106 protein-coding genes and 1 riboswitch (2 of these 107 cut by a window edge) are annotated in these 114561 nt (G+C 73.1%); of the genes, 47 read left to right on the forward strand and 59 right to left on the reverse strand.

Annotated features, from left to right (window positions below; genetic code table 11):
- The 4 genes from H283_RS0110540 to H283_RS0110555 form a co-directional block, all read left to right on the forward strand.
- Positions 1-2042 carry the 3' portion of a xanthine dehydrogenase family protein molybdopterin-binding subunit gene (locus H283_RS0110540; protein ID WP_020143484.1) on the forward strand. Its footprint begins 445 nt before the window's first position, so 2042 of the gene's 2487 nt are visible here — the last part of the coding sequence; the start codon falls outside the window, past its left edge; the stop codon is at positions 2040-2042.
- Positions 2039-2896 carry a xanthine dehydrogenase family protein subunit M gene (locus H283_RS0110545; RefSeq protein ID WP_020143485.1) on the forward strand — a complete coding sequence of 286 codons (858 nt, stop codon included), beginning with the start codon at positions 2039-2041 and terminating at the stop codon, positions 2894-2896. Before H283_RS0110540 ends, H283_RS0110545 begins: the two co-directional genes overlap by 4 nt.
- Before the next feature lie 7 nt (positions 2897-2903).
- Entirely contained in the window at positions 2904-3701 is a 798-nt protein-coding gene (locus H283_RS0110550) for an SRPBCC family protein (RefSeq protein WP_020143486.1), read from the forward strand.
- 111 nt (positions 3702-3812) lie between these two features.
- Complete coding sequence (locus H283_RS0110555; protein ID WP_020143487.1) at positions 3813-4481, forward strand: NAD(P)-dependent oxidoreductase; 669 nt, start codon at positions 3813-3815, stop codon at positions 4479-4481.
- A gap of 265 nt (positions 4482-4746) precedes the next feature.
- Here H283_RS0110555 and H283_RS0110560 read toward each other — a convergent pair whose 3' ends face one another.
- Positions 4747-5700 (reverse strand): ornithine cyclodeaminase family protein, encoded by a 954-nt coding sequence (locus H283_RS0110560; protein WP_020143488.1) that lies wholly within the window; start codon positions 5698-5700, stop codon positions 4747-4749.
- A 1-nt stretch (position 5701) separates the two neighbouring features.
- Positions 5702-6031 (reverse strand): hypothetical protein, encoded by a 330-nt coding sequence (locus tag H283_RS28115; protein WP_020143489.1) that lies wholly within the window; start codon positions 6029-6031, stop codon positions 5702-5704.
- A gap of 160 nt (positions 6032-6191) precedes the next feature.
- Here H283_RS28115 and H283_RS0110570 point away from each other — a divergent pair, with 160 nt between their 5' ends.
- Entirely contained in the window at positions 6192-7565 is a 1374-nt protein-coding gene (locus tag H283_RS0110570) for an L-serine ammonia-lyase (RefSeq protein ID WP_020143490.1), read from the forward strand.
- A gap of 125 nt (positions 7566-7690) precedes the next feature.
- Here H283_RS0110570 and H283_RS0110575 read toward each other — a convergent pair whose 3' ends face one another.
- Positions 7691-8116 (reverse strand): hypothetical protein, encoded by a 426-nt coding sequence (locus H283_RS0110575; protein WP_020143491.1) that lies wholly within the window; start codon positions 8114-8116, stop codon positions 7691-7693.
- Between the two features lie 79 nt (positions 8117-8195).
- Positions 8196-9515 (reverse strand): glycoside hydrolase family 1 protein, encoded by a 1320-nt coding sequence (locus H283_RS28120; protein WP_020143492.1) that lies wholly within the window; start codon positions 9513-9515, stop codon positions 8196-8198.
- A gap of 42 nt (positions 9516-9557) precedes the next feature.
- On the opposite strand from H283_RS28120, the gene glp reads away from it, so the two are divergent.
- The 3 genes from glp to H283_RS26615 all read left to right on the forward strand — a co-directional run bounded on the left by glp (position 9558) and on the right by H283_RS26615 (position 12876).
- Complete coding sequence (gene glp, locus H283_RS28125; RefSeq protein WP_020143493.1) at positions 9558-10751, forward strand: gephyrin-like molybdotransferase Glp; 1194 nt, start codon at positions 9558-9560, stop codon at positions 10749-10751.
- 36 nt (positions 10752-10787) lie between these two features.
- A complete protein-coding gene (locus tag H283_RS0110590) occupies positions 10788-12425 on the forward strand; it encodes an ABC-F family ATP-binding cassette domain-containing protein (protein ID WP_028785494.1) in 1638 nt (545 codons plus the stop codon).
- Between the two features lie 100 nt (positions 12426-12525).
- Positions 12526-12876 (forward strand): VOC family protein, encoded by a 351-nt coding sequence (locus H283_RS26615; RefSeq protein ID WP_156023121.1) that lies wholly within the window; start codon positions 12526-12528, stop codon positions 12874-12876.
- A gap of 100 nt (positions 12877-12976) precedes the next feature.
- Here H283_RS26615 and H283_RS0110600 read toward each other — a convergent pair whose 3' ends face one another.
- Positions 12977-13315, reverse strand: a complete 339-nt coding sequence (locus H283_RS0110600; RefSeq protein ID WP_020143496.1) for a YciI family protein — start codon at positions 13313-13315, stop codon at positions 12977-12979.
- A 43-nt stretch (positions 13316-13358) separates the two neighbouring features.
- Entirely contained in the window at positions 13359-14207 is an 849-nt protein-coding gene (fdhD, locus tag H283_RS0110605) for a formate dehydrogenase accessory sulfurtransferase FdhD (protein ID WP_028785495.1), read from the reverse strand.
- Between the two features lie 38 nt (positions 14208-14245).
- Between fdhD and H283_RS24730 the strand changes: the two genes are divergently transcribed.
- Complete coding sequence (locus H283_RS24730) at positions 14246-14905, forward strand: molybdenum cofactor guanylyltransferase (protein WP_156023122.1); 660 nt, start codon at positions 14246-14248, stop codon at positions 14903-14905.
- A 246-nt stretch (positions 14906-15151) separates the two neighbouring features.
- Entirely contained in the window at positions 15152-17209 is a 2058-nt protein-coding gene (locus tag H283_RS0110615; RefSeq protein WP_020143499.1) for a M4 family metallopeptidase, read from the forward strand.
- A gap of 130 nt (positions 17210-17339) precedes the next feature.
- Here the strand turns inward: H283_RS0110615 and H283_RS0110620 are convergent, their stop codons facing one another.
- Entirely contained in the window at positions 17340-17966 is a 627-nt protein-coding gene (locus H283_RS0110620; protein WP_156023123.1) for a hypothetical protein, read from the reverse strand.
- 233 nt (positions 17967-18199) lie between these two features.
- On the opposite strand from H283_RS0110620, the gene H283_RS0110625 reads away from it, so the two are divergent.
- Positions 18200-20164, forward strand: a complete 1965-nt coding sequence (locus H283_RS0110625; RefSeq protein WP_020143501.1) for an N-acetylmuramoyl-L-alanine amidase — start codon at positions 18200-18202, stop codon at positions 20162-20164.
- Positions 20165-20232: 68 nt separating this feature from the next.
- Here H283_RS0110625 and H283_RS0110630 read toward each other — a convergent pair whose 3' ends face one another.
- The 3 genes from H283_RS0110630 to H283_RS0110640 all read right to left on the reverse strand — a co-directional run bounded on the left by H283_RS0110630 (position 20233) and on the right by H283_RS0110640 (position 23925).
- The gene (locus H283_RS0110630) at positions 20233-22158 is read right to left on the reverse strand and encodes a penicillin-binding transpeptidase domain-containing protein (RefSeq protein WP_043649122.1); all 1926 of its coding nucleotides are present in this window, start codon (positions 22156-22158) and stop codon (positions 20233-20235) included.
- A gap of 35 nt (positions 22159-22193) precedes the next feature.
- A complete protein-coding gene (locus H283_RS27680; protein WP_156023124.1) occupies positions 22194-23228 on the reverse strand; it encodes a hypothetical protein in 1035 nt (344 codons plus the stop codon).
- 64 nt (positions 23229-23292) lie between these two features.
- Complete coding sequence (locus H283_RS0110640; RefSeq protein ID WP_196805965.1) at positions 23293-23925, reverse strand: N-acetyltransferase; 633 nt, start codon at positions 23923-23925, stop codon at positions 23293-23295.
- Between the two features lie 113 nt (positions 23926-24038).
- Here H283_RS0110640 and H283_RS0110645 point away from each other — a divergent pair, with 113 nt between their 5' ends.
- From H283_RS0110645 to H283_RS0110655, 3 genes are all read left to right on the forward strand, one after another.
- A complete protein-coding gene (locus H283_RS0110645; RefSeq protein WP_020143505.1) occupies positions 24039-25151 on the forward strand; it encodes an App1 family protein in 1113 nt (370 codons plus the stop codon).
- 12 nt (positions 25152-25163) lie between these two features.
- A complete protein-coding gene (locus H283_RS0110650) occupies positions 25164-26024 on the forward strand; it encodes an Fpg/Nei family DNA glycosylase (RefSeq protein ID WP_020143506.1) in 861 nt (286 codons plus the stop codon).
- Between the two features lie 64 nt (positions 26025-26088).
- The gene (locus tag H283_RS0110655; protein ID WP_020143507.1) at positions 26089-26898 is read left to right on the forward strand and encodes a hypothetical protein; all 810 of its coding nucleotides are present in this window, start codon (positions 26089-26091) and stop codon (positions 26896-26898) included.
- Positions 26899-26909: 11 nt separating this feature from the next.
- On the opposite strand, the gene H283_RS0110660 is transcribed toward H283_RS0110655, so the two are convergent.
- Entirely contained in the window at positions 26910-27557 is a 648-nt protein-coding gene (locus H283_RS0110660) for a GntR family transcriptional regulator (protein WP_028785496.1), read from the reverse strand.
- An 80-nt stretch (positions 27558-27637) separates the two neighbouring features.
- Between H283_RS0110660 and H283_RS0110665 the strand changes: the two genes are divergently transcribed.
- Entirely contained in the window at positions 27638-28969 is a 1332-nt protein-coding gene (locus H283_RS0110665) for an amidohydrolase family protein (RefSeq protein ID WP_020143509.1), read from the forward strand.
- A 4-nt stretch (positions 28970-28973) separates the two neighbouring features.
- Here H283_RS0110665 and H283_RS26620 read toward each other — a convergent pair whose 3' ends face one another.
- From H283_RS26620 to H283_RS0110685, 4 genes are all read right to left on the reverse strand, one after another.
- Positions 28974-29438: a CD225/dispanin family protein gene (locus H283_RS26620; protein WP_020143510.1), complete on the reverse strand. Its 465-nt coding sequence runs from the start codon at positions 29436-29438 to the stop codon at positions 28974-28976.
- A 110-nt stretch (positions 29439-29548) separates the two neighbouring features.
- A complete protein-coding gene (locus H283_RS0110675) occupies positions 29549-29878 on the reverse strand; it encodes a rhodanese-like domain-containing protein (RefSeq protein ID WP_020143511.1) in 330 nt (109 codons plus the stop codon).
- A gap of 17 nt (positions 29879-29895) precedes the next feature.
- On the reverse strand, positions 29896-30855 hold the full coding sequence (locus H283_RS26625) for a DUF1648 domain-containing protein (RefSeq protein ID WP_020143512.1): 960 nt from the start codon (positions 30853-30855) through the stop codon (positions 29896-29898).
- On the reverse strand, positions 30852-31208 hold the full coding sequence (locus H283_RS0110685) for a GntR family transcriptional regulator (protein ID WP_028785498.1): 357 nt from the start codon (positions 31206-31208) through the stop codon (positions 30852-30854). The genes H283_RS26625 and H283_RS0110685 overlap by 4 nt, the downstream gene beginning before the upstream one ends.
- Before the next feature lie 54 nt (positions 31209-31262).
- On the opposite strand from H283_RS0110685, the gene pdxY reads away from it, so the two are divergent.
- Both pdxY and H283_RS0110695 read left to right on the forward strand, forming a co-directional pair.
- Positions 31263-32111, forward strand: coding sequence for a pyridoxal kinase PdxY (gene pdxY / locus H283_RS0110690; protein ID WP_028785499.1), 849 nt, complete (start codon positions 31263-31265; stop codon positions 32109-32111).
- A gap of 233 nt (positions 32112-32344) precedes the next feature.
- Positions 32345-33613, forward strand: a complete 1269-nt coding sequence (locus H283_RS0110695) for an ATP-binding protein (RefSeq protein ID WP_020143515.1) — start codon at positions 32345-32347, stop codon at positions 33611-33613.
- A 12-nt stretch (positions 33614-33625) separates the two neighbouring features.
- Here H283_RS0110695 and H283_RS28130 read toward each other — a convergent pair whose 3' ends face one another.
- Positions 33626-34210: a helix-turn-helix domain-containing protein gene (locus H283_RS28130; protein WP_028785500.1), complete on the reverse strand. Its 585-nt coding sequence runs from the start codon at positions 34208-34210 to the stop codon at positions 33626-33628.
- Positions 34211-34258: 48 nt separating this feature from the next.
- Here H283_RS28130 and H283_RS0110705 point away from each other — a divergent pair, with 48 nt between their 5' ends.
- The 4 genes from H283_RS0110705 to H283_RS0110720 all read left to right on the forward strand — a co-directional run bounded on the left by H283_RS0110705 (position 34259) and on the right by H283_RS0110720 (position 39368).
- A complete protein-coding gene (locus tag H283_RS0110705; RefSeq protein WP_020143517.1) occupies positions 34259-35131 on the forward strand; it encodes a class I SAM-dependent methyltransferase in 873 nt (290 codons plus the stop codon).
- Positions 35132-35207: 76 nt separating this feature from the next.
- Positions 35208-35960 carry an HNH endonuclease family protein gene (locus H283_RS0110710; RefSeq protein WP_081633838.1) on the forward strand — a complete coding sequence of 251 codons (753 nt, stop codon included), beginning with the start codon at positions 35208-35210 and terminating at the stop codon, positions 35958-35960.
- 330 nt (positions 35961-36290) lie between these two features.
- Positions 36291-38297 carry an acyltransferase family protein gene (locus H283_RS24745; protein WP_081633839.1) on the forward strand — a complete coding sequence of 669 codons (2007 nt, stop codon included), beginning with the start codon at positions 36291-36293 and terminating at the stop codon, positions 38295-38297.
- 66 nt (positions 38298-38363) lie between these two features.
- Positions 38364-39368: a YdcF family protein gene (locus tag H283_RS0110720; protein ID WP_020143520.1), complete on the forward strand. Its 1005-nt coding sequence runs from the start codon at positions 38364-38366 to the stop codon at positions 39366-39368.
- A 15-nt stretch (positions 39369-39383) separates the two neighbouring features.
- Here the strand turns inward: H283_RS0110720 and H283_RS0110725 are convergent, their stop codons facing one another.
- Complete coding sequence (locus tag H283_RS0110725) at positions 39384-40934, reverse strand: fatty acyl-CoA synthetase (protein WP_020143521.1); 1551 nt, start codon at positions 40932-40934, stop codon at positions 39384-39386.
- Positions 40931-41743: an enoyl-CoA hydratase/isomerase family protein gene (locus H283_RS24750; RefSeq protein ID WP_020143522.1), complete on the reverse strand. Its 813-nt coding sequence runs from the start codon at positions 41741-41743 to the stop codon at positions 40931-40933. Before H283_RS24750 ends, H283_RS0110725 begins: the two co-directional genes overlap by 4 nt.
- A gap of 106 nt (positions 41744-41849) precedes the next feature.
- On the opposite strand from H283_RS24750, the gene H283_RS0110735 reads away from it, so the two are divergent.
- From H283_RS0110735 to H283_RS24755, 3 genes are read left to right on the forward strand one after another with little or no spacing between them, the layout of a single operon-like run.
- Complete coding sequence (locus H283_RS0110735; RefSeq protein ID WP_020143523.1) at positions 41850-42449, forward strand: sulfite oxidase-like oxidoreductase; 600 nt, start codon at positions 41850-41852, stop codon at positions 42447-42449.
- 11 nt (positions 42450-42460) lie between these two features.
- Complete coding sequence (locus H283_RS0110740; protein WP_020143524.1) at positions 42461-43174, forward strand: ferredoxin reductase; 714 nt, start codon at positions 42461-42463, stop codon at positions 43172-43174.
- A 13-nt stretch (positions 43175-43187) separates the two neighbouring features.
- Positions 43188-43520, forward strand: a complete 333-nt coding sequence (locus tag H283_RS24755) for a DUF6510 family protein (protein ID WP_020143525.1) — start codon at positions 43188-43190, stop codon at positions 43518-43520.
- Positions 43521-43524: 4 nt separating this feature from the next.
- On the opposite strand, the gene H283_RS0110750 is transcribed toward H283_RS24755, so the two are convergent.
- Positions 43525-44052: a hypothetical protein gene (locus H283_RS0110750; protein ID WP_020143526.1), complete on the reverse strand. Its 528-nt coding sequence runs from the start codon at positions 44050-44052 to the stop codon at positions 43525-43527.
- Positions 44053-44102: 50 nt separating this feature from the next.
- On the reverse strand, positions 44103-49640 hold the full coding sequence (locus H283_RS0110755; protein ID WP_020143527.1) for a carboxyl transferase domain-containing protein: 5538 nt from the start codon (positions 49638-49640) through the stop codon (positions 44103-44105).
- A 123-nt stretch (positions 49641-49763) separates the two neighbouring features.
- On the opposite strand from H283_RS0110755, the gene H283_RS24760 reads away from it, so the two are divergent.
- A complete protein-coding gene (locus H283_RS24760) occupies positions 49764-52187 on the forward strand; it encodes a helix-turn-helix domain-containing protein (RefSeq protein WP_196805966.1) in 2424 nt (807 codons plus the stop codon).
- Here the strand turns inward: H283_RS24760 and H283_RS0110765 are convergent.
- Entirely contained in the window at positions 52165-52842 is a 678-nt protein-coding gene (locus tag H283_RS0110765) for a hemerythrin domain-containing protein (RefSeq protein WP_020143529.1), read from the reverse strand. The two genes, H283_RS24760 and H283_RS0110765, sit on opposite strands and share 23 nt — an antisense overlap.
- 112 nt (positions 52843-52954) lie before the next feature.
- On the reverse strand, positions 52955-53857 hold the full coding sequence (locus H283_RS0110770) for an aminoglycoside phosphotransferase family protein (protein ID WP_020143530.1): 903 nt from the start codon (positions 53855-53857) through the stop codon (positions 52955-52957).
- 226 nt (positions 53858-54083) lie between these two features.
- Between H283_RS0110770 and H283_RS0110775 the strand changes: the two genes are divergently transcribed.
- The 3 genes from H283_RS0110775 (at position 54084) to H283_RS26630 (ending at position 56206) form a co-directional block, all read left to right on the forward strand.
- On the forward strand, positions 54084-54482 hold the full coding sequence (locus tag H283_RS0110775) for a hypothetical protein (protein ID WP_020143531.1): 399 nt from the start codon (positions 54084-54086) through the stop codon (positions 54480-54482).
- A 55-nt stretch (positions 54483-54537) separates the two neighbouring features.
- Positions 54538-55146 (forward strand): hypothetical protein, encoded by a 609-nt coding sequence (locus H283_RS0110780; protein WP_020143532.1) that lies wholly within the window; start codon positions 54538-54540, stop codon positions 55144-55146.
- A gap of 118 nt (positions 55147-55264) precedes the next feature.
- Positions 55265-56206, forward strand: coding sequence for an alpha/beta hydrolase (locus H283_RS26630; protein WP_020143533.1), 942 nt, complete (start codon positions 55265-55267; stop codon positions 56204-56206).
- Here the strand turns inward: H283_RS26630 and H283_RS0110790 are convergent.
- Positions 56201-56833, reverse strand: coding sequence for a uridine kinase (locus H283_RS0110790; protein ID WP_020143534.1), 633 nt, complete (start codon positions 56831-56833; stop codon positions 56201-56203). The genes H283_RS26630 and H283_RS0110790 overlap by 6 nt on opposite strands.
- A gap of 66 nt (positions 56834-56899) precedes the next feature.
- On the opposite strand from H283_RS0110790, the gene H283_RS0110795 reads away from it, so the two are divergent.
- Positions 56900-57313 (forward strand): RidA family protein, encoded by a 414-nt coding sequence (locus tag H283_RS0110795; protein WP_020143535.1) that lies wholly within the window; start codon positions 56900-56902, stop codon positions 57311-57313.
- Here H283_RS0110795 and H283_RS0110800 read toward each other — a convergent pair.
- The 8 genes from H283_RS0110800 to H283_RS0110835 form a co-directional block, all read right to left on the reverse strand.
- Positions 57306-58472, reverse strand: a complete 1167-nt coding sequence (locus tag H283_RS0110800) for a VWA domain-containing protein (RefSeq protein ID WP_020143536.1) — start codon at positions 58470-58472, stop codon at positions 57306-57308. The genes H283_RS0110795 and H283_RS0110800 overlap by 8 nt on opposite strands.
- Positions 58469-60694 carry a DUF5682 family protein gene (locus tag H283_RS28135; protein WP_231372264.1) on the reverse strand — a complete coding sequence of 742 codons (2226 nt, stop codon included), beginning with the start codon at positions 60692-60694 and terminating at the stop codon, positions 58469-58471. The genes H283_RS0110800 and H283_RS28135 overlap by 4 nt, the downstream gene beginning before the upstream one ends.
- Before the next feature lie 4 nt (positions 60695-60698).
- On the reverse strand, positions 60699-61796 hold the full coding sequence (locus tag H283_RS0110810; RefSeq protein ID WP_020143538.1) for an AAA family ATPase: 1098 nt from the start codon (positions 61794-61796) through the stop codon (positions 60699-60701).
- On the reverse strand, positions 61793-63313 hold the full coding sequence (locus tag H283_RS24770; protein ID WP_020143539.1) for a DUF5691 domain-containing protein: 1521 nt from the start codon (positions 63311-63313) through the stop codon (positions 61793-61795). The genes H283_RS0110810 and H283_RS24770 overlap by 4 nt, the downstream gene beginning before the upstream one ends.
- The gene (locus tag H283_RS0110820) at positions 63310-64617 is read right to left on the reverse strand and encodes an SWIM zinc finger domain-containing protein (RefSeq protein ID WP_028785504.1); all 1308 of its coding nucleotides are present in this window, start codon (positions 64615-64617) and stop codon (positions 63310-63312) included. Before H283_RS0110820 ends, H283_RS24770 begins: the two co-directional genes overlap by 4 nt.
- An 84-nt stretch (positions 64618-64701) precedes the next feature.
- Complete coding sequence (locus H283_RS24775) at positions 64702-64956, reverse strand: helix-turn-helix domain-containing protein (RefSeq protein ID WP_051103620.1); 255 nt, start codon at positions 64954-64956, stop codon at positions 64702-64704.
- Positions 64957-65051: 95 nt separating this feature from the next.
- Entirely contained in the window at positions 65052-67220 is a 2169-nt protein-coding gene (locus H283_RS0110830) for an acyltransferase family protein (protein WP_196805967.1), read from the reverse strand.
- Positions 67189-68466 carry an MFS transporter gene (locus tag H283_RS0110835; protein WP_020143543.1) on the reverse strand — a complete coding sequence of 426 codons (1278 nt, stop codon included), beginning with the start codon at positions 68464-68466 and terminating at the stop codon, positions 67189-67191. Before H283_RS0110835 ends, H283_RS0110830 begins: the two co-directional genes overlap by 32 nt.
- Before the next feature lie 71 nt (positions 68467-68537).
- Between H283_RS0110835 and H283_RS24780 the strand changes: the two genes are divergently transcribed.
- Positions 68538-69467, forward strand: a complete 930-nt coding sequence (locus tag H283_RS24780; protein ID WP_043649125.1) for a LysR family transcriptional regulator — start codon at positions 68538-68540, stop codon at positions 69465-69467.
- Here H283_RS24780 and H283_RS27685 read toward each other — a convergent pair.
- The 7 genes from H283_RS27685 to H283_RS0110875 all read right to left on the reverse strand — a co-directional run bounded on the left by H283_RS27685 (position 69451) and on the right by H283_RS0110875 (position 74495).
- Positions 69451-69627, reverse strand: a complete 177-nt coding sequence (locus H283_RS27685) for a hypothetical protein (protein ID WP_020143545.1) — start codon at positions 69625-69627, stop codon at positions 69451-69453. The two genes, H283_RS24780 and H283_RS27685, sit on opposite strands and share 17 nt — an antisense overlap.
- Positions 69628-69729: 102 nt before the next feature.
- Positions 69730-70398 carry a B12-binding domain-containing protein gene (locus H283_RS26635; protein ID WP_020143546.1) on the reverse strand — a complete coding sequence of 223 codons (669 nt, stop codon included), beginning with the start codon at positions 70396-70398 and terminating at the stop codon, positions 69730-69732.
- A gap of 153 nt (positions 70399-70551) precedes the next feature.
- A complete protein-coding gene (locus tag H283_RS24790; RefSeq protein ID WP_020143547.1) occupies positions 70552-70794 on the reverse strand; it encodes a hypothetical protein in 243 nt (80 codons plus the stop codon).
- A 62-nt stretch (positions 70795-70856) separates the two neighbouring features.
- Entirely contained in the window at positions 70857-71849 is a 993-nt protein-coding gene (locus tag H283_RS0110860) for a hypothetical protein (RefSeq protein ID WP_020143548.1), read from the reverse strand.
- 144 nt (positions 71850-71993) lie between these two features.
- Positions 71994-72314 carry a DUF2853 family protein gene (locus H283_RS0110865; protein ID WP_020143549.1) on the reverse strand — a complete coding sequence of 107 codons (321 nt, stop codon included), beginning with the start codon at positions 72312-72314 and terminating at the stop codon, positions 71994-71996.
- Between the two features lie 78 nt (positions 72315-72392).
- Positions 72393-73391 carry a peptidoglycan-binding protein gene (locus H283_RS0110870; RefSeq protein WP_020143550.1) on the reverse strand — a complete coding sequence of 333 codons (999 nt, stop codon included), beginning with the start codon at positions 73389-73391 and terminating at the stop codon, positions 72393-72395.
- Between the two features lie 117 nt (positions 73392-73508).
- A complete protein-coding gene (locus H283_RS0110875) occupies positions 73509-74495 on the reverse strand; it encodes a helix-turn-helix transcriptional regulator (RefSeq protein ID WP_020143551.1) in 987 nt (328 codons plus the stop codon).
- Between the two features lie 58 nt (positions 74496-74553).
- Between H283_RS0110875 and H283_RS24795 the strand changes: the two genes are divergently transcribed.
- Positions 74554-75762 (forward strand): hypothetical protein, encoded by a 1209-nt coding sequence (locus H283_RS24795; RefSeq protein ID WP_020143552.1) that lies wholly within the window; start codon positions 74554-74556, stop codon positions 75760-75762.
- Between the two features lie 6 nt (positions 75763-75768).
- Here the strand turns inward: H283_RS24795 and H283_RS28630 are convergent, their stop codons facing one another.
- The 4 genes from H283_RS28630 to H283_RS0110900 form a co-directional block, all read right to left on the reverse strand.
- Positions 75769-78762, reverse strand: coding sequence for a helix-turn-helix transcriptional regulator (locus H283_RS28630; protein ID WP_304412601.1), 2994 nt, complete (start codon positions 78760-78762; stop codon positions 75769-75771).
- Between the two features lie 17 nt (positions 78763-78779).
- Positions 78780-78938 (reverse strand): hypothetical protein, encoded by a 159-nt coding sequence (locus tag H283_RS27690; protein ID WP_020143554.1) that lies wholly within the window; start codon positions 78936-78938, stop codon positions 78780-78782.
- Between the two features lie 157 nt (positions 78939-79095).
- Positions 79096-80004, reverse strand: a complete 909-nt coding sequence (locus H283_RS0110895) for a nuclease-related domain-containing protein (RefSeq protein ID WP_020143555.1) — start codon at positions 80002-80004, stop codon at positions 79096-79098.
- Between the two features lie 58 nt (positions 80005-80062).
- Entirely contained in the window at positions 80063-80659 is a 597-nt protein-coding gene (locus tag H283_RS0110900; RefSeq protein ID WP_020143556.1) for a LysE/ArgO family amino acid transporter, read from the reverse strand.
- A 70-nt stretch (positions 80660-80729) separates the two neighbouring features.
- On the opposite strand from H283_RS0110900, the gene H283_RS0110905 reads away from it, so the two are divergent.
- From H283_RS0110905 to H283_RS0110920, 4 genes are all read left to right on the forward strand, one after another.
- Entirely contained in the window at positions 80730-81659 is a 930-nt protein-coding gene (locus H283_RS0110905) for a LysR family transcriptional regulator ArgP (protein WP_020143557.1), read from the forward strand.
- A 98-nt stretch (positions 81660-81757) separates the two neighbouring features.
- A complete protein-coding gene (locus H283_RS24800) occupies positions 81758-83119 on the forward strand; it encodes a chloride channel protein (RefSeq protein ID WP_020143558.1) in 1362 nt (453 codons plus the stop codon).
- 145 nt (positions 83120-83264) lie between these two features.
- The gene (locus H283_RS24805; RefSeq protein WP_156023126.1) at positions 83265-83963 is read left to right on the forward strand and encodes a hypothetical protein; all 699 of its coding nucleotides are present in this window, start codon (positions 83265-83267) and stop codon (positions 83961-83963) included.
- Between the two features lie 35 nt (positions 83964-83998).
- Complete coding sequence (locus H283_RS0110920; RefSeq protein WP_020143560.1) at positions 83999-85375, forward strand: glutamate decarboxylase; 1377 nt, start codon at positions 83999-84001, stop codon at positions 85373-85375.
- 13 nt (positions 85376-85388) lie between these two features.
- Here the strand turns inward: H283_RS0110920 and H283_RS0110925 are convergent, their stop codons facing one another.
- Entirely contained in the window at positions 85389-85793 is a 405-nt protein-coding gene (locus tag H283_RS0110925) for a rhodanese-like domain-containing protein (RefSeq protein WP_020143561.1), read from the reverse strand.
- A 192-nt stretch (positions 85794-85985) separates the two neighbouring features.
- On the opposite strand from H283_RS0110925, the gene H283_RS0110930 reads away from it, so the two are divergent.
- Together H283_RS0110930 and H283_RS0110935 are read left to right on the forward strand one after the other, a co-directional pair.
- Positions 85986-86918, forward strand: a complete 933-nt coding sequence (locus H283_RS0110930; protein ID WP_156023127.1) for a DMT family transporter — start codon at positions 85986-85988, stop codon at positions 86916-86918.
- A 124-nt stretch (positions 86919-87042) separates the two neighbouring features.
- Positions 87043-88509, forward strand: coding sequence for an HNH endonuclease signature motif containing protein (locus H283_RS0110935; RefSeq protein WP_020143563.1), 1467 nt, complete (start codon positions 87043-87045; stop codon positions 88507-88509).
- A 175-nt stretch (positions 88510-88684) separates the two neighbouring features.
- Here H283_RS0110935 and H283_RS0110940 read toward each other — a convergent pair whose 3' ends face one another.
- Positions 88685-89077: a VOC family protein gene (locus H283_RS0110940; protein WP_020143564.1), complete on the reverse strand. Its 393-nt coding sequence runs from the start codon at positions 89075-89077 to the stop codon at positions 88685-88687.
- Positions 89078-89150: 73 nt separating this feature from the next.
- On the opposite strand from H283_RS0110940, the gene H283_RS0110945 reads away from it, so the two are divergent.
- Positions 89151-89996 (forward strand): PHP domain-containing protein, encoded by an 846-nt coding sequence (locus tag H283_RS0110945; RefSeq protein WP_028785507.1) that lies wholly within the window; start codon positions 89151-89153, stop codon positions 89994-89996.
- Between the two features lie 22 nt (positions 89997-90018).
- Here H283_RS0110945 and H283_RS27695 read toward each other — a convergent pair whose 3' ends face one another.
- Entirely contained in the window at positions 90019-90180 is a 162-nt protein-coding gene (locus tag H283_RS27695) for a hypothetical protein (RefSeq protein WP_020143566.1), read from the reverse strand.
- A gap of 91 nt (positions 90181-90271) precedes the next feature.
- Between H283_RS27695 and H283_RS0110955 the strand changes: the two genes are divergently transcribed.
- Both H283_RS0110955 and H283_RS0110960 read left to right on the forward strand, forming a co-directional pair.
- The gene (locus tag H283_RS0110955; RefSeq protein ID WP_020143567.1) at positions 90272-91234 is read left to right on the forward strand and encodes a GlxA family transcriptional regulator; all 963 of its coding nucleotides are present in this window, start codon (positions 90272-90274) and stop codon (positions 91232-91234) included.
- A gap of 171 nt (positions 91235-91405) precedes the next feature.
- Positions 91406-92635, forward strand: coding sequence for a lipase family protein (locus tag H283_RS0110960; RefSeq protein WP_020143568.1), 1230 nt, complete (start codon positions 91406-91408; stop codon positions 92633-92635).
- A gap of 3 nt (positions 92636-92638) precedes the next feature.
- Here the strand turns inward: H283_RS0110960 and H283_RS0110965 are convergent, their stop codons facing one another.
- From H283_RS0110965 to H283_RS0110990, 6 genes are read right to left on the reverse strand one after another with little or no spacing between them, the layout of a single operon-like run.
- On the reverse strand, positions 92639-94066 hold the full coding sequence (locus H283_RS0110965) for a tryptophan-rich sensory protein (RefSeq protein ID WP_020143569.1): 1428 nt from the start codon (positions 94064-94066) through the stop codon (positions 92639-92641).
- Between the two features lie 4 nt (positions 94067-94070).
- Entirely contained in the window at positions 94071-94790 is a 720-nt protein-coding gene (locus H283_RS0110970; RefSeq protein ID WP_020143570.1) for a CPBP family intramembrane glutamic endopeptidase, read from the reverse strand.
- Between the two features lie 8 nt (positions 94791-94798).
- On the reverse strand, positions 94799-96166 hold the full coding sequence (locus tag H283_RS0110975) for a deoxyribodipyrimidine photo-lyase (protein ID WP_020143571.1): 1368 nt from the start codon (positions 96164-96166) through the stop codon (positions 94799-94801).
- Positions 96166-97443, reverse strand: coding sequence for a cyclopropane-fatty-acyl-phospholipid synthase family protein (locus tag H283_RS0110980; protein WP_020143572.1), 1278 nt, complete (start codon positions 97441-97443; stop codon positions 96166-96168). Before H283_RS0110980 ends, H283_RS0110975 begins: the two co-directional genes overlap by 1 nt.
- Entirely contained in the window at positions 97440-98195 is a 756-nt protein-coding gene (locus H283_RS0110985) for a DUF1365 domain-containing protein (protein WP_028785508.1), read from the reverse strand. The genes H283_RS0110980 and H283_RS0110985 overlap by 4 nt, the downstream gene beginning before the upstream one ends.
- Positions 98192-99487 carry an NAD(P)/FAD-dependent oxidoreductase gene (locus H283_RS0110990; protein ID WP_020143574.1) on the reverse strand — a complete coding sequence of 432 codons (1296 nt, stop codon included), beginning with the start codon at positions 99485-99487 and terminating at the stop codon, positions 98192-98194. Before H283_RS0110990 ends, H283_RS0110985 begins: the two co-directional genes overlap by 4 nt.
- A 157-nt stretch (positions 99488-99644) precedes the next feature.
- Between H283_RS0110990 and H283_RS0110995 the strand changes: the two genes are divergently transcribed.
- The 5 genes from H283_RS0110995 to H283_RS0111015 are packed head-to-tail and all read left to right on the forward strand — an operon-like array spanning position 99645 to position 104065.
- Positions 99645-100100 carry an SRPBCC family protein gene (locus H283_RS0110995; RefSeq protein ID WP_020143575.1) on the forward strand — a complete coding sequence of 152 codons (456 nt, stop codon included), beginning with the start codon at positions 99645-99647 and terminating at the stop codon, positions 100098-100100.
- A 3-nt stretch (positions 100101-100103) separates the two neighbouring features.
- The gene (locus H283_RS0111000) at positions 100104-101039 is read left to right on the forward strand and encodes a MerR family transcriptional regulator (RefSeq protein ID WP_020143576.1); all 936 of its coding nucleotides are present in this window, start codon (positions 100104-100106) and stop codon (positions 101037-101039) included.
- A 2-nt stretch (positions 101040-101041) separates the two neighbouring features.
- A complete protein-coding gene (locus tag H283_RS0111005) occupies positions 101042-101782 on the forward strand; it encodes a cobalt-precorrin-6A reductase (RefSeq protein WP_020143577.1) in 741 nt (246 codons plus the stop codon).
- A 29-nt stretch (positions 101783-101811) separates the two neighbouring features.
- Entirely contained in the window at positions 101812-103596 is a 1785-nt protein-coding gene (locus H283_RS0111010; protein ID WP_020143578.1) for a SulP family inorganic anion transporter, read from the forward strand.
- A 10-nt stretch (positions 103597-103606) separates the two neighbouring features.
- Entirely contained in the window at positions 103607-104065 is a 459-nt protein-coding gene (locus H283_RS0111015; RefSeq protein ID WP_020143579.1) for an MOSC domain-containing protein, read from the forward strand.
- 65 nt (positions 104066-104130) lie between these two features.
- On the opposite strand, the gene H283_RS0111020 is transcribed toward H283_RS0111015, so the two are convergent.
- The 8 genes from H283_RS0111020 to H283_RS0111055 form a co-directional block, all read right to left on the reverse strand.
- On the reverse strand, positions 104131-105084 hold the full coding sequence (locus H283_RS0111020; RefSeq protein ID WP_028785511.1) for a cobalamin biosynthesis protein: 954 nt from the start codon (positions 105082-105084) through the stop codon (positions 104131-104133).
- The gene (gene cobA, locus H283_RS0111025) at positions 105081-106091 is read right to left on the reverse strand and encodes a uroporphyrinogen-III C-methyltransferase (protein WP_020143581.1); all 1011 of its coding nucleotides are present in this window, start codon (positions 106089-106091) and stop codon (positions 105081-105083) included. Before cobA ends, H283_RS0111020 begins: the two co-directional genes overlap by 4 nt.
- Positions 106081-107142, reverse strand: a complete 1062-nt coding sequence (gene cobC, locus H283_RS28420) for an Rv2231c family pyridoxal phosphate-dependent protein CobC (RefSeq protein ID WP_028785512.1) — start codon at positions 107140-107142, stop codon at positions 106081-106083. The genes cobA and cobC overlap by 11 nt, the downstream gene beginning before the upstream one ends.
- Positions 107139-108656 (reverse strand): cobyrinate a,c-diamide synthase, encoded by a 1518-nt coding sequence (locus H283_RS28425; RefSeq protein ID WP_231372265.1) that lies wholly within the window; start codon positions 108654-108656, stop codon positions 107139-107141. The genes cobC and H283_RS28425 overlap by 4 nt, the downstream gene beginning before the upstream one ends.
- Positions 108653-109264: a cob(I)yrinic acid a,c-diamide adenosyltransferase gene (gene cobO, locus H283_RS0111040; RefSeq protein WP_020143582.1), complete on the reverse strand. Its 612-nt coding sequence runs from the start codon at positions 109262-109264 to the stop codon at positions 108653-108655. The genes H283_RS28425 and cobO overlap by 4 nt, the downstream gene beginning before the upstream one ends.
- The gene (locus tag H283_RS0111045) at positions 109264-111405 is read right to left on the reverse strand and encodes a magnesium chelatase subunit D family protein (protein WP_020143583.1); all 2142 of its coding nucleotides are present in this window, start codon (positions 111403-111405) and stop codon (positions 109264-109266) included. Before H283_RS0111045 ends, cobO begins: the two co-directional genes overlap by 1 nt.
- 80 nt (positions 111406-111485) lie before the next feature.
- Positions 111486-111557: riboswitch (cobalamin riboswitch) on the reverse strand.
- A gap of 56 nt (positions 111558-111613) precedes the next feature.
- Positions 111614-112378: a hypothetical protein gene (locus tag H283_RS0111050; RefSeq protein ID WP_020143584.1), complete on the reverse strand. Its 765-nt coding sequence runs from the start codon at positions 112376-112378 to the stop codon at positions 111614-111616.
- Positions 112375-112884 (reverse strand): hypothetical protein, encoded by a 510-nt coding sequence (locus H283_RS0111055; RefSeq protein WP_020143585.1) that lies wholly within the window; start codon positions 112882-112884, stop codon positions 112375-112377. The genes H283_RS0111050 and H283_RS0111055 overlap by 4 nt, the downstream gene beginning before the upstream one ends.
- 144 nt (positions 112885-113028) lie before the next feature.
- On the opposite strand from H283_RS0111055, the gene H283_RS0111060 reads away from it, so the two are divergent.
- Both H283_RS0111060 and cobM read left to right on the forward strand, forming a co-directional pair.
- Positions 113029-114258, forward strand: coding sequence for a bifunctional cobalt-precorrin-7 (C(5))-methyltransferase/cobalt-precorrin-6B (C(15))-methyltransferase (locus H283_RS0111060; RefSeq protein WP_020143586.1), 1230 nt, complete (start codon positions 113029-113031; stop codon positions 114256-114258).
- Positions 114255-114561, forward strand: partial view of a precorrin-4 C(11)-methyltransferase gene (gene cobM / locus H283_RS0111065; protein ID WP_020143587.1) — the 5' end (the start) only. The gene runs 458 nt beyond the window's last position; the window shows 307 of its 765 coding nt (coding positions 1-307); it begins with the start codon at positions 114255-114257; the stop codon falls past the right edge of the window. The genes H283_RS0111060 and cobM overlap by 4 nt, the downstream gene beginning before the upstream one ends.

The raw sequence follows: 114561 nt of genomic DNA on the forward strand, positions 1-114561 counted from the left end.
ACCTCAAGGAGGCCGTCAAGGACGAGGTGCTCGCCCACCCCGACCTCGGCACCAACACCTCCGCCGTGTGGACCCTAGACTCGGCCGCCCAGGGGTCGGGCACCGACGTCGAGGACGAGATCGCCGCCGCGCGGAGCGACGGCGTCGTCATCGAGCGCGAGTTCCGCCAGCAGCGGCTCATCCCCGCCTTCATGGAGCCCCGGTCGACGGTGTGCGACCCGACCGGCGAGCAGATGACGGTCTGGAGCTCGACGCAGGTCCCGCACATCCTGCGCTTCCTCGTGGCCGCGACGACCGGCATCCCGGAGTCCAAGGTGCGCATCATCGCCCCGGACGTCGGCGGCGGCTTCGGCGGCAAGCTCCAGACGACGCCCGAGGAGTTCGCGACGATCGCCGTGGCGCGACGGCTGGGCAAGCCGTGCAAGTACACCGAGACGCGCAGCGAGTCGCTCCTCTCCGGCCACCACGGACGCGACCAGTGGCAGAAGTTGACGCTGAGCGCCCGCAAGGACGGCACGGTCACCGGCCTCAAGGTCGAGCTGCTCGCCGACCTCGGCGCCTACGTCGGCGTCGTCGGCGGCGGTGTGCCGGTGCTCGGCGCGTGGATGTTCAACTCCATCTACAAGTTCGCCGCGTACCACTTCACCGTGCGAACGCTGCTGACCAACAAGACGTGGGTCGACGCGTACCGCGGGGCCGGTCGGCCCGAGGCGACGTTCGCCATCGAGCGCATGATGGACGAGCTCGCCGCCGAGCTCGGCCGCGACCCCCTCGAGGTCCGTGAGCAGAACTGGATCACGCACGGCGAGTTCCCCTTCACCACGGTCGCCGGCATGACCTACGACTCGGGCAACTACGAGGCCGCGACCGCCAAGGCCAAGGAGCTCTTCGGCTACGACGAGCTGCGGGCCGAGCAGAAGCATCGCCGCGAGAGCAACGACCCGGTCCAGCTCGGCATCGGCATCTCGACCTTCACCGAGATGTGCGGCCTTGCGCCGTCACGCATCCTCGGCGCGCTCAACTACGGCGCCGGCGGCTGGGAGAGCGCCAGCATCCGGATGCTCGCGACCGGCAAGGTGGAGGTGCTCACCGGCGTCTCGCCGCACGGCCAGGGCCACGAGACGGCGTGGAGCCAGATCGTCGCGGACCGTCTCGGTGTGCCCTTCGAGGACGTCGAGGTGCTGCACGGCGACACCCAGATCTCGTCCAAGGGGATGGACACCTACGGGTCCCGCTCCCTCGTCGTGGGTGCCGAGGCCGTCGTCCGCGCCGCGGACAAGGTCATCGAGAAGGCCAAGGTCGTCGCAGCGCACCTGCTCGAGGCGAGCGTCGACGACATCGAGTTCACGGGTGGTCGCTTCGGCGTCAAGGGCACCGACAAGGGCGTCACGATGCCCGAGGTCGCGCTCGCGACGTGGACCGGTCACAACCTGCCCGACGGCGTGGAGCCGAGTCTCGACGCGGACGCCACCTTCGACCCGGACAACTTCTCCTTCCCGCACGGGACCCACCTGTGCGCCATGGAGGTCGACACCGAGACCGGGGCGACGACGATGCGCAAGTACGTCTGCGTCGACGACATCGGCAACATCATCAACCCGCTCATCGTCGAAGGGCAGGTGCACGGAGGTCTCGTCCAGGGCATCGCACAGGCCCTGTGGGAAGGCGCGGAGTACGACGACCAGGGCACGCTCGTGACCGGTTCGTTCGTCGACTACACCCTGCCGACCTCAGCCGACACGATCAGCTTCGTCACCGACCACACGACCTCGCCCTCGACCTACACCACCTTGGGCACCAAGGGAGTGGGCGAGGCCGGCGCGATCGCCTCGACGCCGGCCGTCGTCAACGCCATCGTCGACGCCGTCCGGGCGTTCGGTGTCGACGACATCCTCATGCCATGCACGCCCGAGCGGGTGTGGAAGGCGATCCAGAAGGGCCGTTCGGTCCCGGGCGAAGGCGAGCGCGACGCGCAGCCGCACTTCGACGAGGGCGTGCCCAACCAGGATCCCGGCGCCGCGACCGAAGGGAGCCAGGCATGATCCCCGCACAGTTCGACTACCTCGCCCCGACGTCCGTGGCGGATGCCGTGGCGGCGCTCGCCGAGCACGGCGACGAGGCCAAGGTGCTCGCGGGCGGCCAGTCGCTGCTGCCGATCCTGCGCATGCGGCTCAACGCGCCCGGGGTCGTCATCGACCTCGGTCGCATCCCCGAGCTGCAGGGGGTCTCCGAGGACGGTGACCACCTCGTCATCGGCGCCATGACGACGTATGCCGCCGTGCTCGCCTCCGAGGCCGTCACGACGCACGCGGCCCTGCTGTCCAAGGCGATCGCGACCGTCGCGGACCCGCAGATCCGCCACCGCGGCACCGTCGGCGGCGCGCTCGTGCACGCCGACCCGGCCGGTGACGTCGGGGCGCCGGCGCTCGCGCTGGGAGCCGAGCTCGTCATCGCGGGCGCGGACGGCTCGACCCGCACCGTCGCGGCCGAGGACTTCTTCGAGGACCTCTTCGCGACGGCCGTCGGCGAGGGCGAGCTGCTGACGCAGATCCGCATCCCGAAGCACACGGGCTGGGGCGCGCACTACGAGAAGTTCGTCCGGGTCAGCCACCAGTGGTCGATCGTCGGCGTCGCAGCCACGGTGCGCAGCGAGGGAGGCTCCATCGCCGAGGCCCGGGTCGGCCTGACGAACATGGGCTCGACGCCGCTGCGGGCGCGCTCGGTCGAGGAGGCCCTCGTCGGGCAGCCCGCGACCGACGAGGCCGTCCGTGCGGCCGTCGCGTCGGTCAACGACGGCACCAACCCGCCGTCGGACCTCAACGGCGACTCCGACTACCGCAAGCACCTCGCCACGGTGCTGACGCGGCGCGCGGTCCTCGCCGCGGCAGGAGCGTGATCGCCGGATGGACCTGACGCACTCCTTCACCGTGCCGACCTCGGTCGACGACGCCTGGGCCCTCTTCATGGACCTCGAGCGCGTCGGCAGCTGCTTCCCCGGGGCGACCGTGACGGAGGTGACCGACGACGGCTTCTCCGGCACGGTCAAGGTCAAGCTCGGGCCGATCGCGCTCGTCTACTCCGGGTCGGGCTCGTTCGTCGAGCGCGACGACGCGGCGCACCACGCCGTCATCGAGGCCAAGGGCAAGGACAAGCGGGGCAACGGCACGGCGGGCGCCACCGTGACGATCACCTTGACCCCCGACGGCGACGGCACCCGCGCCGACGTCATCACCGACCTCGCCGTCACCGGCAAGCCGGCGCAGTTCGGCCGCGGCGTCATGCAGGACGTGTCCGACAAGCTGCTCAACGCGTTCGTCGCCTGCATCGAGAAGCAGCTGACCGGTCCCGAGGCGGCACCGGAGGCCGCTCCCGAGGCGGCGGCCGCGCCGGCCGGCGCAGCACCGTCCGGCGGCTTCGTCGAGACGGCATCGGACGCCCTCGCGGCCGACACCGGCGCCGGGGTCGGTGCCGGGGTTGGTGCCGGGGTGGGCGTCACGTCGGCCGCGCCCGCCACGGCGGCGCCGGCAGCGGCGCACCGTCCGCCTGCCCCGCGCCGGGTCCCGGCCTCCGTCGAGGAGGACGCCCCCCTCGACCTCGGTTCGGCAGTGATGCCCGTGCTGGTCCAGCGGTATGCCGGTTACGCAGCGGCTGCCGCCATCGGGGTCGTCATCGGTTGGCTCATCGGCCACCGGGGCGACTGACCCCAGCACGTGCAGCAGGCCCGGTCGCGCTCCCGACCGGGCCTGCGGCATACGCGCGGGGTGTGCTGGCGTTGGACCTCACGAGACCCCGTCCCCGAACCCAGGAGAGTCATGTCCCGCGTCATCCTCATCGGCGGCCACGGCAAGGTCGCGCTGCTCGCCGCCCCGCTGCTCGTCTCCGACGGCCACGACGTCACCTCCGTCGTGCGCAACCCCGACCACGTGGCCGACGTCGAGGCGACCGGTGCCACGGCGGCCGTGCTCGACGTCGAGCACGCCACGACCGAGCAGATCGGCGACCTCGTGCGCGGCAGCGACGTCGTCGTGTGGTCGGCCGGCGCCGGCGGCGGCAGCCCCGAGCGGACGTATGCCGTCGACCGCGACGCCGCGATCCGCTCGATGGACGCGGCGGAGCAGGCTGGGGTCGGGCGCTACGTCATGGTGTCCTACTTCGGGGCCGGGCCCGATCACGGCGTCCCCGAGGACGACGGCTTCTACGCGTACGCCGAGGCCAAGGCCGCGGCCGACGAGCACCTCCAGGGCACCGACCTCGCGTGGACGATCCTTCGCCCGAGCGGCCTGACCACCGACGCCGCCACGGGTCACATCGAGACCGGTGCGGGCGTCCAGGCGGGGAAGGTCTCGCGCGACAACGTCGCCCACGTCATCCGCGCCGTCGTCGAGCACCCCGACACGACGGCCCGCCGCATCCTCCCCTTCAACGACGGCTACCGCCCCATCGACGAGGTCATAGGGACCACCCCCACCGCCACAGCCTGACACCGCGCCCCCCGCCCCGACCCCTCAACTCGAGTGAGCGCGTCGTCTCACTCGAGTGAGCGCGTCGTCCCACTCGAGTGAGCGCGTCGTCCCACTCGAGTGAGCGCGTCGTCCCACCTGACTGGGTCGCCTGTGACTACCTACTCACTCGAATGTGACTGCGCGCTCACTCGACTGTGACTGGGCGCTCACTCGACTGTGACTGGGCGCTCACTCGAGTGTGATTGGGCGCTCACTCGAGTGTGACTGGGCGCTCACTCGAGTTTCAGGGGCGGGCGACGTGTTCGGCGATGACGAGGTCCTGCCAGGCCATGCCGACGCTCTTGAAGACGTTGGGCCGGTCGGTCACTCGCTCGACCCGGCCGCGCACGAGGTCGGCGAGCGTGCGCACGTCGGCCCAGTCGAGGGCGCCCTGCGCGGCGGCGAGGATGACGTCGCCCGCCTCGCGGTGCGCCGTGCCGATGTCCTCGACGACGACGAGCGAGCGCCCCAGCAGCGCCGACCCGAGCTCGCGCCGGTGCGGCTCGTGCGACCCGATGGCCACGACGCAGGCGCCGTCCGCGACCCAGTCGTCGCCGAGCACCGGGGTCGCCGACGACGTCGCCGTCACGACGACCTGAGCCCCACGCACGGCCGCCTCGACCCGCGGGTCGTCGACGGTGAGCCCGCGCGTGGTGAGCCGGTGCGTCGAGGCGAGCCCCGAGATCCGTTGTGCGGTCGCGCGGGCCGCGTCGTCCCGGCGCCCGACGACGGTCACCGAGGTCGTGTGCCGGATGGCGAGCAGCGCCTCCGCGTGACCGAGGGCCTGGGGTCCGCTGCCGAAGATGACGGCCGACGCGACCTCGTCCGGGGCGAGCACGTCCATGGCGACGGCGGACACCGCCGGGGTGCGCAGCGACGTGACGGCGGTCCCGTCGACGAGCACCGACGGGGACAGGGTGTCCGCGTCCATGAGGACGTAGACCGCCTGGATGCGGTCGAGGCCCCGCGCCGCGTTGCCCGGTGCGACGGTGAGCACCTTGACCCCGGCCGCGCGGCCGTTCGCCGACGGCATGACGAGCAGCTGCCCCCTGCCGTCACCGACGTCGGCGACGAGCCGGGCGGGGTCCGACGCCGGGTCGAGGCCGTCGGCGAGCTCGCGACGGATGAGCCTGCGGGCGCGGTCGGGGGAGAGGGTCCGGCGCACGGAGGCGGCGTCGACCCAGCGCGGCTGCTGCACCTCAGTCCTCGCCGGCGCTCGAGCGGGCGCGCTCGACCCGCACCGGGTCGCCACCGGCGTCCGTGACGGTCGCGAGGTGGGTGCGCAGCTGCCTGGCGAGCGACCACTGGGTGACCTCGTGGGTGATCGAGCGCACCCAACCCGGGTCGACGGCATACGCCAGCGTCAGCACGACGAGCGTGCCGTCGCCCTCGGCGTCGAAGCGCCACGAGAACGGTTCGGGGGTCACGTGCGGCGGCAGTCGGAGCGCCGGCTCGCCCACGGACGCGGCCAGCGCCCGGGCGACGGACGGCGGGAGCGGGACGTGGACATCGGCACTGACCTGGGGCACTCCTCGACTGTAGGTGTCGGCGTGGGGCGCCGCCCGTCCGGGCCGCGCGGGTGGCCCGGATCCACGCATGTGCGTGCCGGTGCCCCCGGGACGTAGGCTCGAGCGGATCGCCCACCACCCCGGGCGGCAGCCGTCAACGACGACACGAAGTCAGGACTCCATGGCGCTCAGCGTTTTCGATCTCTTCTCGGTCGGTATCGGGCCGTCGAGCTCGCACACCGTCGGTCCGATGCGGGCCGCCGCCCTCTTCGCGGAGCGGCTGCGCGACGAAGGAGTCATCGACCGGGTCGCCCGCGTGCGCTCGCAGCTCTTCGGCTCGCTGGGTGCGACCGGCCACGGGCACGGCAGCGACAAGGCGGTCCTGCTCGGCCTGACGGGCGAGCGGCCCGAGCTGTGCGACCCGCGCAAGGTCGAGGGGCGCCTCGCCGAGATCCGCGCGACGAAGCGGCTGAGCCTGCTCGGCGAGCACGAGATCGACTTCATCGAGCTCGAGGACCTCACGCTGCACCGCCGCAAGACCCTCCCGCTGCACCCGAACGGCATGACGTTCACGGCGCTCGACGCCGCCGGCGCGACGGTCGCCGAGCACACGTATTACTCGGTCGGCGGCGGCTTCGTCGTCGGTGAGGACGCTGACGGGTCGACGAAGATCGTCGAGGACTCGACGCCGGTCGCGCACCCGTTCCGCACCGGGGACGAGCTGCTCGCCCACTGCAAGGAGACGGGCAAGTCGATCGCCCGCATCATGCTCGAGAACGAGCTGTCGTGGCGCACCGAGCAGGAGGTCCGCGACGGCCTCCTCGAGGTCTGGCGCGTCATGAAGGAGTGCGTGCGCAACGGCATTGCCACCGAGGGCGTGCTGCCCGGCGGCCTGCGCGTGCGCCGCCGCGCTCCCGAGCTCGCCCGCCGGCTCTCGCTCGAGGCCAACAGCGACGACCCGCTGCGCGGCATGGACTGGATCACCCTCTACGCGCTCGCCGTCAACGAGGAGAACGCGTCGGGTGGGCGCGTCGTCACCGCCCCCACCAACGGCGCGGCCGGCATCATCCCCGCGGTGCTCCACTACTACGCGAACTTCGTCAACGGCGCCGACCGCGACGGCATCGTGCGCTTCCTGCTCACCGCCGGTGCGATCGGCGTCATCTACAAGGAGACGGCCTCGATCTCGGGCGCCGAGGTCGGCTGCCAGGGCGAGGTCGGGTCGGCCTGCTCGATGGCGGCCGCCGCGATGGCCGCCGTCATGGGCGGCACGCCCGAGCAGGTCGAGAACGCCGCCGAGATCGGCATGGAGCACAACCTCGGCCTGACCTGCGACCCCGTCGGCGGCCTCGTGCAGATCCCGTGCATCGAGCGCAACGCCATCGCCTCCGTCAAGGCCATCACCGCGGCACGCACCGCACTGCGCGGCGACGGCTCGCACGTCGTCTCGCTCGACAAGGTCGTCAAGACGATGCGCGAGACCGGCCGCGACATGAAGGTGAAGTACAAGGAGACCGCCCGCGGCGGTCTCGCGGTCAACGTCATCGAGTGCTGACCCCGGGAAGTGCGGGACAAGGGCACCTGTTCCGCTCCGGAATGGTGAGCGGACGGGCCTGCCCGGGTGCCGCCCGTCCCTCCGAGGGGCGGGCGGCTACCCGTGTCGAGGCCGGTCAGGGCTGGTCAGGGCTGCGTCACGTCGGGCAGCGGTAGCTCGACCTCGCACTCGTAGTAGCGCATCTGCAGGCGGCCGTGCTCGGCGTCGATCGTGCCCTCGCCGATGGCGATGACGTCATCGAGCCACCGGTGCGACGGCGCCTCAGACTGGAAGGTGAGGACGTGGACGCCACGCCCGTCCTGGAGCGACGACAAGCCGGTCAGGGTGAAGAGCACGACCCCGTCCTCGACGTGGATGACGCCGCGGGCGTCCGGCGAGGCCCAGCCCTCGCGAATGCGGGGAAAGTTCGACCACGAGGCCGTGCCGGACAGCCGGCCCGTCAGGGTGCCGGTGCCCTGGCCGTAGACGCGTCCGTCACGTCCGGTCGAGGGCTCCACCCTGTGGATGAGGTCATAGGTCCAGCTCGCGTCGCAGAGAGGGTTGAGACGCATGGCAGCCTCCTCGGGAAGGTCCGACCCCTTCGACGGTACTCCCGTCGTCGCGCCCGCGCTGCTGTCTGCCCGAGGTCATTTACCGGTGGTGGACCTCGGCGCTGCTGACTGGATACGTCTGTCCTGCAACGTATCTCGCATACATCTGCGCCGTCGCCCCACCCTCGGCCACGATCTCGGCAAAGAAGTGCGCCGAGTCCCGGACCGTGCGCTCCTGCGTCTCGTAGTCGAGGGCCACGAGGCCGAACCGGGGCCCCTCACCCTCGTTCCACTCCCAGTTGTCGACGAAGCACCAGTGGTAGTAGCGGTCCATCGGAACCCCTTGGGCCCGGACGTCGCTCACGGCAGACAGGTGCTCCCAGAGGTATCGCGACCGGAAGGCGTCGGCGGCGTCGCACGTGCCGTTCTCGGTCACCCAGACCGGGAGCCCGTAGGTCTCCCACGCCCAGCGGGCCGTCTCACCGAGCCCGGCGGCATACACCTCCCAGCCGAGGTCGTTGACCGGGACGCCGGGCGGCGTGCCGTCGTCGAAGCGTGTCACCGTCGTGCGGGAGTAGTAGTTGAGCCCGAAGAAGTCGGCGTAGCGCCCCGGGACGATCCCCGGCGGCCGGCGGAGCGGCGGCGCGAACTCCCCGGTCGTCATCGCCCGCACGATCGCGTCCTGGAAGAGGTGGCGCATGACGGGGGTCAGCGCCCGGTGCCACGGGTTGCGGGGGTTACCCGGGCGGAAGAGCCGCAGGTGGTGGGCGACCCCGACCATCGTGTCCGACGCGGGCCTCAGTGCGTGGATGAGGGTGTACGCCCGGATGTGCGCGGCCGCGAGCACGCCGTAGACCCTCATCCCCTCGCGCAGGCTCCGGTGGCCCGGCGGGAAGTCGCCGAAGACGTGGGCGCCCGTGACGTAGACGTTCGGCTCGTTGATCGTCACCCACTCCGCGACGAGGTCGCCGAGTCGTGTCACGACCTCGCTGACGAAGCGCTCCCACACCCACAGGGCGCCCGGCGCCAGCCACCCGCCGTCGCGCTCGAACCACAGCGGGTGGCTGAAGTGGTGCAGCGTCACGAGGGGGCGGATCCCCTTGGCGCGCAGGAGTTCCAGCTCCTCGCGGTAGCGGGCGAACGCCGCCTCGTCCCACCCGCCCGGGCGCGGCTCGAGGCGCGCCCACTCGACGCTCATCCGGTGGACCTGCACCGCGAGCGAGGCCATCAGATCGGTGTCCTCGCGCCAGCGCCGCCAGTGGTCGGTGGCGCGCCGTGGCGTCGAGCCGTCGGCGATGGTGCCCGGGCGGTCGGCCCAGTCGGTCCAGCTGCTCTCGACGTCGCCGCCCTCGACCTGTGTGGCCGCGGTCGCGACGCCGAGCAGCAGCCCGTCGAGCCGGAAGCCGTAAGCGGTCGCCATGCGGCTCAACGTACCGGCGCCCGATGCGACAGACTGGCGCCCGTGGGTCACGTGTCCGTCGCAGATCACCGGGCCGCCGTCGAGCGGCTGCTCGGCGACGGCTCACTCGAGCGGATGACGCTCGACCGCCACGCCGCGGGACGCCGCCTCGCCGCCGACCTCGTCGCGGCCGACGACCTGCCGCGCTTCGACGCCTCCGCCATGGACGGGTATGCCGTGTGCCCGGGTTCGCCGGACCAGCGCGCCTACCCCGTCGTCGGGGACGTGCCCGCCGGGTCGGCGCCGGACTTCGTGCTGGCCCCCGGTGAGGCGGCCCGGGTCATGACGGGTGCGCGGGTGCCACAGGGCACGGTCGCCGTCGTCCCCGTCGAGCGCACCGACGCGAGCCCCACCGGTCCCGCGCCCCAGCACGTGACCGTCGACCTCGATCCCGCAGCGGGCCAGCACATCCGTCCATGCGGCGAGGACGTGGCCGCCGGGTCGGTCATCGCGACGTCCGGCACCGCCGTGACGGCGGCACTCATCGCGCTCGGCCGGTCGGCCGGGTGCACGACGATCGAGGTCCACGTGCCGACGAGGGTCGCGGTCATCGCGACCGGCGCCGAGCTCGCGCCGCCCGAGGCCGACCCCGGCGCCGGCGGCATCCACGAGTCGAACTCCGACATGGTCGCCGCCCTCGCCGAGGCAACCGGCTGCGACGTGCGCCGTGTCGAGGTGTGCTCCGACGAGCCCGACGACCTCCGGGCCAGGCTCGACGCGCTCGACGCCGACCCCGAGGTCGACCTCGTCGTCACGACCGGGGGCGTCAGCGCCGGCGCCTACGAGGTCGTGCGACAGGTCTGCGAGCCGCTCCCGACCTTCGACTTCGTCCACCTCGCGATGCAGCCTGGCGGCCCGCAGGGGCTCGGCCGCTACGGCTCCACACCGGTCGTCTGCCTGCCGGGGACGCCGGTCGGCGCGTTCGTCGCCTTCCACGTGCTCGTCCGTCCTGCGCTCGACCACCGCCACGGGGTGCCGCCCACGCGACCCGGCCGGGCGGCATACGTCGGCAGGACCCGACGCACGCGCACGGGGCGCGTCCAGTTCGTCACGAGCGTCCTCCACGACGACGGCACCGTCAGTGCTCCCGACGCCCGGCACCTGACGGCGCTCGCCGCGGCGACCTGCCTCATCGAGGTGCCCGAAGGTGTCGACCAGCTCATCGAGGGAGACCTCGTCGCCGTCCACCCGGTGTGAACGGGGCACCCGTCGAGCGCCCCTAGGCTGGTGGGCGTGAGCGCGACCCTGGTGGCCAAGGACCTCGCCGGGGGCCACGCCCACCGGACTCTCTTCGAGCACCTCGATCTCACGGTCGCACCGGGTGACGTCGTCGGGGTCGTCGGCGCCAACGGGGCCGGCAAGTCGACGCTGCTGCGCCTGCTCGCCGGCGAGGACGAGCCGCTCGGCGGCACCGTGACGACGGCGCCCTCCGACGCGTTCGTCGGCTGGCTGCCGCAGGAGCACGAGCGGCTCCCCGGCGAGACCGTCGCCGACCACATCGGTCGCCGCACGGGCGCCACCGCCGCGACCTTGGCCATGGAGGAGGCGGCCGCCGCCCTCGGGAGTGACGACCCAACCGCCGACGAGCGGTATGCCGTCGCGCTCGACCACTGGCTCGTCAGCGGTGCGCCCGACCTCGACGACCGGATCCCGCCCATGCTCGCCGAGCTGGGCCTCGACGTCGGACCCGACGCGCTCATGACGTCACTCTCCGGAGGCCAGGCGGCCCGGGCGGCGCTCGCCGCGCTGCTGCTGAGCCGCTTCGACCTCGTGCTCCTCGACGAACCGACCAACGACCTCGACCTGGCCGGACTCGACCGGCTCGAGGCCTTCGTCCACGGCCAGCGCGGGGGAGTCGTGCTCGTCTCTCACGACCGCGAGTTCCTGGCCCGTTGCGTCACCCGCATCGTCGAGCTCGACCTCGCGCAGAACTCCGTCGCCGTCCACGACGGCGGCTACGAGTCCTACCTCGAGGAGCGCGAGGTCGCGCGTCGGCACGCGCGCGAGGCGTACGAGGCGTATGCCGGCACGAAGTCCGACCTCGAGGCGCGGGCCCGCACGCAGCGCGAATGGTCGTCCAAGGGCGTCCGCAACGCGATGAAGAAGAGCCCCGACAACGACAAGATCCGGCGCTCGGCGCAGCAGGACTCGGCCGAGAAGCAGGCACGCAAGGTGCGCCAGATGGAGTCGCGGATCGCCCGGCTCGACGAGGTCGCCGAGCCGCGCAAGGAGTGGGTGCTGCAGTTCACCATCGCTGCGGCGCCCCGGTCGAGCTCGGTGGTCGCGACGCTCAACGAGGCCGTCGTGCGCCGGGGGGACTGGACCTTCGGTCCGGCGTCGCTGCAGGTCGAGGCGCGGCGGCGCATCGGCATCACCGGGCCGAACGGCGCCGGCAAGACGACCCTGCTCTCGCTCCTGCTCGGACGGGTCGACCCCGACGAGGGGAGCGCCTCGCTCGGGGCCAGCGTCGCCGTCGGCGAGATCGACCAGTCGCGCACGGGTCTGCGCGACGACCTTCCGCTCGGGGACGCGTTCGGCGAGGCCGTGCCCGACCTCAACCCGGCCGACCGTCGCACCCTCCTCGCGAAGTTCGGGCTCAAGGCCGACCAGGTCGCCAGCGCCGTCGGGCGGCTGTCGCCGGGCGAGCGCACCCGGGCCGCGATGGCGCTGCTGCAGGCGCGGGGCGTCAACCTCCTCGTCCTCGACGAGCCGACGAACCACCTCGACCTGCCCGCCATCGAGCAGCTCGAGGAGGCCCTCGACTCCTACGACGGGGCCCTGCTCCTCGTCTCGCACGACCGCCGGCTGCTCGAGAACGTCCGCCTCGACGAGCGCTGGCACGTCGAGGGCGGGAAGGTCACCGCGACCTGACCGCGCGCGCCGAGCCGGGCGCGTGTCGATTCCCGGGGTGCTCGTTCGTCATCGAGTGAGCGGTCACCAGCCCGGTGGCCGTGAGCCCACGGAGGTCATCATGAGTCACCCCATCGTCCACGCCGAGATCCGCTCGAGCGACCCCGACGCCACCCGCGCCTTCTTCGGCGACCTGTTCGGCTGGACCTACCCCACCGAGGGCGCCTTCCCCGGCTACACCTTCGTCGAGACGGGCGTGCCGGGCGCGCTCTACACGGCCATCAGCCCGCTGCAGGGCGACTCCGACCTCGTGACGTTCTTCGTCGATGTCGACGACGTGGCCACCTCCATCGCCGACGCGACCCGCCTCGGCGGCCGGGTGGTGCAGGAGCCGGTCACGGTCCCGGGCGTCTCGTTCGCCCTCATCGCCGACCCGCTGGGCCACGTCGTCGGCCTGGCCCAGCAGCTCTGACACCCACCCCGCGACACACCGAGAAGGTCACAACACACCGGCGTCCGATCCCGGTGTGTCGTGACCTGCACGGTGTGTTGCCGAGGGAGGCGCGGGGGTGTCAGCCGGGGGAGTTGGTCGGGTCGGCGACCCACGGGCCGAGCGGCGGGTCCCACCGGCGCACGACGCGGCGCAGGATGTGCCCGCCGAGCCAGTACGGGTCCTGGTCGAACGTCTCCGTGACCGCCTCGAGCGACTCGCCGGAGCAGACGATGAGCGCCGCGTTGACCGCCTCCTGGTCGGTCGGCTCGCCCTCGCTCACCTCGTCGATGCCGTCCTGGTACATCCCCGCGACGAGGAGCCCCGAGAGCCCGCTCAGCCACTCGCGGTGCTCGGGGCGGATCGTCAGCATCTCGGTCGCGTCGTCGGGGTAGGTGTAGTGGATCGCGAAGATCGCCACGGTGGGGCTCCAGTCGCTCGGTGGTCGGGGGAGGGGGAGTGGGTCAGGTGGTCGTGATCCGGTGTGCACCGGCATACACGTTGAGGCGGGTGCCGCGCACGAAGCCGAGCAGGCTCATGCCGGCGTCCTCGGCGCACTCCACTGCGAGGGACGACGGCGCCGAAACCGCTGCGAGGCAAGGGATCCCGGCCATGATCGCCTTCTGCGTCAGCTCGAAGGACGCGCGACCCGACACGACGAGGACGCAGCCGACCCCGGGCACGCGCCCGTTCTGCAGGGCCCACCCGACGACCTTGTCGACGGCGTTGTGCCGGCCGACGTCCTCGCGGACGACGAGCAGCTCGCCGTCGGCGGTGAAGAGGCCGGCGGCGTGCAACCCGCCCGTCTTGTCGAACGACCGCTGCTCGACGCGCAGGGCGTCGGGCAGCTCGGCGATGATCTTGGCCGCGAACTCCGTCGTGTCGGCGCGCACGTCGAAGGCCGACTGCGCCCGCAGCTGCTCGATGCTGGCCTTGCCGCAGACGCCGCACGACGAGTTCGTGAAGAAGGCGCGCGTGGCCGAGGCGGGCGGCGCGGCCACGCCGGCCGCCAGCGTCACGTCGATGACGTTGTACGTGTTCTCGTCGAAGCCGCTCTCACCCGACACGACCGCGCCCTCGCAGTAGCGCGCCAGGGCGATGTCGTCGGCGGACCGGATGAGCCCCTCCGACATGAGGAAGCCGTGGACGAGCTCGATGTCGTGCCCCGGCGTGCGCATCGTCACCGTGAGCGGCGTGCCGTTGACCCGCAGCTCGAGCGGCTCCTCGACCGTGAGGGTGTCGGGGCGCGTCGTCGACGACGGGGTCGCGAGGTTGATCGTCGTGACCTTGCGCCGCACCGTGACCCGTCCCATGACCTCAGCCTGCCAGACTCCGTGCCAGACTCCGATGGGTGCCGTCCCGCCCATCTGAAGCGCCCGCGGTCGTCGTCGTCCTGACGGGCGGGGCCTCGCGGCGGATGGGCTCCCACAAACCCGTCCTCGACGTCGGCGGCCGGCCCCTCGTCGCACGCGTCCTCGACGCGGCCGGCGAGCGTCCGGCGCTCGTCGTCGGCCCCGGTCAGGGTGTCCCCGACGGCGTACGCGTCGTGTGGGAGCGCGTCCCCGGTGGCGGTCCGGTGGCCGGCGTGTCCACCGCCGTCGAGGCCCTCGCCACCGACGCCGCCACGAGCGGCATGCCGATGCCGTATGCCGTCGTGCTGCTGGCCGCGGACCTGCCCTTCGTCACCTCCGCCCACGTCGACCGGCTCCTCGAGGCGCTCGGGTCGGCCGACCTCGCCGTGACGGTCGACGGTGACGGACGCAGCAACTGGCTCTGCTCGGCCTGGCGCCTCGCCGCCCTGCAGGGGCGTCTCGACGAGCTCGGGGACCCGTACGGCAGGAGCATGCGCGACCTCGCCGACGGCATACGCACGCAGGCGGTCGACGACCCCTCCGGGGTCGCGCTGGACGTCGACACGCCGGCCGACCTGGCCCGTGCGCGCGACCTTGCGCGCGACCGTTCGCGCGAGCGTGCGCGCGGCCGCGCGGAGCACCGTCCGAGCGCCGACTGACGGCCGCCTGAGGCGGTCGACGGGCGACTCTGGGAGATCGCCCAAGTCGGGCCCTGCGGCGAATCCCCCTGCGGCCAAGCGCTACTCCGGACTTCGGAGGCATTTGGCAAAGACTTGGTAAGCCCCGTTGACCCGTGTTCTGGGCTGCTGCCAACGTCACGCACGTTCCGGCCCGATCTCATGTCGTGAGATGAGCGGAACTCCCTCCAAGCGGCCCACGAGCCGCATCTCGACTAGGAGCAACCAGTGAATCGACTGAAGTCTGGGCTGGCGACCGGAGGGCTGCTCGCCCTCGCCCTCGCCATCTCGCCGGCGATCCCGGCGGGCGCAGCGGCAGGTGCAGGACGCGACAAGGCGCCTGCCCCCGAGTCGCAGAGCCTCAAGGCGACCGAGCAGTCCCGAGCAGCATCGTCCGCGAGCGCCCTCGGCCTCGCCTCGGGCGAGAAGCTCACCGTCAAGTCCGTCATCCAGGACGCCAACGGCGCGACGCACGTCCGCTACGAGCGGACCTTCGACGGCCTGCGCGTCATCGGCGGCGACTTCGTCAGCCACAAGGACTCCTCGGGTGCCGTCAAGAGCGTCACGTGGAACTACCGCAAGAACGTCACCCCCGCGACGATGACCCCGAGCGTCTCCAAGAGCGAGGCGCACCAGGCCGGTCTCGCCGCGTCGAAGGCCAACAAGGAGACCGCCACCCCCGGTGAGCTCGTCGTCTTCCAGTCGGCCACCGGTCCCAAGCTCGCCTACGAGGTCATCACCGAGGGCATCAAGGCCGACCAGACCCCGACCCGCCTGCACACGATCGTCGACGCCACCACGGGCAAGACCCTGACGAGCTGGGACGACATCAAGCACGGCACGGGCAACGGCATCTTCGTCGGCTCCGTCACGCTCGGCACGACCGCCGGGACGACGTACACGATGAAGGACACCCACGGGAACTACACGACCGACCTCAACCAGGCCACGAGCGGCAACGGCACGACGTTCACCGACGCCGACGACGTCTGGGGCAACGGCCTGCAGAGCAACCGCCAGTCGGCGGCCGTCGACGCGCACTACGGCGCCGGCAAGACGTACGACTACTACAACACCCAGCTCGGCCGCGCCGGCATCTGGAACAACGGCACCGGCGCCCGCAGCCGCGTCCACTACGGCCAGAACTACGTCAACGCCTTCTGGGACGGCACGCAGATGACGTACGGCGACGGCGCCAACAACGCGGCCCCGCTCGTCGAGCTCGACGTCGCCGGCCACGAGATGAGCCACGGCGTCACCGAGAACACCGCGGGCCTCGCCTACACCGGCGACGCCGGCGGCCTCAACGAGGCGACGTCGGACATCTTCGGCACGGGTGTGGAGTGGTACACGAACAACCCGAGCGACACCCCCGACTACCTCATCGGCGAAGAGATCAACATCAACGGCAACGGCACGCCGCTGCGCTACATGGACAAGCCGAGCAAGGACGGCGGCTCGAAGGACTGCTGGAGCAGCTCCCTCGGCGGCCTCGACCCGCACTACTCGTCCGGCCCGCTCAACCACTGGTACTTCCTGGCCTCCGAGGGTTCGGGTGCCAAGACGATCAACGGCGTCAGCTACAACAGCCCCACCTGTGACGCCTCGACGGTGACCGGCATCGGCCACCTCAAGGTCGAGAAGATCTGGTACCGCACGCTGTCGACGTACCTCACCTCGAGCAGCAACTACGCGGCGGCCCGCACCGGCGTCATCAAGGCGGCCAAGGACCTCTACGGCGCCGGCTCGGCCGAGTGCACCGCGGTCGACAAGGCCATGGGCGCCATCTCGGCCCCGGCCAGCACCGAGACCTGCGGCACCGGCGGTGGCGGTGGCGGCGGCGCGGCCCTGACCAACGGCGGCTTCGAGTCCGGCCAGACCGGCTGGACCGGCACGACGGGCCCGATCACCAACAACACGGGCCGCCCGGCCCACGGCGGTTCGTACAAGCTGTGGCTCGGCGGCAACGGCACGGCCGGCTCCGAGAACGAGTCGCAGACCTTCGCCGTCCCGTCCACGGCCACCGCTCCGGCGCTGACCTACTGGATCCGCATCGACACGGCCGAGACCACGACGACGAGCGCCTACGACACGGCCACCGTCCAGATCAACGGCGTCACGAAGCAGAGCTACTCCAACCTGTCCACGCCGAAGGCGTCCTACGTCCAGAAGACGATCGACCTCACGGCCTACAAGGGCACGAACGTCACGCTGAAGTTCGCCGACACCGAGGACTCCTCGCTCCAGACGAGCTTCGTCATCGACGACGTCGCGACGAACTTCTGACGGATCGAGCACGTCGGGCCGCGTGAGCTGCCCTGAAGGACACGCACCACCAGAGGTCGGTATGCCGCCGGGTCAGCCCCGCGGCATACCGACCTCGTGCGTGCGGCGGGGACTCCTGCCGCGCGGACGCTCAGGAGGCGGGCACGGTCGCCGCCGTCGCCGGCGGAGCGGTGGTCGGCGTCACGCAGCGGGTCGTGGCGGGCACCGAGAGGGTGACGTCACTGACGAGGGTGCCGACGAGGCCGGAGATCTCGCCGAGCGACGGGTCGCTGAGGTCGATCGCCCGGGCCTGGTGGTCGGTGACCGAGATCGTGATCGGGTCGCTCTCGGGGACGGCGTCGGGGTCGAGGGCGGTGGACCCGTCGGTCGGCGGCTCGAGCGTCGCGGGGCCGAGGCGGAGCGTCGCGAGGAGGGTGACGAGCTGGCGCTGCTGCGGGGCGCTGAGCGTGCACACCCGGCCGTGGACCGTGCGCGTCTCGACGCGGACGCGGCCGTTGGCCTCGAGCACGATCTGGTCGTCGAAGCCGGCGATGCCCCCGGTGCGGCGCAACGTCAGCGGGAACGTGGGGCCGTACGACGACCCGAGCGCGTCGTCACCGGCGGCGCCGAAGCGCAGCGCGGAGGTCGTCGACGACGTGGTCGCCGAGGCCGACGAGGTCACCTCCCCCGTCGATCCTTCCTCGAGCGTGGCGGACCCGCAGCCCCCCACGAAGAGTGCTGCGACGGCCATCCCCACGCACAGGCCTGCGCGCCCCATGACGTCCATGGTGGCCCCTCGCGGCGGACGATGCACGCCCGACCCGGTGGAATCAGGACAACGCTTGGGTGACGGTTTCAAGTGGCGGGCCTCGGGATGCGCGGGAATGCTCGGTGTCAGAGGTGTGTGTCGGGCTCGGGGCCGGACACACCCGTTCGCGCGGAGGCGGGCGCCGACGGACCCACGTCGGCGTCAGCATCCTGCGCTCACCAGGACACGAAAGGGACGATCGAGTGATACCCATCTCCACGCCACACCGAACTCCGGGAAGCCGCAGGGCGCGGCGGTCCGTCGCCGCGCTCGGCGCCGTCGCGGCCGTCGCCGCCGGACTGGCTCTGACGAGCCCGGCCGCGCAGGCCGCGGACCCGTCGGCCACGGCCTCCGGCACCGACCCCGCCAGCCGGGAGCGGGCCTTCGCTGCGGCCTCGGCGGAGTACGGCGTGCCGCGCACGGTCCTCGAGGCCGTGTCGTACGCCCAGACCCGGTGGGACTTCAACCCCGGCCACAGCACGTCCGGCGGCTACGGCCCCATGCACCTCGTCGACGCCGACCTCGGCACCCGCGCCGACGCGAAGGGCCTCGGGGAGCCGTCCGCTCCGGAGGCCGCACCCGTGGCCGACACGCTCGGCCGCGCCGCGGAGCTGACCGGCCTCGCCGAGGACGCCCTGCGCACCGACGAGCTCGCCAACATCCGCGGCGGTGCGGCCCTGCTCGCGGCCACGCAGCAGCGTCTCGGGCTGCCCACGGGAGAGTCCACCGACGCGGGGCAGTGGTACGCCGCCGTCGCCGACGCCTCGGGCTCGGCGCAGGAGGACGTCGCGGCGGCCTTCGCCGACGACACCTACTCCGTCATCGCGTCCGGCGCCTCGCGCCGCACCGTCGACGGCAAGGAGGTCTCGCTGCTGCCGTCGGCCGTCAAGGCCGACACCGCGCAGGTCGACCGCCTCGGCCTGCTCAAGAAGCCCAACGCCGGCCCCGTCGACTGCCCGCCCGGGCTCGACTGCGAGTGGGTCCCCGCGCCGTACGAGCAGTACGGCCCGGGCGCTGGCGACTACGGCAACCACGACCTCGCCCAGCGCCCGCGCGCGCCGAAGATCACCAACATCGTCATCCACGACACCGAGGCGACCTACGACACGACCCTCAAGCTCGTGAGCGACCCGACCTACGTGTCGTGGCAGTACAGCCTGCGCAGCTCCGACGGCCACATCGCCCAGCACCTGACGCCGCAGGACGTCGGCTGGCACGCGGGCAACTGGTACGTCAACAGCCACTCGATCGGCCTCGAGCACGAGGGCTTCGCGCCCCAGGGCGCCGAGTGGTTCAGCGAGCCGATGTACCGCTCGTCCGCGCGGCTCGTGCGCTACCTCGCCAAGACGTACGACATCCCGCTCGACATGCAGCACATCTTCGGCCACGACCAGATCCCGGGCGTGACCCCGGGCAACGTCGCCGGGATGCACTGGGACCCGGGCCCCTACTGGAACTGGGAGCACTACTTCCAGCTCCTCGGGGCGCCGCTCTCGGCCCACCAGTCCGGTGCAGCCCAGGACCTCGTGCGGATCCTCCCCGGCTTCGAGGACAACATCCAGCCGGTGACCGGGTGCACGACGGCGGGCGTCGCCTGCCGCGCGCAGGGCACCAACTTCGTCTACCTGCACACCCAGCCGTCCGAGACGGCGCCGCTCGTCAACGACATCGGCCGCAAGCCCAACGGCGCGGCCTCGACGACGAACGTGTCCGACATCGGGGCCCGCGCCCAGACCGGTCTGACCTTCGCCGTGGCCGAGCGCAGCGGTGACTGGACGGCCATCTGGTTCAACGGCGTCAAGGGCTGGTTCCTCAACCCGGCGTCCGACCCGACGGCCGTCCCGGTCAAGGGCTCCTACGTCGTGCCCAAGGCCGGTCTGGCCAAGGCCCCGGTCTACGGGCGCGCCTACCCGGAGGCGTCGGCCTACCCGGCGGGCATCCCGGTCCAGGCGCTCGCGCCGCTGCAGTACTCCTTCGCGGCCGGCCAGCGGTATGCCGTCGGTGACCTCACGGTGCCGACGAACTACTACCGTGCCTCGACGTTCTCGCTCGACACCCCGAACGACCACGTCGACGTCGTCGGTCAGGACCGCTACTACCAGATCTCCCTCGGCCACCGCTTCGCCTACGTGCGCGCGGCCGACGTGGACGTCGTCACGGCCCGGTAGCCAACCGGCGGCACCACCCCAACGGTCGAAGGGCCACGAACCACCAGGTTCGTGGCCCTTCGACCGTGTCAGCGGAGGTCGTACGCCTTGAGGAAACTGACGATGAAGGGCGCGGCACCCGTCACGCCGTTGTCGCCGACCTCGTTGTAGGCCGCGATCGCGATGTCCCCGCGGCCGGCGACCATCCACACGTGGGTGTCGGGCGGGCTCTTCGTGCCGAACTCGGCGGTGCCGGTCTTGGCGTACTCCACGCCGAGCGGCTTGAGGACCGTGCCCGACCCCTCGGCGACGACGTCACGCATCTCCTGGCGCAGCACACCCGCCTCGGTGGGGTCGAGGGGCGTCGCGGGCTTGGGGAGGGCAGGGGCGCCGGCCACGAGCTGCGGGCGCACCGTCTGGCCCTTCATGACCGACGCGACGACGACCGCCATCGTCAGCGGCGACGCCTCGACGCGCCCCTGGCCGATGAACGACGCCGCGTGCTCGACGACGTCGTCGGTGGTCGGCACCGAGCCGAGGAAGCCGGTGAAGGGCAGGTCGAGCTTCTCGCCCATGCCGAGCGACTGCGCGGCCGAGACGAGGTCGTCCTGGCTCACCTTCTCGTGCTGGCTGATGAAGGCCGTGTTGCACGAGTAGGCGAGGGCGGTCCGCATCGGGATGTCGCCGAGCTTGTCCTTGGGATAGGTCGTGTAGTTGCTGAACCGGCGCCCGTTGACCGTGAGGGTCTCGGTGCACGGGAGCGTCGTGTCGGCCGTGGCGCCCTTGCGCACGTTGGCGAGCGAGCTGACGATCTTGAACGTCGAGCCCGGCGCCTCCTTGCCGGCGAGGGCGAGGGTCGTGCCGGCGGCGGCAGGCCCGACGGCCGCGGCGAGCACCTCACCGGTCGACACGCGGACGGCGACGAGCGCGGTCGGGTGCTTCGTCTGCTTGGCGAGCGCCGCCTCGGCCGCGGACTGCGCCTTGGGGTCGAGGGTGACCGTCAGCGGCTCGCCCTCGGTCGACTGCTCGGCGAAGAGCTCGCGCTTGTCGAGGGCACTGCCGTCAGCGCCACGCTTGACGGCGTGGACCGCCAGGCCCGGCTTGCCCCGCAGCCGGGCGTCGTAGCGGTACTGGAGGCCGTTCTTGCCGACGGTGTCGCCGGCTTCGAGGGTGTCCTTCGAGGCCTTGATCTGCTCGGCCGTGGCCTCGCCGACCGTGCCGAGGATCGGGGCGGCCCACGTGCGGCTCGGGCCGAGCACCTGCAGGGCAGGGACGGTGAGCGCGCCCTTGACCTTCTCGATCGCGGCGCCCCGCTCCTCGATGATCGGGTCGGTGGCGCGCAGGGTGACGCCCTCGACGAACGCCTTGGAGCCGGCTGCCTCGACCTTCGCCGCGAAGCGGGCGGGGTCGATCTCGATGAGCGCGGCGAGCTTCTTCGCCGCGGCCGCCGCCTCGGCCCCTGACACCTTCGTCTTGTCGATGCCGACGGCGGCGACCTCGCGCTCGGTCATGATCTTGCCGCCCGAGGAGTCGACGATGTCGGCCCGTCGAGGCCATTTGCGGGCGAGGTCGAGGGTCTCGTCGGACGTGAGCTGGGGCGCGACGACGCCGGGCGTCCACGACACCCGCCACTGGTCGTCGACGAGGCTCAGGTCGACCTGCGTCTCGTAGGTCCAGTCGGTCGGGGACGTCGAGACGTCCCAGCGGCTGAAGAGCGTGGCCGTCGCGTGATCGGAGCCCTCGGCGTGGCTCATCTCGCTGAGGGCCACCTGCGGACGCAGCGTGCCGAGGTCCTTGTAGGCGGCCTTGACGAAGGCGGTCGCCTTGGCGGGCGTCGTGTTCTTGAAGGTGACGGCCCCGAGGTCACCGCTCGCCAGTCCTGAGGCGAGGGCACGCGCCGTGTCGTCCGGCTTCGGCGGCGAGTCGAAGAGGGAGCAGCCGGCGCCGAGCGTGCCGACGAGCACCCCCGAGAGCGAGACGGCGACGAGAGTCCTGGCACGAGATCCCCTGAGCATGGCTCCACGGTACGTGCCCGGCTGTGGCGGCCGTGTCATGAGGTCGTGGCGCCGGCGTGACGGTCGTGTGCGGGGGCGGGGGTGTGTCGGGCGGCCGGCCGGGGTGCCGTGCGTCCGCTCCCGCGGGGCGGGGTGCGCGGACGACGCCACAGCACGAGCGACCCGACCAGGCCGACGACGACCGCGACGAGGTGCACGCCCCAGGCCTGGTTGGCGGGCGACAGGGCGGCGAGGAAGACGTCGCGGCTCGCCTCGACGTGGTCGCGCAGCCCGTTGGGCAGCCCGGAGCGCGGGCGCAGGTAGGACGCGAGGTAGGAGAAGGCGGTCTGGCCGGCGGCGCAGACGGAGAGCAGGACGAGCACCGCGAGCCACGTCACGAGGCGCCGGGCCGGTCGCAGTCCCAGGCCGGCCAGGGCCAGACCCGCGGCCACGCCCACGACGACCGAGCTCCACTGCAGCAGCCCCAGCGACCGCTGGAGGCCGAGCAGCGCGACGACGACGGCGCTGACCCAGCTGCCGAGCGCCACGGCGAGCGGCGTGGCGGCCAGGGCGCGCAGCACCGGGCCACCGAGCGCGACGGTCAGGCCGAGCACGAGGCCGAGCACCGTGCCGAGCACCGCGACGGCGAGGACGCCGAGGAGGACGCGGTCGTCGCGGTCGAAGTCGCTGCCGAGCTGGCGGGTGGCGCCCGCGGACTGGGCGATCGTGTAGGCGCCGGACGTGAGGGCGCCGAGGGTGGCGAGCACGGCCACCCGTAGACGTCGCCCGCCGCGGGGACGCACCCAGAGCGTCGCCAGGGCCGCGAGGCCGCCGCCGACGAGCGTGATCGTCAGGAGCAGCCCGAGGCGCGCCGTCGTGAACGGCAGGAGGCTGATGTAGCCGTCGGTCGCCGAGCCGGTGGCGACGTCGTAGGGCCAGTTGCGGGGCGACCGCGCCCCGAGCCCGTCGAGGGTCCAGGGCAGCGCGCCGCCGACCCACCAGGCCGCCGCCGCGAGGGGGAGCACCGGCCACAGGTGGGCGCGCGCAGGCCGACGGTGTGTCTCACTGCCCACGCCAACGCCGGTGTCCACGCGCAGATCCGATCATGACTGACCGACATCCGCCAATCGTCGGCGCGCTCGTGCGCCGCTGGGGTCAGCGCTCCGGGCGCCAGAGCTGCACGGAGGCCACGGGCTCGAAGCCGGCCGCGAGGAACGCGCGCAGGGCACGGGCGTTGCCGGGCGCACAGGCCGCGACGACGACGTCGCCCTCGTCGATGAGGGTCAGCGCGTCGCGCACGACGTCGGTCCCGACGTGGTCCTTGGACGGATCGGTCTCGAGGCCCACCTCGGGCAGTCCACCCAGCCCGGTCGAGAGGGTCACGAGCGTGTGGTCGTCGGGGGCGGCATACCCGAAGGTCGTGACGTCGCTGCGCACGGAGGTCGCGTGCTCGGCGCGAGGGTGGTTGCGCAGGTCGCTGCGCGGCACGAGCGCGGGCTCGCCGCCGGCGCCGCGGGCCACGAGGATGATGTCGAGCGCGTCGATCCAGCCGGTGCCGGCCAGACGTGAGACGAGGCGGGGGTTGCTCGCGCCGCCGAAGCCGTCCGGGCTCAGGGAGTCCAGGGTGCCGTCGGAGACGTCGTCCTCGACGGCGAGGTAGGCGTGTCCGGTGAAGGCGACGACGCCCTCGACGCCGCGCCGCCACGGCTCGACGCGCTGCCACGCGCCGTCGACGGTGGGGAAGTCGCCGCCGGCGGCCTTGCTGAGGACTTCCGCAATGGGGTGCACGGCGTCCATCAAACCTGCCGCGCCGACCCGGCGCCCGTCGGGGTCCACCTGTTGGCACCCTCCCGCCGCGCTCCCTCTGCTCTCCCGACACCCCCGCCGGGTAGGTTGTGGCCATGTCCCGACCGCACGCGGCCGCCATCGTGGAGGACTCCGTCCACCAGCAGGTCGAGCGCGTGCTCCGCAGCCGCGGCTGGGGCAACCGGGTCATCACCCATGTCGGCTACGGCTCGTCGTCCTTCGTCCGTGTCTATGCGCGGATCCTCCTCGGGCGCAAGGGTCGTGAGGACGTCGAGGGTCCGCAGGCCAGGCAGGACGCGACCGGTGCCCTCAGCCCGGCCCACTACGACCGGGGTTGGCGCGCCTTCATCACCTCGCCGGCGACAGGCGTCCCGGTCAAGGTCACTGCTGGTGACCGTGAGGTCTACGGCCGTTCCGACCGCGGCGGGCACGTCGACATCGTCGCCCGCGACCACGGTCTCGCCCCGGGCTGGCAGCAGGTGGTCGTCGAGGTGCAGGGCACCGACCCAGTCGCGGCCGACGTCTTCATCGTCGCCGACGGCGTCACGCACGGCATCGTCAGCGACATCGACGACACCGTCATCACGACGATGCTGCCCCGCCCGATGATCGCGGCGTTCAACACCTTCGTCCGCAGGGGCAAGGCGCGTCATGCGGTCTCGGGCATGGCACCGATGTACCGCCGCATCCTCTCGGCGCACCCGGGCGCACCCATCGTCTACGTGTCGACCGGCGCCTGGAACGCCGCCGCCACCCTCAACCGCTTCCTCGTCGAGAACGGCTTCCCGCTCGGTCCGCTCATGCTCACCGACTGGGGACCCACCAACACCGGGTGGTTCCGCAGCGGGCAGGCGCACAAGCGCACCTGCCTCGACCGCCTCGCCCGCGACTTCCCCGAGATCAGGTGGCTCCTCGTCGGCGACGACGGCCAGCACGACCCCCAGATCTACGCCGACTTCGCCGAGGCGCGCCCCGACCGCGTCGACGCCATCTGCATCCGCCACCTGTCGCCGACCGAGCAGGTGCTGTCCAACCCGATGAAGATCGACTCGCCGATCCGTCCCTGGGCGTCGCGGTCCGTGCCGACCTTCTCGGCGGCCGACGGGCACGGGATGCTCCGCGTCCTCGAGGGTGCCGGCAAGGTCGGCGAGGTCGTCGCGGCCGACGAGCAGCCCTCGCGTCCGGGCCGTTCCGTCGGCTCCGGGTGACAGACTGGGGCCATGCCTGAGCTGCCGGAGGTGCAGGCGCTCGTCGACTTCCTCGCCGAGCGGACGGACGGCCTTGCCGTCACCAAGGTCGAGGTCGCCTCGTTCAGCGTGCTCAAGACGTTCAACCCACCACCGCAGGCGCTCGAGGGCGCACCGATCGACGGCGTCCACCGCCACGGCAAGTTCCTCGACATCGACGCCGACGGCACCCACCTCGTCTTCCACCTCGCGCGGGCCGGCTGGCTGCGCTGGTCCGACCAGCTGCCGATGACCGTGCTCCGGCCGGGCAAGTCACCGATCGCGCTCCGGGTGCGGTTGTCCGACGGCTCCGGTTTCGACCTGACCGAGGCCGGCACGAAGAAGTCGCTCGCGGCCTACATCGTCACCGACCCGGCCCAGGTGCCCGGCATCGCGCGACTCGGTCCCGACCCGTTGGCCGACGACTTCACCCTCGAGCGGTTCCGCTCGATGATCGAGGGCCGCCGCACGCAGATCAAGGGCCTGCTGCGCGACCAGGAGTTCATCGCCGGCGTCGGCAACGCCTACTCCGACGAGATCCTGCACGTCGCCAAGATCAGCCCGTTCGCCATCGCGGGCACGCTCGCCCCCGAGGTGGTCGACCGGTTGTATGCCGCCCTGCGCGACACGCTGAAGAGCGCGGTCACGACAGCGTCGGGCAAGCCGGCCAAGGAGCTCAAGGACGCCAAGCGCGCGGGCATGCGGGTCCACGCCCGCACCGGCGAGCTGTGCCCGGAGTGCGGCGACGTCGTCCGCGAGGTGTCGTTCGCCGACACGTCGTTGCAGTACTGCGCCACCTGCCAGACCGGCGGCAAGCCGCTCGCCGACCGGCGGATGTCCAAGCTGCTCAAGTGAGCACGCCCCTCGGGCCCGACGGGCCGCGGCGCGGATTCGTCCGGAATGCAACGCTTCCGGTCTCGTGGTTGTCTTCATCGTCATGAAGCCGTTGACCCACCACGTCCTGCGCGGTCCCCTCCACCCGGCCCGTCGCCCTCGAGGCCTCCTCGCGCTCGCTGTCGGAGCCGTGCTCGTCACGAGTGCCTGCGGGCAGGCGACGCCGTCACCGGGGGCCGCGACGCCCGCGGGTGGCGACGGACCCTCGGCCACGGCCGGCTCGACGGTCGACGCCGGTGCGGGCGCCGAGACGGCGACCCCGGGCGGCGTGCGCCTCGAGGCGACGATGGCACCGGGAGGGCCCGAGGTGGGTGCGACGGGTGCGACGGGTGCCGGCATCGCGGCGAGTCCCGGCCTCGTCGTCGACTACACGCTGACCAACACCGGCACGAAGCCCGTCCTCGCCTACGACGTCGTGCCCGCCGACCTCGGCAGCGCGACGCTCGCCCCGGACGTCGACGCCAAGCACGCGTGGGTCTACGAGGAGTCCGGCGTCCTCCGCCTCAGCAAGCAGGGGTTCGCGCCCGGCCCGAACGTCCGCTTCGCGGCCGCGCCCGTCATGGGCGGCCACACGGTCGCCCCCGGTGCCAGCATCACCGGCAAGGCGTATGCCGTGTCGCCGCCGACGCTCGACGTGCCGGGTGACTCGTTCGAGGCCCCGCGGACGCCGGTCGACCCCGCAGTCAAGCAGTGGCAGTTCTGCGTCCAGGTCTCCGATCGCGCCGGGCAGTCCCGGCCGTCCGCCGTCGGCGGCGGCGTCGTCGAGGCGGCCTCGACGGCCCCGCAGGGCGACGAGCTCGTCTGCACCCCGCCGTCGACGATCCCCGTCGCCTGACGGCCGAGCCCTCAGGCCTCGGTGTCGAGGCTCGTGACGGCCGCGCGGCTGCTCGCGAGGTGGTCGCGGAAGACCGCCGCGGCGCGGTCGGCGTCGCGGGAGCGAAGGGCCTCGACGATGGCGCGGTGCTCGGCGACCATGCTGGCGGGCTCGGTGTGCTGGTTGAGCAGCCAGGCCATCCGACCGGCGACCGGCTCGATGATCGAGCTGAGCACGCGGCTGCCGGCGAGGTCGACCAGCGCGTCGTGGAACGCCGCGTTGGCGCCGATCGCCTCGGCCTGACGACCGGCTCGGGCGTGCGCGTCGGCTCGGGTCACGAGGTCGTCGAGGGAGGCGAGCCCGTCGTCGTCGAGCACGTCGACGAGCCGGTGCGAGAGCACCGCCTCGAGGGACTCGCGCACCGCGAAGAGCATGGCGACGTCGTCAGGGTCGAGACGGCGGACGACCATGCCCCGCGTCGGCCGCTCCTCGAGGAAGCCTTCGCGCTCGAGGGCACGGAGTGCCTCGCGCACCGGCACGCGCGAGACGCCGAGCTGCTCGGCGACCTGTCGCTCGACGAGACGGGCCCCGGGGGCGAGCTCGCCCGACACGATGCGTCCGCGAAGCGCCTCGGTGACGGAGTCGCGCAGCGATCCCGCATGTTCCTCACGAGTAGGCATTGACCACCCCTCCTCACTTGGTATACCAAATTGGTATACCAAACCTGGCTCGATCCGAGCCTAACTCCTGGAGGTCCCGCATGTGCCTGCACGACCACGACGCCACGCCGTCCCTGCCGCCCGCGGCCCTCTCCCGTCGAAACGTCATCGTCGGGGCCGCGGTCCTCGCGGGCGTCACCGCCGGAGGCATCGCCTCGGCCTCCTCGGCCTCCGCCCTGGATGAGGTGGCGACGAGCAGCCGGACCGGTTCGGTCCGGCCGTCCACAGCGCCTCCGCTCGTCGTCGAGGGCGGCTCGGTCGTCGACCCGCTCACAGGTCATGTCGTCGAGGACGGCGTCGTCGTCCTGCGGGACGGCCGGGTGCTCGCCGTCGGCTCGCGCGACACGACCCGCCGCGCCGTGGCGTCCGTCGGGTCCGCGGCGCGTCGCATCGACGCCTCGGGTCGCTGGGTCGTGCCCGGACTCATCGACGTCCACGTCCACGCGAACGCTCTGGCGGACGCCCGCGCCCTCGTGCGGGCCGGCGCGACGTCGGTGCGCAGCGGCTCGTCCTCCTTCTACCAGGACGTCGCGATGCGCTCGCTGCCCGACCGGGTGCCCGGCCTCGCGCCGCGGATGCGGGCGGCCGGCATCTTCGTGTCGCCGCAGCTCGGCGACTCGCTGCTCGCCGACCCGGAGCTGGCGCCCCTCGCGGCGCTCCCCGGCGGGGTCACCTCCACCGCCGACATCGCCCACGTGACGCGGGTCAACGTGTCGCGCGGCGTCGACGTCGTCAAGACGCGGGCGAACCCGCGGGCGGGCCTCGCCGAGCAGGACCCTCGCGAGCTCGTCTACGACCGGGAGCAGCTGAGCGCCGTCGTGCGCGCCGCGAGCGGGCGGCCGGTGCTCTGCCACGCCTACAGCGCCGAGGGCATCGACGGCGCCGTCCGCGCGGGCGTCCGCAGCATCGAGCACGGCGTCTTCGTCAGTGACGCAACGATCTCCGAGATGGCCCGACGCGACACCCACTTCACCCCGACCCTCGCGGCGATCAGCGGGATGATCGGCTCGACCGACCCCGTCCTCGACGCCCGCGGCCGGGAGTACACCCCGATCCTCATGAAGGCCGTGCGCGAGGCGCACGAGCGGGGCGTCACCGTCGTCGCCGGCACCGACTCCTTCGGCACCGACGTCGACCCCATCGGCTCGGAGGTGCGCCTGCTCGTCGAGGCCGGTCTCACGCCGCTCGACGCGCTGCGCGCTGCCACGACGAGCGCCGCGCGCCTGCTCGGGTGGTCCCGTCAGGCCGGTCGGCTCATGCCGGGCGGCTTCGGCGACCTGCTCGTCGTCGACGGCAACCCGCTCGACGACGGCAGCGCGGTCGAGCGCGTCCGGGTCGTCGTGGCCCAGGGGGCCGTGGTCCGCCAGGACTGACCGGTCAGAGATGGATCGAGACGTGGCCGCCGTTCGCGATGCCCAGGCAGCTGAAGAGCATGAAGGATCCCGGCCAGGCCGCGGCGGCGGCCAGGCACCACGTCTTGACCGAGCGTGAGGCGGCCCGTGCCCCCTCCCAGTCGCCGATGGCCCACTTCGGGTTCACCTGGGTGGACTTGATGATCGCGACGATCCCGAAGGGCGTGAAGCAGAAGATCGTGCACAGGATCGCCCAGCCGAGCCGGGTGGGCGGTGGAGGCGCCTGACCGCTGCGGGGGCCCACCCACTCGGCGATGGGGGTGGTGGCATACGGCAGCGGGTCGACCCGGCCTGCGGGCGGTGGCAGCGGGACGGGCGGCGGCGTCATCGGCGCGCTCGGCGGCGCCGAGGTGGTGGCGTCCGGCGACTCGAGGTCGGGCAGCCACTGCGACCAGGTGTCCTGCGTGGGATCGGGTCGACGGTCGTCCATGGTCCGGGTGCTCCTGGCTCGGCGGGTCGGTCACTGGTGAGACCCGTCAGGAGCGACAGCGTTCCATGGACCGGACGCGGGCGGGCGCGAACCGGACGAATCGCCCCGAGTCAGATGATGGTGGGGTCGCCGTCCGCGCTGAGCTGCTTGCCGGCCCGCTCCCACTCGAGCATCCCGCCCTCGACGTTGGCGACGTCGTAGCCCTGGTGCACGAGCCACTGGACCGCACGCGCCGAGCGGCCGCCCATCCGGCACACGACCGCGACGGTGGCATCGGTGTCGGGCAGCTCGTCGATGCGTGAGGGCAGCTCGCCGAGGGGGATGTGGATGGCGTTGGGAGCGTGGCCCGCAGCCCACTCGTCGGCCTCGCGGACGTCGACGAGGACGGCGTCGTCGGGCAGCTCGGACACGGTCGTCGTGGGGATGCTCATGCCGTCCATCCTGACACGGGACCTCGTCATCCCACGCGGGCCGCAAGGGTGTTGAGCACGGCGGCGGCCTCGTCGGCGTCGTCGACCGTGACGACGACGTCGGGCTCGCCGATGCGGTGCACGACGAGGGCCTCGCCGGCGCGGGTGACGTAGCCGCGACGGCCGTCGACGCCGATGCGCCAGCCCCAGCCGCCGAACTCGCGCAACGGCGAGACGGTCGTCGTCCCGGCCGACGCCACCCGCTCGAGGGGGACGCGGGACCACGAGAGCCCCGCGCTCGAGACCCGGAGGCCGGCCGCGTCGACGGTGACGCGGGCGGAGAGGGTGAGGGCCAGCAGCGCCCCGAGGGCGAGGGCGAGCAGCCACACCCAGGCCAGCCCGGCGAGCGCCACCCAGACGAGGGGCAGCGCGACGACGACGGCGAGCGCCACCGTCGGGCCCACGCGCAGGCTCGCCCGCCCCGTCCACGCGAGACGGGTCGTCGGCGTGACATCGAGCCGAGGCGCTTCATCGGGCAGGGGCTGACGGGCGCCGGTGAGCTCGGGCGGTGTCGGGCGTCCCCAGCGCCAGAGCCCCACGGCGACGAGGGCGGTCAGCACGAGCGTGGGGACGGCCCACTGGGGCGGGAACGCCTGCGGGACCTGCCCTGGTCGCTGCGCGACGAGGCCACCGAAGAGCACGCCGCCGAGGAACACGGCGGCGCCACCGGCGACGGCGGCGAGCGGACCCCGGGCGGAGCGGTGCATGACCGTGGCCAGTCCGACGAGGGCGAGCGGCATCACGGTCGTGATGACGGCCGCGGTGACGACGGCCGCCCCGAAGGGCTGCCAGCGGTCCGGCTCGCCGTGCAGGCCCCAGTGGACGGCCACGGGGTCCGGCACGAGGTCGCGGACGGCATACGCGAGCCCGGTGCCGACCGCGGCCACGAGCGGAGCCAGCACGGCGCTCGCGACGAGGGCGTGGGTGGGCCGGCGGTCGGTGGTCATCGCTGGAACTCGCTCTCGATGAGTCGGGTGAGGTCGGCCGGGGTGGCGCCGACGAGGCGGGCCTCGGCGACGAGCTCGGCGACGAGGGTGCGCAGCCGCGCATCACCTCCGGGGTCGGACGTGCTGACGACGGCCCCGCGGCCGCGGCGCAGGTCGATGAGGCCCTCGTCCCGGAGGGACTGGTAGGCGCGGAGCACCGTGTGGAGGTTGACGTCGAGGACCCCGGCGACCTCCCGGGCCGAGGGCAGGCGGTCGCCCTTCGCGAGTCGTCCGGACGCCATCTCGCGTCGGACGCAGGCCGCCACCTGCACGTGCAACGCCGTGCTCGACGTGGGGTCCACCTGCCACAACATAGTTCTAGTATGACTATAAATATGCAGTGAAGGCAAGCGGCTAGGGTGGAGGCCGTGCAGATCCTGTCGATCCAGTCCCACGTCGCCTACGGTCACGCCGGCAACTCGGCCGCGGTCTTCCCGCTCCAGCGGCTCGGGCACGAGGTCTATCCCGTGCTCACGGTCACCTTCTCCAACCACACCGGCTACGGCTCGACGCGAGGCCCGCTCATCGCGCCGGCCGACGTCGCGGCCGTCATCGACGGCGTCGAGGAGCGGGGCGCCTTCCCGACCATCGACGCGGTGCTCTCCGGCTACCAGGGCGCCGAAGCGGTCGGCGAGGTCGTCCTCGACGCCGTCGCCCGGGTCAAGGCGGCCAACCCTGCCGCCGTCTACTGCTGCGACCCCGTCATGGGCGACGTCGGCCGGGGCTTCTTCGTGCGCGAGGGCATCCCCGAGTACATGCGCGACCACGTCGTGCCGAAGGCCGACATCGTCACGCCCAACCAGTTCGAGCTCGAGTTCCTCGTCGGTCGGCCGGTGTCGACGCAGTCCGACCTCGTCGCCGCGGCGCGCGAGCTCGTCGCGCAGGGGCCGACCGCCGTCCTCGTGACGAGCGCGCTGACGTCCGACACCCCCGAGGGCTCGATCGAGATGGTGTGCGTCACCGCCGACGACGCCTGGGTCGTGACGACCCCGATGCTGCCGATGACGGTGCGTGGTGGTGGTGACGTGACCGCTGCGGTCTTCCTCGCGCACTACCTGACGGACGGCCCCGACGTGGCCCTGCGCCGCACCGCGGCGACGATGTACGCCGTGCTGGAGCGCACCCACGCGAGCGGCTCGGACGAGATGCTCCTCGTCGCCGAGCAGGACGCGATCGCGCACCCCGACGAAGTTTTTGAAATCTCTTCGATCAGTTGACCGTTTCGCCCCAGACCGCGTTATAGTCGCAACGCGCCGTTCCGCATGACCACCCCTGACCGTGCGGAACGGCGCTTTTTCATGTCTGAATTCAGTGGAATCCGAATCAAATGACTTCGGATTCCATGGAGTCGGTGTGGTCTCGCGCTCCGTCCCGGCGGTCGGACGACGCGCCGATGAGGGTCGATCGTGATGTCTCAGGTTTTCGGTAGAGATGCGTATAGCCTCCGATCGTGGACCCGATCACGAACCCGTACGCCCCGGGCGCGGGCCAGCGCCCGCCCGAGCTCGCCGGCCGTGACGAGCAGCTGCGCACCTTCGACGTCGTGCTCGAGCGCGTCGCCCGCGGACGCTCCGAGCGCTCGATCGTCCTCACCGGGCTGCGCGGTGTCGGCAAGACCGTCCTGCTCAACGCCCTCCGCAGCTCGGCCGTGCGAGCCGACTGGGGCACGGGCAAGTTCGAGGCCCGCCCCGACCAGCGGCTGCGTCGACCGCTCGCCGCGGCCGCGCACCAGGCCGTGCGCGAGCTCGGTCACCCGCGTGGCGACGACGTCGACCACGTGCTCGGCACCATCAAGGCCTTCGCCCTGCGCGACGCCCCGACGGGGGCGAAGCTGCGCGACCGGTGGCAGCCGGGCATCGACGTCCCGGCCGTCACCGGCCGCGCCGACTCGGGCGACATCGAGATCGACCTCGTCGAGCTCTTCACCGACATCGGTGGCCTCGCCGCCGACGTCGGCAAGGGCGTCGCCTTCTTCATCGACGAGATGCAGGACCTCGACCCCGACGACGTCTCGGCGCTCTGCGCGGCGTGCCACGAGATCTCGCAGTCGGGTCTGCCCGTCATCGTCGTCGGTGCCGGCCTGCCCCACCTGCCCGCGGTGCTGTCCGCCTCGAAGTCCTACTCGGAGAGGCTCTTCCGCTACTCGCGCATCGACCGGCTGCCCCGCGACTCCGCCGACCGGGCCCTCGTGGGGCCGGCGACCGAGGAGGGCTGTGAGTTCACGCCCGAGGCGCTCGACGAGATGTATGCCGTGACGGCCGGCTACCCGTACTTCATCCAGGCCTACGGCAAGGTCGTGTGGGACGTCGCGCCCTCCTCACCCGTCACCGCCCAGGACATCAGGGTCGCGGTGCCCGAGGCCGAGTCCGAGCTCGCGGTCGGCTTCTTCGGCTCCCGCTTCGAGCGTGCGACGCCGGCCGAGCGCGAGTACCTCCGGGCGATGGCCGACGCGGCCCTCGTCAACCCGCCTGCAGGGGAGGGATCCGCGGAGGGGAGTGCAGGAGCGCCCTCCGACGAGACGGCATACGTCCGCGACGGGGTGAGCGAGCGCGAGGCCGTGCCGACGTCCGCCGTGGCGGAGGTGCTGGGACGCAAGCCACAGTCGCTCTCACCCGCGCGCGACGCCCTCATCAAGAAGGGCCTCATCTACTCCGGCGAGCGCGGACTCATCGCCTTCACGGTGCCCCACTTCGGCCGCTACCTGCGCACCCAGTCCTGAGCGCCGGGAGCGTCAGTCGGGCGCGTCGCCGGCCGCGACCTCGAGGTGCGCGCGTCGTCCGTCGCGGTCGAGCACGAGGATGACCTCGACCGGCTCGTCGTCCGCCGTGACGGCGTGCGGGACCATCGTCGAGAACTGCGCCGACTGCCCCTCCTCGACGACCACGACGCGCTCGCCGAGGTGCAGCCGGGCCGTCCCCGACAGCACGGTGAACCACTCGTGACCGGGGTGCACGCCGAGCCGGCCCTCGTGCCGGGTGGCCGTGATGCGCATCTTCGCCACGACGAGACCATGGGGCTCGTCCTCCCTCGTGAGCAGCCACGTCGTGCGCCCGTGGGCCGTGTCGCGGCGCGGGTGGATGACGACGTCGTCGTCGCTCGCCAGGTCGACGAGCTCGTCGATGCTCGTGCCGAGCGCGCGGGCGATCGGACCCAGCTGGTCGATGGCGATCCGGCGGTGGCCGGTCTCGATCCGGCTCAGAGTCGACGGGCTGAACCCGCACCGGCCGGCGAGCGCGTCGAGGGACCACCCCCGGGCGAGGCGGAGGCCGCGGATGCGGGCGCGGATCACGGCATCGAGATCGAGTTCTTGCGTCATCAGCAAGATCGTATGCCGTGTGCGCAAGGGCGTCCTACCGTGGCAGGCATGACACACGGACACCACGGGGACGCCCACCACGCCCACGACGACGCCGACTCCGAGGCCGGGGGCGCCGACCTGCTCGACCTCGACGGCGAGGTGCTCCGGGACTACTGGGACACCGCGCTCGACCGCGTGGCGGCCGCCGTCGCGTCGGCGCCGTCCGTCGCGCCGGTGCGGGTCGTCGACCTCGGCGCCGGTACCGGCACCGGGTCGCTCGGCTTGGCGCGTCGGCTCCCCGAGGCCGAGGTCTATGCCGTCGACATCTCCGCCCCGTCGCTCGCTCGCGTCGACGCCAAGGCGCGGGTCGCGGGAGTCGACGACCGCGTCCGCACGGTAGAGCACGACCTCGACGCCGGCTGGCCGGACCTCGCACCGGTCGACCTCACGTGGGCCTCGATGGCGCTGCACCACCTCGACGACCCGGTGCGGTCGCTCGGCGACCTCCGTCGGATGACGCGCGAGGGGGGCCTCGTCGCCGTGGCCGAGTTCGACGAGCCGATGCGCTTCCTGCCCGACGACCTCGGCACCGGCACGCCCGGCTTCGAGTCCCGCGCGCTCGCAGTGCTGAGCGCGGCGCACGGCGAGGAGCTGCCGCACCTGGGCGCCTCGTGGGCCCAGCTGCTCGGCGAGGCGGGCTGGACCGTCGTCGCCGAGCACGAGATCGACATCGACCTGCCCTCGCCGGACCACCCGTTGGCCGGCCGCTACGCCAGGACCTGGTTCGACAGGCTCGCGCACGGGCTCACCGACCGGCTCGAGGCCGAGGACCTGCGCATCCTCGAGGACCTGCTCGACGACGACGGGCCGCACGCACTGCTCCACCGCACCGACCTGCACCTGCACGGCGTCCGCACGGTGACGATCGCGCGCCGCTGACGGCGAGCCGGGCCGGTCCGAATTCCATTGTGTGGCATGGTTGCCGACCGTGCCCGCTCGCTCGTTGACTCGCCTGATGACCGTTGTCGTCGCGGCGGGCGTGGCGCTCGCAGGGTGCGGGCTCCCACTGCCGTCGCCCGGCGCCGGCGTCCCGCACGCCCCGACCCGGGTTGTGCCCGGCACTGCAGCAGGCGGAGCCGCGTCGAGCACCGGGCCGTCCTCCGTCCCGACCCTGACACCCGCCGAGGCGCGCGCGGCGCTCACGACGCTCGACGGTCTCCCGGTCAAGGGCCGGGCTCCCAGGACCGGCTACGACCGGGACGCCTTCGGCCCCGCGTGGAGCGACGACGTCGACGTGAGCCTCGGTCACAACGGCTGCGACACCCGCAACGACGTGCTGCGCCGCGACCTCGTCGCCGAACGGTTGAAGGCCGGCACGCACGGATGTGTCGTCGTCTCAGGCACGCTCGCGGATCCCTACACTGGGCACAGCATCGGATTCGTCCGAGGACGCGCCACGTCGTCGAAGGTGCAGATCGACCACGTCGTCGCCCTCGGCGACGCCTGGGTCACCGGCGCGCAGCAGCTGACCCCGACCGAGCGCAGGACCCTCGCGAACGACCCGCTCAACCTGCTCGCCGTCGACGGCCCGACCAACAGCGCCAAGCGTGACGCGGACGCCGCGTCGTGGCTGCCTCCGAACAAGGCCTACCGCTGCGCCTACGTCGCGCGTCAGGTTGCCGTGAAGTCGCGCTACCGCCTGTGGGTCACCGCGGCGGAGAAGGGGCAGATCGCTCGGGTCCTCGGCGGGTGCGCGCGAGCGCGCTGACTCCGTCTGTCGCCGGGGAGGTGGAAGGGCCGGACCCCACCTGACTGCCAAGCCGTGAGGGAGGGGTGGAGTGGCAGTCAATCCCGGCCCTTCCAGTAGGACACGCTACGGGAGCAGGCTGCCGGACGGGGGCGAAGAGATCGACGAATCCCTCGATTCGACCGGAAATGCGTCTTTCGCCGCTCTTGTGGGCGTCACGACATCGATGACCCGTTCTCCGGGAATCGCCCGAATCGCCTTCCGGCAGCACGTCGCCCACCTGTGACGGGGTGCGCCCTAGCCTGCTGGCATCCGGGGTCCTCGGCATCCCGGCGACCGCTGGCGGACCCGATGCCCAGACCGACAGAACGCCCGACCGCCTACGTGCCGGGGCTCGACGGAGTTCGTGCCCTCGCGGTGGCGGCTGTCGTCGGCTACCACCTCGGGGTGCCGGCCCTCGGCGGAGGGCTGCTCGGGGTCGGTGTCTTCTTCACGCTCAGCGGCTTCCTCATCACCGGTGTCCTCGTCTCCGGCTGGGAACGCACCCGGACGGTCGGGCTGGGTCGCTTCTACGTGCACCGCGCCCGTCGGCTGCTCCCGGCCGTCGTCGTGCTGCTCGTCGTCGTGTCGTTCGTCTCCGTCGTCACGCACCCCGACACCGCGGGCGAGCGCCTGGCCGAGTCCGTGGCCGCCCTGCTCTACGTGAGCAACTGGAAGACGATCTCGGACGGCGAGTCCTACTTCCAGCGGTTCAGCGGGCCCGGGCCCTTCGACCACCTCTGGTCCCTGGCCGTCGAGGAGCAGTTCTACGTCGTGTGGCCCGTGCTCCTGCTCTGCCTCCTCGTCGTGGTGCGGGGTCGGCTGCGTGGCGTCGCGACTCTGACGACCGTGCTCGCCCTCGCGTCGTTCGTGCTCCTCTGGCTCCTCGCCGTGCCGGGCTTCGACAACACGCGGGCCTACGAGGGCACGGACGCCAGGGCCGGAGGGCTTCTCGTCGGCGCCGCCGTGGCCCTCGTCTGGCGTCGCGGCTCAGTGCCACCGGTGGCCGACCGCAAGGACCGTCTGGTGCTCGACGGCGTCGGTCTCGGCTGCCTCGTCGTCGTCCTCGTCCTCATGACGCTGACGGACGAGTACTCGCTCTCGCTCTACCGCGGCGGACTGCTCCTGCTGTCCGTGGCCACGGCCGGACTCGTCGCGGTCGTGTCGCACCCGCGGTCACGACTCGGCCGCCTGCTCGGGATCCGGCCCCTGCGCTGGGTCGGCGAGCGGTCGTACGGCATCTACCTCTGGCACCTGCCCGTCGTCGCCCTGACAGGGCCGGAGATGCTGCGGGGGCATCACGGGCTCCGGGGCGCGCTCCAGCTCGGGCTGACGCTGCTGCTGGCGACGCTGTCGTGGAACCTCGTCGAGGACCCGATCCGCCGGCACGGCTTCCGGCGCGCCCTCCGCCCGCGACGGCCGCGGCCCGGCGACCTGCCGCGCGCCGTGCCGTCGATGCCGGTCGTCGCCGCCGGCACGATCGCGCTGGCGCTGGTCTCCGTCACCGCGCTCAGCGCGGCCGCGCTCGTCGGCGGGGGACGGGCGGACGACCGCGCTCTCGACCCGGGCGCTCCGCCCCTGCCACCGACGACCGCCGCGACCTCGACGTCCCCACCCGCGGCGTCACCGACGTCGCTGACGTCCCCGACCTCAGCGACGTCCCCGACCGCAACGCCCTCGCAAGCTCTGCCGCGCACGTCGTGCACGTCACTCGTCCACGTCGGGGACTCGACGTCCGTCGGTCTCGTCGACCCGGCATACCAACCGCGTGCCGCCACGCGCCTGCCCGCCCAGTACGCCCGCGTCGGGGTCACGAGCTTCGTGCCGGACATCCTCGGCGCGCGCTCGATCGTCGAGACGTTCCGGGGCCAGCCGAACGCCGAGAGCGCCGTGACGTCGAGGACCGCGCACGGGTATGCCGGGTGCTGGGTCCTCGCGATGGGCACCAACGAGGTCGCGAACCAGTACGTCGGGGGTGTCGTGCCGCTCGCGGACCGGATCGACCTGCTGATGCGGCCGATCGGCAACCACCCGGTGCTGTGGCTGACGGTGCGCACCACCGACACCTCGGGGCCGTACGCCGACCGCGAGATGGAGAAGTGGAACGCGGCGCTGCTCGACGCGTGCAGCCGCTACCCCACGATGCGCGTCTACGACTGGCGCGCCGAGGTGAAGCGCTCGTGGTTCGTCGACGACGGCATCCACTTCACGACGAAGGGCTACGCCGAGCGCGGCAAGCGCATCGCCGACGCGCTGGGCCGGGCCTTCCCGGCCACGGGCGCGCCGGCCCCCGGCTGTCACGTGCGGTCGGGCGACTGACCGGCCCGGACGCCCCGGCCACCAGCCGGTTTCGCGACGAGGCCCCCGGGAGGGCATGCTCGTCGCATGCGCGCGGCCGTCGACCTCCTTCTCGTCGTGGCGCTCCTCGCCGTCGCGGTCCACCTCGCGCGGAACGACCCGCGCCGATGGCGGATCGGGGTCCTGGTCCTCGGTGCGCTGTGGGCCGCGCTGTCGGCGGTCGGGGTGGACGTGCTCGTGCTCCCACGGGTCCTCTCGGTCGTGCTCGGACTCCTCTTCGTCGGCAACGGCCTGCGCCTGCTGCGCCCCGAGGGCCGGGGTCTGACCAACGTCCTCGCCCTGCTCCTCGGCCTCGCGATCCTGACGGCGACGGCCGTCGGGATCGGCGTGGCAGGCTCCGGCACCTCCGGCGCGATCGCCGCCGTACCGACGGGGCCGGAGGTCCTCGGGATCGTCGTCCTGCTCCTGCCCGGCTACCCGGCGCTCGCCTTCGGCAGCTTCGCGCTCTACTGCCTGACCTACCGGCGTCACCCTGCGCGCGTCGAGCCGGCGGCCGTCGTCGTCCTCGGCTCGGGACTCGTGGGCGGCACGGTGCCGCAGCTGCTCGCCCACCGACTCGACGCAGCCGCCGAGGCGTGGCGCGCCGAGCGCGACCGCGGCCACGAGTGCCTCCTCGTGCCGAGCGGCGGCCAGGGCGACGACGAGCCGATGTCCGAGGGGGTGGCCATGACCGCGTACCTCATGGCCCACGGCATACCCCAGGCGTCGGTCGCGACGGAGGACCGCGCGACGACGACCGAGGAGAACCTGCTCCTCTCACGCGAGATCCTGCGCTCGCGTGGGATCGGCGACGCCGGGCCCCTGCGCGTCGTGACGAGCAACTACCACGTCGGCCGCGCGGCCCTGCTGGCCCGGCGCCTCGGCATCGACGCCGACGTCACCGGCGGCCCGACGGCGTGGTACTTCGTGCCGAGCGCCTTCGTGCGTGAGTTCCTGGCAGCGCTGACGCTCCACCCGCGCACCAACCTCGTGGGGCTGGGCGTGTGGGCGGCGTGGACGGCGTGGCTCGCGTATGCCGTCCTGCCCGCCTGAGGGCGCCCCGCGCGGTCAGGACGTGGCTGACCCCTGAGCCAGGTCGTCGCGGAGCACCCGCTTGAGCAGCTTGCCGCTCTGGTTGCGAGGCAGCTCGTCGACGAAGTGGATCGCCTTGGGCAGCTTGAAGGGCGCGAGGCTGGCGCGGGCATGGTCGACGAGCTCGGTCTCGGTCACCGTCTGCCCCTCGCGCAGGACGACGACGGCGGTGACGGCCTCGACCCAGCGCTCGTGCGGCGTCGCGATGACGGCGACCTCGGCGACGGCGGGGTGGGTGTAGAGCACGTCCTCGACCTCGCGGGAGGCGACCATGACGCCGCCGGTGTTGATGACGTCCTTGATGCGGTCGACCACGGTGAGGTAGCCGGCGTCGTCGCGGGTGACGAGGTCGCCGGAGTGGAACCACCCGTCACGGAAGGCCTCGGCCGTCGCGTCCTGCTTGTTCCAGTAGCCGGTGCACAGCTGCGGCGACCGGTAGAGCAGCTCACCCGACTCTCCGGCGGGGACGTCGGTGCCCTCGGGGTCGACGACGCGCGCCTCGACGAAGAGCACGGTGCGGCCGCACGCCTCGGGTCGCTCGGCGTGCTCCTCGGGACGCAGCACCGTGGCGAGCGGGCCGATCTCGGACTGCCCGAAGCAGTTCCAGAAGCCGAGCCCGGGTAGGCGCTGCTGGAGCCGGTCGCGCACCGGGACCGGCATGATCGACGCGCCGTAGTACGCCTTGCGCAGCGAGCTGAGGTCGGCGGTGTCGAGCGCCGGGTGGTTCGAGAGCGGCACCCACACGGTGGGCGCGAGGAAGAGCGAGCCGATGCGGTGCGCGGCGACGCGCTCGAGGATCGCCGCGACGTCCGGCCGGGTCAGCAGGTGGTTCGTCGCGCCGACCGCGAGGTAGGGCAGGAGGAAGACGTGCATCTGGGCCGAGTGGTAGAGCGGCATCGAGTGCAGCGGGGCGTCGTCCTCGCGCAGGTCGAGGCCGACGATGCAGGAGACGTACTCGTGGACGAGGGCCCGGTGCGTCATCATCGCGCCCTTGGGCTGGGACGTCGTGCCCGAGGTGTAGAGCAGCTGGACGAGGTCGGTGTCGCGCGTCTCGACGTCGAGCGCGGGCACGTCGCCGTCGCTCCACCTCGCCAGCACGGCGTCGTCCCCGCCGTGGAGCAGCAGCACCTGCTCGAGGTCGGTGTCGGCGCGGACGGCCTCGACGCCGTCCCGAAGCGCCACGTCGACGAGCGCCACCCGGGCGCCCGAGTCGCGCAGCAGGTAGGTCAGCTCCGGGCCGGTGAGGGCGTAGTTGACGGGGACGTGGACGAGGCCCGCGCGGGCACAGCCGAGGTAGGCGAGCAGGTAGGCGTCGGAGTTGACCCCGACCGTCGCGACGCGGTCGCCGCCGGTGAGCCCGAGACCGAGCAGGTGCGCAGCCGCACGGGACACGGCGTCGTCGAGGGCGGCATACGTCCAGGTGCGGTCGTCGAAGACGAGGGCGACCCGGTCGGGATGGCGCGCGGCGCTGCGGCGGACGATGTCGTCGACGGTGCTCGAGGTGATCTGCGCGGTGCTGGCGCTCATGGGGTGTCTCCGGGGCTCGGGCGGTCGTCGGGTCGAGGGGTTCGGTGGGTCGGGGCGGCGAAGGACTCGAGGAGGGTGCCCGCCTCGGCGCCCCCGGCTAGTCGCGCGATGGTCGCGGCCTCGTCGGCGAGCTGGACGGCATACGGGCGCTCACCCGCGAGACGCAGCAGGCGGGCCGCCTCGCCAACGGCCTCGCGCGGCAGGGCGGCGATGGCGGCGACGACCTCGCCCGCCCGCGCGTCGAGGTCCGGGGCGGGGCAGACCTCCGTGACGAGACCCCAGTCGAGCGCGGTCGCCGCGTCGACGGGGGTGCCGGTCAGCAGGAAGAGGGCGGCCCGGCGAGCGCCGACCGCGCCGGGCAGCAGGGCGCTGACGCCGCAGTCGGGCGACAGTCCGACGCTGGGGTAGGCCGCGACGAACGTCGCGTGGTCGGCCGCGAGCACGATGTCCGATGCGAGCACGAGGCCGACACCGGCTCCGGCGGCGGCGCCCTGGATCACCGCGACGACGGGGACGGGCAGCGCGCGCAGGGCCGTGAGCGTCTCGTGCAGCACGCCCGCCAGGTCGGCGACGAAGGCCCGACGCTCGAGTGCCGCGGCCATGGCCCGGACGTCGCCGCCGGCGCAGAAGAGCCGGCCGTCGGCCCTGAGGACGACGACGCGCACCTGCTCGAGCGCGCCGACCGCCCGGACCGCGTCGCGCAGCGCGATGGCGGTCGGCAGGTCCACGGCGTTGCCGGCGTCGGGTCGCGCGAGCCGGATCGTGGCCACGCCGTCCGACACCGACAGCATCGGCACCGTCGTCGTCACGGCCTCATCCTGCCCCGCCGGAGCCGCCGTGGGGAGGGGCAGCGCCCGAAACGACCGCACGCGTATGCCGTCCGGTGCGGTCGGCGGGGCCGTACAGTGACTGGGCATGGACTTCGTGACACGAGGATTCCAGGGTCGGCCCCGCGGCCGTGACGACCGGCTGCCCCCGGGCCAGTACCTCACCGGTGACTTCCCGGTGCTGTCGGCGGGCCCCACCTCCAACGTCGACCACGACCAGTGGGAGCTGTGGGTCGCGACCGAGGACGGCACCCGCCACACGTGGTCGTGGGTCGAGCTCATGGCTCTCCCCGCCGAGACGGTGACCGTCGACATCCACTGCGTCACGAGCTGGTCCAAGCTCGACACCGAGTGGCGCGGGGTCTCCCTCGACACCCTCCTCGCCGACGTCGAGACGGCCGCCGACTTCGCGATGGTGCACAGCTACGGCGGCTACACGACGAACCTGCCGCTCGAGGACCTCCTCGACGGACAGGCCTGGGTCGCCTACGGCTACGAGGGTGACGACCTCCGACCCGAGCACGGCGGCCCCGCAAGGCTGCTCGTGCCGCACCTCTACTTCTGGAAGTCGGCCAAGTGGGTGCGCGGCATCGAGCTGATGCTCGAGGACTCGCCCGGCTTCTGGGAACAGCTCGGCTACCACGACTACGGCGACCCATGGCGCGAGCAGCGGTACCAGGGGGACTGAGCGCCCGGCGCGTGTGGCGGGAGGCCACGCTCGTCGAGCGACGTCCCGAGACCGACAGCGCCGTGACGCTCGTCCTCGACGTCGACGGGTGGCCCGGTCACCTGCCGGGTCAGCACGTCGACGTGCGGCTCACCGCGCCCGACGGCTACACCGCGACCCGGAGCTACTCCGTCTCGGCGCCCGAGCGCGGCGACCGGGTCGAGCTGACCGTCCAACGCGTCCCGGACGGCGAGGTCTCGACCTTCCTCGCCGACGGTCTCGCGGTCGGTGACGCCGTGCGTCTGCGCGGGCCCGTCGGTGGCTGGTTCGTCTGGCGCACGGGGCAGCCCGGGCCAGTGCTGCTCGTCGCCGGTGGGTCCGGCGTCGTCCCGCTCATGGCGATGCTGCGGGCCCGGCACCCCGGCGCACCGCCCTTCCGTCTCGTCTACTCGGTCCGCGGACCCGACGACGTCATCTACCGCGACGAGCTCGCGGCGCTCGCCGCCACGGCCGGCCTCGAGATCCGGCTCGTCCACACGCGCCGGGCCCCCGACGGCGACGAGCGCCCGGTCGGCCGGCTGCGCGAGTCGGATCTCGTCGCTCCCGGCTGGACGGGGGAGGACGCACCCACGTGCTACGTGTGCGGGCCGACGGGTTTCGTCGAAGGCGCTGCCGACCTGCTCGTCGCGCTCGGCCACGCGGCCGACCGCATCCGGACAGAGCGATTCGGGCCGAGCGGCCCGTGAAGGAGGACCTCTCATGACGATCCCCTCTGGCCGGGGGCCTGCGGCTGCGTACGACGGCAACCTCATGGCCGGCCCGCTCTCGGAGCTCTTCGCGCTCGACGTCACCGTGGCCGTCGTCCGGTGCCGTGGCTGTGGCGCGGACGCGGAGGTCGCGACGCTGCGCGTCTACGGGCCCGACCCCGGCCTCGTCGGTCGCTGCCCGGGCTGCGACGACGTGCTGGTCCGGGTCGTCCGCACTCCCGACGCGGTGTGGCTCGACCTCGGCGGCGTCACCTCGCTCCGCGTCCCCGCGCCGGCTCCGGCTGCGGCTCCGGCCGTGAATCCGCCTGTGGTACCGCCCGCCTGACGCGTCAGGTGAGGAGAGCGTGGATGCCGACCGCCCCGAACGCGACCACCATGACCACGACGACGATGCCGGCGAACCACAGCGCGCCGAGCTGCTCGCCGTTCATCCTCTCGGTCCAACCCAGCTCCTTCGCGACCCGGCGCACGAGCTCCCGGCCCTCGCCGGCCCGGAACGAGTAGTCGACGACCTTGCCGACCCGACCCGTCCGGGCATCGACGCCGAACTCGACGCGCCGCGAGTAGCTCATCACCCGGCCACGCTTGAACGACCTCTGGGCCGAGAGCGACGCGGTCCCGCCGCTGTAGCTGACGGTGTTGTCGACGTCGGTGATGCCGTAGCGGCCGTCGTCCCTCAGGTGGACCTCGTGGGTGAAGACGCGCTTGAGCCCGTGCGCCCGGGTGATGGTCAGCCACCGGGCGTCGGCGAGGTCGATGGTCAGGTCGAAACCGTACGGGCGTTCCGCGACGGCATACGGCGTGCCCTCCGCGGCGGCGCGGGCACGGTCGACGAACTCCTGCGTGCTGCTGCTCATGCTCTCCCCTGTGTGTCGGTGGTGGGCGCGGGACTCCGCGCCCACCGTCGTCAGCCGTTCAGGCCTGCCTCGATGGCGGCGATGATGCGCGGACGCATGTCGTGGGCGTCGATGACGGCGTCGACCGAGCCGACCGAGACGGCGCGGTGGATGCTGTGGACCGCATCGAACTCCGACGCGACCTGGCCGAGCTTCTCGGCGCGGACCGAGCTGCGCAGCTCGGCGAGCTCGGTGGCCAGCCGCGCCCGCTCGACGCCGGTGGCCGACGCGAGCTGGCCCTCGAGCTCGGTGACGCGCGGGTCGGACGCCGTGCGGGCGTCGACGTCGCGCGAGAAGACGACGGCCGCGGCCGGCGCCCCGCCGAGCACCGACGCGAACGACCCCTCGATCGCGAGCACCGTCATGCGCGGGTTGAGCGTCTTGGAGAAGACGACGAACGCGCCGCCGTGGTAGCGGGAGACGACGGTGAAGACGATCGGGCCGTCGAAGTTGACGATGGCCCGTCCGATCTCGGCGCCGTACTCGAGCTGGAGGCTGCGCATCGACTCGGGTGAGCCGTCGAAGCCCGACAGGTTCGCCAGGACGACGACGGGGCGGTTGCCGCTCGCCGCGTTGATGGCGCGCGCCACCTTCTTGCTCGACCGCGGGAAGAGCGTGCCGGCCGTGTACGTGTCCGGGCCGTCGGTGGGCGGGAAGCCGCGGCGCGGCACCGACTTGGACTCGATGCCGATGAGGCACACGGGGATGCCACCGAGGTGGGCGTCCTGCACGACCGCGGTCTCGGCGTCGGCCATCCCGGCCCAGCGCTCGAGCGGCTCGTGGTCCTGGTCGCTGACGGCCCGCATGAGGGTGCGGATGTCGAACGGCTTCTTGCGGTCCGGGTTGGTGAGCGAGCTGAAGATGTCCCCGACCGTCTTGAAGCCGGAGTCGGCCAGCTCGTGCGGGTAGAGCGTCACGTCACGGTGCGACGGGTCGCTCGTCGTCACGCGGCGCGGACCGGACTCCCCCGGGCTGACGTAGGCGTGCTCGTAGTGCGCCATGAGGATGGCTCGGGCGCCGGCGAGGTCCTTGGCCCAGTACTGCGCCTGGCCGTTCGGGCCCATGACGCGGTCGTAGCCGCCGATGCCGAAGTTGTCCTCGGCCGAGACGCCTCCCGAGAAGTCGAGCGACTGCTTGCCGGTGAGGACCATGGCGCTGTCGGGCGTCATGACGAGGATGCCCTTGGTGTGCATGAGCATCGTCGCCTCGGCGTTCCAGTAGGGCTGGGCGCCGACGTTGATGCCGGCGACGACGATGTTGATCTCGCCGCCTGCCTGGGTGAACTCGATGATCCGCTTGAGGGCACGGGCGACCCAGTCCATGTTCTCGGTGCCGGAGTCCATCGAGATGCGGGCACCGGCGGAGAGGGAGTACCACTCGAGCGGCACCTGCATCCGCTCGGCGAGGTCGAGGGCCGCGATGACCCGGGCGCACTCGGCCTCGGCCACGGAGCCGAGCGACCGGAGCGGGTCGCCCGAGAGGACGACGCGGGTCACGCCCTCGGGGTGGCGGACCGTCGGCGAGCTGACGACGGCGACGATGATGCCGGCCTTGTTGAGGCCCTGCGGACGGTCGACGGGCACGAGCGCGCCCGAGTCGTCGAGGTCGTGCTCGACGACGGTGCCGCCGTCGCCTGCGATCATCGACTGGAGCTCGTAGGGGTAGACGAGACCACGGCGTCGGGCCCGGACGACCTTGGAGGCGTAGTCGTCGAGCGGCTTGAGCGGCTCGGTGGGCGGGGCGCCGAGCGAGCCGGTGACGCCCGAGCCGGGCTGGTAGAAGAAGCGGCCTGCGATCGGGGCCGGCGCCTCGCCGGGTGCCCCGGCGACCTGCGCCTGTACGAGGACCTCCTCGATGCCGGCGCCGGCGGTGACCGGGGCGATCTTGCTCTGGAGGGCCGTCAGCTGGCCGAGGTCGGCCTCGATGGTCGGCCAGATCTGGACCCACACGTGGTTCATGTCGAGCCGGGAGCCCTTGGTGCCGCGGCTCGCCCGGACCCGACGGATGGCCTCGAGGCAGTTGGCAATGGCCCGCTCGACGTGCGGCAGGCCGGTCACCTGACCGGACTCGTCCCGCACGACGACGATCTGACGCACCTGCGCGAGGGCGACGAGGCGGTGGTCGTCGGGGTTGTCCTTGGCGACGCACTCGTAGAGCAGGACGTCCTCGGGTGCCTCGAGCCGCGTCACGTCGAAGGACGTGAGACGCCACAGGTTGAGGCGGCGCCCGACCATCGGGTGGACGCCGCGGACGAGGCGGTCCTCGGCGAGCGTGCCGTCGACGGGGCGGAAGGTGAAGTAGCCGACGGGACGCCCCTGGCCGGCGCTCACGGCGACGGCGACCCGGCGTACGTCCTGGGCGAAGGGCAGCTGCTGGATCAGCGCGGCGAGCTGCTCGCTCGCGGCGTCGGGCGACTCGGGCTCCTGCGGCCAGCGCAGGTAGAGGTCGACGACCGACTGGAGGCCTGTGGCGCGCGACCACACGTCGTTGGAGACGGCCGCGTCGAGCAGGCTGCCCGGCACGAGCTCGTCGACCCCACCGATCGTCGACGTCAGGTGCGTCGGACGACCGTCGAGCGTGTAGTCGGCGACGGCGAAGGGCCGGTCACCCTCGGAGAAGGTGCGCAGGCCGTGCAGCTCGTGCTCGCGGTAGTGCCGCTTGATGAGCACCTCGAGCATCGGCTCGTGCTCGGGCAGCCGCTCCGGCGCCTCCTCGTGGAGACGCTCCGTGAGGAACCGGACGATCTGCTCGGGGATCGCGGCGAGCTCGTCGATGCGTGCCGTGTGGTCCGGCGCGTCTGGCTGGGCCGCGAGCGCCGCCAGCTTGTCGCGGACCCCGGAGAGGACGCTCTGGCGCTCCTCGTCGACGAGCGGCTGGTCGAACCAGCGGAAGCGGACGCTGCGGGCGAGGTCGCCGATGACGGGGAAGCGCAGCTGGGTCGCCACGACGAGCCGGTCGAGGGCGTCACGGGCCGCTGCGTCGAGGGGCGGTGCCGGGATCGGCTCGGCCAGCCACCGCTGGAGGATCGACGTCGCGAGCTGCACCTCGGGGGCAGATCGCTGCTGCGCGAGGAAGATGCGGAAGACCGCCTCCTCCAGGTCGGGGGTGCGCTCGAAGTCGGTGACGCCGTAGTGGCGCAGGACGCGGGCGAGCTTGTCGCGGAAGTCGGCCGAGAGGCCGGCCCGGTCGACGTCGAGGCTCTGGAGGTAGGAGTGGAAGTGCTCGCGCGGGCTGTGGACGAGCAGCTCGGTGTGGCGCTCCTCGGCGGCCGGGCGGTTGCGGCTCAGCTCGGCGAAGTCGGTGAGCAGGTCGAGGACCGCGATCTCCTCGGCGAGCGGGATCGTGCCCTCCGCGGCGAGCTCGTCGCGCGCCGAGAGGTAGCCGGTGAGCACCCTCCGGTCGCCGCTCGGGTCGCCGTCGAAGCCGAGCACGCTGGCGGAGAGGTCCTCGATGCCGCGGTCGACGCGCTCGCGCACGCTCGCCTGCCCGGCGTTCGAGTCGGGCAGGTCGAGGTCGACGGTCTCGGTGGCCGCGGCCTCGGCGACCTCGGCCTCGTCGCCGGTGGGCTCGAGCCGGACGAGCGGTGCGCCGGTCTCGACCTGGCTGCCGACGGAGACGAGCAGCTCGCGCACCCGGGCGGCGAAGGGAGCCGGGAGGACCGTCTCCATCTTCATCGACTCGAGGACGAGCACCGGGGCGCCGGCCGCGACCTCGTCGCCCACGGCCGCGGGGGTCGCGACGACGAGCGCGGGCGCGGGCGAGCGCACGACGCCGCCCTCGTCGCGCGACACGCGGTGGGTCACGCCGTCGACCTCGACGAGGTGGACGGGGCCGTGGGTGGCGGTGACGAGGCGGTGCGCGCGACCCTCGACGACGATGCGGCCGGCATACTCGTCGATGCGGTCGAGCGTCGCGTCGACGACGTGCTCGTCGCCGCCGTTGGTGATGGAGACGCGGTAGCGGTGCGACGCGGTGCGCAGCACCATGACCTTGTATGCCGTGCCGCGGAGCTTGAGGTCGATGGCGCGGCCGACCGTGTGCTGCACCTGCGGGCGTCCGCCGCGGGCCGACTCGAGCAGGCGGGCCCGCTCGATGGCCTCGGCGTCCTCGTAGGCCTCGATGCCGGCGGCGACGAGCGCGACGCCGGAGTGGCGGTGCGAGACGAGGCGACCCTCGGCGCGGACCCGGTCGATCCAGCCGGTGTCGGCCGAGCCGTCGATGATCTCGGGCTGCTCGAGCAGGTCGAGGATGAAGCTCTTGTTCGTCGAGCCGCCGTCGATGACGACGGTGGTCTCGGCCATCGCACGGCGCAGGCGGGCGAGGGCCTCGTCGCGGTCGCGGCCGTGGGCGATGATCTTGGCGATCATCGAGTCGAAGTCGGCTGGGATCGAGTCGCCTTCTCCCACCCCGGTGTCCACGCGGATGCCGGGACCGGCGGGGAAGTTCAGCAGGCTGATGCGGCCGGGTGACGGGGCGAAGTCGCGGTCGGGGTCCTCGGCGTTGAGGCGGGCCTCGACGGCATGGCCCCGCTGGGTGGGCCGACCGCCGGGGAGGTCGTCGAGTCGCCCGCCGTTCGCGACGTGGATCTGGAGCTTGACGAGGTCGGTGTCGGTGACGACCTCGGTGATGGGGTGCTCGACCTGGAGGCGGGTGTTGACCTCGAGGAAGGCGAAGAACCGCTCGCCCGGGTGGTAGAGGAACTCGACGGTCCCGGCGCCGGCGTAGCCGACGGCGATGGCGAGCCGTTCGGCGCTCGCGCGGACCTCGTCCTCCTGCTCGGGGCGCAGGACGGGAGAGGCGGACTCCTCGATGACCTTCTGGTTGCGGCGCTGAACCGAGCAGTCGCGCACGCCCACGGCCCACGCGCTGCCCTGGCCGTCGGCGATGACCTGCACCTCGATGTGGCGGGCGCCGGTCACGAGCTTCTCGAGGAAGACGACACCCGAGCCGAACGCGCGCTGCGCCTCGTCGCGGGTGCGCTCGTAGGCGTCGGTGAGGTCGGCGTCCGAGTCGACGCGGCGGATGCCGCGGCCGCCACCGCCGGCGGTCGCCTTGAGCATGAGCGGATAGCCGATGCGCGCGGCCGCTGCCTTCGCGTCCTCGAGGGTGTCGACGCCGCCCCGGCTCCACGGGGCGACGGGGACGCCCACCTCCTCGGCGATGAGCTTGCTGCCGATCTTGTCGCCGAGCTTGCGCATGGCATCGGGGCTCGGGCCGATGAAGGTGACGCCGATGCGCCCGCACAGCTCGGCGAAGGCGGGGTCCTCGGCGACGAAGCCCCAGCCGACCCAGGCCGCGTCGGCCTTCGTCTCGCGCAGGGCGCGCTCGAGGACGGCGTGGTCGAGGTAGGGCCGCGCCGAGGCCGGCCCGAGGTCGTAGGCGTGGTCGCTCTCGCGCACGAACATGGCCCGCCGCTCACCCTCGGTGTGCAGCGCGATCGTCTCGATGCGGTGGCCGTCGCGACCGGCAGCGGCGTTGAGGTCCCGCACCGCGTGGATGAGCCGCATGGCGGCCTCGCCGCGGTTCACGATGGCGATGCGCGAGATCATCGGTGCTCCTTCAGACGGGGGTGGTGTCGCACCCTGCAGCCTTCCACGCCACCCCGGTGACCGGCGAGTAGACAGGCCAGCCGTTCACCCGTGGACGGCCGGCCGGCGCGCTACCGTCGGCTCGTGGTGGGGACCTCGGCCGTCGGCGCGTTCGCTGCGCGGCTCCGCGCCCTGCGCGAGGCCAGGTCGTTGACGCAGGAGGAGCTGTCGGAGCGATCCGGCCTCAGCGTCAAGGCGATCGGCGCCCTCGAGCGCGGCGAGCGACGCCGTCCGCACCCGCACACGGTCCGGGCACTGGCCGACGCCCTCCTCCTCGGCGACGCGGAACGCGCTGCCCTCGTGGCAGCGGTGCCGTCCCGGGGCGGGCCGGCAGCAGCGGCTGGCGCCTTCGCGGGGTCGGGACTGGCGCCGATCTTCGGCCGCGACGAGGACCTGACGCGTGTCGCAGACCTCCTGACCGTGCACGGCGCCCGGTTCCTCACGCTCACCGGCCCGGGCGGCGTCGGGAAGACGCGCCTCGCGACGGAGGTGGCGGCGAGGGTTCGCGACGCCTTTCCCGGCGGCGTACGCCTGCTCGACCTCGCGGCCGTGCGTGAGCCGGACGAGGTGCTGCCACAGGTCGCGGCGGCGCTCGGGGTGGTCGAGGAACCGACCGGGACGGTGCACCTCGTGGAGCGGGTCGCTGGGCACCTCGCCGGTCGTCGGGTGCTGCTCGTCCTCGACAACCTCGAGCAGGTCGTCGCGTGCGGGCCCCGCCTGGCCGACCTGCTCGGGCACGCGCCGGGGCTCACGGTGCTCGCCACGAGTCGCGCACCGCTGCGGGTGCGCGCCGAGCAGGTGGTGCCGGTGGTGCCGCTCGCCCTGCCCGGCCTCGATGACGGGGCCGCAGACCTGACTGCGCTCGCTGCTTCTCCCGCGGTCGCGATGTTCCTGGACCGCGCCTCGGCGGTCGGCGGTCAGGTGCCCGACGGCGCAGCCGGAGCCGCGACACTCGCCGCCATCACCCGACGCCTCGACGGACTCCCGCTGGCCATCGAGCTGGCCGCCGCTGCCGCGCGCGTCCTGCCGCCCGACGCGCTGCTGGCGCGGCTCGAGGCCGGCACCACCGACGTGGGCGTTGCAGGCCCGCGCGACCTGCCCGTGCGGCAGCGCAGCATGACGGCCGTGCTCGACGGCAGCGTCGGCCTGCTGGAGCCCGAGCAGCGCGACCTGTTCCTGCGCGCAGCGGTGTTCTCCGGCGGCTTCTCGCTCGACTGGCTCACCGCCGTGGAGGCCCTGGTGGAGCCACCCCCGACGGTCCACGCAGACGACGTGGTGCCACGCGTCGCCGCCCTCGTCGATCAGGCGCTCGTGCTGCCGGCGCCCTCGCCGGACGGCGTTCCCCGCTTCCGCCTCCTCGAGCCGGTGCGGCAGTACGCGATCACCGAGGCGCACGCTGCGGGTCTCGCGCTGCCGGCGGCCGACGCGCACGCCGTGCATGCCCGCCAGGTGGCGGTGGACGCGCACCGGCGACTGTGGTCCGCCGGTATCGGACCGGTGCTCGACCGCGTCGAGGCCGAGCGCGGCAACCTCAGGTCGGGACTGCTCCGGCTCCTCGAGCTCGGCCGCGTGCCAGAGGCCGCCGACCTCGCCGGCGGCCTCTGGCCGTACTTCGCGATGCGCGGGCGCGTGCGAGAGGGGCTCGAGTGGCTCGAACGGGTCGAAGGCACCGGCACCCCGATGTCCGTGGCCCGCGTGGCTGTCGGCCGCATGGGGCTCATGCTCGTCGTCGGCGAGGTCGGTGCGCTCCGGATGCTCGGCGACGTGGCGATCCGGTTGTCCGAGCGCGCCGGCGACGCCCTCCTCCTGGTGGAGGCGGTCCTGCTCAGTGGGCTCGGTGCGATCTTCGCCGGCGACCTGTCCGCGGGGGAGCGCCTCCTGGCCCTGGCCGAGGCGCGGGCGGAGGACGTGGGCACCCAGGAGCCTCGCGAGGGCGACGCGCGGCTGTGGGCGCGGCTGCAGGTGCAGCTGGGGCGCGGACAGGCGCTCCTGCTCGCGGGCGACGCCGAGGTCGCGACGCGACAGCTCGAGGAGGCGGTCGTGGCGGCGAGGGCGCTCGGCAACGAGTTCGGCCTCGCCACCTCGCTCAACACTCTCGCGACGGCCCGCCAGGTCGCCGGGGACGACGCCACCGCAGCGGCTCTCCTCGGCGAGTCCCTCGCCGTGTCGTTCCCCCTACGGCTCGGATGGACGCTCGGCTACGCCGTTCCCGAGCTCGCCGGGGTGGCGGGGCGGTCGGGTCGACCCACGTCCGCGGCCTACCTCTTCGGCGCGGCAGCGACACTCGGTGACACGACCGCGGTGGACCCGCACTACCCGCCCTCGCGCCTCGGTGCCGAGTCCGGACTGGCCGTCGCCCGGACGCAGCTGGAGTCCGATGCGTTCACCGCCGCGTGGGACGCGGGTCGGACGGCAACGCAGGAGGAGGTGGCCCGTTTCGCGGCCGGCGTCGTCGCCGACATCGCCTCCCCGGGCAGCGCGGACCTCAGCCTTCGCGGACGCGGCTGACGAAGCGTCGGTACTGCCGGGCGCCGAGGGTGCGCACGAGGACACGGGCCGGCAGCGGCAGCTTCGCGAGCATCGCCCGACGCTCGTCGGGCGAGCACTCCTCGAGCAGTGCACCGAAGAGCAGCGGGAGCTGTGAGCGGGTCATCGCCTCCATCCCGTGCTGCCCGAGGCTGTCCCACTCGGCGACGGTGACGTAGCGCGCGCACAGCGGCAGGATCTCGCGCTCCTCGAGGTCGAGGTGCTCGGCGAGGTCGGCGGCGAAACGGTCGAGGACGTCGGCCAGCTCGGCACCGCGCTCTCGGGTCGGTGCGGCCTCCCAGAGGGGCAGCAGGTGCGCGACACGCTCGAGGTGGTCCTCGATCCCGTGGTGCTGGGCCTGCATCGTCTCGACGAGACCGGTGGAGGGCGCTGCCCGTTCGAGCAACGCCGGCCAGAGCACGGCGTCCTCACCGGTGTGGTGCATCTCGAGCCCGGCCAGCACGAGGCGCAGCACCTCGGCAAGGGTCCTGGCCCGCGCGACGTCGCCGTCGGCGACCTCGCGGACGAGTCCCGGCAGCAGGCGCGTCTCGCGACGGAAGGCGCGGTGGATGATGACCATCTCGTGGACCCACGGACGGTCGGAGGTCGGGGTGGTGCTGAAGGTCGCGGTGCTCACGGTGGTGCCTTTCGACAAGGACGAGTGGACCCCTCCAGCGTCGGCCGACGAAGCGCGTGGTCCCAGCCACAGCGGGCCCACGCCACCCCCACAGTCCCGCCACGGTGGGGCGTCAGCTCAGCTCGGCCACGACGGCACGCACCATGCGGCGCCCGTGCTCGGCCATGCGCGGGAAGGTGTGCCGGTAGTAGTCGATGCCGGTGAGCGACGGCGCGAGCGCCCAGCCGCACGCCCGGAGCCAGGTGGCGTCGTCGGGACAGACGAACTCGCGGTAGAGCGCTCGTGCGTCGCCCGTGAAGGTCCACAGGGCGGCGGCGACATCGGGCGCCGGGTCGCCGACACCGAGCGCGCCCCAGTCGATGACGCCGGCCAGACGGCCGTCGTCGACGACGAGGTTGCCGGGCTGGAGGTCGCCGTGGAACCAGACCGGGTCGCCGCCCCAGTCCGGCGCGGCGACGCAGGTGTCCCAGGCCCGCTCGGCGGCAGCGAGGTCGAGGCCGTCGTCGTGGCCGCGGAGGCGGTCGAGGCCCGCGCGGGCCGAGGCGTCGACGTGGGAGAGCGGGGTGCCGCGCGATCCCGCCGGCTTGGTGGGCCCGCCCGTGGCGTCGGCCTCACGCAGCCGAAGGGCGAAGGCCGCGAGGTCGCGGGCGAGCGGGACGTCGTCGGAACCGAGGCGGGGCGGGGTCGTGCCGTCGACCCAGGGGACGACCGACCACGCCCACGGGTAGTCGTCGGACGGGCGTCCGAGGTGGACGGGGACCGGCACGCTGACGGGCAGCTGCGGTGAGAGCCGAGGGAGCCACCGGGCATCGGAGTCCGCCTGCTGCGCGGCCCACTCGACCTTGGGCATCCGGACGACGAGGGAGTCGCCGAGCCGGAAGAGGACGTTGTCGGTGCCCTCGACGTCGTCGGGGAGGGCCGTCACGGGCAGCCCTGCCCACTGCGGGCACTGCTCGGCGACCAGCCGCCCGACCAGCTCGGTGGTCGCGCGGATCTCGTCCTCGTGCATCGGCATCCCGGCACGCTAGGCCGCGAGCCGCGTCGCCGGCGACTGCTTTTGGAGCTCGCTGGAGATGCGCCGCCGCCTCGGGGGTGCACCGTGCCGTCAGAGGTGCGCGCTGCAGCGCGCACTCCTGCGACCGACGCGTATTGCTACGTCGACGGCGTACCTCCGGTGTCGCGGGCAGAGTACGTTTCCCCTCACCGGCGCAGGGGAGCGCCACGGACGACAGGGGCAGCGCATGGACGACACCGTGACGAGCGAGGCGCAGAGCGGGACACCCGACCGGTTCGGGCAGCCGGGTCAGCGCGGCCCGGACTCACCGCTGGCGGTGGAGCGCCCCCTCGGGCGGCCGGTGAGCGTGGGCCTCGTGCTCCTGCTCGTCGTCGCCAACACCATCGGCTGGCTGTGGTTCGTGAACCACCAGGACGAGCAGCTCCAGATGCTCCAGTCGCAGGTGGACACGGTGGACGTGTCCGCGCCGCCCGTCGAGCCCGACCCGACCCTGTGCTGGCTCGTCGGCGCGGAGGCTCGGGCCGCCGGTCACGCCAAGGAGCTCGTGAGCGAGGTGACCACGTCGGGCACCGTCGACACCTGCATCGAGAACGTGATCCGCGGCGCCAACGGCTATGGCCGATGACCGGGTGCGAGGCGCTGATACCGACTGACACCGGGGGCCGATAGCGTTCTCGCCCGTGACCACGATCGACGACGTCAGGCAGGCCGTCCGCACCGCGTCCGAGGTGTCGCTCGACGTCGTCCTCGGGCCGATGAAGTCGGGCAAGAGCCTCGCGCTGATCTCGCTGCTGTCTCCGCTGCAGTTCACGCGCGTGCGGCACCGCGTCTACCAGTCGGAGCGGCACGTCCGTGACAGCGGCGTCACGTCCCGCAGCGGTGGCGAGCTCGCGACGACGAAGGTCAGCAGCCTGCACGAGGCCCTCGACGAGCAGCTCGATGTCGTGGCCGTCGACGAGGTCCACATGTTCGACCTCGGCGACGTCGAGGTCGTCGACCAGCTGCTCCGTCGCGGCACCCGTGTCGTCGTCGCGGGCATCGACCTCGACCACCGCGGCGAGCTCTTCGCCCCGGTCCGGGCGCTGCTCGAGCTCGGGCCCGACACCGTGACCTACCGCCGTGCCGTGTGCGACCAGTGCCGCGACTTCAGCGCCACGCACACGCAGGTCCTACGCTCGGGTGAGCCCTTCCTCGACAGCCTCGGCGGCTCCGAGGCGCTGCCCGACGACGGCACCTTCACCTACGAGGCCCGCTGCCGCTCCTGTTTCGTCCGGCCCGCGTCGACCTGAGCCCGCCGCACCCGGGCTCCTGTCCGGCTCTGTCGCCGCGCGCACAGACACCCCTTCCCCGAACGGTCATCCTCGGGTCGAGGACGCAACGTCCTCGCTCTCGCAGAGGGAGACCGAGATGGGAACCACGACCGCACGCCGTCACCGGACCGGAACCACCCACGGCCCGAGGTGGCTGACCGTCGTGGTCGCGATGGCGCTGGCACCAGCCCTCGCGGGCTGCCCGTCCGGCTCCGCCGGTGCCGGTGACGGCGCCGTGACGACCGCGACCGTGCGAGCGACCTCGACCGTGCGAGCGACCCCGACCCTCGAGCCCGAGCGTGACGTCGCCGTCGGCGACCGGCACTTCAAGGCGCGGTGCGCCGGCAGCGGTCCGTCGGTCGTCCTCGTGGCCGACTACGGACGGGCCATGGACGACGCGTGGGGCACGATCCCGCAGACCCTCGCGACGCGCGGCCGTGTCTGCGTCTACGACCGGCTCGGGGTCGGGCGGAGCGACTCGGTGCCCGACCGCCAGACCTTCGCGAGCCTCGCCGGCGACCTCGACGGTGTCATCTCGGGTCTCGGGCTGACGCGGCCCGTCGTCGTCCTGGGCGACTCCCTGGGGGCTCCGATCGCTCTGACGTGGACGAGCCGGCACGCGTCCGATGCCAAGGCCGTCGTCCTCCTCGACCCCGTCCCGCCGGGCTACTTCGGACCCACCGGTGCCCTGCTCCGGCTCCTGCCGCCGAAGGACCCGGGCGACCCGGAGCTGGGCGGCCTGTGGGCCGACCTCGACCGCTTCAACACGGTCGCGACGAACAGGGAGAGCCTCGACCCGGCCTCGTGGACGGCCTACGAACGGCTGCCGATGACGTCCACCCCGCTCTACGACCTGGTCCGGGCACAGGTGCAGCCGTGGCCGGCGGCGGTCGACGCCGACGCGATCGACGGTGTCTGGAGGCAGTACCAGCGGCGGGTGCTCGCGCTCTCGTCGCAGGCCGAGCTCCGGATCGTGCCGAAGCCCGACGACTGGCCGACGATGATCAGGAGCGCGCTCGAGCGCGCGCTGCAGTCATGACCGAGGACCGCCCGGCCCCACCACCCAGGCGCCGGCGTCGCCGCTGACCACGAGGTCGGCTCGCTGCCACGGTCGGTCGTCGGCGAGGAAGGGCTCCTCGGCCGTCATCCACTCATCCCAGAACCGCTCGGCCTCTGCTCGCGTGCGACCGAGCTCGACGTCGCGCCGGAGCCCGCGCTCGCGCGCCTCGTCGCGGTCGGCCTGCACCCAGACGACGACGTCGGCGTGGGTGGCCAGCGACGCGCGGCCGGCGCCGACCCCCTCGAGGACGAGCACGCGTACGCCCTCGGGGACGGTCACCGAGCCCTCGCGCCCCTGCGCGACCCAGCCCGGGGGGCGGTGGTCGACGGCCTCGCCGCGCCGCCACGGCCCGATGACGTGCTCGACGGCGAGGTCGTCCCACGCGATCGCGTCGTGGTGCCAGGCGAGGTCGTCGGTGTGGACGACCGCACCGCCGAGGAGCGTTGCCGCTCGTTCGGCGAAGGTCGTCTTGCCCGACCCGGACCGGCCGTCGACGAGAAGCACGCCCCGCCCGCCGCTGAGCAGGCCGGTCAGCAGCCGGGCGAGGTCAGCGTCGTCGACGGGCCGCCACGGCCCCGCCTCGGTCTCCTCGGGGTGCAGTCGCATGGCGTGAGTATGCCGTCCGGTCGCGTCGCTCAGGGCCCGGTCGGCTGGAGCACTAGCGTCCTGACCATGAGCAGACCCACCAGCGCCGTCCGCCTCATCAGGGCCGCCGCGCTCACCGACACCGCGCCCTACGCGTATGCCGCGACGACCGACGCCGCCGCCCCGCTCCTCTTCACGGCGGGAGCCTGTCCCCTCGACGAGTCCGGCGCGACCGTGGCACCCGGCGACATCGCAGGCCAGGCCCGGCAGTGCGTGGACAACCTCGTGACTGCTCTCGATGCCGCCGGCGCGACGCTGGGCGACATCGCCTACACGCGCGTCCTCGTGGCGACGACCGTGCGGGAAGACCTCGTGGCGGCGTGGACCGTCGTCCACGACGCCTTCGGCGAGCACGAGGTGCCGAGCACCCTGCACGGCGTGACGGTCCTCGGCTACCCCGACCAGCTCGTGGAGATCGAGGCCGTCGCGGCGCTCAGGTAGCCGGCTCGGCCTCGTGGGTGGTGACGATGTCGTTGGCCGCGGCCCACGCCGTGATGTCGCGCTTCTCGATGGCCGTCGCCATGAGGTCGGGGAACTGGTCCGGAGTGCACGCGAACGCCGGCACCCCGACGGCCGCGAGGGCCGAGGCGTGGTCGGCGTCGAAGCTCGGCCGGCCCGAGTCGCTGAGCGCGAGCAGGGCGACCATGGTCGCGCCGGACGCGACGATGGAGGACGCGCGCCGGACCATCTCCTCGGCGATACCGCCCTCGTAGAGATCGCTGATGAGCACGAGGATCGTCTCGCCCGGCTGCTCGATGAGGCCCTCGCAGTAGGCGAGCGCCTGGTTGATGTCGGTGCCTCCGCCGAGCTGCACGCCGAAGAGCACGTCGACGGGGTCGTCGAGCTCGTCGGTGAGGTCGACGACCGCGGTGTCGAAGACGACGAGGCGTGTCTCGACAGACCGGAGCGAGGCGAGCACCGCGCCGAAGACGCTGGAGTAGACGACGGACTCGGCCATCGAGCCGGACTGGTCGATGCAGAGGATGATCCGTCGCTCGACCCGGTGCGCCCGCCGGGCGTGGCCGACGAGCCGCTCGGGCACGACGGTGCCGTGCTCGGGCTGGTAGTGCTTGAGGTTGGCCGCGATGGTGCGGTTCCAGTCGATGTCTGACGCCTTGGGACGACGGGTGCGTGACGCCCGGTTGAGCGCGCCGGAGACGGCCTGCACCGTCTCCGAGCGCAGCCGCTCCTCGAGCTCGTCGGTGACGACGCGGACGACCGCCCGCGCCGTGGCGCGCGACCGCTCGGGGATGACGCGGCCCAGCCCGACGAGCGTCGTGACGAGGTTGACGTCGGGCTGCACGGCCTCCATCAGCTCGGGCTCGAGGAGCAGCTGGGTCAGGCCGAGGCGGTCCATCGCGTCGTGCTGCATGACCTGCACGACCGACGACGGGAAGTAGCCACGGATGTCGCCGAGCCAGCGTGCGACGCGGGGCGCCGACGCCCCCAGTCCGCTGCGGCGCTCGCCGTCGTAGAGCTCGCGCAGGGCCTCGTCGCGCTTGAGGTCGTCGGCGTCGAGGCTCGCGCCATCGCCGATGCCGTCGGACTGCTCGCCACCGAGGACGAGCCGCCAGCGGGTGAGCCGGTCGCGGTCGGTCACGACGCCACCTCCATCCCGAGCAACCGGGCGACCGCGGCGATCGCTGGTGCGGCCCGGTCGAGGTCGATCGAGTCGGTCGACGACGGGGCCGTGTGCCTGCCGCTCGCGAGGTCGCGCAGGTGCGTCCCGATGAGGCGGCGTTCGGCGGGCTGGTAGCGCGAGAAGGTGCGGCGCACGAGGGGCAGGAGGTCCTCGAAGGCCTCCTCGGACGCGCCGACGAGCCATTCGTCGATGATCGAGAGCAGGTCGTCGCCGTGGACGAGGAGCAGCGCCTCGCCGGTGAGGAAGCCGTCGAGCCAGGCGGCGGCAGCAGGGGCCGGGGTGCCGGGGGAGAGCCGGCGGCTCAGGCGCGCGGCCGCCTCGTCGTGGGTGAGGTGCCCACCGTCGAGCAGCAGCCGGTTGACGCGTCCGGCGACGGCGCCGTGGATGACCTCGTCGCGACCGACGGTCACGAGTGCCTCGGTCCACGGGTCGCGCAGGTCGTCGCGGTCGACGAGCGCCACTCCGCGGTGCGCCGCCTCGAGGGCGGCACGCATGGCGGCCGCGCTGTCGTCGTCGAGGCTCGAGCACGCGGCGCGGAGCCCGACGGACGCGCGCACGACGACGGTCTGGAGCACGTGCGCCACGTCGGCCACGTCGACCCCGCGCACGTCGCCGTAGCGGCACGTCCGCGCGAGCGGCTCGACGGTCTCGAGCAGGGCTTGGGTGTCGTGCTGCCGAGCCGTGCGCTCGGCCAGCGCGGCCACGACGGCGCGCAGTCCCTCCGGCAGGTCGGCGACCAGGCACTCCTCGATGAGCCTCCCGAGGACGCGGAGGTCGGCCGCCTCCCGCGCCTCCTCGGCGATGCGGGACTCGGCGGCGCTGCGGACCGTCGTGCCGTGGAGGCTCGCCTCGATGACGGCTACCGCGAGCTCGGGTGTCCACTCGAGCTCCCACGCCTCCTTGAAGGTGCCCGTCGTGCGTCCGGCGTCGACCTGCGTGCCCCACGGGACGTCGAGGACGGCGAGTCGGTGCAGCAGCACCGACCGGGCGAGCTGGGACTCGCGGCGCAGGTCGAGCTGCACGACCGTCGAGGTGGCCGACGCCTTGAGCCGCAGGGTCCTCTGCTGCTTCGCGAGGTCGCCGGCCAGCGGCACCATCGGGGTCGACTCGGGCACCCGCCCGAGCAGCTCACCGATGACGAGGGTGCGGTCGACGAGCCGCAGGGGCAGGTCGGATCCCTCCGTGAGGACCGCGCGGGCGGCATCGGTCAGCTCGGCCAGCCCGACCGAGGGCCGGCCCCGAACGGCGGCCAGCGCGCCTGCGAGACGGGTCGCCTCGACGACCGATGCGGTCGAGGCGTCGAGGTCCTCGCTGCGCAGGGCCCGTGCGACGCGGACGAACCACGACGGCACGACCTCGTCGTCGGGGGTGACGAAGAGGTGGTGGTACCACCCGGGCGAGCGGACCCCGGCGCCGTAGCCGCTGGCATACGACAGGCGCTCGGAGCTCCACGGAGCCCACGTCGCGGCGACCTTGATCTTCGGCAGCCTGCTCGTGAGCGCGTTGTCACGGCTGACCGGCGGGAACGCCGCGGGGTCGAGAGCCGGGGCGTGGTAGGCGCCGCACACGACGGCGACGCGCTCGCGTCCGCCGCGCATCTCGGCGCGGATCACCTTGCGCATGAAGGCCTCTCGGCGCGCATCGTCATCGACCTCGAGGTCGCCGCGGACTCCTTCCATCGCCTCGCGGAGGTGGGCGAAGTGGGTGAGGGACGACGTGCGGCGGTGCTCGACCGCGTCTTCCCACCACCGCTCGGGGTCGTCGTATCCGGCAGCCGACGCGAGGGCCGAGATGGGGTCGACGCGACGGCGCGGCCGACGCGGAGGGTCCTCTGCCTCGGCGTCGGCGAGGTGGTGCGTCGCGGGCAGGTCGGCGAAGCGCACGTCGACCCCGTGCTCGAGCGCCCACCGCAGTGCCACCCACTCCGGCGAGAAGACGGCGAACGGGTAGAACGCAGCCCGCCTCGGCTCGTCGACCGCGTAGACGAGTCCGGCCACGGGTGGCACGAGGTCGGGGTCGGCGGCGAGCGGGACGAGCGCGTCGAGCTCGGGGGGCCCTTCGATGACGACGACGTCGGGCTGCAGCTCCTCGAGGGCGCGCCCGACGGACCGCGCGGAGCCCGGACCGTGGTGCCGGACGCCGAGCACCTCGACGCGCACGTCCACGCCTCGAACGCTCACGGGCTCAGCCGAGCTCGCGGCACGCGCGGTAGAGGTCGGTCCACTCCGAGCGGTCCTTGACGACGGTCTCGAGGTACTCCTGCCAGACGATGCGGTCCTGGACCGGGTCCTTGACGACCGCACCGACGAGGCCGGCCGCGACGTCGTCGGCCCGGACGACGCCGTCGCCGAAGTGGGACGCGAGCGACAACCCGTTGGTCATGACGGAGATGGCCTCGGCGGTCGACAGGGTCGCCGACGGCGACTTGACCGTGGTCCGCTGGTCCGCGGTGACCCCCGAGCGCAGCTCGCGGAAGATCGTGACGACACGCTCGATCTCGGCGAGGGACTCGAGGCCGGGCGGCAGCTCGAGCGAGCGCCCGAGCGAGTCGACGCGGGTGCGGACGATCTCGACCTCCTGCGCGAGGGTGTCGGGCAGCGGCAGCACGAGGGTGTTGAAGCGGCGCTTGAGGGCCGACGAGAGGTCGTTGACCCCCTTGTCGCGGTTGTTGGCGGTGGCGATGACGTTGAAGCCCTGCTGCGCCTGCACCTCGGAGTCGAGCTCGGGGATCGGCAGGTGCTTCTCCGACAGGATCGTGATGAGGGCGTCCTGGACGTCGGCCGGGATGCGGGTCAGCTCCTCGATGCGCACGAGGGTGCCCGTCTCCATGGCTCGCATGACCGGGCTCGGCACGAGCGCGCCGCGCGTCGGTCCCTCGGCGAGCAGCCGCGCGTAGTTCCAGCCGTAGCGCAGCGACTCCTCGGGCGTGCCCGCCGTGCCCTGGACGACGAGCGTCGACGAGCCGCTGACGGCGGCCGCGAGGTGCTCGCTGACCCAGGTCTTGGCCGTGCCCGGGACGCCCAGGAGCAGCAGGGCCCGGTCGGTGGCGAGGGAGGCGACGGCGACCTCCATGAGCCGTCGCGACCCGAGGTACTTCGGCGTGATCTCGGTGCCGTCGTCGAGCGTGCCGCCGAGGAGATAGGTCGTGACGGCCCACGGCGACAGCCGCCAGCGCGGCGGCCGGGGCCGGTCGTCGGAGGCGGCGAGGGCGGCCAGCTCGGCGGCATACGCGTCCTCGGCGTGGGCGCGCAGGACCGTGGTGGGAGAGAGTGGTTCGCTCATCTGAAGGCCTCGGTGATCGATCGCTTGACGGAGTGGAACTGGAGCAGGTTGCGCAGGTTGGTCGTCAACGTCTGGTCGGCGCCGGTGGACTCGAGCCAGCGCTCGACCTCGTCGAGCGCGGCGGGGTGCAGCCCGGCGACAAGGTAGGGCATCGTCGCCACGACGATCGCCGAGCCCTGGGGTGCAGCACGTAGCCGGGACACGAGCGCGACGCTGTAGTCCGCCGACCACGGGGGCTCGACGGCTGCGATGACGGCGGCTGCGTGGTGGGGCCTGGTGCTCGTCGCGTCGATGCGCTTCAGCACGGCTCGCTCACGCAGCTCGCGCGGGAGGGCGGGCACGAGCGTCGGGTCCCAGCCGCCGTCGAGCAGGGCGGCCGCCCACTCGGGGTCGCGTCGGACTCGCGCGGCACGGCGTATGCCGGCCAGGGCGTCCGTCGCCTGCGCGTCGGTGAGGCGCTTGACCGTCGCCACCGGACCGGCGCCGGTCAGCTCGGCCCAGAGCTCCAGCGAGGCGCCGGCGCAGAGCTGCTCGAGCCACCAGCCGCGGGCGGAGCGGCGCGGCGGGGGCTTGCCGAGGCCGTCGCGCACGGCGTCCGGGTCGGGCTCGTCGGGCAGGGTCACCTCGACGGCGCGACCGAGCAGGCCGCTGCGCCGCACGAGGGGTCGCAGCCGGGCGGCCATGCGGGCGGCCCGGGCCGATCCCGGGAGGGCGTCGAGCAGCTCGGCCGCCAGCTCACGGACGCTCGCGGCCCGGTCGTCGAGAGCCTCCTCGAGGAGCGGCTCGTCGTCGGGGCCGAGGGCGATGCGCAGCACGTCGAGGTGTGCCCGACGATCGCGTGCCGCGTCGGTCGCCCAGGTGGAGCGGACGAGCTCGCGTGCCGCTGCCGGATCGTGGGCCCGGACACTCGCGAGCACGCTGACCCGGTCGGTCGAGGGCAGACGGGCCCAGTCGTCGGCCGGGGGCGCGGTGCCCGTCCTGCGCGACGCGGTGCGGGCCTCGGCGCCCGCAGAGGCGTCGGCGACCCACGACCACTCCTCGCGCAGCCCCGCCAGCCACCGGCCCCGCTCGTCGAGCACCGCGGCCGTCGGGCGGCGCAGCTCGCGCACGCCGGTGGCGAGCCCGAGCACGGTCGGCAGCAGGGCGTGCGGCACCCGACAGCCGGCGTCGTCGGCGGCACCCAGCCAGTGCGCGAGCAGGGCGCTGCGCTGCTGGGCCCCGGCCGGGGGCTGGGTCATGACGAGCTCGAGCAGCTGGACGGCCCGGCGCGGAGCGACGGGGCGGTGGTCGTCGGGGGCGGCCTCCGGTGGCTCGGCGTGGCCGAGTCGGCGCCCCGCGCGCACGGCCGCGCCACCCAGCGCCGCGGCGTCGAGGAGGGCCTCCTCGCGGGAGGACTCACCGGAACGTCCCAGGACGCCGGCGCGCCCGAGGTCGGGCAGCGGGGGCGCCGGCCTGCGCGCCGTGCCCAGCAGCGCGGCGTTGCCGACGTCGCGCCACCACGTGTCGAGGTCGCTCACAGCCCGACCACCTCGCCGTCGAGCACGACGGTGAGCGGCCGCAGGCGGGTCTCCTCGAGCTCGCCGAAGACGCGCGCCGGCCCTCCGCCGGTCAGGGCGAGCAGCGACCACACGTCGGCGTCGTCGGTCAGGGGGACGCTCGCACCGTCCGCGTCGACGACCCGGTCGACGCCGACGCGCACGTCCGACAGGACGACGGGGATGCGGCGCGCCCACGGGTTGCGGCCCCACGTCTCGGCCGCCGCCGACCGCGCGTCCTCGAGGGACACACCGGACGGCATACGCACCTCGCCGTCGGAGACGGTGGGCTCGTCGACGAAGAGGGCCCGCCGCACGGCGGCGCCGGGGTAGCGGGCCAGCGTCGCGTCGAGTCCGGAGCCGACGATGCGCGCGACCGGCAGCACCTGGCCTCCGGCCGCGAAGTCGAGCACCTGCACCGTCTCACCCGTGGCGCTCCCGCGCAGCCACGTGCGCTGCTGCTGGAGGCGGCCGTCGTCGGTGCGGTGCGCGCCGAGGACGAGCCAACGATCGGTCACTGCGTCGCCCTGACGCACCGACTCGGTGCTCGTCGACCAGCCGAGGTAGGCGCGCAGGTCGCCGAGCCGCGCCTCGTCGAGGGACTCGCGTGCGGACCAGGCCCGGGTGGCGGTCCACCAGCGACCGAGCGCGACGAGCAGGCGCTCGGCCCAGTCGGGGCGTCCGGTCACCGCGCCGCCGACGGAGCGCACGTCGTCGGCGAGCCCGGGCAGGTGCGCGTCGACGAGGCGCGCGGCCGTGGCGTCCCACCACGCGTAGGACTGGTGCCTGGCGGCTGCCGTGCCGCTGCGCGCGAGGTCGGTGAGCCACCGCGCGAAGTCGTCCATGCCGTCGTCCATGAGAGCGAGCCGCTCCGCGAGGCGCTTCGCCGCGGCCGCGGGGTCGGGGGTCCTCGCCGGGCGAGCGGTGTCCCCGGCCGCCTTGGCCTCGGCCCGGGCGGAGCGCTCGGCCGCCCACTCCTGGGCGAACCCGGCCACCTCGGTCGCATCGGCGACCGACCCCGACCCGTCGACCCAGAGCAGCAGGAGCGCGAGCCCGTGCTTGCACGGGAACTTGCGGCTCGGGCACGAGCACCGGAACGCGGGCCCGGTGAGGTCGATGCTCACCTGGTAGGGCGTCTTGCCCGACCCTTGGCACTTGCCCCAGAGCAACGTCTCGGTGGAGCCGGTGTCGGACCACGGCCCGGGGCGCGCGAGCCTCCGGGCAGCGGCCAGCGACGAGGCGTCGGGAGCCAGACCGGCCACCTGCTGGGAAGTCCATCGCGTCATGACTCGCACATCATGACCGACACCTCCCACACCCGTGGGCGGACCGCCGTATGCCGTCGCTCTGCGTGCCGGGTCGGCCCGCGGTCAGGCGTCGCCGGCCGAGCTGCGGGTGCGGTCGGCGTCACCCTCGCGGACGAGCCGCTCCAGGTGCGCCATGACGCTGGCGCGGTCGAACCGCCGGTGACCGCCCGGCGTCCGGGTCGAGGCCAGCAGGCCCACCCGGGCCCAGCGGGTGATGGTGGCCGGGGAGACCCGGAAGATCCGGGCAACCTCGTGCGGAGCCATGAGCTCCCGGTCCTCGCCGTCGTGTCCGCGGCCGGATGAGTGTGCTTTCGCCATGGTGCTGCCCCCGTGTCCCCTGTGCGCCGCGTCCCCCGACGCGCGATCGACCACAACATACCCACCTTCGCTGCCGTCAGTCGACGAACCGGGCTTCACAGCCTGACGCCGGAGGCCTCGAGCAGGTAGGCGAGGTCGGGGGCGAGCTGACGGGCGTACTGCAACGACGTGTGGAGGTAGTCGCCCTTGAGCACCGTCCCGGTCGTCGTCGTGAAGATGGGGCACCGCCCGTCGACGCAGTACCAGTGGGTCGTGTCGACGAAGACGGCGTGCTGCACCTTCTTCTCGACGTCACGCGTTCGCGCCCACCACGTCGGGATGCCGGTGACGCACCGTCCCGGCGACCCGCCCGGCCGGTAGCAGTCGAGGAACGCGACGCCGGGCATCGAGGGCGCGACGATGACGACGGTGCCGACGCTCCCGCGCACCGCGTCGACGAACGCCTGGTCGGCGGCCAGCCACTCCTTCGCCGAGGCCGCGCCCTTCGCGTGGGACTTGAGGCGAACGGCCCACGAGTACGTCTCGGTCATGATGAGGACCTTCGGCTTCACCCGCCGCACGTAGTCGAGCACCATCTTCCGGTGGTCGACGCAGGGGAGCGCCCACTCGTCCTTGCCGTAGTTCGCGTCGACGCCGTTGACGGCACAGGCGATCTTCGTCATGCCGCGCACCGTGTAGGTCCTGCCGAAGGCCTCCTCGACCGTCGCGAGGAGCGGGAAGCCGATGGAGTCGCCGTAGACGATGATCTCGGGACCGGCGCGGTTGCCGAAGGTGCACGACTCGGGGTCCTCGGCGTCGGTCGCCGTGCAGGCGCTCATCGCGGCGCGCTGGTCGGCGGTCGTCTGCCACTGGTCGGGTGAGGGGTTGAGGTCGGCCGGCCACGACCCCGACGCGAGGGCGCCGCGGAGTCCCTCCTGGATGCGGGTTCCGCTGGCGCCCAGTGGGATCGGCCTCCAGCTCGTGCCCGGCACCGCGGACCTCGTGCGGGTCGTCGGGGAGGTCGGAAGGGTGGGCGTCGCCTCGGGGTTCGGGGCCGTCGGCGCGGGCACCTCGCCCTCCGGAGGCGGGACGGCGCCGTCCGGGTCGTCGGCCGCGACGACGGTGCCACCCGCGAAGAGGTCGGGCCGGGCCGTGGCGGTCCCGCCGACCCCGACGACGAGGAGCGCGAGCGCCAGGGCGGCGGCCAGCATGCTGCGCCTCCGGACCCGTGGCGCGTCGAGGACCGGTCGCTCGACGAGGTGGTGCGACACGACAGCCAGAACGAGGGTCCCGGCCAGGACGACGGCTGCGCTCGTCGCACCTGTGCTCGTGAGCACGACCGGGGCGAGCACGACGAGCGGGAAGTGCCAGAGGTAGAGCCCGTAGGAGACGTCGCCGACGTAGCCGCTCACCGGGTTCGTCAGCAGCACCGCTCCCGGTGCGGGCGCACCGATCCCGGCGACGAGCACGAGCACCGTCCCGAGCGCGACCCCGAGCGCCGCCGGCCAGGGGACGCCCGTGTCCGGCGTGACGAGGACGTATGCCGTCAGGACCGTCGCGAGCCCCGCCCAGGACAGCGCGGAGCGGGCCGCGGGAGCCAGGCGGACGGCAGCCCGGGGCACGGTGGCGAGCGCGGCGCCGAGCGCGAGCTCCCACGCGCGGGTCAGCGTCGAGTAGTAGGCGGTCGTCGGGTCCGAGGAGGTCGAGGCGGCCGCCCACACGAGGGATGCAGCCCCGACGGTGGCGGCGAGGGCGCCGATCGCCACCCGGTGCCGGCGCCCACCACCGGCGACGGCGACGACGAGCACGACGAGCAGCGGCCACGCGACGTAGAACTGCTCCTCGACCCCGAGTGACCAGTAGTGCAGGAGCGGCGAGGGCGCCGACCCGGTGTCGAAGTACGTGTCGGCGCGGGCGGCATAGTGCCAGTTGGCGGCGAAGAGCGCGGCCCACAGCGCGTCGCTGCGGATCGAGGCGACCTTGGCCCCGGCCCAGGCCCAGGGTGCGATGACGACGACGGCGGCGATGACGAGCAGCGCGAGGGGCAGGATCCGTCGAGCCCGACGGATCCAGAAGTCGCGCAACGAGATCCGTCCGGTGCGGTCGCGCTCGCGGACGAGCACCCCGGTGATGACGAAGCCGGACACGACGAAGAAGGCGTCGACACCGAGGTAGCCGCCGCTCGGCCAGCCGAAGAGGTGGAAGGCGATGACGGCGGTCACGGTCACGGCCCTGAGGCCCTGGATGTCCGCCCTACGCGGTCCCCCCACCGGACCGTCGCTCATGCGGGACAGCATGCACCGCGCGAGCCTCCGGGGAGACGGTAACGCCGGTGCCGACGCGATCGCGGCCGGGCAGCGCGGTCAGCGCGAGCGCCAGGGCGACCGCTGCCAGCACGACGACGACGCCGGCGACGACGGCCCACCCGGGGCCGGACCAGGCGTAGCCGAGCAGCCAGCCGAACAGGGCGGACCCGCTGTAGTAGGCGACGTTGTAGAGCGCGGTCGCCTGGGCGCGCCCGGTCGTCGCGCGAGCGCCGACCCAGGCGGATGCCGTCGCGTGGGCGGCGAAGAAGCCGGCGGTGAGGACGAGGAGCCCGACGACGACGACGGGCAGCGCGACCGACAGCGTGAGGAGGGCGCCGACTGCCATGGTCACGGTGCCCGTGACGAGCACGCGCCGCCGCCCGAGACGCGGCACCCAGCGGCCGGTGAGGCGCGAGCTGACGGTGCCGGCGGCATACGCGGCGAAGATCAGCGACCCGACCGTCGCGGGCAGCGCGAACTCCGGGCCCTCGAGCCGGAAGGCGAGGTAGTTGTAGACCGCGACGAACCCGCCCATGAGGAGGGCGCCCTGGGCGTAGAGCGCCAGCAGCGCCGGGTCCCGCAGGCTCGTGCGTATGCCGTCCACGACGGTCCGCGCGGTGGCGGCGGTCGTCGGCCGGTAGCCACGGGCCCGCGGCATGAGCCGCAGGAAGACGGCGGATGCGAGCGCACACACGGCGGCCACGGTGAGCAGGGCCGGACGCCAGCCGACGACGCCGGCGAGGGGTCCGGCGATCAGCCGCCCGGCGGCGCCCCCGACCGTCGTGCCCGAGATGTAGGCCGCGGCCGCTGCCGCCGTGTGGCGGGCATGCACCTCGTCGTGGAGGTAGGTGACGGCGAGGGCGGGAAGCCCACCGAGGGCCATGCCCTCGACGAGGCGCAGGGCGAGCAGGGCCTCGATCCCGGGTGCGAGCGCGACGGCGACCCCGAGCCCGGTCGAGGCGACGATGGCCACCTGCATGGCGCGCAGCCGGCCGACGCGGTCGGCGATCCACGACCACGGCAGGACGGAGACGGCGACGCCGAGGGTCGCGAGGGAGACCGACAGGGCTGCGTCGGCGGGGCTGACCTCGAGGCCGCGCGCGAGGGTGGGCAGCAGTCCCTGCGGTGAGTAGAGCTGCGCGAACGTCGCGATGCCCGCCGCACCGAGCCCGACGAGGATGCGGCGGTACTCGCGGCTCGCGGGGAGGTGTCCGGCCCAGGTCATGCGCTCGACGCTAGGTCGGTCAGCTCGTGCGCACCAATGCATACCAGCCGGGTGACTCATACGATTCGAGCATGAGACCAGCGCAGTTCCGGGCCGTCGTGCGGCTGCTGCCCGTCTTCGTCGTCGTCGCGGAGGTCGGCCAGGTGACGACCGCGGCCGCCGTCCTCGGGATGCCGCAGCCGACCGTCAGCCGGGCCCTGGCCCGCCTCGGTGAGCTGCTCGGCACCCCGGTCGTCGAGCGGGACGGGCGCGGGATCGCCCTGACGGCGGCCGGCCGGGCGCTGCTGCCCTTCGCGCGGGAGGGCGTCGGTGCGCTCGAGCGCGGGGTCGACGCCGTGACCGGGTCGAGCATCGTCGGGCACGGCACGGTCGGGCTGTCGTTCCAGACCCTGCTCGGCGAGGCGGTCGTGCCGGCCCTCATCCGCCGGTTCCGCGACCGCTTCCCGGGGGTGCGGTTCGAGCTGGCCCAGGGCTCACGGCAGAAGGCCCTCGACGACTTCGAGGCCGGCCGCTGCTCGGTCGCGCTCGTGGCGTCGCCGCCGTCGCTGCCCGGTGCGTCGACCACGGTGCTCTACGACGAGCCGCTCGTCGTCGCCGTGCACCGGTCGCACCCGGCCGCCGGGGCGGGCTCCGTCTCCGTCGAGCGTCTGGCCGCCGACGGGGGCGACGAGCTCATCGTCCTCAAGACCGGTTTCGGCCTGCGTGGCCGCGTCGAGGAGATCTACGCCGACGCCGGGGTGCCGCTGCGTGTGGCCTTCGAGGCCGAGGACGTCCACACCGCAAGGGGACTCGTCGGTGCAGGGCTCGGTGTCGCGATCCTCCCGGACTTCACCCCGGAGCGCGACGTCGTGCCCGTCCGGCTCGACCACCCGCAGGCGCAGCGGACCATCGGCGCCCTGGTGCGCAACCCCGCGCACGACCCGACGATCGCGGCCTTCGAGGAGTTCGTGGGCCGGTCGGGACGACCGGTGGCGCTCGCCGCGCTCAGCCGGCCATCCTGACCACGACGGTGATGAGGCCGGCGACGAGGAGGGCGGCAGCGGCGATGCCTGCGAAGACGAGCCCGATCCGCTGGTCGCGCCCCTTGCGGCCCGGTCCCTCGACGGGCTCCGACCCGACCTGGTCGACGAGGTGCTGCGGGCCGTTCGGTCCTGCGTTCATGGGAGCTCCATCGGTCGGGTCCTGCGCGTCACGGTGCCTGGGCACGGCAAACGAGCCTATCGCCGAACAGGTCACGCGCGCGGTGGACAGGCCGGCCCGTCGTCAGACAGCCGTGGACTCGTCGATCTCCGGGGCCGACTCGCCGAGGGCCGCGTGGAGGGTGTGGGCGCCGCGGACCGGGTCGCCGTCGAGGCGGGTCGCGTGGCAGAGCTGGGCGACGTCGTCGGTGGCGCCCGCCGCTGCGAGGTGCACGGGAGTGGACCGGGCGACGCGGCGCAGCGCGGGCGCGTGGGCGGCGAAGGCGGTGGCCCGGCGTGCCGCGACGACGACGACCTCGGGCTGGAGCGTCCGGCACGTCAGCGCGAGCTCTGCGGAGGGTGTGTCGGCGCCGAGGTAGCAGGTGCGCCAGCCGAGGCGCGAGAGCACGATCGAGGTGGCCATGAGCCCGAACTCGTGCTGCTCGCCGGGCATGCAGGCGAGCACGGCGAGGGGCCCCTCGGGTCGTTCGTCGGCCCCCATGAGCACCGAGAGCCGCGAGCGCAGGACGTTGCTCGCGAAGTGCTCCTGGGCCACGCCGATCGACCCGCCCGACCAGCGTTCGCCGAGCTCCTGGAGGTAGGGGAGCACGACGAGTGACTGCGCGTCCTCGACGCCGAGCTCGTCGAAGACCTGGGTCAGCACGCGGTGGCCGCCGGTCTCGTCGAACGCCTCGAGCGTGCGCTCGAGGTGGTCCATCCACTCGCGGGGCGTGGTGCGGCGCGACGTCGGCATGGCGGGCTCCTCGCCGGTGGGACGGGGACCCGGGACGTCACCCGGGTCCGAACTGACGCGACGTACCCAGTCGGGGCGTCGTCCTCACCAGCCGTGACCCAATCGTGGCCGGGCGCGCCGAACCGCCCCTGCGAGCGGGCCGGACGGGTGACGCTAGAGGTCGCTCATCATCGAGACGGAGCACGACCCTGCCCGCGTGGGCACGTGGTGCGGGGTCGACGCCGACGGCAGGCGCAGGTCGGCGAGCGATGTCGTGACGACCGGGGCGGCCGGGGCCACCGTCCGGGGAGCGGCGACGGCCGACGATCCGGCCAGGGCCGTGAGGGCGACGAGTGCCGAGCCCGCGACGGCGGTCAGGGCGCTGCGACGGGTCAACCTGCTGCGGCGCGTGTCCATCCGTCCAGTGTGCGCCCGTCCGGCCGCCGGGTCCATGGGGGACCCGGCGGCATACGACGTCGTCATCCGGCGGGGAGGCGGGTGACCCAGAAGGGCGCCGTGTCCGGCGAGGGGATCCCGAAGCGGGCGTTGACGACCCACAGCGACCCGAGCGCGGCCGTGGCGGTCGACGGCACGTCGAGTCCGGGATCGGTGAGCGTGGCGACCCAGCGGCCCCGCAGCTCGCCGGCGTGGGTCCGGAGCCGCACGACGCTGACGTCCTGAGGGCCACTCCCGCGCACGTTGTAGAGGGTCCGGCCCACGAGCTCCAGCCCGTCGCCGCTCGTGATGGCCGGTCCTCCGGTGACGGGGATCCGGCGGGCGACGCCGGATGCCGCGTCGACCTGCCAGAGGCCGCCCACGCGGCTGTGGTTCAGGACGATGGGCCCGTGTGGCAGCGTGCGGATCCCGTTGGCGTTGAAGGTGTCCGGGGGACTGGTCGGCCAGTCGCCGGTGAGGTCCAGGAACTCGGCCGGGGCCCCGGACGGGCGGCCGTGACGGGTGAGTCGCACGATCGTGAGCCGGTCGACGCTCGAGTCGGTGGCCCACACGGCGCGACGGGTGACGACGAGGTCGTTGAGGAAGCCGGCCCCGGGGACGACGGTGTCGCCGACGACGGCTCCCGACCGGGCGTCGACCGCCCAGACGTGTCCGACGGCGCCGAGCGAGCCCACGGCCCAGACGAGCCCGGTGCGGGCATCGAAGTAGAGGCCGCGCAGCGACCGGCCGGCCTCGGGGGCGAGAAGAGTGCGGACGTCTCCGGTGCGGAGGTTGCCCTTGACGATGCGGCCGTCGGCGACGGAGCCGACGTAGAAGGTGGCTCCGGGGCCGGACGTGATGCCCTCGGGGCGGGTCCCGACCGGGAGGTCGATGCGCGCCGGGAGGCGGCCGCGGCTATGGCCCTGCTGGGCGGAGGCGACGGGAGCGGTCAGGGCGGTGACGGCGACGGCGGCAGCCGAGCCGAGGACGAGGCGACGCGAGGGAGTGCCATGGTGCACGGCGTTGTGGTTGTCCATCCTCCATGGTGAGCGGACAGCCGACCGGAAATCGAGGGGCGTCCGGTGAACCTTTGAGCCGCGTGTGTCGTTGCACCCCGGAGCAGACGTATGCCGCCTGGCTCAGCCAGGCGGCATACGTGCGTCGGTGTCCCGCGGATGCGGTCAGCGGAAGAGGTCGAGCTTCCCGTGCTTCTCGGCCAGCAGGTAGTAGACCGTGACGCGGTTCTTCGTGCGGTCGCCCTTGAGCGTCTGTCCGACCTCTGCCAGCGAGGCGTCGAGATCGGCGTCGGAGTCCGTGAGGCCGAGCTTCTTCTTCATGAATCCGTCACGCACGCGGTCGGTCTCGCTCTTGTCGCTGAACGACACCAGTGCCGAGTCGCGCTTCTGCAGCGCGATGCCGCAGTGCCGGACGATGCCCTTGATCGCGGCGTCGTCGGCGTCGGGGGAGTACTTCCTGACGTCAGCTGCCCAGTCTTCTGCCATGTGCCGTGCCCCTCTTCGTTGAATGGCTGGAACACGAGCGACGCTAGCCCCCGCAGTGCGGCCTGAGAAGGGCTGCCGTCAGGCGGTGAGCCTGGCCCAGGTGCGCGTGCCCACAACCCCGTCGGCCGTGAGGCCGCGGGACTGCTGGAAGGCCTGCGTCTTCGTCGCGGTCATCGCGCCGAAGGCGCCGTCGGCGGTGAGGGTGTAGCCGCGGTGGGTCAGCAGCTTCTGCGCCGCGACGACGGCCTGCCCGCTCGAGCCGCGCTTGACGGAGACGACGAGCGCCGACCAGGTCTTCGGTCCGACGACGCCGTCGGCCGTGAGGCCCTTGGAGCGCTGGAAGGAGATGATGCGGCTCTGGGTCGTCGGTCCGAACGAGCCGTCGACGGTGAGGCTGAATCCGCGCTGGCGCAGCAGGTGCTGGATCGCGGTGACGCGGAAGCCGCTCGCCCCTCGCTTGACCGTGGTCCAGGCGATCGGGCTGGGAGTCGGGGTGCTGCCCCCACCGCCGATCCGCTTGGCGAGGGCCGCGAGGCGAGCGTCCCCGGGGCGGACGTTGATCTCGAAGTGCATCTCGTCCTTGCGGCCCGAGTAGTCGCCGCCCCAGCGCACGACTCCGTTGCAGGAGCTCAGGATCGAGCGGATGTGCGAGCGCTGCGTCGCCGTGAACGTGCCCGACTTGCCGAGCGGGTGGCGTGGGGCGTTGAGGTCGATGGCCGTGCCGCTGGAGTGGTTGGACAGGGTGGTGCTGCCCGAGATCGGACGGTAGCTGTGGCCCCAGCACCAGCCCTTGACGAGCGCCTCGACCTCGCTGTTGAAGCGGCGGGCGACGTAGCCGAGGACGACGTGGACGTCTCCGTTTCGGACGCCGGCCGGGAAGGTCGCGGCGCCCACGGCCAAGGTGCTCAGCGGGACGGTCGACGAGGAGCCGGCCGGCCAGCCGTTCTGCGAGGTGGCGGCCTGGGCGGCGGTGGCCGTGGCGGCGACGAGTCCGCCGCCGATGAGGAGGCCACCGGCGCCGCGGATCAGCGTGCGGCGCCCGACGGCGGGAGTGGTGGTTTCGTGGAGCTCACACATGACTACCCCTGAGCGTGTGTCGGTGGCTGGACGCGGGCGCGTCCGCAGCGCCGACGCTAGGGGCGAGCGGCGTTGCCGTACATGGGGAGAACTCCCCCCGGCCGACGGGCGTCGCCGTCAGCGGTCCACGCCGTCGCCGGAGGATCCCGAGCCGGACGCCACGAGCGCGTCACCCACGGCGGTGCGCCAGTAGAGCACCTCGCGCCCCGACCGTCGGCGCAGGACGAGGCCGGCGGCGAGGAGCACCTTGAGGTGGTCGCTGACCGACCCCACCGCGAGCTCGGTGTTGGCGGCGAGACCCGTTGTGCTGGAGGGTGATTCGAGGGCGACCAGGATCCGGGCGCGGTTGCGGCCCACGAGGCGCTCGAGGCCGTCGGGAGCCCCGGCGTCGACGCGAGCCAGCGCTCCGGCGACGGGGTAGTAGACGGCATACCGCTGCGGGTGGAGCCAGCCGACCCAACGGGCGCGGTGGTTGACGGGCACGAAGAAGAGGTCGGCGTCGTCGGGGAGCACCCTTGACGGCAGGTCGTAGTGGTTGATGCGCAGGTGGCCGTCGCCGACCCACTCGCGGTCGCGGCCGAGGTCGTGCAGCACCGCGGCCCATCCCTGGGTGGCGAGGCGTGAGGTGCGGGCGACGATGTCGGCACGCAGGATCCGCTCCCGTCGGGCCCAGTCGGTGGCGAGGACGTGCGTCCAGACCCACTCGAGCAGCTCGACGCCGTGCTCGGTGAGCCCGTCGGCCAGCAGCGCGTCGGGCAGGTCGCGGGTCGGCGAGCTCTCGGCGAGCTGGTCGCGCATCAGGTCGTCACCGAGGGCGCGCACGTCGTCGAGCTCCTCGGCGAAGGTACGCCCGCCGGAGACCGGCGGCAGGCACAGCCAGTCCGAGATCCACTGCGGCTTCCAGCTGTGGTCGAGGACGGCGCGCCGCACGGGGTGGGCGTCGAGCATCGCCCGGAACGCCTCGCCGTGGGCGGCCGCGAGGGCGCGGCCCTCGGGGTCGGAGGGACGCACGAGGTCGTTGAGCGCGCCGACCGTCTCGATGCGCGGCGAGACGACGAAGCGGCTGCGGGCCAGCAGGTCCGCCGAGATCTGCCACGTCCCCATGTTTCGCCTCCTGCCGAAACATTAGCGTCGCGGGGCTCCAGGGGTCAGGGTGGCGCGGGTGAAGACCTACCGCCAGCTGTTCGCCGTCCGTGAGTTCCGGGTCCTCTTCCTCGTCCAGTGCCTCAACATCGGGGCGTATGCGGTGGCGTCCCTCGCACTCGGCACCATCACCTTCGCGGCCACGGGGTCGCCGGTCCTCACGGCGCTCGCGATGTTCGGCGCGCCGCTCATGCGCATCGTCGGCCAGACGCTCTTCGGCTCCGGCTCCGACCTCGTCCGCCCGCGCACCGCGCTGGTGCTCGTCTTCACGACGACGATGGTGACCGACCTGCTGCAGGCGATCCCGGGTCTGGCCTGGGGCTGGCGTTTCGCCCTGCTCGCCGTCGGACCGCTCATCACCTCGGCGCTCGGCGGCAGCATGATGGCGCTCGTCTCCGACATCCTCCCGCCCGACGGCTTCATCCTCGGCCGGGCGACGATGAACATCGCGGTCGGCGGCATGCAGATCGTCGGCTACGGCATCGGCGGTCTGCTCCTCATCACCTTCACGACGACCGAGCTCTTCCTCGGCTCGGGTGTCGCGCTCCTCGTCGCGGTCGTGCTGCTCCGCCTCGGCCTCTCGGACCACCCGCCGCGGCACGCGGCCACCTCCCTCGTGCGTCGCACCCGCGAGGTCAACCGTGCCCTGCTCGGGTCGCGGGTCATCCGTCCGCTCTACCTGACGTTGTGGGTGCCCAACGGGCTCATCGTCGGGTGCGAGGCGCTGTTCGTGCCGTTCGCGGGAGCGCGCGCGGGCTACCTCTTCGCGGTCACGGCGGCGGGGATGCTGCTCGGCGACGTCGTCGTCGGACGCTTCCTCGCCGTGGCCGTGCGCGACCGGCTCATCGGCCCGCTGCGGCTGCTGCTCGCGATCCCCTACCTCGCCTTCTTCGCCGTCCCGTCGCTGCCTTATGCCGCCGCGCTGGCCTTCGTGGCGTCCGTGGGCTACTCGGCGAGCCTGCCCCTGCAGGAGCGGCTGGTGACCCACACCGACGTTCAGACACGAGGCCAGGTCTTCGGGCTGCAGGGCACGGGCCTCATGGTGGGCCAGGCCCTCGGGGCGCTGCTCGGCGGCGTCGTCGCAAGCTCCTTGGGGATGGGACCGGCCGCGGCCGCGCAGGCGATGGGCGTCATGGCCGTCGCCTCGGTGGTCGTCTCGGTCGCCCTGACGCCCGGTCTGCGCCGGTCGCGGCCCGGGGCCGCCGTGCTCGAGGGCGCGCCGGCCTGATCCCCCTCAGCCGGTCACGAGCCCGCGACGTCGCGCGATGGCGGCCGCCTCGGTGCGTCCGGAGGCGCCGAGCTTGGCCAGGAGGTTGGACACGTGGACGCTCACGGTCTTGGTGCTGATGTAGAGCTGCTTGCCGATCTGACCGTTGGTCAGGCCCTGCGCCAGCAGCCCGAGCACCTCGAGCTCACGCGGGGTGAGGTCGACCGTCACGCCGCCGGGGCGCACCGCGTCGAGCTCGGCGAGGAGCGGCTTGGCCTCGAGCCTGACGGCCTCCTCGCGGGCCCGCTCGGCCACCGTGCGGGACTCGACGTCCTCGCCCGCGGCCCGCAGGGCCTCGGCGAGCCGCGCCCGTGAGCGGGCGGTCTCGAAGACGTGGCCGTAGCGCTCGAACGCCGCGACGCTCTCACGCCACGCGTCGACGAGCTCGGTCACCGGCGGCGGCTCCTCGACCCCGGCGACCCGCTGGAGCCGCAGCACCTCGGCCTCGAGCCGTGCGGTCCACGCCCACGTCTCGCGGCTCGTGTCCTCGAGCGACTCGGCGGCGGCGCGCTCGAACTTCGGACGGCTCGCCTTCTCGACGGCGGGCCGCAGCTGGCCGATGCGCCGCCCGCGATCGGCGAGCTCGTCGACGAGGGCGACGGCGCGGGCCCGGAGCGCAGGGTCGGCCCGCGGCACGAGCGCTGCCGCCTGCCCCGCCACGAGCGCGGCCAGCCGCACGACGGCGTGGTACTCGCCCCACGTCGAGTCGAGCACGCCGACCGCGGCCTCCGTGAGGTCGAGCAGGCCGGCGAGGTCGCCCGCGTCGCCGAGGACGTCGACGGCGGGCATGACGGTGAGCACGACGCACAGCCCGTCGACGGGCCACCACTCCCGCAGCGCCCCGATGAGGTCGGGGTCGACGGGGTCTCCGCGACCGGCGTGCACGAGCAGGGCGGCGCCGGTGAAGATCGTGCGCCCCGGCTGCGGGGCCGGGCGCCCCGCGAGGTCGAGGCGGCGCGCCGCGCCGTCCCAGTCGCCGAGCTCGTAGGCCGTGAGCCCGCCGAGGAGGCGGCACTCCTGCCCCCACGGTGCCCACTCGCGGTGCATCCGGCGTGCCACGGCGGCGCCGCGGTCGTACAGCTGGAGCGACCCGGGCAGGTCGCCGCGGCGGTGCGCCAGCGACGCGAGCTGGTGGACGGCGCGCAGCAGCAGCGGGTCGTCCGGGTCGATGTCGGCGACGATCGAGCGCAGGTGCGTCTCGACCGAGTCGAGGTCCTGCTGCGCCTCGAGGATGCGCGCCATGATCGTGCGCACCTCGGCGAGCGCACCGCCGAGGCCGAGGCGCTCGGCGAGCAGGGACACCTCGTTGCCGACGACCGCCGCCTCGACGAACGAGCCGTTGTCGACGAGCGCCTGCACGCGCGCGACGAGCACGCGCACCCGGCGCTCGTCGGCCTCCTCGCCGATGAGCGACAGCGCCTCGTCGGTCAGGGCGATGGAGTCGATGGGCAGGTCGAGGATTCGCGAGCGGATGACGAGGGTCGAGAGGAGGTCGGCGCGCGCGCCCGGGTCTTGGGCCGTGCCGGGGTGGTCGAGCCGGTCACGCAGCAGGTCCATGGCGCGGATCGGCTCACCGGCGACCATCGCCGCGCGCGACGCCCGGAGCGTGACCTCGTCGCGTTCGGGGTCGTCCTCGTCGAGCCACGTGAGGGCGCGCTCGAGGAGCAGCAACGCCTCCTGCGGGCCTCCGACGGCCATGGCCGCCTCGGCCGCCGCGCGGCTCGCGCGGACCGCCGTCGGCAGATCGCCCACGGCCGCGGCGTGGCGGGCGAGCTCGGACGCGGGGGCGAGCTCGGGGCGCTCGGCCAGCACGGCGGCATACGCCCGGTGGAGGCGGAGGCGCTCTCCCGGGAGGAGGCTGTCGGCGACGGCCTCGCCGAGCAGGGCGTGGCGGAAGGTGTAGGCCGGGGGCCAGCGGGCCTCGAGGACGTGGTGCTCGACCGCAGCGGCGAGGGCGGCCTCGAGCGTCTCGTCGGGGAGGTCGACGACGCGGGAGAGGAGATCGTGGCCGATGAACTGGCCGCCCTTGAGGGCGACGGCCCGGAGCACGCGCTGGGCGGTGTCGTCGAGCTGCTCGACGCGGGCGCGGAGCACGCGGCTCAGGCCGCCGGTCAGGCCCTGGCCGGCCGCGGCGCTGGCGACGAGCTCCTCGGCGAAGAACGGGTTGCCCTCGGAGCGGCGGGCGATCTCGGCGTTCGTCGCGGCGTCGGTGGGGGCGCCCTCGATGCCGGAGACGAGCTCGCGCACGGCGTCGTCGGGGAGCGGGGCGAGCTCGACGTGCTCGAGCCCCGCGATGCGCGCCCACACGGCGAGCGTCTCGTGGAGGGGGTGGCGGCGGTAGAGGTCGTCGGAGCGGTAGGTCACGACGAGGCCGACCGCGCGCGTGAAGCCGCGGGTCAGCAGGAGGGTGATGAGGTCGCGCGAGGAGTGGTCGGCCCAGTGGACGTCCTCGACGACGAGGAGGGACGGCTGGGCGTCGCCGAGCGCGGACAGCAGAGCGTGCACCGCCTCGGCGACCTGGCCGGGGTCGGTGCTCCGTGCGGAGCGGTCGTTGTCGGGTGCGTCGGCGCGCCCCGGAAGGAGGTGGCCGAGGCTCGGGTGGGTCTCGAGCACGCGCTCGACGACCTCGGGATGGCCTGCGTCGATGGTGCCGACGAGCTCGACGAACGGCAGGTAGGCGAGGCTGCTGCCCGCCTGGCCGACGCAGTGACCGACGGCGGTGAACCAGCCGGCCGTGGTGGCCTCGGCCACGAGGGCTCCCACGATGCGGGACTTGCCGATGCCGGCGTCGCCGGACAGCACGACGACGCCACCGGGCCGGGCACCCGGGGTGGGGCGCAGTCCGATGGCGTCGGCGAGACGGGACAGATCGGTGTCCCGCCCGATGAGGGGGCCCGTGCTGAGCGGCATACGCGGAATCATCGCGTACTCCGCCGACAGGAGCGGGACGGTCGGCGACACGGGTCGCGTCGCCGTCGTCACCGGGCGCGGCCCGGGTTGTTCTCCTCTCGGGAGACCCGCGCCATGGTGCGGCGCATGATCTCGAGCGACGAGTCGCGGCGGACGCGACGACGCTGCGGGTAGCGGGACTCGATCTCGACCTGGACGGTGCGGAAGTCGATGTACTGGGTGGTCATGGTCTTTCCTCTGCTCGTGCCGTTCTGGACTCCTCCAGACTCGGCCGCTGAGGTAGACCCCCACATCGGACGACCGCCCTATCCCTGCCCCTCCGCTACCTCAGATCCGATGGCGTATGCCGTGTGGACCCGTCTGAGGTAGGCGCGCGGTCGCGCGTCAGGCGGGCGGGAAGGCGCGGGCGATCCGGGCGAGGACGGCAGCCACGTCCACCGCCGGTGGTTCCGTGCCGCGGCTGGCCGGCACCGCCGTGACGAGCTCCATGAGGCGCTTGGACCACAGCACGTGCACACCGCGCGTCACGAAGGCTCCGCCGATGAGCTGCCAGTCGGCGGCGACGAAGCACAGCACCCCCGTGACCGGGACGGTCGGGTCGTCGACGGCCGTGCGGACGAGCTCGACCTGCTTGAGCGCCCCGTCGACGAGCTTCGTGCAGTCCCGACCACCGACGACGAGCTTCTCCGTGCGCGGACGGAAGAGGCCACCCTCGACGCGGAGAGCGGGCCTGCCCTTGTACTTCTTCGCATCGACGACGAAGACGCCGTGGCGCGAGACGACGACGTGGTCGATGTTGGCCCGCGTCCTCGGGATGCGCCGGTCGTGCAGGACGTCGAGGCCGTCACCCACGAGGGAGTCGAGACGGCTGCCGACGAACTGCTCGCCCTCCGCGCCGGCGTCCCAGGCCCGGGTGCTCTGGGGCTCCTCGGTGATGGCGAGGAGGAACCCGCCGATGCGCGGGTGGCGCTCACGGACGCGTCGCTCCCGGGCGTCGCGCCGCCGCTCGAACTCACGCCGCGCCGAGCCGCCGGCCGGACCGCTGGTGTCCCGTGCCGGCTCGGGCTGGAGGGGTGCTTGAGTCGGTCGTTCGTCGGGGACCACCACGCCCACCGGGGCGACCGGGTCCGCCGACTCACCCAGGCACTCGAGGCAGCGCACGGTCCGGCTCGACCGTTCGTACACGGCTCGGGTCCCTGCTGGGAGCGCGGCGGCGCAGCGTCGGCACGTACCGGCATACCGAAGCCGCATGCGCTTGTCGTCGCCGACGTCGGCGACCTCCCCCGTGCTCACGCAGCAGAGGTTAGGTCGAGAGCTCCCGTCGCGCAGGGCAACGAGCGAAGTCGGGTCGTCAGCCGAGCAGGAGGGTGGCGGCGATGGTGAACATGACGATGGCGATCGCGACGTCGAGGACGCGCCAGGTGGCCGGGCGCGCGAAGAGCGGCGCGAGCAGGCGCGCGCCGTAGCCGAGCGAGGTGAACCACGCGACGCTGGCGAGGGCGGCCCCACCGGCGAACCACCACCGTCCGTCCGGACCGTGCTGGTTGGCGAGCGACCCGACGAGCAGCACGGTGTCGAGGTAGACGTGCGGGTTGAGCCACGTGAGCGCGAGCACGGTGGCGAGCACGCCGCTGCGCGACCGCTGGGTGCCGTCCGCCTCGAGACCCTTGGGGTGGCGCGCGTTGCGCAGGCACAGCAGTCCGTAGCCGACGAGGTACGCCGCCCCGACCCACCGCACGACCGTCAGCAGTTCCGGGTGGGCCGTGACGAGACGGCCGACGCCGAGCACTCCTGCGAGGACGAGCACCGCATCGCTGATCGCGCAGACGGAGACGACGAGCCCGACGTGGTGGCGCGCGAGGCCGGTGCGCAGCACGTAGGCGTTCTGCGCGCCGATGGCCACGATGAGCGAGGCCATCGTGAGGAAGCCGGGCAGGAGGGAGGTCACGCCCTCGACGGTAGAGGGATCGCGATCATCAGTGAAGCGAAGGTTTCTTCAGCATCATTAGCATGGCTTCATGCGGCTCCAGCCCGAGCACCTCGCGACTTTGCTCGCCATCGTCGACGCCGGCACCTTCGACGCTGCGGCCCGACGACTGCACGTGACACCTTCGGCCGTGAGCCAGAGGGTCAAGGCGCTCGAGGCCGAGGTCGGCCAGGTCGTCGTCGTGCGCAGCACCCCCTGCCGCGCCACGAGCGCGGGCGAGGCTCTCGTCCGGCTCGCCCGTCAGCAGGGCTTGCTCGAGTCGGAGGCGCTCGCAGGTCTCGTCGCCGACGGCCGGTCCCGGGTCGACCTGCCCATCGTCGTCAATGCCGACTCGATGTCGACCTGGTTCGGTGCGGTGCTGACCGAGGCGGCCGCGTGGGACGACGTCGTGCTGCGCCTGCGGGTCGAGGACCAGGACCACTCGGCTCGGCTGCTCCGGTCGGGCGAGGTGCTCGGCGCCGTGACGTCCGACCCGACGCCGGTCCAGGGCTGCTCGACAGAGCCCCTCGTCACGATGCGCTACCTGCCGGCGGCAACGCCGCGGCTCGTCGAGCGTCATCGAGTTGGACGCGGGATCGACTGGGCGGCAATGCCCCTCGTGCGTTTCAACGACAAGGATGACATCCAGCAGCGCATCCTCGACCGGCACGGCGTGACCGGCGCGCCGCCGACTCACGAGGTGCCCGACGGTGGCGGCTTCGTGACGGCGGTCCGCTCGGGGCTCGGCTGGGGTGCGCTCCTGACGACGCAGCTGGGGCCGTTGCTCGACGCCGGTGAGCTCGTGCGACTCGGCTCGCGCGATCACGTCGACGTCCAGCTCTACTGGCAGCGGTGGCGGCTGCCCTCGGCCCATCTCGACCGGCTGAGCGACACGGTGCAAAGCGAGGCGGCGCGTGCCGGCATCCGTCGGGGTGGCGCCGGCGCGCGGCTGCGCTCGCCCGGCTTACGCGGTCCTGGCTGATCATCAGCGCCGGGCCTGGGTGCGGGCTATGTTAGGCGGAACGGACGTCCCGCCTGTCCCGCCCGAGCGCGGGAACCCCTCGCGAGGAGGCAGACCGAGTGACTGACGCGGCCGTGCCACCCGGCTCGCCGACGGGCGTCGACCCGGCGAGCGTCGTCCGGTCCCGGGCCTACCTGTCGGCCCTGCTGCTCGCGGCGCTGCTCGGTATCCCGATCTCGGCGGTCGCCTACGGGTTCCTCGCACTGACGGGGGCCCTCCAGACGTACCTCTTCGGTGACCTCCCGTCAGACCTCTTCCACGGTGCCACCCCGGCATGGTGGCCGGTGCCCCTGCTGATGCTCAGTGGGCTGCTGGTGTCCCTGACCATTCGCCATCTGCCGGGCTCGGCGGGTCACTCGCCGGCCCTCGGCTTCACGGCCGGGTCGGGCCCAGCGGCGAGCCGCGACCTCCCTGGCATCGTGCTCGCGGCGCTGGCCACGCTCAGCCTCGGCGCAGTGCTCGGCCCGGAGGCGCCCCTCATCGCGATCGGCGGTGGCCTGGCGGCACTCGCGGTGCGCCTGGCACGGAAGGATGCCCCGCCGATGGCCGTCACGGTGATGGCCTCGGCAGGCAGCTTCGCTGCCGTGAGCACGTTGCTCGGCTCACCCGTCCTCGGTGCCTTCCTCATCATGGAGGCGGCCGGCATCGCGGGTGCGGCCCTCAGCCTGGTCGCTCTGCCGGGCCTCATGGCGTCCGGCATCGGAGCCCTGGTGTTCGTGGGGATGAACGCCTGGACGGGCCTCGGCACCTTCTCGCTCGCGCTGACGACCGTGCCGCCGGGGGCACCGCCGACGCTCGCGTCACTGCTGTGGGCGGTGCCGATCGGCATCCTCGGCGCCCTGCTCGGCTGGGCCATCCGACGGCTTGGGCTGACCGTGCGCCCCCTCGTGCACCGCAACCGGGTGCCGGTGACCGTTGGCCTGGGTCTGCTCATCGGCCTGTGTGCCACCGCCTACCAGGTCACCACAGGACGGGCGTTCAGCCAGGTGCTGTTCTCCGGGCAGGACGCCCTGCCCGAGCTCGTCGCGAACGCCGGGGACTACTCACTGGGTGTGCTCCTGCTGCTGGGGCTGTTCAAGGCGCTCGCCTACGGTCTGTCGCTCAGTGCCTTCCGCGGCGGTCCCGTGTTCCCGTCGATGTTCATCGGGGCCGTGCTCGGCATCAGTCTGAGCGGTCTGCCCGGCATGGATCTGGCTCCCGCCATCGGCATGGGCATCGGCGCGATGTGCTGCGCCATGCTCCGGCTGCCCCTCACGTCCGTGCTCCTCGCGACCCTGCTGATGGGCACCGACGGGCTCAGGGTCACGCCTCAGGTGGTCGTCGCGGTGGTCGTGGCGTTCGTCGTGACCGCGGTGCTGCCCGCACCGGGGCCGCCACAGGCAGGGGTGCCGGCGCGACCAGCGGCGCCGGACGCCGGATAAGCACCGACCGGGGAGGCCGCGTCCGGACCTGCGTGACCTCGGCCGAGGTCCAGGGGCCGTCCCAGTCACCCGCAGGGGGTGAGCCGCGGCGACGAGCGGCGGTCGATAGTGGAGTCTTCGACCCGTCTACGGGAGCGAGCCGAGGATGAGGGTGCGACCAGAACGCCTGAACGTGGCGATCGCCGGCCTCTTCATGGCCGGGTCGGGGTGCTTCGTGCTGGGATCCGTGCCTGCCTATCTCAATGGCGTCGGGGGATGGGTCGATGGCGTCACCTACGTCGTCGGCTCGGTCTTCTTCACCAGCGCTTCGTACTGCCAGCTCGTGCAGTCGCAGAGCCCCTCGACGACCGCCGTCGACGAGGTCACTCAGCACGAGCCCGCCCGGGTGCGGCTGTGGGGCTGGCTGCCGCATGACCGCAACTGGCTCGCCGCCGCCATCCAGTTCCCCGGGACACTGTTCTTCAACATCAGCACCGTCGCCGCCCTGACCCACAACGCGACAGCCGCCGAGTCCGACCGCTACGTGTGGCGCCCGGACCTCTACGGGTCGGTGCTCTTCCTCGTGGCGAGCGCCTGCGCCGTGCTCGCGGTCTCGGATCGGTTCCTCAGCGTCCAGCTCCAGTCGTTCCCGTGGCGGATCGCCTGGCTCAACATGCTCGGTTCCGTGCTCTTCATGGCCTCGGCGGTCGCCAGCTTCGTCGTGCCGAGCACGGACGCGCTGCTGGACACGCGTCTCGCCGTCGCCGGGACCTTCTGGGGCGCCGTGTGCTTCCTCGTCGGCGCGGCACTCATGCTCCCGGCGTGGCGTCGTGCCGTCGCCACCGCCACGCCCGCGAGTCCCTAGCCCCGATGCCCAGGCCCCACCCCAAGGAGTAGCGCATGTCCACACCGTCCGAGCTCAGCGCCATGTCAGCGCTCTACGGCAACCGCTTCGCGACCGAGGAGGTGCCCAGCCGCGAGTTCCCGGTCACGGGGATGAGCGCGCTGGACGCGATGCGCCTGGTCGCGGAGGACCTCGCCCTCGAAGGAGACCCGGGTCGCAACCTCGCGACGTTCGTCACGACGTGGATGGAGCCGGAGGCGCAGCAGATCATCGCGCAGAACCTGCACCGCAACTTCATCGACCACGCAGAGTATCCGCGTACGGCCGAGATCGAGCAGCGCTGCATCCGGATGCTCGCCGACCTGTTCCACGCCCCGGGCGAGACGACCGGGGCGCGCACCCAAGGCTCGTCCGAGGCGATCATGCTCGGCGGCCTGTCGCTGAAGTGGAACTGGCGCACCCGGCGCCAGGCGGAGGGCGGCGGCGCGGAGCGCCCCAACCTGGTCTTCGGCGGCGACGTGCACGTCGTCTGGGAGAAGTTCTGCCGCTACTTCGACGTCGAGCCGCGGATCGTGCCGCTCCAGCCGGGGAAGTACACGATCGGCCCGGAGGACGTCGCGCCGCACGTGGACGAGAACACGATCGGGGTCGCCGCAGTGCTCGGCACGACCTTCACCGGCCACAAGGACGACATCGTCGGCATCAACGACCTGCTCGTCCGGATCAAGCAGGAGCGTGGCCTCGACGTGCCGCTGCACGTCGACGGGGCCAGCGGCGGCTTCGTGTGGCCGTTCCTCTACCCGGACTCACCCTGGGACTTCCGGCTCGAACAGGTGCGGTCGATCAACGTCTCCGGACACAAGTTCGGCCTCGTCTATCCGGGCATCGGCTGGCTGATCTTCCGGGAGGTCGCCGACCTGGCACCGGATCTGGTCTTCAAGGAGAACTATCTCGGAAAGACCGACTCGACCTTCACCCTGAACTTCTCGACGGGGTCGGCGATGGTGCTGGCGCAGTACTACAACCTCGTGCGATACGGCCGCGAGGGCTACACCTACATCATGCGCAACATGCAGGCGAACGCCCGGGCGCTCGGCGACCAGCTCGAGGCGATGGAGCGCTTCGAGCTGATCGGCCGGCACGAGGAGCAGCTGCCGCTCGTCGCCTTCCGGCTGTCCGGCGAGCACGACTACGACGAGTTCGACATCGCCTGGCAGCTGTCCGCCGAGCGCGGCTGGATGGTGCCCGCCTACACGCTGCCTCCCGACGCGCAGGACATCACGATCATGCGTGCCCTGGTCAAGGAGACGATGAGCCGCGAGCACGTCGACACCCTGGCCCGCGACATCGAGGAGGCCTGCAGGACGCTCGCGGCCAAGGGTGGGGCACACGAGTCGGAGCGAGCCAAGATGGTCGTCGGTTCGGGCCACTGAGCCGGCTGCCGCGTCATGACCCGTCGTCGGCGACCGCCTGCGCTGCGGACGCGCGCCACGCTCGCCAGGCGGCATACCCCCCGATGACGTCGGTGGCGCGGTGGATGCCGAGGTCCTGTAGCGCGGCCGCAGCCAGGCTGGACGTGTAGCCCTCCTGGCAGAGGACGACCACCTGGAGGTCGTGGCTCGCGACGGGCAGCGAGGCGTCGCTCGAGGGGTCGAGACGCCACTCGAGGACGTTGCGCTCGATCACCGTCGCGAAGGGCAGCTCGCCCTCGGCCGCACGCTGGGCCGCGGGGCGGATGTCGACGACGAGCGCGCCGTCCGCACGTGCCGCCTCGGCCTGCTCGGGGGTGAGCCGGTGGAGGCGACCGCGAGCCTCGGCGAGGACCTCGTCGATGGTGCGGGGTCGGGACATGGTCTGGCCTCTCGGAACGGGCAGCGACGGGTCGGCACCCCTGGCGCTGGGCACGTCCACCGTGCCACACGGGCGGGTGTTGACGCGTGTGCTGCCCGACCCCTGACCACCCGTCCGCGGTGGCGGGATGTGGAGGACATCTGACCGGAAAACCGGCGGCGCACTGTCGGTGTCGACGCCTACGGTCGTCGGGTGACCGTGGACTCCCGCACTGCATCCCAGGCCCCGCCCAGCGCTCGCCGTGCGAGGTGGCTCGTCCTGGCTGCCGTGGCCGTGACGCTCCTGCTGTGGGCGTCCGCGTTCGTCGCGATCCGCCACCTGGGCCGAGACGTGCCGCCGGGCGCGCTGTCGCTCGGGCGTCTGCTCGTCGCGTCGGTCGCCCTCGGGGTGCTCGTCTTCCGACGTCCGCGCACCTGGCCGGCCCGCCGCGACTGGCCCCTGCTGCTGCTCTGCGGCGTCGGCTGGTTCGGCATCTACAACCTCGCCCTCAACGAGGCCGAGCGGCGCATCGACGCCGGCACCTCTGCGCTCATCGTGCAGATCGGACCGATCATCGTCGCCCTCCTCGCCACGGTCTTCCTCGGCGAGAAGATGACGCGCTGGCTGCTCATCGGCATGGCCGTCGGCTTCGCGGGCGTCGTCGTCATCGCGCGCGGCTTCTCCTCGGGCGACTCCGGCGACATGGTGGGCGTGTGGCTCGCCGTCCTGGCCGCGGTGACGTATGCCGTGGGCGTCCTTGCGCAGAAGCCTCTCCTCGGGCGGTTGCCGGGTCCCGAGGTCACGTGGCTCGCCTGCGTCATCGGCGCCGTCGTGTGCCTGCCGTGGAGTGGCGAGCTCGTGAGCGTGGTGCGTGACAGAGACCCGAGCACCTTGTGGTGGATCGCCTACCTCGGCATCTTCCCGACCGCCATCGCCTTTTCGACGTGGGCCTACGTCCTGGCACGCAGCGATGCCGGCACGCTGACGCTGACGACGTTCCTCGTGCCGTTCATCGCGACGCTCATCGCCTGGGCGCTGCTGTCCGAGGTGCCGCCGCCCCTCACCTTCGTCGGTGGGGCGTTGTGCATCGCCGGGGTCCTGCTGACGCGACGCAAGCCGCGGGTCGCTGCGACCGCAGAGGATTGAGCGCGATCCGATCCTCTTGCGACGCAACGGGATCGGAGGATGCGGGTTGTGGACAGCCCTTCCCACCGAGTCGAACATGTGTTCTAATGGAGGAGTCGGCGACCCGAGTGGGAGGAGTGAGTTCGTGCCATTCCTCGACACCGGGCGTCCGGCGCCCGACGCGGCTACCGGTGGCAGTGGGCTCAATCCCCGCGTCGTCTGGCTGCTCGGGCGGGCGAAGGCCGTCAGCGAGCGCGCGCAGGAGCGCAGCGCGTCACCCACGTTGAACGACGCGGCTGACGCGGTGCTGTCGCAGATCGAGCGCCTCGAGGTCCAGAAGGCCCGTCTCGAGGGCCGTCTCGTCGACGCCTACGCCGCGCTGCACTCCGTCGAGGAGCAGCAGCTCGCCCGTCTGACGACGACGTCACCTGTCCCGATCACGGCTGACCAGGTCGTCGCGCAGGAGATCGCCTGCGCGACCGGGGTGGGCGCGACCGAGGTCGCCCGACGGCTCGAGCTCGCGACCGCACCCCGGCGTCACCGGGTGCTGCGTGAGCGCCTGCGGGCCGGCGCCGTCAGTCTCCAACGAGCCCTACGCGTCGTCGTCGAGACGCGGGCGCTCGGCGACGACGTCCTCCCCGACCTCGAGGTCACGGTGCTCGCGCCGGCGCCGGACGGCTCGGTCGCCTCTCAGCGCCTCTTCGCCACGCGGTTGCAGCGGTGCGTCCGCTCGGCCGACTCCCGTCCCGCCGAGGAGCGTCGCCGGTCCTCCCGTCTGCGCCGCACGGCGTACGGCCGCCTCGTCGAGGACGGCATGGGGATGTTCACCGTCGTCGCGCCGGCCGAGCGGGTCGTCGGTGTGCTCGACCGGGTCGATGCTCTGGCTCGGGTCGCCCGAGCGGGTGGCGACGACCGCAGCCTGGACCAGCTGCGCAGCGACCTGCTCTGCGACCTCGCCCTCTTCGGCGTCGTGCCGTCCGCGGCGGGCGCAGGTCTCGGCGGCGAGCAGGGGCCCACCTACATGGGCCTGCTGTCCGACGCCGCGCCCGCGAGCGTCCGCGTCGTCGTGCCGTTCGAGGTAGCGGTCGGGATGTCACACGCCGCGTGCGAGCTGCCCGGCCACGGCTGGGTCACGGCCGCCCATGCCCGCCAGATCATGACTGCACCGGGCTCGGTGTGGCAGCGCCTCGCCGTCGACGTCGACACCGGCCGAGCCCTCGAGCTCTCCACCGACTGCTACCGCCCGACCGCCGCGATGATCGAGCACGTGCGAGCCGTCGACGGTGTCTGCCGCGCACCCGGGTGCCAGGTCCCGGCCGACCGGTGCGACGTCGACCACCTCGTACCGTGGCCGGTGGGCCGCACCCACGTCTCCAACCTCGACTCCCTGAGCAGGGGCTGCCACAACGGCAAGACCGCCGGAGTCTGGCAGGTCGAGCGGGTCGACGACGCCGGCATCTCCTGGTCCTCGCTCGCGGGCCGCGACTACGTCACCTATCCCAAGGACTGGCGCGAAGCCCTTCGTGACCCCGGCTCCGGCCCACCGCCCGGGCCGCCCTCGGCAGCCGAACCACTTGCAGCCGAACCAGCTGATGACCCGCCACCCTTCTGAGGGCGTTGGCCCCGACGGGGCGTCGGCCCCGACGGGGCGTTGACCTCGACTTGGCGCTGGCCCCGACGGGGCGTCGCAACCCAGCTGACGCCTGTCCCGGATCCAGTGGTGGGCCGTCCCTCGCGTGACGGTGCGGGGCGGGGTCCGGGTCTCGGCGGCCGCCGCGGCGGTGCGCTCAGTCGCCGGTGACGGTCGTGAGGCAGAACGGGTGTCCGGCCGGGTCGAGCAGCACCCGCCAGGCGTTCGGTGCCGGCTGGTGCTCCGCCTGACGGGCGCCGAGGGCGACCGCCTGCTCGACGGCCGGCCCGAGGTCGGTGACGAGGACGTCCAGGTGCAGCTGCTGCTGCTGGCCCGGCGCCGGCCACGTGGGCGGCACGTGGTCGGTGGCGCGCATCATCGTCAGGGCGACGCCGCCCTCGGAGAGCGACACGACCCCTCCGTCCGGGCTCACGTAGGCGCGCGGCAGCCCGAGCAGGGCGCCGTAGAAGTCGGCGAGGACCGACGGGTCGGGGCAGTCGAGCGAGATGGAGGCCAGTCGGCCGACAGGGGGCTGTGCGGGGGAGGTCATGCCGCCACCCTGTCATCCGGGTCGGACGGTCGTGAGCCGCCGATTCCTGGGCGGCCGGGCCTAGCGTGGTCGGATGACGCTGCCGGCCGACAGTCATGTGCACAGCGAGTGGTCGTGGGACGCGGCCCAGGGATCGATGGACCGCACGTGCGCGAGGGCCATCGAGCTGGGGCTTCCGGCCGTCGCGTTCACCGAGCACGTCGACCACACCGTCTGGTCTCTCGTCCGCTCACACGTCGACGAGGGTGCGCACCTGCTGAGCTTCGCGTCGCCCGACGGTCTCGTGACTCCCGGCCCGTTCGACGCAGCGGGCTACCTCGAGGCGGTCGCGGAGTGCCGGCAGCGCCATCCCGGCCTGCGCATCCTCACCGGGCTCGAGCTCGGCGAGCCGCACCTGCACCCGGAGGCCGTCGCCCGGGTGCTCTCGGCCGGCACGTTCGACCGGGTCCTCGGGTCTCTGCACTGCCTGCCCGACGGCGACGGCTGGACCGAGCCTGGCGAGCTCTTCGGCCGCAGGCCCGCCGCGGACATCGTCCGCGACTACCTGCGGGACGTCGCAACCATGGTTTCGGCCGACGACACGTTCGAGGTCCTCGCGCACATCGACTATCCCGTCCGCTCCTGGGACGAGGCCACGGACGGCCCCTTCGACCCGGCGGACTTCGAGGAGGAGTTCCGTCGGGCCCTCGAGGCAATCGCCGAGGCCGGCAAGGTGCTCGAGATCAACACGGTGCTGCCGCTGCACCCGACGGTCGTTCGCTGGTGGCACGAGGTCGGCGGCGGCGCGGTGAGCTTCGGCAGCGACGCGCACGAGCCCGCGTCGCTCGCCCGTCGGTTCCGCGAGGCCCGACACCTTGCCGAGGCCTGCGGTTTCCGACCGGGCCGCGACCCGCACGACCTCTGGGGGCGCATCGACTGACGGTGCGCGACGGGTGCGGGGTTCAGTGGGCGGCGGGCACGTCGTGCAGGACGCGCTCGATGTCGCGGTCGGCCTCGGCGTCGGCACCGAAGGGAGCGCGCGGCAGCGAGAACGTCCGGCGGTGGTGCGGCTCGAGGGCCGCGACGATGGCGATGATCATGAGGAAGAAGAAGATGATGTCCATGGCAGAAAGTCTGCGCTCATCACGATCCCGCCACGAGTGGCAGAACTGTCGATGATCGACAAGATCCTGCCAAACGTGCCATGCTGGCCGGATGTTGCGCACCATCGCCGTCATCGCCCAGGAGCCCGTGGCCATGTTCGAGCTCGGCGTCCTCTGTGAGGTCTTCGGCATCGACCGGACCGACGACGGCGTCCCGGCCTTCGACTTCCGCGTCTGCTCGGCACGCCCGGGTGAGGTGCTCCGCACGACGAGCGGCCTCAGCATCGTCGCGCCCTTCCCCCTCGAGGCCGCCCGGGGTGCCGACCTCGTCGCCATCCCCGGCGGAGCGGTCGACGGTCCCTACGACCCGGACGTCCTCGACATCCTCCGCGACACGGCGGCGAACGGCGGACGTGTCCTCTCCGTCTGCTCGGGCGCCTTCCAGCTCGCCGCCGCCGGCCTGCTCGACGGCCGTGAGTGCACGACCCACTGGAGGTATGCCGCCCGGCTGGCCGACGAGCACCCACGCGCGTGCGTGGACCTCGACGTCCTCTACGTCGAGGACGGCCCGGTCCTGACGAGCGCCGGCACGGCAGCCGGCATCGATGCGTGCCTGCACATCGTGCGCACCGAGCTCGGCTCGGAGGTCGCGACCCGCATCGCGCGCCGCATGGTCGTCCCGCCGCACCGCTCCGGTGGGCAGCGCCAGTTCGTCGAGACGCCCGTCCCGTCCGAGCCGTGCGAGGGCCTCCAGGACGTCATGGAGTGGGTCGCGGAGCGCCTCGACGAGGAGCACTCGATCCCCTCGCTCGCCAAGCGGGCGGCCATGTCGGAGCGCACCTTCGCGCGGCGCTTCACCGCCGAGGTCGGGACGACTCCGCACAAGTGGCTGACGAGCCAACGGGTGCTCCGGGCACGTCACCTGCTCGAGTCGACGGACCTCGACATCGAGCGGATCGCCCGGGAGAGCGGCTTCGCGACGGCGGCCGTGCTGCGGCACCACTTCCAGCGCGAGATCGGCATCCCGCCGGTCGCGTACCGCCGTGCCTTCACGAAGCAGCCGGCCTCGGCCTGACCCTCGCGAGCACTGTCTGACGGACTGTCGGGTGGGCGCTAGACCGTCGAAGACATGGTCACACCCCGCCTCCCGCTGCAGCTTCGGCGCGACATGCGTGGTTACCGTCAGTAAGTTGCTGGGCAGTGGACGCCACCGACGTCGTCCCGCCGCCCGGAGGAGAACGCCGCCATGCATCGGTCGACCGATCGCCCGTCCCGCACCCGTCGCGCCATCGGCGTCGTCGTGCTCGCGATCGCCGCGGCGGTCATGTCGCCGGTGACGACAGCCCGGGCGGCCGGCTTCTACGACCCTCCCGCGCCGGTCACGGGAACGCCCGGCACGGTGCTGAGGGCCGAGCCGATGACCTTCCATCTCGACCCTCTCGAGGCCGTTCCCTCGACCGCGCGCGCCACTCGTGTCATGTACGTCAGCCGAGACCGCAGCGGTGCCCCGATCGCCGTCACGGGCACGGTCCTCGTGCCGCCGGTCCCGTGGTTCGGTCCGGGCCAGCGACCCCTCATCGGCTACGCCGCCGGCACCCAGGGCATGGGTGACCAGTGCGCCCCGAGCCGTCAGCTCGCGGCCGGCTCGGAGTACGAAGGTGCCTTCATCTCCGGCCTGCTGACCCGCGGCTACGCCGTCGCCATGACCGACTACCAGGGCCTCGGCACCCCCGGCACCCACACCTACATGGTCCGCGAGGCCCAGGCGCACGCCGTGCTCGACATGGTGCGCGCGGCCCAGCGCCTGCCCGGCACGGGGCTGCCGAGCGCCGGCCCGGTCCTGCTGGCCGGCTACAGCCAGGGCGGTGGTGCGAGTGCCGCAGCCGTGGAGCTCGCGCCCACCTACGCCCCGGAGCTGAGGCTCGAGGGTGCGGTCACGGGCGCCGTCCCCGCGGAGCTCGGCGCCGTCGCCGACCACCTCGACGGCGGTCTCTACTCCGCCTTCGCGCTCTACGCCGTCGCCGGCCAGTCCGCCGCCTACGGCCTCGACCTCGACGGCTTCCTCAACGCCCGCGGCGCCTCCGTCATCGCCGCCGTCACGGGCGAGTGCGTCGGCGAGTCGATCGCGCTGCACGCCTTCACCCGCTCGAGCGCCCTGACGAAGGACGGCCGCACCCTCACCGAGCTCGCCGCGGCCGAGCCCTTCCGATCGATCGTCGCCGAGCAGCGCATCGGCCGGCTGAAGCCTGCCGTCCCGGTGCTCGTCACGCACTCCGTCCTCGACGACGTTATCCCGTATGCCGTCGGGCGCGGTCTCGCGCACGACTGGTGCGCCCGCGGCGCGAACGTCGCCTTCTCCCCGAACATCACCCCGACCCACGTCGGCGGCGCGGTGCCGTCCTTCGCCAAGCAGTACGCCTTCCTCGAGGCGCGCGTCGCCGGGCTCCCACAGGTCTCCGACTGCTGGTGGCTGTGACCGTCAGCGGTTGCGGCGCGCGATCGCGGTCGAGAGGGCGGTCGCGAAACCGCACCACACGGCATACGGCGACAGGGCGATCCCGGCCCCCTTGCTGACGGTGCCGGCGCGCCGGGCGAGGTCCGCCGAGCTCGCCGTGAGCAGGGCCGCCTCCGCGGCGGCCACCCACGGCTTGCGCACGCGCCAGAAGAGCACGCTCCACGCCGTGTTGAGGGCGAGGTTGGTCCCGAAGGCCTTGAGGTAGGCGTTGCGTCCCTCCGTGTCACCGGCCTTGTCGTACGCGTTGAGCGCCGTCGCGGACGTCGCCGCGATGTCGGCGTAGAGCGCGGTCCACACCACCGGGAAGGCGAGCGTCGGCGGCTGCCAGTCCGGCAGGTCGAGAGAGCGGTACCAGCGTGAGTCGGGCTGCGTCACAAGCGAACCCGCAACAGCGCTCGCGACCGTCGCAGCGCTCGTCAGCGCGAGGTTGCGCATGGCCGTGTCGGGCTTCGCGGTGCGCATCGCCGACTTCACGGCGGTGTCGAAGTCGATGTAGCCACCGGGGACGTCGACGTGGTCCCGGATGTCGTCCTCCTTGGCGACGACCTCGTGGACGAGGCTGCCGACGAGCGGCTTGGCCAGCCCCGCCGAGATCGGGGTGACGAGCCCGACCCAGTGGCTCGCGAGTCGCGGCGTCAGCACCGGCACGGTCACGACGACCGGGCGGCGCCGGCCCGTCGCGTCGGAGAATCGGCCGATCATCTCGCGGTAGGTCAGCACCTCGGGTCCCCCGATGTCGAAGGTGCGGTTGACCTCCGGCGGCAGGTCGCCCGCGCCGACGAGCAGCGTCACGACGTCGTCGATGGCGATCGGCTGGATCTTGTTGTCGAGCCACTTCGGCGCGACCATCGCCGGCAGGCGGGTCGTGAGGTAGCGCAGCATGTCGAACGACGCCGACCCGTCACCGAGCACGACGGCGGCCTGGAGCACCGCGGTCGGCACGCCCGAGTCGAGCAGGATGCGGCCGACCTCGACGCGCGAGGCGAGGTGCGGCGAGAGCACCTCGTCGTCGGGGTGCAGACCGCCGAGGTAGACGATGCGCGAGACGCCGGCCTCCTTCGCAGCCTCCGAGAAGTGCGTCGCCGCCTCCCGGTCGCGCTCGGCGAAGTCGGGCTTGTCGTCCATCGAGTGCACGAGGTACCACGCCGCGTCGACGTCCTCGAGCGCGCGGCGCATGTCGTCGGCCGACGCGACGTCGCCCTCGGCAACCTCGACCCGGTCGACCCAGGGCTTGTCGTCCATCGAGGCGCGGCGGCGGGTCAGCACCCGCACCGTCCAGCCCTCGTCGAGCAGCCGCGGCACGACCTGCCCGCCGACGTACCCGGAGGCGCCCGTGACGAGGGCGCGGCGCGGAGTGTCGTCGGTCGTGGTGGCGTTCGGGGCAGGGTTCATGGGGTCACCTGGTCAGCTCGAGGGCGGGTGGGAGGAGCAGGAGCATGCCCGTCGACCACACGACGTGCGTGATGATCGGGCCGAGGAAGCCACCCGTGACCCGGCGCTGCAGGGCGGTCACGAGACCGATGACGGCAGCCGCCAGGACGAGCAGCGGGATGCCGCTGCCGACGGTGGTCAGGGCGTAGAGCAGGGTCGTCAGGGTCACCTGGTGGCGGGGGAGGGCGGCGTAGAGGGCGCCGCGGAAGTAGAGCTCCTCGACGACACCGTTGACGAAGGTGATGGCGAGCACCGCCGAGAACGCCCCGAACCGGGCGTGGTCGAGCAGCTGGTCGACCGGCTCGCGGAGCACGGGGATGCGGGCGACGACGAGCGCCCCGACGAGGAAGAGGACGAGAAGCAGCACGCCGAGCACGAGGGACTGCACGATCGGCCGGGCCGTCTCCCCACGACGGGTGTGCCCCATGCCCGCGTGCAGGGGGCCGGACAGCAGCGCGCCGACGAGCCACACCGCCGCCAGGGCGAGCGTCGCGACGTAGAAGAGGGGGTCGCCCGGGGTGATCCGCAGCGCCCAGGCCAGCACCGCGGTGCCCACGACGAAGGTGAGCGCGACGACGACCTGGCGGCGCCGGAAGACGTCGTCGGGGTCGCGGTGGTCGCGCTCCACCTTCTCGATGAGCGCGGCGTTGACGAACGCACGCAGCTCGGTCACGGGGCCCCGCATCTCGTCTCCTAGCCTCGGGCGCGCTCGTAGCGGGCCAGGGTCTCCTTGCGCTCGTCATCATGGTCGACGACCCGCTGGGGATACTCGTGCTCGTACCCGTTGTCGTGCTTCCACGGCTCGTGGGCCGCGCCACCCGGCAGGTGCGCGAGCTCCGGAACCCAGCGCCGGACGTACTCCCCGTCGGGGTCGAACTTCTTCCCCTGCGTCACCGGGTTGAAGACGCGGAAGTAGGGCGAGGCGTCGGTGCCCGTGCCGGCGACCCACTGCCAGCCGTGGTTGTTCGAGGCGATGTCGCCGTCGATGAGGTGGTCGAGGAAGTGCTGCGCCCCGACCGGCCACCAGACGTGGAGGTCCTTGGTGAGGAAGCTCGCGGTGATCATCCGGACGCGGTTGTGCATCCATCCCTCCGCGAGCAGCTGGCGCATGCCGGCGTCGACGACGGGGTAGCCGGTGCGCCCCTCGCGCCACGCGTCGACGAGCCGGTCGGTCTCGGCGCCCGAGTCGTAGGGCAGCTTCGCGAGCTCGGGCCGGAGGTCGTGCCACGCCGAGTCCGGGTGGTGCCACAGCACGTCGGCGTAGAACTCGCGCCAGATCAGCTCGGTCACGTAGGTGCTCGCGGCCTGCGACCGCCCCGCCGAGTGCGCCGCGATGTCGGCGAGCATCGTGCGGGGGTGGATCTCGCCGTACTTGAGGGGCGCCGACAGTCGGCTCGTCGTGTCGAGGTCGGGTCGGTCGCGTTCCTTGTCGTATGCCGTGAGCCCGTCGTGGAGGAAGCTCTCCCACCGCCTGAGCGCCGCCGCCTCGCCGGCCTCGAGCCGGGACAGGTCGGGCACCTCGGGGAGCGGGTCGCTGCGGACGTCGTCGCGCAGCCACGGGATCCGCTTGGGGCGTGCGGCAGGAGCCGGCCGCCCGTGCTGGTGCCACGCCTTGGAGAACGGCGTGAAGACCTTGTACGGCGAGCCCGACTGGTTGACGATGCGACCCGGCCCGACGGCATACGGCGTCCCCGTGGCGACGAGCTCGCGGCCGTCCTCGGCCAGGGCCTTCTCGACGGCCTCGTCGCGGCGGCGGCCGTAGGGCGTCGTCTCCCGCGAGACGTGCACCTGCGTCGCGCCGACCTCCTCCGCGAGTCGGGTGATGACGTCGACGGGGTCACCGCGCCGGACGACGAGCGCCCCGCGGGTGTCCTTCGACAGTGACGCGAGGGAGGCGAGCAGTCGCCGGCTGCGGGGCGTGTCGGTCTCGAGCAGGCGCGGGTCGAGGACGAAGACGGGCAGGACGTGGCTGGCCGCGTCGACAGCCGCGAGCAGCGCCGGGTGGTCGTTCAGCCGCAGGTCGCGGCGGAACCACAGGATCGACGTCGTCGACGGAGCCATCACGAGGCCGCGGCCGCGGCGCCCTCCCGCTCGAAGCGCACCTGGGCCACGTCGAGGTAGCCGGTGGCGAATCCGGCCTCGCAGTAGGCGAGGTAGAACTCCCACTTGCGGCGGAAGGTCTCGTCGAAGCCGAGGGCGTGCACCTCGGGCCAGCGGGCGAGGAAGGTCTCGCGCCAGCGCCGCAGTGTCTCGGCGTAGTCGGTGCCGAAGGCCTCGACCGCCGACATGCGCAGCGTCGTCCCTGCGTCGGTCGTCTCGCTCATCGCCTGGAGGCTCGGGATGAGCCCGCCGGGGAAGATGTGCTTCTGGATCCAGCCGTAGGAGTGCTTCGTCGCCATGAGCCGCTCGTGCGACATGAGGATCGCCTGGACGGCGGCGATGCCGCCCGGGGCGAGGCGCTCGTCGATGGTGCGGAAGTAGGTCTCCCAGTACTCCTCGCCGACGGCCTCGATCATCTCGACGCTGACGACGGCGTCGTAGACACCCTCGACCTCGCGGTAGTCCTGGATGCGGATGTCGACGGTGTCGGTGAACCCGGCGTCGGCCACGCGCTGCCGGGCGAGCGCCGCCTGCTCCTTGGAGAGCGTCACGCTCGTGACCGTGGCACCGCGCCGCGCCGCCTCCAGGGCGAGCGTGCCCCAGCCGGTGCCGATCTCGAGGACACGGCTGTCCTGGCCGACCTTGGCCATGTCGAGGATCGCGTGGACCTTGCGCAGCTGAGCCTCCTCGAAGGACTGCGTGCGCAGCGGCTGGTCCTCGTCGAAGATCGCCGAGCTGTAGCTCATCGTCTCGTCGAGGAAGGTCGCGAAGAGGTCGTTGGACAGGTCGTAGTGCGCCTCGATGTTGCGGCGCGAGCCGAGCAGCGAGTTGTTCTGGATCGTCGGGATGCGGCGGTCGACGAAGCCGCGCAGCCGCAGCCACCCCCCGGGGACGGCCGTCGTCATGCGCTCGGCGAAGGGCATGAGCAGCTCGGCGAGGTCGGTGCCCTCGGCGGCCTTCCAGTCCCCGGCCATGTAGGCCTCGCCGATCCCGATCTTGGGGTGGTGCGCGAGCCGCTCGAAGACCGCGGTCGGGCGCACGATCTCGAGCCCCGGGCGGTCGGTCCGGCGGGCGCCGCCACCGAGGAGCGAGCCGTCCGGCATGACGACGTCGACCGGGACGCGCTTGGCGACCTGGGCGAGGATGCTGCGGGCCAGCCGGGCGCGCACGCACAGGACCCGCAGGGTGGGGCGGCGCAGGCACAGTGGCTGGGCCATGGTGGGGGACTGGGCGGTCATCGGACGGCCTCCTTGGGGTGTCGGGGGCGGGGCATGACGGGCAGACGGCGCAACCACAGACGTATGCCGTGTACCCGGATGAGGGCGGTCACCCTCTGCGTGACGAGGCCGTGACGTCGTACGAGGCGGAGCAGCGCACGGGTCGTGGCCGGCTCCGGGGTGCCGCGGGTGACGGCGGTCATGATCCGCTCGCCGTCGCGGTCGAGCGCCACCGTGACGCTGACGGCACCGGGCTCGAGGACGAGGCGGACGGCATACTCCCCGCGGGTGTCGTTGAAGGGGGAGACGTAGAAGGCCTTGCCGACGGTCGCGGTGCCGTCGTCGTGGACGTCGAGGAGGTAGGCGTGGCGCTCGCCGTACGTGTTGTGCACCTCGAAGACGACGGCGTGGAGCGAGCCGTCGGGGCGCAGGCACCAGAAGACCGACAGCGGGTCGAAGGTGTGACCGAGCACCCGCGCGTTGGCGAGCATGAGGACCCGGTCCTCTGCGGCCAGTGACACGCCCCGCGCCGCCAGGAAGCGCTCGACGTCCCCGCGGATGCCGCCGCCGAGCCGGCCCTCGTCGAGATGGTCCCGCACGTCGAAACGTGCGAGCAGCCTTGCGGGCCAGGGGAGTCGGGGCAGGTGGTCGACGTCGACGAGCCACTGGTAGTGACCGTACGTGAAGCTGTGGTGGAGCGGGGTGCGGCGCGAGTGGGCCACGGTGCCGTCGACGAGCGCGGGCACCGCGGGAGGAGTCAGAACGGGCGTCACCAGCGCACCCCGAACGACTCTGCGGCTTCCACGCCGGACCGGCACCCGTCCTCGTGGAAGCCCCAGCCGAGGTGCGCGCCGGCGAAGGCCAGGCGGTCGCCGCCGCCCTCGCGCAGGCGCGACGCGGCCTCGACGGCCTCGCGCGTGAAGATCGGGTGGTCGTAGGACATCCGCGCCGTCACGAGCGACTCGTCGATGCTGCCGGCCGGGTTGAGCGTCACGACGTGGTCGTCGGCGTCGGTGATGCCGTGGAGGCGGTTCATCCAGTAGCTGACGGTCACGTCGGGGGCCGGGGCGTCGCACGCGTGCATGCGGTAGTTCCAGGAGGCCTTGGCCTGGCGCGGCTTCGGCAGGACGGACGAGTCGCGGTGCAGCCAGGTCTCGTTGCGGGAGTAGCGGATCGCGGACAGGTCGCGCTTCTCGTCGGGTGTCGCGTCGGCGAGCAGGTCGAGGGCCTGGTCGGCGTGCGTGGCGATGACGGCGCGGTCGAAGGTGGCCGTGCGGCCGTCACGCACGAGCACGTCGACGCCGTCGTCGTGCCTCGTCACGGCGGTCACCGGGCTCTGCCGGCGCACGTCGGGCAGGCGCTCGGCGAGCCGGTCGACGTAGGTCGCCGACCCGCCGGTGACGGTGCGCCAGGTGGGCGACCCCGTCACCGTCAGCATCCCGTGGTGGTCGAGGAACCGGAAGAGATGACGCGCCGGGTAGGACGACGCGTCGAGGTCGCCGCAGGACCAGACGCAGGCCACGAGCGGGATCGCGAAGTGGCGCACGAAGTAGTCGGAGAAGCCCTGGTCCGTGAGGAACTCGCCCCACGTGGGGTCCTGCGACTCGTCGGCGAGCAGGGCTCGCGCCGCCGCGTGGAAGCGCGGGACGTCGCGGAGCATCCGGATGAAGCGGGGGTCGGCGAGGCGTCGCTTCTGGGCGAACATCCCCTTGGGACCGCGCCCACCGGCATACGACAGGCCGCATCCCTCACACGTGATGCTCATGCTCATCTCGGTGGGCTGGGTCGGCACGTCGAGCTCGCTGAAGAGGCGCAGCAGGTGCGGGTAGGTCTTCTCGTTGTGCACGATGAAGCCGCTGTCGATGCGCAGGCTGCCGTCACGCCCGGGGACGTCGTGGGTGTGCGCGTGCCCGCCGAGGCGGGTGTCGCTCTCGAAGAGGGTGACGTCGTGCGTCGCGCTGAGGACGTGGGCGGCGGTCAGGCCGGACACGCCGGCACCGATGACGGCTGCGGTCGGTCGGGTCGACGGTGTGGTCGTCGGGGTGGGTCGGTTCGGTCGAGTCACCGAGGCCTCCTGGCTGATGTGGTCCCGTGTGGTTCGGCGCGGAGCCCCGACCGGATGGTTCGACGGTTTCGAGTGATGGCGGTCGCGTCGTGCGTTGTCCATCCTTCGTCCACACCGTAGAGTGGCTGTTCAAGGTCTGTCAAAGGTTGGAGAAGGCATGGAGATCGAGCGCAGCGTCACGGTGGCACACCCGGTCGACCGCGTCTTCGCCTACCTCAGCGACTTCACGAACACCACGGAGTGGGACCCCGGGACCGTCCGCACCGAGCGCGTCTCGGGCGACGGCGGCCTCGGCACCCGCTACCACAACGTGTCGAAGTTCCTCGGCCGAGAGACCGAGCTCGACTACCTGGTCATCGAGCACGTCCCCGACGAACGGTTCGCGCTGAGAGGCGAGAACGCGACGGTCGTCGCCAAGGACACGATGACGTTCGTGCGCACCGTGACCGGCTCGGGAGCGGCCTCGGGCGAGGGCACGACGGTCACCTACCGGGCGGACTTCGAGTTCAAGGGCATCGCCAAGCTCGCCGCCCCGCTGCTCGCGCCGGCGTTCAAGAAGCTCGGCGACGAGGCCGAGCAGGGCATGCGAGACGCGTTGAGCAGGCTGGGGTAGCGGATGTACACCATCAAGCGTGCCGCGGAGCTGACCGGGATCAGCGTCGCCACCCTGCGCGCCTGGGAGCGTCGCTACGGTGTCGTGAGTCCCCAGCGCTCCGACGGCGGCTACCGCCTCTACGGTCCCGAGGACGTCCGCGCCCTCGCGATCATGAACTCCCTCGTCAACGAGGGCTGGTCGGCCCGCGAGGCCGCCGCCGAGACGACCCGGCGGCTCTCGAGCCGCGACCCCGCTGGTCGCGAGGCCCCCTTCGGCCGCGCCGACCGCGAGAGCCGCGGCAACCGCGTCGCGCCGCTGCGACCCGGTGGGCGCTACCAGTCCGAGGACGCCGAGGCGTTCATCCGCGCGGCCGAGCGGCTCGACTCCGCGTCCGCCACGGCGGTGCTCGACGCACGCTTCGCGCTCGGCACCTTCGAGCACGTCGTCGACGACTGGCTCATGCCGACCCTCCAGCTCGTCGGTGAGGCGTGGGCGCACGGCCGGCTCACCGTCGCCGGTGAGCACCTCGTGTCGTATGCCGTCCAGCGCCGTCTCGCAGCCGCCTACGAGGCGGCGTCGGGCCGGGTCGACGGGCCGACCCTCCTCATCGGCCTGCCTCCCGGGGCCCGTCACGAGCTCGGCCTGCTGGCCTTTGCCGTGGCCGCGCGTCGGGCCGGCTTCGCCACGGTCTACGTCGGCGCCGACCTGCCCGTCGAGGACTGGCTGCGCGCCATCGAGGCGCGGGGGGCCACCGGAATGGTCATGGCCGTGCCGCGCGACATCGACATCACCGCGGCGCAGGAGATCGTCGACACCGTGGCCCGCGTCCACCCGGAGGTCGTCATCGGGCTCGGGGGTAGCCAGCAGAACGAGATCAGCGGACCCTGCGTGCACCTCGGCCACTCGATCACGGTCGCCGTGGGCGAGATGACGCGCCGCCTGCGCATCCCCGCCTGAACGTGCGCGTCCTCGTCCTCGGAGGTACGGGGGAGGCGCGGGACCTCGCGGGTCGCCTCGTCGAGCGCGGCGACGCCGTGGTGTCGAGCCTCGCCGGGCGGGTCAGTGCGCCGGCCCTGCCGGTCGGCGAGGTGCGCACCGGGGGCTTCGGCGGTGTCGACGGCCTCGCCGAACACCTCGTGACGCACGGCTACGACGTCGTCGTCGATGCGACCCACCCCTTCGCCGCGCAGATCACGGGCAACGCCGTGGCCGCCTGCGGCCGGGTCGGCGTGCAGCTCGTCCGGCTCCAGCGGCCGGGGTGGTCCCGCCACCCGCTCGCCGGGGAGTTCACCTGGGTCGATGACGTCGAGGCCGCCCGGGTCGCGGCCGAGGGCGTCGGGGTCCGGCCGTTCCTCACCACCGGGCGCCAGCAGCTCGAGACCTTCGCGGCGTGGGACGACCGCTACGTCCTGGCCCGTGTCGTCGACCCGCCCGACTGGGCCGTGCCCTCCTCCTGGGAGGTGCTGCGGGCGCGCGGGCCCTACCCCTACGCCGCCGAGCGCGAGCTGCTCGAGAGCCGGGCCGTCGACGTGCTCCTCACCAAGGACTCCGGGGGCGCCCTGACGGAGGCCAAGCTCGGTGCCGCGCACGACCTCGGCGTGCCCGTCGTCGTGGTGCGGCGACCTCCCGTGCCCGACGGTGTGGCCGTCGTCGAGTCGGTGGGGGAGGCCCTGGCCGCGATCGGCGCGAAACCGGCCTGACGGCATACGACCTCGCGTAGGTTCGAGAGGTGACGGCGGACCTGCAGCAGCGGGCGCGGTGGGAGCGGCTGCTCCCGGGTGTGGCGGTGCTGCGCCGCTACGACAAGGTGTGGTTGCGCGGCGACGTGCTCGGCGGCATCACGGTCGCCGCCTACCTCGTGCCGCAGGTCCTCGCCTACGCCGAGGTGGCCGGACTCCCGGCGGTCAGCGGGCTGTGGGCCGTGGGGCCTGGCCTGCTCGTCTACGCGGTGCTCGGGTCGTCGCGACAGCTGTCCGTCGGGCCGGAGTCGACGACCGCGCTCATGACGGCTGCCGGCGTGGGCGCACTCGTGACCGCAGGCGGCGGCATGGCGATGCGCCAGGAGATGGCTGCGCTCCTCGCGATCGCCGTCGGGCTCATCTGCCTCGTCGGCTTCGTGACGCGACTCGGCTTCCTCTCCGACCTGCTGTCGAAGCCGGTGCTCGTCGGCTACATGGCCGGCATCGCGGCGCTCATGATCGTCAGCCAGCTCGGCAAGGTGACCGGGCTCGACGTGGAGGGCGACTCCTTCCTCCAGGAGGTGAGGTATGCCGTCACGCACCTCGGCGACGTCCACGCGCCGACCGTGCTGCTGTCGCTCGGCGTGCTCGTCGTGCTCTTCGCCTTCCAGCGTTTCGCGCCGTTGTGGCCGGGCCCGCTCATCGCGATGCTCGGGTCGACGGTGGTCGTCGCCGTCCTCGACCTCGCCGACCGCTTCGGGATCACGCTCGTCGGCCCGGTGCCGCAGGGGCTCCCGTCGTTCGCGCTGCCCGACGTGTCCGACGTCGACGTGTGGGCCCTGCTCCCCGCGGCCCTGGGCGTCGCGGTCGTCGCCTACTCGGACAACGTGCTGACCGGCCGGGCCTTCGCCGGTCGCCACCGCGAGACCATCGACAGCGACCAAGAGTTCCTGGCCCTGGGTGGTGCCAACGTCGCGACCGGCCTGCTGCAGGGCTTCCCGATCAGCTCGAGCGGCAGCCGCACCGTCATCGCCGACTCGATGGGCGCGCGCACCCAGCTGCACTCCCTCGTCTCGCTCGTCCTCGTCATCGCGACCCTGCTCTGGCTCGGGCCGGTCATCGCCGCCTTCCCGACCGCGGCCCTCGGCGCCGTCGTCGTCTACGCCGCGATCCGCCTCGTCGACATCGCCGAGATGCGGCGCATCGGCGCGTTCCGGCGCAGCGAGCTCGTGCTGGCGCTCGCGACGACCGTCGCCGTGCTCCTCTTCGGGGTGCTGCCCGGCATCGGGGCGGCGATCGCGCTCTCGGTGCTCGACCTGCTGCGCCGCATCGTCCACCCGCACGACGGGGTGCTCGGCTACGTGCCCGACGTCGCCGGCATGCACGACATCGACGACCACCCGAACGCCGTCCAGGTGCCCGGACTCGTCGTCTACCGCTACGACTCGCCCCTCTTCTTCGCCAACTCCGACGACTTCGTGAGTCGTGCCCTCAGGGTCGTCGACGAGGCGTCTCGTCACGCTCGGGTCGAGTGGTTCCTGCTCAACGCCGAGGCCAACACAGAGGTCGACCTCACGGCCGTCGACGCGCTCGAGACCCTCCGCTCCACGCTGGCGAACCGGGAGATCCGCTTCGCCATGGCGCGCGTCAAGGAGGACATGCGGCTCTCGCTCGAGGCGGGTGGCTTCCTCGAGAAGGTCGGGGCGGACGTCGTCTTCCCGACCCTGCCGACCGCTGTCGCCGCGTATGCCGCGTGGTACGAGCGCGAGCACGGCTCCGGGCCGCCGGGGCTACGCATCCCACCCGTGCCGGCCCAGCCGGAGCCGGACGCCTAGCCTTGCCGGCATGCACCACGACCCGCCCGCCGCGCCGCCGACCGTCGTCTCGATCCACGTCGCCAAGGGTCGTCGGCTGCCGACGCGCTCGGTGCCGAGCGTCGAGGCCGACGCCGGGGCCGGGCTCGTGGGTGACCGCTACCACGGCAGCAGGCACCGGCACGTGACGATCCAGTCGCTGCCCGACCTCGAGGCCGCCGCTGCCGACCTCGGCCGTCCGGTCGACCCGGGCCTGACGCGTCGCAACCTGACGATCTCCGGCGGCGCGATCCCGACGACGCCGGGCGCCCGCATCGCCATCGGCGACGTCGAGCTCGAGGTCGTGTGCATCGCCTCGCCCTGCCGGCTCCTCGACGACACCCTCGGCCCGGGCGCGGCGCGGGCGCTGCACGCGCGGGCCGGGACGGTCTTCCGGCTGCTGACGTCCGGGACGATCGGCGTCGGCGACGAGGTCGACCTCTCTCCCTGAGCGCTCCTGGTGTGTGCCACACCGCGACAAGCCGCCACGTGGCGGCTTGATGGGGCCGGCAGGCGTCAGGCCCCGCGACGGCGCACCAGATGGCGGGTTGTCGTGGCGGCGGTGATGGCCACCGCGACGGCGAGGGAGCCGGCCGAGACGCGCCGCGCGAGGCGGGCGGCCGGGGCGATGTCCGGGGCGCGGGCAGCGGGGCCGTCGCCGAGGGTGCCGCGGTCCTCGATCTCGCCGCCGTAGCTGTTCGAGCCGCCGAGCCGCACCCCGAGCACGCCGGCGAAGGCAGCCTCGACGACGCCGCCGTTCGGGCTCGGGTGGGCAGGGGCGTCACGCCGGATCGCCGCCCAGCCGGCGGCGGCTCTCTCCCTCGACTCGGCGCTCGCCAGGGCCAGCGCGGCCGCGACCCGCGCCGGGACCCAGTTGACGACGTCATCGAGCCTCGCTGCGGCCCACCCGAACTCGCGGTAGCGGTCGTTGCGGTGGCCGACCATCGCGTCGAGCGTGTTGACGGCGCGGTAGCCGAGCAGGCCGGGGACGCCGAGCAGGCCGCCCCACAGGAGCGGCGCCACGACGGCATCCGACGTGTTCTCGGCGAGGGACTCGATGCAGGCGCGGGCGACCTCGTCGCCGTCGAGCCGCGTCGTGTCCCGCCCGACGAGGTTGCGCACCTGGCCTCGGGCGGCCTCGAGGTCGCCCCGACCCAGCTGGCCGTCGATGGTCGTCGCCTCACGAGTCAGCGACCGACCGCCGAGCACGGCCCACGTCGCCGCGGCGGTCACGAGGGTGTGGGCGACGTCGCTGCGCCGAGTCGACCGCTCGGCCATGACGCCGAGGCCGGTGGCGGCTCCCACGAGCAGCGCGACGTGCACGACGCCGCGAGCCCGCCTGACGGCATACGTCCGCTGCTCGAGCGCCGTTGCGGCCGAGCCGAACCCGGCCACGGGGTGCCAGCGCCGCGGGTCCCCGAACGTCTGGTCGAGGACCCAACCGAGGACCATCCCGAGGGATCGGCTCATCTCAGGACGTCGAGGGCTGCGACGTCACCGATGACGACGACGGCAGGGGCGCCGAGCCCGGCACCACGGGCGCTGGCGTCGATGTCGCACAGGGGGGCTCGGACCGTTCGCATGCTCGGCAGCCCCGCGTCGGCCACGACCGCTGCAGGGGTCTGCGGCGAGAGACCCTCGGCGACGAGGGTCTCGGCGACCGCTCCCAGCGTGGCGACGCCCATGAGCACGACGATCGTCGTGCGGCTCCGCGCGATGGCCCCCCAGTCGAGCGTGCTGCGCGGGTCGCCCGGCGGCACGTGGGCGCTGACGACGGTGAATCCCTGCACGAGGCTGCGGTGGGTGACGGGGATGCCGGCGAGGGCCGGTGCGGCGATGCTCGAGGAGATGCCCGGGATGACGACGACGGGGATGCCGCGCGCCGCGCAGGCCTCGGCCTCCTCACCACCGCGACCGAAGACGAAGTTGTCGCCACCCTTGAAGCGCAGGACGTTCCGACCGGCGAGGGCGTGCTCGACGAGGAGGTCGTTGATCCGATCCTGGGGTGTGAAGTCGCCGCGTGGGATCTTGCCGACGTCGACGACCCGCACGTCGTCCCTGGCGTGCCGCAGCGCGCTGAGCGGCGCGAGCCGGTCGTGGACGACGACGTCGGCCTGGCGGATGGCCTCGATGCCGGCGACCGTCAGCAGGCCGGGGTCGCCGAGGCCGCCACCGAGGAGCGTCACCGTCCCGACCACGGGATCGCCCTCTGCCACAGCGGTTTCCGGGATCGGCGCGGGAGACGTCGACGGGTCACCGCGGAGGACGACGTCGTATGCCGTCGGGTCGGCCTGCGGGGCGAGCGTGACGAGTCCGCGTTCGGCGAGGTCGCGCAGCGAGGTGGGCAGGTCGTCCAGTTTCGCGGCGACGGTCACGCGGGCCCCGTCCCGCAGGAGCGCGTGGACGGTCGCGACCGAGTGCGGTGCGATGCGCGCGACGAGGACCGAGAGGCCGGAGAAGCTCAGCTCAGGCGACATGACGCACTCTCCTCAGGTCGTCGAGCGCCGCGGCGATGCGGCGTGAGGTGTCGGGGTCGCGCACGGCGAGCCGGATCCACGTCGGGCCGAGGCCGGGGAACGTCTCACCCCGGCGCACGGCGAAACCGAGGTGGGCGAGGTCCTCGCGGACGGACCCTGAGCCGAGCGGGCTCGTGTCCACGAGGACGAAGGGCGCTGCCGACGGGGCCGCGGTGCGGAGCCCGACGCCGGCGAGCTCGCGCACGAGCACCGCACGGTCGCCCGCGAAGGAGACGGCCGCTGCCTCGGCCTCGGCGACGGCGCGCTCGGAGAGGCACGCGACCGTGGCGGCGAGGGCCGGGCTCGAGACCGACCACGGCGGCTGCACGCCCCGGAGGACGGCGACGAGCGCGGGATCGCCGACGACGTAGCCGGCGCGCAGACCGGCCAGGCCCCACGTCTTCGTCAGCGACCGGACGACGATGAGGCCCTCGAGGTCGGGGCTGACGACCGACTCCGGCTCTCCCGGCACGGCGTCCATGAAGGCTTCGTCGACGACGACGACGCGGCCGCTCCGGCGCAGCGACCGCACGTCGCCAGCGGGGTGCAGCACACCCGTGGGGTTCGTCGGGTTGCCGACGACGACGAGGTCGGCGTCGGCATGCATCCCCGACGGGGCGAAGGACGACGGGTCGAGGCGGAAGCCGTCCTCGTGCTGCAGCAGGCACCGGTCGACCCGGCGACCGGCAGCGACGAGGGCTGCCTCGGGCTCGGTGAACTGCGGGTGCACGACGACCGGGCGACGGCCCGCGACCGCGCGGGCGACGAGCGTGAACGCCTCGGCCCCGCCGGCGGTCGGCAGCACGCACTCGGGGTCGACGCGGTGCCGCCGCGCGATGGCGGCGACCGCCGGCGCCGGGTCCGGGTATCTCCCGAGGTCGTGCAGCGAGTCCGCGATGACGTCGGCGAGCCACGGCGGCGGCGCAGGCAGCCGCACGTTGACGGCGAGGTCGAGCAGGCCTGCGGCCGCGTCACGGTCGCCGTGGTGGTGCAGGTCGACGTGCCCGCTCACGACGCCCTCCGGCGCGGTGCGGCCATGGCGGCATACGCGTGGACGGCTTCGGCGAAGCGGGCGGCCAGCCGGGGGTGACCCGCCCAGTGCGTGTGGAGGTAGGACGCGTGCAGGGTGGCGCGCCCGGTGCCGGCGGGGTCGAGGGCGAAGCCGTCGGGTGTCCCGTCCAGCAGCCAGGCCGCCGAGCTGGGCCGCTGCTCGCCGCCCACGGTCGTCCGGTGGAACTCGTGCCCCGTCACGCGGGTGCCGGCCACCCCGAGCACCGAGTCGCCCGGAGCGATCGCGGTGCGGTAGCCCAAGGTGAGGCGAGGGCCCATCGCCCCCACCGTCGGGATGGCGCCGACCATCTCGTGGCCGTCGACGGACTCGGAGAGGTAGAGCATGCCCGCGCACTCGGCCACGGTCGGCAGTCCGCGGTTGACGGCATCGAGGATGTCCTGACGCAGGACGGAGTTCGCGGACAGGTCCTCGGCGTGGACCTCGGGGAAGCCGCCGCCGAGGTAGAGCCCGGCCGTGCCCGCGGGCAGCGACCGGGCGTGGAGCGGGTCGAAGACGACCGGCTCGAGGCCCGCGGCCCGGAGCAGCTCGTCGGTCTCCGCGTAGCGGAAGGTGAAGGCACGGCCGCCTGCGACGGCGACGACGGGACGCCGCCCGGTCGAGGCCGGCCGGGCTGCCTCGCCGAGGACGGTGGCGGCCTCCCACGCCGGGACCTCGAGGTCGGGTGCCGACCGGGCGATCGACAGCACCGCGTCGAGGTCGACGTGCTCGGCCACGCGCTCGGCGAGCAGCCGCACCGACCGGGCGGCCTCCTCGCGCTCGGCAGCGGGCACGAGGCCGAGGTGACGCGACGGCGCCTCGATGCCGGCGTCGCGCGGCAGCACGCCGAGGACCGGGACGCCGGTGGCCTCGAGTGCCGACCAGACCTCGCGCGTGTGCCGGCCCGACGCAGCCTTGTTGAGGACGACCCCGGCGACGCGGACCCCGGGCTCGAAGGTCGCGAGGCCGTGGACGATCGCAGCCGCGGTGCGCGTCATGTGGCTGACGTCGAGGGCGAGCACGACCGGCGTGCGGGTCAGCGTCGCGACGTGCGCGGTCGAGGCGTAGCCGTCGCCGCCGATCCGCCCGTCGAAGAGGCCCATGACCCCCTCGACCACGGCGACGTCGGTCGGTCCGCCGGCGGTCGCGCCGTGCACGAGGAGCGGCGCCACCTGGTCCTGGCCGCAGAGGAACGGGTCGAGGTTGCGCCCGGGTCGGCCCGTGGCGAGCGCGTGGTAGCCGGGGTCGATGAAGTCCGGCCCGACCTTGAAGCCCGAGACCCCGAGCCCCCGGGCGCGCAGCGCGGCCATGAGCCCGGTGGCCACGGTGGTCTTGCCGTGTCCCGATCCGGGCGCGGCCACGACGAGTCGAGGGAGGGCGGTGGCGCCGGGCACGTCGGGCGTTGCCGGGAGCCGACCGAGGGCGGTGCCCACCGCGGAGGTGACGGCGGCGTCGACGGCGTTGCTGAAGGCGCTCACCACTCGATCCCTCGCTGTCCTTTCTGGCCCGCGTCGAACGGGTGCTTGACCTTGGTCATCTCGGTCACGAGGTCGGCGAGGTCGAGGACGGCCTGCGGGCAGCGACGTCCGGTGATGACGACGTGCTGGTGGCCCGGTCGGTCGCGGAGACTCGCGACAACGTCGTCGACGTCGATCCACCCCCACGCCATCGGGTAGGTGAACTCGTCGAGCACGTAGACCGCGTGCGTCTCGGCGGCGAGCCGGCGCTTGATCTCGGCCCACCCCTCGCGAGCCGCCTCGGCGTGGTCGTCCTCGGTGCCCTCCTTGCGGGTCCAGGACCAGCCGGCGCCCATCTTGTGCCACTCCATCGGACCGCCCTTGCCGGTCTCGCGATGCAGCTCGGCGAGGGTCTCGACGGCGGTCTGCTCGCCGATGCGCCACTTCGCGCTCTTGACGAACTGGAACACGCCGACCGACCAGCCCTGGTTCCAGCCGCGGAGCGCCAGACCGAAGGCGGCGGTCGACTTCCCCTTGCCGTCGCCGGTGTTGACGATGAGCAGGGGGCGGTTGCGCCGCTGGCGCGTCGTGAGGCCGTCCTCGGGGACGGTCGTCGGCTGGCCGCGCATCAGGCGGCCCGCTCGCGGGAGGCGTGCGCGGCGCCGACGATGGCCGAGGCGGCGAGCTCGCCGACGGGCAGGTGCTCGGCGCCGAGGTGCTCGGCAAGCCGGGCCGCCAGCCCCATCCGGAAGCGCCCCGACTCGCAGTCGAGGACGACGCTCTCGACCCCTTCGCCGCGCAGCCGGGTGGCGACGCGCGCGGCACGGCCCAGCGCGTCGGCGCCGCTCGTGGCCCGGCCGTCCGTGACGACGACGAGGAGCGCGCGCCGGTTCGGGTCGCGCAGGCGCTCGACGCGCAACGTGTCGTATGCCGTCCCGAGCCCTTCCGCGAGCGGTGTCCGTCCGCCGTGGGGGAGGTCGCGAAGCCGCCGGGCGGCGATGTCGACCGAACCGGTCGGCGGCAGGGTGAGCTCGGCGCCGGACCCGCGGAAGGTCACGAGACCGACCTTGTCGCGTCGCTGGTAGGCGTCGAGGAGCAGCGAGAGCACCGCCGACTTCACGGCCTCCATGCGCGTGCGGGCGGCCATCGACCCGGACGCGTCGACGCAGAGCAGCACGAGGTTGGACTCCCGGCCCTGCAGGACCGAGCGGCGCAGGTCGCCGGGCAGCACGCGCAGGCGTCGCGACGGCTCGCCCGTGGCGCCTCGGGCCGCGGCCGCGCGGATCGTCGCCGGCACGTGGACCGGACCAGTGCGGGCGGTCGTCGAGCCGACGCGGCGTCCGGCGCTCGTCAGGGCGGACGACCGGCGCCCCGGGTCGCCCTGTCCGATTCCCTTGGCGCGCAGCAGCTTCGCACGGTACGGCTCGTCGGCCGCACTCACTGCCGAGGCCGCGGGTACCTCGCGCTCACCGCCCTCGTCGCCGTCGCCGCCGTCGCCGCCGTCGCCGTCGGCCTCCGGCTCGAGCTCGGCGCGCTGGGGCTCGGGCTGGCGCGGCGACTCTGGCCCGTCGGCCCGTCCCGTCTCCGGCGACGTGCTCGGTCTGGCCTCGCCGTCGTGGGGCTTCGGCTGCGGCTCCCCGCCGTCACCCGGGCCCGGATCCGGCTCCGGATCCCGCTCCGGATCATTCTCCGGATCCGGTTCGGGATTCGGCTCGTCGTCGCCGAGGAGCTCGTCGAGGAGGTCCTCCTCGATCCCGGGGGAGTCGAAGGGGTTGCGTCGCCGGCGGTGCGGCAGTGCCAGCCGCGCCGCTGCCCGGACGTCGGCGACGGTGACCACGGTGCGGCCCGACCAGGCCGCGTGGGCGACGGCGGTGCGGGCCGTGACGATGTCGGCGCGCAGACCGTCGACCTCGAAGCCGGCGCAGACGACCGCGATCCGGGTCAGCATCTCGTCCGTCAGGGTGACGTCGCCGACCCGCGACCGCGCGTCGGCGATCCGGGCGCGCAGCGCCTCCTGGTCGCCCTCGAACCGGGCCGCGAACGCAACCGGCGACGCGTCGAAGGCCAGCCGTCGGCGTACGACCTCGGCGCGCAGCGCGGGCTCCCGGGGCGCGGCGACCTCGACGGTCAGCCCGAAGCGGTCTAGCAGCTGCGGGCGCAGCTCGCCCTCCTCGGGGTTCATCGTCCCGACGAGGACGAGCCGTGCGGCGTGCGAGACCGAGACCCCGTCGCGCTCGACGGTGTTGCGGCCCATGGCCGCCGCATCGAGCAGCAGGTCGACGAGGTGGTCGTGGAGGAGGTTGACCTCGTCGACGTAGAGGATGCCGCGGTTCGCGGCCGCGAGCAGACCCGGCTGGTATGCCGTCTCGCCGCGTCCCAGCGCCCGCTCGAGGTCGAGCGAGCCGACGACGCGGTCCTCGGTGGCGCCGATCGGCAGCTCGACGAGGCGGGCCGCCCGGGTGTCGATCTCGGCGTGCGGGTCGTGCGGCCCGTCGGGGCATCCGGCGCCGTCGCCCGGGGCGCAGCCGAAGCGGCAGCCGGCGACGACCTGCTGGCGGGGGAGCACGGCGGCGAGGCCGCGCACCATCGTCGACTTGGCCGTGCCCTTCTCGCCGCGCACGAGCACCCCGCCCACCTCGGGCGAGACCGCCGTGAGGACGAGCGCGAGGGCCAGGTCGTCGGAGCCGACCACGGCCGAGAAGGGGAAGGTGTCAGGTGGTGACCCGTGCTGGTCCGGGTCGTTCGGGACGTCGTTCGAGCCGTCGCGCATGTGACTGCGAGCCTCCTGCGGGTGCCGCGCCCGCGTCGGTGGACCGGACGCGCCCGGCGGGCGCGACCAGCGACGGGAGATGCCCTGGCTTCCGCCGACCGCGTGGTCGGAGGTTCACAGTGGCGGGACCGCTCCGGATTCGCACCGGATTCCTCTCCCAGTCGCCAGCGGCAGTCTGCCACGTCTCAGGGGTGCGGCGCCCGGCGGCTCAGGCCGACTGCGCCGAGGCGTCGGTCCCGGTGCCCGTCTGGGCGTCGGTCTCTGCGTCGGTCGGCAGGATCGACACGATGGCCCGCCACACGGCGGTCGACGTGGTCGGCACCAGCGCCGGACCGTGCTCGTCGGCCTCGACCCGCAGCAGTCCGGCGTCGACGTCGACCCATGCGAGGCGACGCACGACGGTGCGGTCCCGGGCCTGGAAGGCGATGTCGACGACCGACAGCTGCCACCGTCCGGCACGCACGGCCGCGCTGGCGCGGGGCCACGGGGCGAGCAGGTCGGCGAGGGCCTCGCTGCCGGCGGTGCGGGCGGCCACGGAGTTGGAGGCGAGGTCGTCGAGCAGCGACTCGTCGACGACGGCGGACGCCGCGTCGAGACGGGGCCGGGCCTGCAGCCCGGTCAGCTGCGCGATCGTCGTCGGCACGAACTCGGTGCTCAGCGCCGCGAAGTCGTAGGTGCCGTCCGCGAGGTCGGTGAGCATGGCGCTGACGAAGGCGACCCAGGCCTGGTGGAGGCGCACTCCGTCGGGCCCGGTGACGAGCACCTGGAGCGAGCCGAGCGAGCTGGTGACGGCGGCCAGGGCGTTGCGCAGGACGGGGTGCGGGGCGCCGTCGGCGACCGCGCCGGCGTCGCTGAGGCGCTCCACGACGTCCTCGCACGCGCCCTCGGGGTCGGTGGCGTACTCCACGAGGGTGATGAAGGCGTCGGCGTCGAGCCGCAGCCGGGTGGTCGAGGCGTCGAACGTCACGCTCATGCGGGCACCAGACCGTCGGTGCGCATGACGAGGCTGGCCGCGACGGCGTCGAGGACGGGTGCCAGCCGCGTGAGTCGGAGGGTGGCGACGCGGGCGGTCAGCGTGATGCCCGTGCCGTCGACGAGGGTCGTCCACGACTCGGTGGTCACGGACTCGTGAGCAGGGGTCGAGTGGGTCGTCAGCCGGCGCAGCCCCACGTGGCCGCCCACGGTGATCTCCTCGTGGTCGAGGAGGAGGTAGCCGTCGAGCTCCTGCGACTCCAGGTGCTGCGTCGTGCGCTGCCACTCGGCGAGCGAGCCCTGCACGTCGGCGAACGTGAGGACGACGTTGGTCCGGAAGCGGTCGGAGTCGTCCGGCTCGACGGCCGCGACGACGTCCCCGTCCGGCGAGAGCTCGATCGCGACCCAGTGCTCGGGCACGGCGAACGACACGGTGCCCCCGCGCACGCTCATCGTCCTCAGTCGGGGCGTCGGGACCTGCCCCGAGCCCGGGTGGACGTCGGTCATCTGGGTGTTCCTCCCCTGCGTCGCCATCTGGGTGCCAGCCGTCCCCCGACGACGTGCGATAGACATCATGGGGCCGGGGTGGGGCGAATCGGGCCGGAACGGTCATAACGAATGCCACCGGATCGTCGCGCTAGGGTCGCCGCTGTGATCGAGGTGGTCGGCGTGGGTGCGTCCGGGCTGGAGTCCCTCGGCCCCGACGGTCGCCGGATCGTCGACGAGGCCGAGGTCGTCGTCGGCGGTGAGCGGCATCTCGCGATGCTCGAGGTCCGTCCGGGCCGGCGCCTCGTGCCATGGCCGTCGCCCTTGCTCCCGGCCCTGCGGCGCGTGCTCGACGACGCCGGCACGGGTCGGGTCGTCGTGCTCGCGAGCGGGGACCCGCTCGTCTCGGGCATCGGGTCGACCCTCGTGCGTGAGCTGGGTGCCGAGGCGGTGCGCATCCACCCTGGTGTCTCGTCGGTTGCCCTCGCCCGAGCCCGGATGCGTTGGGCCGCGGAGGATTCCGACGTCGTGACCCTCGTGGGGCGAGACGTCGACCGGCTGCGTCGCGACCTGGCTCCGCGGGCCCGGCTCGTCGTGCTGACGTCGGGCGACGACGCCCCCGCGCGCATCGCCTCCCTGCTCGTCGAGGAGGGGTATGCCGGCAGCCGGCTCACGGTGCTCGGCGACCTCGGCTCGCCGGCAGAGTCCCGGATCGACGGGGTGGCCGCATCGTGGGACGGCCGTCCCGCCCCTCGTCTGCACCTCGTCTGCGTCGAGTGCGAGCCCCGCCCGGCGCGGAGCGCGAGGTCACTCGTGCCGGGGCTCGGCGAGACGGCATACGACCACGACGGACAGCTGACGAAGCGCGTCGTGCGGGCGGCCGCGCTGGCCCACCTCGCCCCCCAGCCCGGCGACGTCATGTGGGACCTCGGCGCCGGCGCCGGGTCGGTCGGCATCGAGTTCGCGCGGCAGCACCCGCGCAACGAGGTCCACGCCGTCGAGCGCGACACGGAGCGGGCCGAGCGGGTGCGGCGCAACGCCCGTGCGCTCGGGGTGCCCGGGGTGCAGGTCGTCGAGGCGGCGTCGATGGACGCGGTCGCGGAGCTGCCCCTCCCGGACGCCGTCTTCGTCGGCGGTGGAGCCACGGGCCCACTGCTCGAGGCGTGCTGGGCGGCGCTCGTGCCGGGGGGACGGCTCGTCGTCCACGGCGTCACGGTCGAGACCGAGGTGCTTCTCCACGAGGCCCGGGCCCGGTTCGGTGGGTCGATGACCCGGATCGCCGTCGAGGACCTCGACGCGATCGGGTCGCTTCACGGCTGGAAGCCGGCGCGGTCGATCGTGCAGTGGTCGGTGGAGAAACCTGTGACACAGACGGATTCGGAGACTGATGCATGACGGTCCACTTCATCGGTGCGGGCCCGGGTGCCGCCGACCTGCTGACGCTCCGTGCGGTGCGCCTCGTCGGGGAGGCGCAGGTGTGTCTGTATGCCGGCACCTACATCGGGCCGGAGGTGCTCGCGCACTGCCCGGAGGGGGCTGAGCTCGTCGACACCCAGCACCTCGATCTCGACACCATCACCGAGCACTGCGTCCGCGCCCATGCGGCCGGTCACGACGTGGCGCGGCTCTGCTCCGGCGACCCGTCCCTCTACTCCGCCGTCGCCGAGCAGACCCGGCGACTCGACCAGGCGGGCGTGC

The sequence above is a fragment of the Terracoccus sp. 273MFTsu3.1 genome (genome assembly GCF_000383675.1).
In the GTDB taxonomy this organism is placed as follows: domain Bacteria; phylum Actinomycetota; class Actinomycetes; order Actinomycetales; family Dermatophilaceae; genus Terrabacter.

Coding starts and splice junctions, on each gene's coding strand:
- H283_RS0110545 (WP_020143485.1), top strand. CDS start 2,039: ATGATCCCCGCACAGTTCGACTACCTCGCCCCGACGTCCGTGGCGGAT.
- H283_RS0110550 (WP_020143486.1), top strand. CDS start 2,904: ATGGACCTGACGCACTCCTTCACCGTGCCGACCTCGGTCGACGACGCC.
- H283_RS0110555 (WP_020143487.1), top strand. CDS start 3,813: ATGTCCCGCGTCATCCTCATCGGCGGCCACGGCAAGGTCGCGCTGCTC.
- H283_RS0110570 (WP_020143490.1), top strand. CDS start 6,192: ATGGCGCTCAGCGTTTTCGATCTCTTCTCGGTCGGTATCGGGCCGTCG.
- H283_RS0110575 (WP_020143491.1), bottom strand. CDS start 8,116: ATGCGTCTCAACCCTCTCTGCGACGCGAGCTGGACCTATGACCTCATC.
- H283_RS28120 (WP_020143492.1), bottom strand. CDS start 9,515: ATGGCGACCGCTTACGGCTTCCGGCTCGACGGGCTGCTGCTCGGCGTC.
- H283_RS26615 (WP_156023121.1), top strand. CDS start 12,526: ATGAGTCACCCCATCGTCCACGCCGAGATCCGCTCGAGCGACCCCGAC.
- fdhD (WP_028785495.1), bottom strand. CDS start 14,207: ATGGGACGGGTCACGGTGCGGCGCAAGGTCACGACGATCAACCTCGCG.
- H283_RS0110620 (WP_156023123.1), bottom strand. CDS start 17,966: ATGGGGCGCGCAGGCCTGTGCGTGGGGATGGCCGTCGCAGCACTCTTC.
- H283_RS0110630 (WP_043649122.1), bottom strand. CDS start 22,158: ATGCTCAGGGGATCTCGTGCCAGGACTCTCGTCGCCGTCTCGCTCTCG.
- H283_RS0110645 (WP_020143505.1), top strand. CDS start 24,039: ATGTCCCGACCGCACGCGGCCGCCATCGTGGAGGACTCCGTCCACCAG.
- H283_RS0110650 (WP_020143506.1), top strand. CDS start 25,164: ATGCCTGAGCTGCCGGAGGTGCAGGCGCTCGTCGACTTCCTCGCCGAG.
- H283_RS0110660 (WP_028785496.1), bottom strand. CDS start 27,557: ATGCCTACTCGTGAGGAACATGCGGGATCGCTGCGCGACTCCGTCACC.
- H283_RS0110665 (WP_020143509.1), top strand. CDS start 27,638: ATGTGCCTGCACGACCACGACGCCACGCCGTCCCTGCCGCCCGCGGCC.
- H283_RS26620 (WP_020143510.1), bottom strand. CDS start 29,438: ATGGACGACCGTCGACCCGATCCCACGCAGGACACCTGGTCGCAGTGG.
- H283_RS0110675 (WP_020143511.1), bottom strand. CDS start 29,878: ATGGACGGCATGAGCATCCCCACGACGACCGTGTCCGAGCTGCCCGAC.
- H283_RS26625 (WP_020143512.1), bottom strand. CDS start 30,855: ATGACCACCGACCGCCGGCCCACCCACGCCCTCGTCGCGAGCGCCGTG.
- H283_RS0110685 (WP_028785498.1), bottom strand. CDS start 31,208: ATGTTGTGGCAGGTGGACCCCACGTCGAGCACGGCGTTGCACGTGCAG.
- H283_RS28130 (WP_028785500.1), bottom strand. CDS start 34,210: ATGACGCAAGAACTCGATCTCGATGCCGTGATCCGCGCCCGCATCCGC.
- H283_RS0110705 (WP_020143517.1), top strand. CDS start 34,259: ATGACACACGGACACCACGGGGACGCCCACCACGCCCACGACGACGCC.
- H283_RS0110710 (WP_081633838.1), top strand. CDS start 35,208: ATGACCGTTGTCGTCGCGGCGGGCGTGGCGCTCGCAGGGTGCGGGCTC.
- H283_RS24745 (WP_081633839.1), top strand. CDS start 36,291: ATGCCCAGACCGACAGAACGCCCGACCGCCTACGTGCCGGGGCTCGAC.
- H283_RS0110720 (WP_020143520.1), top strand. CDS start 38,364: ATGCGCGCGGCCGTCGACCTCCTTCTCGTCGTGGCGCTCCTCGCCGTC.
- H283_RS0110725 (WP_020143521.1), bottom strand. CDS start 40,934: ATGAGCGCCAGCACCGCGCAGATCACCTCGAGCACCGTCGACGACATC.
- H283_RS0110735 (WP_020143523.1), top strand. CDS start 41,850: ATGGACTTCGTGACACGAGGATTCCAGGGTCGGCCCCGCGGCCGTGAC.
- H283_RS24755 (WP_020143525.1), top strand. CDS start 43,188: ATGACGATCCCCTCTGGCCGGGGGCCTGCGGCTGCGTACGACGGCAAC.
- H283_RS0110750 (WP_020143526.1), bottom strand. CDS start 44,052: ATGAGCAGCAGCACGCAGGAGTTCGTCGACCGTGCCCGCGCCGCCGCG.
- H283_RS0110755 (WP_020143527.1), bottom strand. CDS start 49,640: ATGATCTCGCGCATCGCCATCGTGAACCGCGGCGAGGCCGCCATGCGG.
- H283_RS0110770 (WP_020143530.1), bottom strand. CDS start 53,857: ATGCCGATGCACGAGGACGAGATCCGCGCGACCACCGAGCTGGTCGGG.
- H283_RS0110775 (WP_020143531.1), top strand. CDS start 54,084: ATGGACGACACCGTGACGAGCGAGGCGCAGAGCGGGACACCCGACCGG.
- H283_RS26630 (WP_020143533.1), top strand. CDS start 55,265: ATGGGAACCACGACCGCACGCCGTCACCGGACCGGAACCACCCACGGC.
- H283_RS0110790 (WP_020143534.1), bottom strand. CDS start 56,833: ATGCGACTGCACCCCGAGGAGACCGAGGCGGGGCCGTGGCGGCCCGTC.
- H283_RS0110795 (WP_020143535.1), top strand. CDS start 56,900: ATGAGCAGACCCACCAGCGCCGTCCGCCTCATCAGGGCCGCCGCGCTC.
- H283_RS0110810 (WP_020143538.1), bottom strand. CDS start 61,796: ATGAGCGAACCACTCTCTCCCACCACGGTCCTGCGCGCCCACGCCGAG.
- H283_RS0110820 (WP_028785504.1), bottom strand. CDS start 64,617: ATGACGCGATGGACTTCCCAGCAGGTGGCCGGTCTGGCTCCCGACGCC.
- H283_RS24775 (WP_051103620.1), bottom strand. CDS start 64,956: ATGGCGAAAGCACACTCATCCGGCCGCGGACACGACGGCGAGGACCGG.
- H283_RS0110830 (WP_196805967.1), bottom strand. CDS start 67,220: ATGAGCGACGGTCCGGTGGGGGGACCGCGTAGGGCGGACATCCAGGGC.
- H283_RS0110835 (WP_020143543.1), bottom strand. CDS start 68,466: ATGACCTGGGCCGGACACCTCCCCGCGAGCCGCGAGTACCGCCGCATC.
- H283_RS24780 (WP_043649125.1), top strand. CDS start 68,538: ATGAGACCAGCGCAGTTCCGGGCCGTCGTGCGGCTGCTGCCCGTCTTC.
- H283_RS27685 (WP_020143545.1), bottom strand. CDS start 69,627: ATGAACGCAGGACCGAACGGCCCGCAGCACCTCGTCGACCAGGTCGGG.
- H283_RS26635 (WP_020143546.1), bottom strand. CDS start 70,398: ATGCCGACGTCGCGCCGCACCACGCCCCGCGAGTGGATGGACCACCTC.
- H283_RS24790 (WP_020143547.1), bottom strand. CDS start 70,794: ATGGACACGCGCCGCAGCAGGTTGACCCGTCGCAGCGCCCTGACCGCC.
- H283_RS0110860 (WP_020143548.1), bottom strand. CDS start 71,849: ATGGACAACCACAACGCCGTGCACCATGGCACTCCCTCGCGTCGCCTC.
- H283_RS0110865 (WP_020143549.1), bottom strand. CDS start 72,314: ATGGCAGAAGACTGGGCAGCTGACGTCAGGAAGTACTCCCCCGACGCC.
- H283_RS0110870 (WP_020143550.1), bottom strand. CDS start 73,391: ATGTGTGAGCTCCACGAAACCACCACTCCCGCCGTCGGGCGCCGCACG.
- H283_RS0110875 (WP_020143551.1), bottom strand. CDS start 74,495: ATGGGGACGTGGCAGATCTCGGCGGACCTGCTGGCCCGCAGCCGCTTC.
- H283_RS27690 (WP_020143554.1), bottom strand. CDS start 78,938: ATGACCACCCAGTACATCGACTTCCGCACCGTCCAGGTCGAGATCGAG.
- H283_RS0110905 (WP_020143557.1), top strand. CDS start 80,730: ATGCGGCTCCAGCCCGAGCACCTCGCGACTTTGCTCGCCATCGTCGAC.
- H283_RS24805 (WP_156023126.1), top strand. CDS start 83,265: ATGAGGGTGCGACCAGAACGCCTGAACGTGGCGATCGCCGGCCTCTTC.
- H283_RS0110920 (WP_020143560.1), top strand. CDS start 83,999: ATGTCCACACCGTCCGAGCTCAGCGCCATGTCAGCGCTCTACGGCAAC.
- H283_RS0110925 (WP_020143561.1), bottom strand. CDS start 85,793: ATGTCCCGACCCCGCACCATCGACGAGGTCCTCGCCGAGGCTCGCGGT.
- H283_RS0110940 (WP_020143564.1), bottom strand. CDS start 89,077: ATGACCTCCCCCGCACAGCCCCCTGTCGGCCGACTGGCCTCCATCTCG.
- H283_RS0110945 (WP_028785507.1), top strand. CDS start 89,151: ATGACGCTGCCGGCCGACAGTCATGTGCACAGCGAGTGGTCGTGGGAC.
- H283_RS27695 (WP_020143566.1), bottom strand. CDS start 90,180: ATGGACATCATCTTCTTCTTCCTCATGATCATCGCCATCGTCGCGGCC.
- H283_RS0110955 (WP_020143567.1), top strand. CDS start 90,272: ATGTTGCGCACCATCGCCGTCATCGCCCAGGAGCCCGTGGCCATGTTC.
- H283_RS0110960 (WP_020143568.1), top strand. CDS start 91,406: ATGCATCGGTCGACCGATCGCCCGTCCCGCACCCGTCGCGCCATCGGC.
- H283_RS0110965 (WP_020143569.1), bottom strand. CDS start 94,066: ATGAACCCTGCCCCGAACGCCACCACGACCGACGACACTCCGCGCCGC.
- H283_RS0110970 (WP_020143570.1), bottom strand. CDS start 94,790: ATGCGGGGCCCCGTGACCGAGCTGCGTGCGTTCGTCAACGCCGCGCTC.
- H283_RS0110975 (WP_020143571.1), bottom strand. CDS start 96,166: ATGGCTCCGTCGACGACGTCGATCCTGTGGTTCCGCCGCGACCTGCGG.
- H283_RS0110980 (WP_020143572.1), bottom strand. CDS start 97,443: ATGACCGCCCAGTCCCCCACCATGGCCCAGCCACTGTGCCTGCGCCGC.
- H283_RS0110995 (WP_020143575.1), top strand. CDS start 99,645: ATGGAGATCGAGCGCAGCGTCACGGTGGCACACCCGGTCGACCGCGTC.
- H283_RS0111000 (WP_020143576.1), top strand. CDS start 100,104: ATGTACACCATCAAGCGTGCCGCGGAGCTGACCGGGATCAGCGTCGCC.
- H283_RS0111015 (WP_020143579.1), top strand. CDS start 103,607: ATGCACCACGACCCGCCCGCCGCGCCGCCGACCGTCGTCTCGATCCAC.
- H283_RS0111020 (WP_028785511.1), bottom strand. CDS start 105,084: ATGAGCCGATCCCTCGGGATGGTCCTCGGTTGGGTCCTCGACCAGACG.
- cobA (WP_020143581.1), bottom strand. CDS start 106,091: ATGTCGCCTGAGCTGAGCTTCTCCGGCCTCTCGGTCCTCGTCGCGCGC.
- cobO (WP_020143582.1), bottom strand. CDS start 109,264: ATGCGCGGCCAGCCGACGACCGTCCCCGAGGACGGCCTCACGACGCGC.
- H283_RS0111045 (WP_020143583.1), bottom strand. CDS start 111,405: ATGCGCGACGGCTCGAACGACGTCCCGAACGACCCGGACCAGCACGGG.
- H283_RS0111050 (WP_020143584.1), bottom strand. CDS start 112,378: ATGAGCGTGACGTTCGACGCCTCGACCACCCGGCTGCGGCTCGACGCC.
- H283_RS0111055 (WP_020143585.1), bottom strand. CDS start 112,884: ATGACCGACGTCCACCCGGGCTCGGGGCAGGTCCCGACGCCCCGACTG.